The sequence below is a fragment of the Mycobacterium sp. M26 genome, assembly GCF_001494595.1.
Classification (GTDB): Bacteria; Actinomycetota; Actinomycetes; order Mycobacteriales; family Mycobacteriaceae; genus Mycobacterium.
The window spans coordinates 1,264,835-1,380,177 of sequence record NZ_LN929908.1; the positions used below are offsets into that span (position 1 = coordinate 1,264,835).

At 67.7% G+C, this 115,343-nt stretch carries 92 protein-coding genes, 3 tRNA genes and 3 pseudogenes (2 of these 98 running past the window's edge); 55 read left to right on the forward strand and 43 right to left on the reverse strand.

The features are described 5' to 3' along the window. The 13 genes from BN3385_RS15395 to BN3385_RS15455 all read left to right on the forward strand — a co-directional run. Positions 1 to 531: the 3' portion of an enoyl-CoA hydratase/isomerase family protein gene (locus BN3385_RS15395; RefSeq protein WP_059017802.1), read on the forward strand. Its footprint begins 444 nt before the window's first position; the window shows 531 of its 975 coding nt (coding positions 445–975); the start codon falls outside the window, past its left edge; the stop codon is at positions 529 to 531. A gap of 4 nt (positions 532 to 535) precedes the next feature. Beyond that, the gene (locus tag BN3385_RS15400) at positions 536 to 2,971 is read left to right on the forward strand and encodes a CaiB/BaiF CoA transferase family protein (protein ID WP_059017804.1); all 2,436 of its coding nucleotides are present in this window, start codon (positions 536 to 538) and stop codon (positions 2,969 to 2,971) included. A gap of 65 nt (positions 2,972 to 3,036) precedes the next feature. Beyond that, positions 3,037 to 4,227: an amidohydrolase family protein gene (locus tag BN3385_RS15405; RefSeq protein ID WP_059017806.1), complete on the forward strand. Its 1,191-nt coding sequence runs from the start codon at positions 3,037 to 3,039 to the stop codon at positions 4,225 to 4,227. Further along, positions 4,224 to 5,684 (forward strand): FadD3 family acyl-CoA ligase, encoded by a 1,461-nt coding sequence (locus tag BN3385_RS15410; RefSeq protein ID WP_059017808.1) that lies wholly within the window; start codon positions 4,224 to 4,226, stop codon positions 5,682 to 5,684. The genes BN3385_RS15405 and BN3385_RS15410 overlap by 4 nt, the downstream gene beginning before the upstream one ends. 353 nt (positions 5,685 to 6,037) lie before the next feature. Next, complete coding sequence (locus BN3385_RS15415; RefSeq protein ID WP_059017810.1) at positions 6,038 to 6,760, forward strand: Rv1363c family protein; 723 nt, start codon at positions 6,038 to 6,040, stop codon at positions 6,758 to 6,760. After that, positions 6,757 to 7,437: an Rv1363c family protein gene (locus BN3385_RS15420; RefSeq protein ID WP_059017812.1), complete on the forward strand. Its 681-nt coding sequence runs from the start codon at positions 6,757 to 6,759 to the stop codon at positions 7,435 to 7,437. Before BN3385_RS15415 ends, BN3385_RS15420 begins: the two co-directional genes overlap by 4 nt. Before the next feature lie 22 nt (positions 7,438 to 7,459). Beyond that, complete coding sequence (locus BN3385_RS15425; RefSeq protein ID WP_059017814.1) at positions 7,460 to 8,950, forward strand: class I adenylate-forming enzyme family protein; 1,491 nt, start codon at positions 7,460 to 7,462, stop codon at positions 8,948 to 8,950. Between the two features lie 17 nt (positions 8,951 to 8,967). Further along, positions 8,968 to 9,270 (forward strand): hypothetical protein, encoded by a 303-nt coding sequence (locus BN3385_RS15430; RefSeq protein WP_059017816.1) that lies wholly within the window; start codon positions 8,968 to 8,970, stop codon positions 9,268 to 9,270. Positions 9,271 to 9,281: 11 nt separating this feature from the next. Beyond that, complete coding sequence (locus BN3385_RS15435) at positions 9,282 to 9,920, forward strand: hypothetical protein (RefSeq protein WP_059017818.1); 639 nt, start codon at positions 9,282 to 9,284, stop codon at positions 9,918 to 9,920. A 9-nt stretch (positions 9,921 to 9,929) separates the two neighbouring features. Then, complete coding sequence (locus BN3385_RS15440) at positions 9,930 to 10,133, forward strand: (2Fe-2S)-binding protein (RefSeq protein ID WP_059017820.1); 204 nt, start codon at positions 9,930 to 9,932, stop codon at positions 10,131 to 10,133. Between the two features lie 2 nt (positions 10,134 to 10,135). Next, positions 10,136 to 10,582 (forward strand): nuclear transport factor 2 family protein, encoded by a 447-nt coding sequence (locus tag BN3385_RS15445; protein WP_059017821.1) that lies wholly within the window; start codon positions 10,136 to 10,138, stop codon positions 10,580 to 10,582. A gap of 104 nt (positions 10,583 to 10,686) precedes the next feature. After that, on the forward strand, positions 10,687 to 11,709 hold the full coding sequence (locus BN3385_RS15450; RefSeq protein WP_059017824.1) for an Acg family FMN-binding oxidoreductase: 1,023 nt from the start codon (positions 10,687 to 10,689) through the stop codon (positions 11,707 to 11,709). 10 nt (positions 11,710 to 11,719) lie between these two features. Further along, a complete protein-coding gene (locus tag BN3385_RS15455) occupies positions 11,720 to 12,316 on the forward strand; it encodes an Rv1733c family protein (protein WP_059017826.1) in 597 nt (198 codons plus the stop codon). Positions 12,317 to 12,319: 3 nt separating this feature from the next. On the opposite strand, the gene otsB is transcribed toward BN3385_RS15455, so the two are convergent. After that, positions 12,320 to 16,288, reverse strand: a complete 3,969-nt coding sequence (otsB, locus tag BN3385_RS15460; RefSeq protein WP_059022008.1) for a trehalose-phosphatase — start codon at positions 16,286 to 16,288, stop codon at positions 12,320 to 12,322. Between the two features lie 145 nt (positions 16,289 to 16,433). On the opposite strand from otsB, the gene BN3385_RS15465 reads away from it, so the two are divergent. Then, positions 16,434 to 17,321, forward strand: a complete 888-nt coding sequence (locus tag BN3385_RS15465; protein ID WP_059017828.1) for a universal stress protein — start codon at positions 16,434 to 16,436, stop codon at positions 17,319 to 17,321. 1 nt (position 17,322) lies between these two features. Here BN3385_RS15465 and BN3385_RS15470 read toward each other — a convergent pair whose 3' ends face one another. From BN3385_RS15470 to BN3385_RS15490, 5 genes are all read right to left on the reverse strand, one after another. Then, positions 17,323 to 19,056: a sensor histidine kinase gene (locus BN3385_RS15470; RefSeq protein WP_059017830.1), complete on the reverse strand. Its 1,734-nt coding sequence runs from the start codon at positions 19,054 to 19,056 to the stop codon at positions 17,323 to 17,325. A gap of 24 nt (positions 19,057 to 19,080) precedes the next feature. Then, positions 19,081 to 19,728: a hypoxia response regulator transcription factor DosR/DevR gene (dosR, locus tag BN3385_RS15475; protein ID WP_059017832.1), complete on the reverse strand. Its 648-nt coding sequence runs from the start codon at positions 19,726 to 19,728 to the stop codon at positions 19,081 to 19,083. A gap of 85 nt (positions 19,729 to 19,813) precedes the next feature. Next, on the reverse strand, positions 19,814 to 20,674 hold the full coding sequence (locus BN3385_RS15480; protein WP_059017834.1) for a universal stress protein: 861 nt from the start codon (positions 20,672 to 20,674) through the stop codon (positions 19,814 to 19,816). Between the two features lie 111 nt (positions 20,675 to 20,785). Next, on the reverse strand, positions 20,786 to 21,760 hold the full coding sequence (locus BN3385_RS15485) for a 1-phosphofructokinase family hexose kinase (protein ID WP_286141796.1): 975 nt from the start codon (positions 21,758 to 21,760) through the stop codon (positions 20,786 to 20,788). Between the two features lie 16 nt (positions 21,761 to 21,776). Next, positions 21,777 to 23,813 (reverse strand): erythromycin esterase family protein, encoded by a 2,037-nt coding sequence (locus tag BN3385_RS15490; RefSeq protein WP_082690492.1) that lies wholly within the window; start codon positions 23,811 to 23,813, stop codon positions 21,777 to 21,779. A 120-nt stretch (positions 23,814 to 23,933) separates the two neighbouring features. Here BN3385_RS15490 and BN3385_RS15495 point away from each other — a divergent pair, with 120 nt between their 5' ends. Beyond that, the gene (locus BN3385_RS15495; protein WP_059017839.1) at positions 23,934 to 24,569 is read left to right on the forward strand and encodes a hypothetical protein; all 636 of its coding nucleotides are present in this window, start codon (positions 23,934 to 23,936) and stop codon (positions 24,567 to 24,569) included. 6 nt (positions 24,570 to 24,575) lie between these two features. Here BN3385_RS15495 and BN3385_RS15500 read toward each other — a convergent pair whose 3' ends face one another. Continuing rightward, positions 24,576 to 25,559 carry an Acg family FMN-binding oxidoreductase gene (locus BN3385_RS15500; RefSeq protein ID WP_156432769.1) on the reverse strand — a complete coding sequence of 328 codons (984 nt, stop codon included), beginning with the start codon at positions 25,557 to 25,559 and terminating at the stop codon, positions 24,576 to 24,578. 147 nt (positions 25,560 to 25,706) lie between these two features. Between BN3385_RS15500 and BN3385_RS15505 the strand changes: the two genes are divergently transcribed. The 3 genes from BN3385_RS15505 to mgtA are packed head-to-tail and all read left to right on the forward strand — an operon-like array spanning position 25,707 to position 32,240. Further along, positions 25,707 to 27,209: a bifunctional aminoglycoside phosphotransferase/ATP-binding protein gene (locus BN3385_RS15505; protein ID WP_059017840.1), complete on the forward strand. Its 1,503-nt coding sequence runs from the start codon at positions 25,707 to 25,709 to the stop codon at positions 27,207 to 27,209. 20 nt (positions 27,210 to 27,229) lie between these two features. Further along, positions 27,230 to 29,638, forward strand: a complete 2,409-nt coding sequence (locus tag BN3385_RS28985) for a PEP/pyruvate-binding domain-containing protein (RefSeq protein WP_059017842.1) — start codon at positions 27,230 to 27,232, stop codon at positions 29,636 to 29,638. Next, a complete protein-coding gene (gene mgtA / locus BN3385_RS15515; RefSeq protein WP_082690493.1) occupies positions 29,571 to 32,240 on the forward strand; it encodes a magnesium-translocating P-type ATPase in 2,670 nt (889 codons plus the stop codon). Before BN3385_RS28985 ends, mgtA begins: the two co-directional genes overlap by 68 nt. 114 nt (positions 32,241 to 32,354) lie before the next feature. Here mgtA and BN3385_RS15520 read toward each other — a convergent pair whose 3' ends face one another. Both BN3385_RS15520 and BN3385_RS15525 read right to left on the reverse strand, forming a co-directional pair. Further along, positions 32,355 to 33,767 carry a WS/DGAT/MGAT family O-acyltransferase gene (locus BN3385_RS15520; RefSeq protein WP_059017844.1) on the reverse strand — a complete coding sequence of 471 codons (1,413 nt, stop codon included), beginning with the start codon at positions 33,765 to 33,767 and terminating at the stop codon, positions 32,355 to 32,357. A gap of 83 nt (positions 33,768 to 33,850) precedes the next feature. Beyond that, a complete protein-coding gene (locus tag BN3385_RS15525) occupies positions 33,851 to 35,233 on the reverse strand; it encodes an acyl-CoA dehydrogenase family protein (protein ID WP_059017846.1) in 1,383 nt (460 codons plus the stop codon). A gap of 182 nt (positions 35,234 to 35,415) precedes the next feature. Here BN3385_RS15525 and BN3385_RS15530 point away from each other — a divergent pair, with 182 nt between their 5' ends. Then, positions 35,416 to 35,835: a ChaB family protein gene (locus BN3385_RS15530; protein ID WP_059017848.1), complete on the forward strand. Its 420-nt coding sequence runs from the start codon at positions 35,416 to 35,418 to the stop codon at positions 35,833 to 35,835. Here the strand turns inward: BN3385_RS15530 and BN3385_RS15535 are convergent, their stop codons facing one another. Next, the gene (locus tag BN3385_RS15535; protein ID WP_059017850.1) at positions 35,836 to 37,128 is read right to left on the reverse strand and encodes an MFS transporter; all 1,293 of its coding nucleotides are present in this window, start codon (positions 37,126 to 37,128) and stop codon (positions 35,836 to 35,838) included. A 273-nt stretch (positions 37,129 to 37,401) separates the two neighbouring features. Between BN3385_RS15535 and BN3385_RS15540 the strand changes: the two genes are divergently transcribed. Then, entirely contained in the window at positions 37,402 to 37,977 is a 576-nt protein-coding gene (locus BN3385_RS15540) for a MerR family transcriptional regulator (RefSeq protein ID WP_059017851.1), read from the forward strand. A gap of 4 nt (positions 37,978 to 37,981) precedes the next feature. On the opposite strand, the gene BN3385_RS15545 is transcribed toward BN3385_RS15540, so the two are convergent. From BN3385_RS15545 to BN3385_RS15560, 4 genes are read right to left on the reverse strand one after another with little or no spacing between them, the layout of a single operon-like run. Beyond that, on the reverse strand, positions 37,982 to 38,782 hold the full coding sequence (locus BN3385_RS15545) for an ABC transporter permease (RefSeq protein WP_059017853.1): 801 nt from the start codon (positions 38,780 to 38,782) through the stop codon (positions 37,982 to 37,984). Beyond that, positions 38,782 to 39,633: an ABC transporter permease gene (locus BN3385_RS15550; protein ID WP_059017855.1), complete on the reverse strand. Its 852-nt coding sequence runs from the start codon at positions 39,631 to 39,633 to the stop codon at positions 38,782 to 38,784. The genes BN3385_RS15545 and BN3385_RS15550 overlap by 1 nt, the downstream gene beginning before the upstream one ends. Next, positions 39,612 to 40,802 (reverse strand): ABC transporter substrate-binding protein, encoded by a 1,191-nt coding sequence (locus BN3385_RS15555; protein ID WP_059017857.1) that lies wholly within the window; start codon positions 40,800 to 40,802, stop codon positions 39,612 to 39,614. Before BN3385_RS15555 ends, BN3385_RS15550 begins: the two co-directional genes overlap by 22 nt. Positions 40,803 to 40,817: 15 nt before the next feature. After that, positions 40,818 to 41,846 (reverse strand): ABC transporter ATP-binding protein, encoded by a 1,029-nt coding sequence (locus BN3385_RS15560; protein ID WP_059017859.1) that lies wholly within the window; start codon positions 41,844 to 41,846, stop codon positions 40,818 to 40,820. Between the two features lie 257 nt (positions 41,847 to 42,103). Between BN3385_RS15560 and BN3385_RS15565 the strand changes: the two genes are divergently transcribed. The 3 genes from BN3385_RS15565 to acpS all read left to right on the forward strand — a co-directional run bounded on the left by BN3385_RS15565 (position 42,104) and on the right by acpS (position 52,944). Then, positions 42,104 to 42,826, forward strand: a complete 723-nt coding sequence (locus BN3385_RS15565; protein ID WP_059017861.1) for a glycoside hydrolase domain-containing protein — start codon at positions 42,104 to 42,106, stop codon at positions 42,824 to 42,826. Positions 42,827 to 43,321: 495 nt separating this feature from the next. Then, the gene (locus BN3385_RS15570) at positions 43,322 to 52,540 is read left to right on the forward strand and encodes a type I polyketide synthase (protein WP_059017863.1); all 9,219 of its coding nucleotides are present in this window, start codon (positions 43,322 to 43,324) and stop codon (positions 52,538 to 52,540) included. An 11-nt stretch (positions 52,541 to 52,551) separates the two neighbouring features. Next, positions 52,552 to 52,944, forward strand: coding sequence for a holo-ACP synthase AcpS (gene acpS / locus BN3385_RS15575; protein ID WP_059017865.1), 393 nt, complete (start codon positions 52,552 to 52,554; stop codon positions 52,942 to 52,944). 4 nt (positions 52,945 to 52,948) lie between these two features. On the opposite strand, the gene BN3385_RS15580 is transcribed toward acpS, so the two are convergent. After that, positions 52,949 to 53,920: a PE-PPE domain-containing protein gene (locus BN3385_RS15580; protein WP_059017867.1), complete on the reverse strand. Its 972-nt coding sequence runs from the start codon at positions 53,918 to 53,920 to the stop codon at positions 52,949 to 52,951. A 236-nt stretch (positions 53,921 to 54,156) separates the two neighbouring features. Between BN3385_RS15580 and BN3385_RS15585 the strand changes: the two genes are divergently transcribed. Next, on the forward strand, positions 54,157 to 55,494 hold the full coding sequence (locus tag BN3385_RS15585) for a dipeptidase (RefSeq protein WP_059017869.1): 1,338 nt from the start codon (positions 54,157 to 54,159) through the stop codon (positions 55,492 to 55,494). 27 nt (positions 55,495 to 55,521) lie between these two features. After that, positions 55,522 to 56,889 carry an MBL fold metallo-hydrolase RNA specificity domain-containing protein gene (locus BN3385_RS15590; RefSeq protein WP_059017870.1) on the forward strand — a complete coding sequence of 456 codons (1,368 nt, stop codon included), beginning with the start codon at positions 55,522 to 55,524 and terminating at the stop codon, positions 56,887 to 56,889. Between the two features lie 109 nt (positions 56,890 to 56,998). Here BN3385_RS15590 and bcp read toward each other — a convergent pair whose 3' ends face one another. Beyond that, the gene (gene bcp / locus BN3385_RS15595; protein WP_059017872.1) at positions 56,999 to 57,472 is read right to left on the reverse strand and encodes a thioredoxin-dependent thiol peroxidase; all 474 of its coding nucleotides are present in this window, start codon (positions 57,470 to 57,472) and stop codon (positions 56,999 to 57,001) included. Between the two features lie 92 nt (positions 57,473 to 57,564). On the opposite strand from bcp, the gene BN3385_RS15600 reads away from it, so the two are divergent. Beyond that, complete coding sequence (locus BN3385_RS15600) at positions 57,565 to 57,792, forward strand: DUF3618 domain-containing protein (protein ID WP_059017874.1); 228 nt, start codon at positions 57,565 to 57,567, stop codon at positions 57,790 to 57,792. Here the strand turns inward: BN3385_RS15600 and BN3385_RS28235 are convergent. From BN3385_RS28235 to BN3385_RS15615, 3 genes and pseudogenes are all read right to left on the reverse strand, one after another. After that, a complete protein-coding gene (locus tag BN3385_RS28235) occupies positions 57,789 to 57,941 on the reverse strand; it encodes a hypothetical protein (protein WP_156432771.1) in 153 nt (50 codons plus the stop codon). The genes BN3385_RS15600 and BN3385_RS28235 overlap by 4 nt on opposite strands. 214 nt (positions 57,942 to 58,155) lie before the next feature. Then, positions 58,156 to 59,609 (reverse strand): annotated as a pseudogene (gene arsB / locus BN3385_RS15610) (ACR3 family arsenite efflux transporter). Beyond that, positions 59,606 to 60,037 carry an ArsI/CadI family heavy metal resistance metalloenzyme gene (locus BN3385_RS15615; RefSeq protein ID WP_059017879.1) on the reverse strand — a complete coding sequence of 144 codons (432 nt, stop codon included), beginning with the start codon at positions 60,035 to 60,037 and terminating at the stop codon, positions 59,606 to 59,608. The pseudogene arsB and the gene BN3385_RS15615 overlap by 4 nt, the downstream one beginning before the upstream one ends. A gap of 93 nt (positions 60,038 to 60,130) precedes the next feature. Between BN3385_RS15615 and BN3385_RS15620 the strand changes: the two genes are divergently transcribed. Further along, positions 60,131 to 60,490, forward strand: a complete 360-nt coding sequence (locus BN3385_RS15620) for an Rv2640c family ArsR-like transcriptional regulator (RefSeq protein WP_059017881.1) — start codon at positions 60,131 to 60,133, stop codon at positions 60,488 to 60,490. Here BN3385_RS15620 and BN3385_RS15625 read toward each other — a convergent pair. The 6 genes from BN3385_RS15625 to BN3385_RS15650 all read right to left on the reverse strand — a co-directional run bounded on the left by BN3385_RS15625 (position 60,487) and on the right by BN3385_RS15650 (position 67,031). Then, entirely contained in the window at positions 60,487 to 61,863 is a 1,377-nt protein-coding gene (locus BN3385_RS15625) for an FAD-binding oxidoreductase (protein WP_059017883.1), read from the reverse strand. The genes BN3385_RS15620 and BN3385_RS15625 overlap by 4 nt on opposite strands. Further along, positions 61,856 to 63,220 carry an FAD-binding oxidoreductase gene (locus tag BN3385_RS15630; RefSeq protein WP_059017885.1) on the reverse strand — a complete coding sequence of 455 codons (1,365 nt, stop codon included), beginning with the start codon at positions 63,218 to 63,220 and terminating at the stop codon, positions 61,856 to 61,858. The genes BN3385_RS15625 and BN3385_RS15630 overlap by 8 nt, the downstream gene beginning before the upstream one ends. After that, positions 63,204 to 64,670 (reverse strand): APC family permease, encoded by a 1,467-nt coding sequence (locus BN3385_RS15635; RefSeq protein ID WP_059017887.1) that lies wholly within the window; start codon positions 64,668 to 64,670, stop codon positions 63,204 to 63,206. The genes BN3385_RS15630 and BN3385_RS15635 overlap by 17 nt, the downstream gene beginning before the upstream one ends. An 81-nt stretch (positions 64,671 to 64,751) precedes the next feature. Next, positions 64,752 to 65,852, reverse strand: coding sequence for a ferritin-like domain-containing protein (locus BN3385_RS15640; protein WP_059017888.1), 1,101 nt, complete (start codon positions 65,850 to 65,852; stop codon positions 64,752 to 64,754). Positions 65,853 to 65,992: 140 nt separating this feature from the next. Continuing rightward, the gene (locus BN3385_RS15645) at positions 65,993 to 66,679 is read right to left on the reverse strand and encodes a rhamnosyl O-methyltransferase (protein ID WP_353612235.1); all 687 of its coding nucleotides are present in this window, start codon (positions 66,677 to 66,679) and stop codon (positions 65,993 to 65,995) included. A gap of 279 nt (positions 66,680 to 66,958) precedes the next feature. Next, a tRNA-Lys gene (locus BN3385_RS15650) sits at positions 66,959 to 67,031 on the reverse strand. A gap of 162 nt (positions 67,032 to 67,193) precedes the next feature. On the opposite strand from BN3385_RS15650, the gene BN3385_RS15655 reads away from it, so the two are divergent. Continuing rightward, positions 67,194 to 68,411 carry an Ig-like domain-containing protein gene (locus BN3385_RS15655; protein ID WP_059017890.1) on the forward strand — a complete coding sequence of 406 codons (1,218 nt, stop codon included), beginning with the start codon at positions 67,194 to 67,196 and terminating at the stop codon, positions 68,409 to 68,411. Positions 68,412 to 68,416: 5 nt separating this feature from the next. Here BN3385_RS15655 and BN3385_RS15660 read toward each other — a convergent pair whose 3' ends face one another. Then, positions 68,417 to 69,025, reverse strand: coding sequence for a class I SAM-dependent methyltransferase (locus tag BN3385_RS15660; protein WP_059017891.1), 609 nt, complete (start codon positions 69,023 to 69,025; stop codon positions 68,417 to 68,419). A gap of 150 nt (positions 69,026 to 69,175) precedes the next feature. On the opposite strand from BN3385_RS15660, the pseudogene BN3385_RS28990 reads away from it, so the two are divergent. Beyond that, positions 69,176 to 69,342, forward strand: a pseudogene (locus tag BN3385_RS28990) (L,D-transpeptidase family protein); the annotation flags it as partial. Positions 69,343 to 69,384: 42 nt separating this feature from the next. On the opposite strand, the gene frc reads toward BN3385_RS28990, so the two are convergent. Then, complete coding sequence (gene frc / locus BN3385_RS15665; protein WP_059017893.1) at positions 69,385 to 70,641, reverse strand: formyl-CoA transferase; 1,257 nt, start codon at positions 70,639 to 70,641, stop codon at positions 69,385 to 69,387. A gap of 207 nt (positions 70,642 to 70,848) precedes the next feature. Between frc and BN3385_RS15670 the strand changes: the two genes are divergently transcribed. The 4 genes from BN3385_RS15670 (at position 70,849) to BN3385_RS15685 (ending at position 76,303) form a co-directional block, all read left to right on the forward strand. After that, positions 70,849 to 71,526 carry a GntR family transcriptional regulator gene (locus BN3385_RS15670; RefSeq protein WP_059017895.1) on the forward strand — a complete coding sequence of 226 codons (678 nt, stop codon included), beginning with the start codon at positions 70,849 to 70,851 and terminating at the stop codon, positions 71,524 to 71,526. Between the two features lie 143 nt (positions 71,527 to 71,669). Beyond that, positions 71,670 to 73,073, forward strand: a complete 1,404-nt coding sequence (locus BN3385_RS15675; protein WP_059017897.1) for an OFA family MFS transporter — start codon at positions 71,670 to 71,672, stop codon at positions 73,071 to 73,073. A gap of 33 nt (positions 73,074 to 73,106) precedes the next feature. Next, entirely contained in the window at positions 73,107 to 74,816 is a 1,710-nt protein-coding gene (gene oxc / locus BN3385_RS15680; protein WP_059017900.1) for an oxalyl-CoA decarboxylase, read from the forward strand. Then, positions 74,813 to 76,303, forward strand: a complete 1,491-nt coding sequence (locus BN3385_RS15685) for a FadD7 family fatty acid--CoA ligase (RefSeq protein WP_059017902.1) — start codon at positions 74,813 to 74,815, stop codon at positions 76,301 to 76,303. Before oxc ends, BN3385_RS15685 begins: the two co-directional genes overlap by 4 nt. Positions 76,304 to 76,348: 45 nt before the next feature. Here BN3385_RS15685 and BN3385_RS15690 read toward each other — a convergent pair. Continuing rightward, positions 76,349 to 76,424 (reverse strand) — tRNA-His (locus tag BN3385_RS15690). A gap of 28 nt (positions 76,425 to 76,452) precedes the next feature. Beyond that, positions 76,453 to 77,088: an oligoribonuclease gene (gene orn / locus BN3385_RS15695; protein WP_059017904.1), complete on the reverse strand. Its 636-nt coding sequence runs from the start codon at positions 77,086 to 77,088 to the stop codon at positions 76,453 to 76,455. Between the two features lie 116 nt (positions 77,089 to 77,204). Here orn and BN3385_RS15700 point away from each other — a divergent pair, with 116 nt between their 5' ends. After that, positions 77,205 to 78,785 carry a helicase HerA-like domain-containing protein gene (locus BN3385_RS15700; RefSeq protein ID WP_059017905.1) on the forward strand — a complete coding sequence of 527 codons (1,581 nt, stop codon included), beginning with the start codon at positions 77,205 to 77,207 and terminating at the stop codon, positions 78,783 to 78,785. A gap of 79 nt (positions 78,786 to 78,864) precedes the next feature. Here BN3385_RS15700 and cmrA read toward each other — a convergent pair whose 3' ends face one another. Continuing rightward, positions 78,865 to 79,671 carry a mycolate reductase gene (gene cmrA / locus BN3385_RS15705; RefSeq protein WP_059017907.1) on the reverse strand — a complete coding sequence of 269 codons (807 nt, stop codon included), beginning with the start codon at positions 79,669 to 79,671 and terminating at the stop codon, positions 78,865 to 78,867. Positions 79,672 to 79,706: 35 nt separating this feature from the next. On the opposite strand from cmrA, the gene BN3385_RS15710 reads away from it, so the two are divergent. Further along, positions 79,707 to 81,011 carry an MFS transporter gene (locus BN3385_RS15710; RefSeq protein ID WP_059017908.1) on the forward strand — a complete coding sequence of 435 codons (1,305 nt, stop codon included), beginning with the start codon at positions 79,707 to 79,709 and terminating at the stop codon, positions 81,009 to 81,011. Here the strand turns inward: BN3385_RS15710 and BN3385_RS15715 are convergent. Continuing rightward, positions 81,008 to 81,520: an MmpS family transport accessory protein gene (locus BN3385_RS15715; RefSeq protein ID WP_353612228.1), complete on the reverse strand. Its 513-nt coding sequence runs from the start codon at positions 81,518 to 81,520 to the stop codon at positions 81,008 to 81,010. The genes BN3385_RS15710 and BN3385_RS15715 overlap by 4 nt on opposite strands. 104 nt (positions 81,521 to 81,624) lie before the next feature. Then, complete coding sequence (locus tag BN3385_RS29340; protein WP_353612229.1) at positions 81,625 to 81,783, reverse strand: hypothetical protein; 159 nt, start codon at positions 81,781 to 81,783, stop codon at positions 81,625 to 81,627. Positions 81,784 to 81,913: 130 nt separating this feature from the next. On the opposite strand from BN3385_RS29340, the gene BN3385_RS15720 reads away from it, so the two are divergent. From BN3385_RS15720 to BN3385_RS28660, 3 genes are all read left to right on the forward strand, one after another. Continuing rightward, positions 81,914 to 83,746, forward strand: a complete 1,833-nt coding sequence (locus BN3385_RS15720; RefSeq protein ID WP_059017910.1) for an alpha/beta hydrolase family protein — start codon at positions 81,914 to 81,916, stop codon at positions 83,744 to 83,746. 63 nt (positions 83,747 to 83,809) lie between these two features. Then, positions 83,810 to 84,019: a hypothetical protein gene (locus tag BN3385_RS15725; protein WP_059017912.1), complete on the forward strand. Its 210-nt coding sequence runs from the start codon at positions 83,810 to 83,812 to the stop codon at positions 84,017 to 84,019. A 43-nt stretch (positions 84,020 to 84,062) separates the two neighbouring features. Beyond that, a complete protein-coding gene (locus BN3385_RS28660) occupies positions 84,063 to 84,218 on the forward strand; it encodes a DUF6131 family protein (protein ID WP_170313125.1) in 156 nt (51 codons plus the stop codon). On the opposite strand, the gene BN3385_RS15730 is transcribed toward BN3385_RS28660, so the two are convergent. Then, the gene (locus BN3385_RS15730; protein WP_059017914.1) at positions 84,206 to 84,844 is read right to left on the reverse strand and encodes an SACE_7040 family transcriptional regulator; all 639 of its coding nucleotides are present in this window, start codon (positions 84,842 to 84,844) and stop codon (positions 84,206 to 84,208) included. The two genes, BN3385_RS28660 and BN3385_RS15730, sit on opposite strands and share 13 nt — an antisense overlap. A gap of 96 nt (positions 84,845 to 84,940) precedes the next feature. Here BN3385_RS15730 and BN3385_RS15735 point away from each other — a divergent pair, with 96 nt between their 5' ends. From BN3385_RS15735 to BN3385_RS15770, 8 genes are all read left to right on the forward strand, one after another. Further along, positions 84,941 to 86,491, forward strand: a complete 1,551-nt coding sequence (locus BN3385_RS15735; RefSeq protein WP_059017917.1) for a carboxyl transferase domain-containing protein — start codon at positions 84,941 to 84,943, stop codon at positions 86,489 to 86,491. A 2-nt stretch (positions 86,492 to 86,493) separates the two neighbouring features. Beyond that, positions 86,494 to 88,476 (forward strand): acetyl-CoA carboxylase biotin carboxylase subunit, encoded by a 1,983-nt coding sequence (locus tag BN3385_RS15740; protein ID WP_059017919.1) that lies wholly within the window; start codon positions 86,494 to 86,496, stop codon positions 88,474 to 88,476. Then, a complete protein-coding gene (locus tag BN3385_RS15745; RefSeq protein WP_059017921.1) occupies positions 88,469 to 89,632 on the forward strand; it encodes an acyl-CoA dehydrogenase family protein in 1,164 nt (387 codons plus the stop codon). The genes BN3385_RS15740 and BN3385_RS15745 overlap by 8 nt, the downstream gene beginning before the upstream one ends. Beyond that, entirely contained in the window at positions 89,629 to 90,108 is a 480-nt protein-coding gene (locus BN3385_RS15750) for a MaoC family dehydratase (protein ID WP_059017923.1), read from the forward strand. Before BN3385_RS15745 ends, BN3385_RS15750 begins: the two co-directional genes overlap by 4 nt. After that, positions 90,108 to 90,926, forward strand: a complete 819-nt coding sequence (locus BN3385_RS15755; RefSeq protein WP_059017926.1) for an HpcH/HpaI aldolase/citrate lyase family protein — start codon at positions 90,108 to 90,110, stop codon at positions 90,924 to 90,926. The genes BN3385_RS15750 and BN3385_RS15755 overlap by 1 nt, the downstream gene beginning before the upstream one ends. 106 nt (positions 90,927 to 91,032) lie before the next feature. Next, positions 91,033 to 92,085 carry a pyruvate dehydrogenase (acetyl-transferring) E1 component subunit alpha gene (gene pdhA / locus BN3385_RS15760; RefSeq protein ID WP_082690497.1) on the forward strand — a complete coding sequence of 351 codons (1,053 nt, stop codon included), beginning with the start codon at positions 91,033 to 91,035 and terminating at the stop codon, positions 92,083 to 92,085. Position 92,086: 1 nt separating this feature from the next. Then, on the forward strand, positions 92,087 to 93,103 hold the full coding sequence (locus tag BN3385_RS15765; protein WP_059017930.1) for an alpha-ketoacid dehydrogenase subunit beta: 1,017 nt from the start codon (positions 92,087 to 92,089) through the stop codon (positions 93,101 to 93,103). Beyond that, the gene (locus BN3385_RS15770) at positions 93,100 to 94,200 is read left to right on the forward strand and encodes a dihydrolipoamide acetyltransferase family protein (protein ID WP_059017931.1); all 1,101 of its coding nucleotides are present in this window, start codon (positions 93,100 to 93,102) and stop codon (positions 94,198 to 94,200) included. The genes BN3385_RS15765 and BN3385_RS15770 overlap by 4 nt, the downstream gene beginning before the upstream one ends. Here BN3385_RS15770 and BN3385_RS15775 read toward each other — a convergent pair. Further along, complete coding sequence (locus BN3385_RS15775) at positions 94,197 to 96,227, reverse strand: Ig-like domain-containing protein (RefSeq protein WP_059017933.1); 2,031 nt, start codon at positions 96,225 to 96,227, stop codon at positions 94,197 to 94,199. The two genes, BN3385_RS15770 and BN3385_RS15775, sit on opposite strands and share 4 nt — an antisense overlap. A 116-nt stretch (positions 96,228 to 96,343) precedes the next feature. On the opposite strand from BN3385_RS15775, the pseudogene BN3385_RS15780 reads away from it, so the two are divergent. Then, a pseudogene (locus BN3385_RS15780) lies at positions 96,344 to 97,601 on the forward strand (HNH endonuclease). 1 nt (position 97,602) lies between these two features. Here the strand turns inward: BN3385_RS15780 and BN3385_RS15785 are convergent. After that, positions 97,603 to 98,349 (reverse strand): enoyl-CoA hydratase, encoded by a 747-nt coding sequence (locus tag BN3385_RS15785; protein WP_059017935.1) that lies wholly within the window; start codon positions 98,347 to 98,349, stop codon positions 97,603 to 97,605. A 115-nt stretch (positions 98,350 to 98,464) separates the two neighbouring features. Here BN3385_RS15785 and BN3385_RS15790 point away from each other — a divergent pair, with 115 nt between their 5' ends. Next, on the forward strand, positions 98,465 to 101,734 hold the full coding sequence (locus BN3385_RS15790) for an ATP-binding protein (protein WP_231748743.1): 3,270 nt from the start codon (positions 98,465 to 98,467) through the stop codon (positions 101,732 to 101,734). Here BN3385_RS15790 and BN3385_RS15795 read toward each other — a convergent pair. Further along, positions 101,659 to 102,384: a hemerythrin domain-containing protein gene (locus tag BN3385_RS15795; protein WP_059017938.1), complete on the reverse strand. Its 726-nt coding sequence runs from the start codon at positions 102,382 to 102,384 to the stop codon at positions 101,659 to 101,661. The two genes, BN3385_RS15790 and BN3385_RS15795, sit on opposite strands and share 76 nt — an antisense overlap. Before the next feature lie 69 nt (positions 102,385 to 102,453). Beyond that, a complete protein-coding gene (locus tag BN3385_RS15800; protein WP_231748744.1) occupies positions 102,454 to 104,568 on the reverse strand; it encodes an acyltransferase family protein in 2,115 nt (704 codons plus the stop codon). Between the two features lie 167 nt (positions 104,569 to 104,735). Here BN3385_RS15800 and BN3385_RS15805 point away from each other — a divergent pair, with 167 nt between their 5' ends. From BN3385_RS15805 to BN3385_RS15825, 5 genes are all read left to right on the forward strand, one after another. Next, entirely contained in the window at positions 104,736 to 105,395 is a 660-nt protein-coding gene (locus BN3385_RS15805) for a cysteine hydrolase family protein (RefSeq protein ID WP_059017943.1), read from the forward strand. A gap of 64 nt (positions 105,396 to 105,459) precedes the next feature. Then, positions 105,460 to 107,022, forward strand: a complete 1,563-nt coding sequence (fdrA, locus tag BN3385_RS15810; RefSeq protein WP_059017945.1) for an acyl-CoA synthetase FdrA — start codon at positions 105,460 to 105,462, stop codon at positions 107,020 to 107,022. Further along, positions 107,019 to 108,428, forward strand: a complete 1,410-nt coding sequence (locus tag BN3385_RS15815) for a YlbE family protein (RefSeq protein ID WP_059017947.1) — start codon at positions 107,019 to 107,021, stop codon at positions 108,426 to 108,428. Before fdrA ends, BN3385_RS15815 begins: the two co-directional genes overlap by 4 nt. Positions 108,429 to 108,431: 3 nt before the next feature. Beyond that, entirely contained in the window at positions 108,432 to 109,799 is a 1,368-nt protein-coding gene (locus BN3385_RS15820) for a carbamate kinase (RefSeq protein WP_156432772.1), read from the forward strand. A gap of 2 nt (positions 109,800 to 109,801) precedes the next feature. Continuing rightward, positions 109,802 to 110,722: an urea transporter gene (locus BN3385_RS15825; RefSeq protein ID WP_059017949.1), complete on the forward strand. Its 921-nt coding sequence runs from the start codon at positions 109,802 to 109,804 to the stop codon at positions 110,720 to 110,722. 1 nt (position 110,723) lies between these two features. Here the strand turns inward: BN3385_RS15825 and BN3385_RS15830 are convergent, their stop codons facing one another. The 4 genes from BN3385_RS15830 to BN3385_RS15845 all read right to left on the reverse strand — a co-directional run bounded on the left by BN3385_RS15830 (position 110,724) and on the right by BN3385_RS15845 (position 112,998). After that, positions 110,724 to 111,077, reverse strand: a complete 354-nt coding sequence (locus BN3385_RS15830; protein ID WP_059017951.1) for a VOC family protein — start codon at positions 111,075 to 111,077, stop codon at positions 110,724 to 110,726. A gap of 139 nt (positions 111,078 to 111,216) precedes the next feature. After that, positions 111,217 to 112,407, reverse strand: coding sequence for an IS481 family transposase (locus BN3385_RS15835; protein WP_059017953.1), 1,191 nt, complete (start codon positions 112,405 to 112,407; stop codon positions 111,217 to 111,219). Between the two features lie 113 nt (positions 112,408 to 112,520). Next, a tRNA-Arg gene (locus BN3385_RS15840) sits at positions 112,521 to 112,594 on the reverse strand. Positions 112,595 to 112,680: 86 nt separating this feature from the next. Further along, complete coding sequence (locus tag BN3385_RS15845; RefSeq protein WP_059017955.1) at positions 112,681 to 112,998, reverse strand: hypothetical protein; 318 nt, start codon at positions 112,996 to 112,998, stop codon at positions 112,681 to 112,683. 293 nt (positions 112,999 to 113,291) lie between these two features. On the opposite strand from BN3385_RS15845, the gene BN3385_RS15850 reads away from it, so the two are divergent. Continuing rightward, positions 113,292 to 114,500: an alpha/beta hydrolase gene (locus tag BN3385_RS15850; RefSeq protein ID WP_059017957.1), complete on the forward strand. Its 1,209-nt coding sequence runs from the start codon at positions 113,292 to 113,294 to the stop codon at positions 114,498 to 114,500. Here BN3385_RS15850 and BN3385_RS15855 read toward each other — a convergent pair. Further along, positions 114,484 to 114,786 (reverse strand): hypothetical protein, encoded by a 303-nt coding sequence (locus BN3385_RS15855; protein WP_059017958.1) that lies wholly within the window; start codon positions 114,784 to 114,786, stop codon positions 114,484 to 114,486. The genes BN3385_RS15850 and BN3385_RS15855 overlap by 17 nt on opposite strands. Further along, positions 114,783 to 115,007 (reverse strand): hypothetical protein, encoded by a 225-nt coding sequence (locus BN3385_RS15860; RefSeq protein WP_059017961.1) that lies wholly within the window; start codon positions 115,005 to 115,007, stop codon positions 114,783 to 114,785. Before BN3385_RS15860 ends, BN3385_RS15855 begins: the two co-directional genes overlap by 4 nt. A gap of 98 nt (positions 115,008 to 115,105) precedes the next feature. On the opposite strand from BN3385_RS15860, the gene BN3385_RS15865 reads away from it, so the two are divergent. Continuing rightward, on the forward strand, positions 115,106 to 115,343 hold the 5' portion of the coding sequence (locus BN3385_RS15865; RefSeq protein ID WP_156432773.1) for a hypothetical protein. The gene runs 23 nt beyond the window's last position; 238 of the gene's 261 nt are visible here — the first part of the coding sequence; its start codon is at positions 115,106 to 115,108; the stop codon falls past the right edge of the window.

Genomic DNA, 115,343 nt, shown 5'->3' on the forward strand with positions numbered 1-115,343 from the left:
CACTTCTACCAGGCCGCCGACGCCGACCTAGTGATCTCCAGTGACGACGCGCTGTTCGGGCATCCCTCGTTCCGCTATTACGGCTGGGGACCGCGGATGTGGTGGTGGGCCCAGATGATGGGCATCCGAAAGTTCCAGGAGATGGTCTACACCGGCCGGCCGTTCACCGCCGCTGAGATGGCTGAGTGCAACTTCCTCAACAGCGTGGTGCCCCGGGATGAACTCGAGGCCGAGGTGGACAAGTACGCCCAGGCCTGTGCCCGAAACCGGCCGACGGACACGGTGTTCCAGCAGAAGATCTTCTTCGAGGTCATGAAGCAGTTCCAGGGCGAGTACATGGGCAGCCTGCTGGGCGGCTACTTCGAGTCGATGGGTGCCTCGATCGCCCATGACGCCGACGACCTCGACATGCACGAAGCTCTAGACGAGGGTCTGTCCGGGGCGGTCAAGGACAACGACAGCAAGTTTCCGCCGGAGTGGCGACTGTCGAAGTCGGGCCGCAAGAACGCCAAGCCGAAGAAGAAGAAGTAGCGCCGTGACGGCCGCGCAGTCCACCTCGCCGTTGAGCGGGTTCATCGTCGTCGACCTTTCCAGCGGGATCGCGGGCGGTTACTGCACCAAGCTGCTCGCCGATGGCGGTGCCGATGTGGTGAAAGTCGAAGCACCCGAGGGTGATCCGCTGCGCTGCTGGTCGGCGTCGGGCGCGGTGATCGCGCCGGGTGAAGACGGCGCACTCTTCGCGTTCCTGGCCGGCGGCAAGCACAGTGTGGCCGCCGATCCCGGCGAGCTTGACGACCGCCAGTTGGTGGAGGACCTGCTGGCCGGCGCCGACGCTGTGGTGTGGTCGGGGGAGTCGGCGCTGGCACAGCTGCCGCAGCTGGCGCCCGAGGCGATCCTGGCCCGCCACCCACACCTGATCGTGGCGTCGATCTCGGCGTTCGGGCTGCACGGTCCCTGGAGCGGCCGGGCGGCAACCGAATTCACGCTGCAGGCGTGGTCGGGTGGCATCGTCGGCCTCGGCCGTGGCGCTCCCGACCGGGCACCGGTCTACGTCGGGGGACAGGTGGGCGACTACCTGTCCGGGGCGTATGCCAGTGCGGCGATCCTGGCCGCCCGGATGCGGGTGCTGGGTGGCGCGCCCGGCGAACTGATCGATCTGTCCATGCTGGAAAGCCATGTCCTGGGGCTGACCTACTACCCGGTGACCTACTTCGAGATGCTGGGCCGGCCCTGGCGTGATGCCCGCAAGCTCACCGTCCCCGGAATCGCCCGCGCCAGTGACGGTCTGGTGGATATCGGCTGTGGCACCGCGCAACAGTGGTTCGACCTGTGCGCGATGACCGGACACGAGGACTGGATCGACGAGGAATCCCCGCTGTCGATCACCGAGCAGGCCAACGAGAAGGCCGGCGAGTTGTACGCGTGGGTGGCCGAGCACACCGGCGAGGAGGTGCGCGACCTGGCCACGGCCTTCCGCATCCCGAACGCGCCGGTGGCCAACGGCGCGACCATCGAAGGGCTGGACCAGTTCCGCGAACGCGGCTCTTTCGTCGACCACCCGGCGGGATTCCGGCAGCCCGCGGCGCCCTACCGCATCTCGGGCGTGAACCTGCGCCCGCCGTCACCCGCGCCCCGGCTCGGCGAGCACACCGACCGCTACCGGGCCGCCGCTGGGACGCCCCGCCGCGCCGGTGCTGGTGCCCCGGACACGCTGCCGCTGAGCGGAATTCGGGTGCTGGACCTCACCACGTTCTGGGCCGGTCCGTCCTGCACCCACCCGATGGCGCTGCTGGGCGCTGAGGTCATCCACGTCGAGTCGGCCCGCCGGCCCGACGGAACCCGGCTGATCGCCGGGGTGCCGGTGACCGAGGAGCAGTGGTGGGAGAAGCAGCCGATCTTCGCCGCGCTCAACACCAACAAGAAGGACATTACTCTCGACCTGGCCACCGAACGGGGCCGCGAATTGCTGACCCGGCTGATCGCCACCGCCGACGTCGTCGCCGAGAACTACACCCCGCGGGTGCTCGATCAGCTCGGCCTGAATTACCCCGCGCTGCAACGCATCCGCACCGACGTGATCATGCTGCGGATGCCTGGGTTCGGGCTGGACGGGCCGTGGCGGGACAACCCGGCCTTCGCCTACGTCATCGAAGCGGCCGCCGGCATCAGCTGGCTGACCGGCTACCCGGATCGCAATCCCTACGAGCCGTACTCGGTGGGTGACCCGAACGCCGGACTGCATGCACTCAACGCCGTGCTGCTGGCCCTCGAACACCGGCGCCGCACCGGGCAGGGGTCGCTGGTCGAGGCGGCGATGATCGACGCTGCGCTCAACATCGCCGCCGAACAGGTCATCGAGTACTCCGCCTACGGCGCGTTGTTGGAGCGGGACGGCAACCGCGGACCGGTGTCCGCGCCGCAGAACCTATACCGCACCGCCGAGATCGACGAGTTCGGCCGGGACGATTCGTGGGTGGCGATCGCGGTGGCCACCGATGCCCAGTGGGTGGCACTGCGGTCGGCGCTGGGCGATCCGCCCTGGGCGGCTGATGGCGCGCTGGCCACCGCAACGGGGCGGCGTGCGCACCACGACCTCATCGACGAGCACCTGGCCAGCTGGTGCCGCCAGCGCACCGGCGACGAGGTGGTGGCCACGTTGTGGCCGCACGGCGTGCCGGTGGCCAAGGTGATGCAGCCGCATCGGCAGACCCAGCTCGACCAGCTCGGTGCGCGCGGGTTCTTCGAAGAGCTCACTCACCCGGTCACCGGACCGGCGCGCTTCACCACGTTGCCGTTCCGGCTCTCAGCCGGCCCGCAGCGATTCCACAGTGCCGCCGCCCCGCTTCTCGGCCAGCACAACCGGGACCTGCTGACCGAGCTGGGGCTGTCGGCGGCGGAGATCGACGATCTCGAGGCCGACGCAGTGATCGGCACCGAACCCGCGATGGGCGGCTCCAAAGCCGCCCGGTGACCCGTGGGTATTGAAGTTAGTCCATAATGAGAATATCGTTCTCATCAACCGAGTAGGAGGATTTCATGGGGCAGCTGTCGCACCGGGTCGACGTACCGTTTCCGATTTTCGACGCGGACAATCACCTCTACGAACCGCCGGAGGCGCTGACCAAGTTTCTGCCCAAGGAGTACAAGGACTACGTCCAGTACGTGCAGGTGAACGGGCGCACCAAGATCGCGTTGCGCGGCCAGATCAGCAACTACATCCCGAACCCGACCTTCGAGGTCGTTGCCCGCCCGGGCGCCTGGGAGGAGTACTTCAAGTACGGCAACCCCGAGGGCAAGACCAAGCGCGAACTGTTCGGCGAGCCGATGCGTGCGATCCCCGCGTTCTTCGAGCCGGCGCCGCGTCTGGAGGTCATGAACGAGCTGGGTCTGGACAAGACCCTGATGTTCCCGACGCTGGCCAGCCTGATCGAGGAGCGGCTGCGCGACGATCCGCTGGCCATCCACGTCCTGGTGCACTCGCTGAACCAGTGGCTGGACGAGGTCTGGGGCTTCAACTACCAGAACCGCATCTTCACCACCCCGGTGATCACGCTGCCGATCGTCGAAAAGGCGATCGAGGAACTGGAGTGGGTGGTCAAGCGGGGCGCCCGCTGCATCCTGGTGCGTCCGGCGCCGGTGCCCGGCTTCCGCGGACCGCGCTCCTTCGCGCTGCCCGAGTTCGACCCGTTCTGGGAGCGGGTCGTCGAGTACGACCTGCTGGTCGGGATGCACTCCAGTGACAGTGGCTACTCGCGCTACACCTCGGAGTGGGACGGTGCGGCCGCCGAGATGCTGCCGTTCCAGACCAACGCCATGGGCATCCTCAACGAGTGGCGGCCGATCCAGGATTCGGTGGCCTCGTGGGTCATCCACGGTGCGCTCTACCGCCACCCCAAGCTGAAGGTCGCCATCGTCGAGGCCGGCTCGAAGTGGATGACCCCGCTGCTCGACGGCCTGGCCGAGGTCTTCCGCAAGGCCCCGGAAGCCTTCCCGAGCGACCCGGTCGAGATGGTCAAGAGCCGCATCCACGTCAGCCCGTTCTTCGAGGACGGCATCGACGATCTGGTCAACCTCGTCGGTGTCGACCAGGTGCTCTACGGCTCCGACTGGCCGCATCCCGAAGGCCTTGCCGAGCCGACGTACTACGTCGAGGCACTTCAGCACCTCAAGCCGGAGGATCAGGCCAAGATCATGGGCGGCAACCTGAGTCGCCTTGTCACGGTGTGACCTTCCCAGGTCTGACGTGGCAGACCATCCCCGAGATGGTCATGAGCGCAGCGGAGGAGTTCGGCGACGCTGAAGCCGTCGTCGACGGTTCGCTGCGGCTCAGTTTCGCCGAGGTGGCCGACCGGGTGTGCCGCGCGGCGGGAGCGTTCGCGAGGTTGGGCGTCGAGAAGGGCGATCGGATCGCCATCTGGGCGCCCAACTCCGCGCACTGGATGATCGCGGCCTTCGGCGTCCTCACCGCGGGCGGCGTGGTGGTCCCGGTGAGCACCCGCTACAAGTCCGGCGAGGCCGGCGACATCATCACCCGTAGCGGTGCCAAGGCCATCCTGATCGACACCGCCTTCCTCACCGAGGTCCTGGGGTCGCAGGTCACCACCCCGCCGGGCGTGCCGACGGTGGAGATCGCCGGTGGCTTCCTCGACGACGGCACGCCGCTGCACCGTACGGTCAGCGGCAACGACATCGCCGACATCATCTACACCTCCGGGACCACCGGGCGCCCCAAGGGCGTGATGATGAACCACCTGCAGAACCTGCGGATGTACACCGAGTGGTGCGATCTGGCTGATCTGCGCCGCGGCGACCGGTACCTGATCGTCAACCCGTTCTTCCACACGTTCGGCTACAAGGCGGGCTGCCTGGCATCCTTCATCCGCGGTGCGACCATGCTGCCCGTCGCGGTCTTCGACGTCGACCGGGTGGTGGAACTGATTGCCGCCGAACGCATCACGATGCTGCCCGGGCCACCCACGCTGTACCACTCGCTGCTGGCCGTCGCCGACAAGAGTGCACTGGCGACTCTGCGCGCCGGGGTCACCGGTGCCGCCGACATCCCCGTCGAACTCATCCGGCGGGTGCACGAGGAACTCCCGTTCCAGACCCTGGCCACCGGCTACGGTCTCACCGAGGCCGGTACCGCCACCATGTCGCGCCCCGGCGACTCGTTCGACGACATCGCCACCACGGCGGGCCTACCCGTCCACGATGTCGAGGTGCGACTGGCCGAGGACGCCGAGGTGCTGGTACGCGGATACAGCGTGATGCAGGGCTATTTCGATGACCCGGCCGCCACCGCCGAGGCCATCGACTCCGACGGCTGGCTGCACACCGGCGATCTGGGTGCCTTCACCGACAGCGGGCGGTTACGCATCATCGGCCGAAAGAAGGACATGTTCATCGTCGGCGGGTTCAACGCCTACCCGGCCGAGATCGAGGGCTTCCTGATGGAGCATCCCGCGGTGGCACAGGCGGCGGTGATCGGGGTGCCCGACGACCGGATGGGTCAGGTGGGTAAGGCGTTCGTGGTCCGGAAACGGGGTTCCGACGTCACTGGCGAGGAGCTGATCGCCTGGAGCCGGGATCGGATGGCAGGGTTCAAGGTGCCCAGAACCGTCGAGTTCCTCGACGCCCTGCCGCTCAACGCCACCGGCAAGGTCATGAAAGATCACCTCCGCTGACCCCCATGAACGCACCATTTCCGCAGCTAGATCCGCTGGCAACGAACCCCGCCGGCGCCCACCCTGGTATAGGATCATTTCCGCTGAGTGATAACGTCATTCTCGCAGTCGAGGTTCGTCTGGGTTCCCGCCGGTCCCAGCCGCCTCGGCGGGCCCGTGGCGCATCGCCGACAATGAGCGGCGGTCGGCGGCCAGCGCTCAGCAGGCGCCCGTAAGCCGCCGGTCCCAGCCGCCTCGGCGGGCCCGTGGCGCATCGCCGACAATGAGCGGCGGTCGGCGGCCAGCGCTCAGCAGGCGCCCGTACGCTGGCTGGATGCTCGGTCCAGGGAGGAGTTCAGACATGTGTAGGTGGCATGGCATCTGAGGTGAACAGCAAGGGTGCGGCGGCCCCGGTGAGCCCGTCCGACGAGGCCGTCTCCGAGGTGATGGCACAGCTGGCTGAAGCCGAGGCGGCCGAGGCGCAAGCGCGCGCCGAGGCCGCGAAGGCGAAGGCGGCCGCGGCCCGCCTGCGGGGCGAGGCCGACGAACCCGAGGCCGACGAACCCGAAGCCGACGAACCCGAGGCCGAAGCCGAACCGCGGCGGCGGTTCCGGCTGCTGTGGCGCGTCATCGCGGCCGCTGTGCTCGTCGTCGGGATCGGCGCGCTGCTGACCGTGTCCGGTCTGATGATCTGGCAGCACCAGCGGGTGGAGGCGCAGCGGGCGCACAGGGCCCAGATGGTCGATGCGGCGAAAACCGGTGTGACGGCCCTGTTGTCGATCGACTACACCCGCGCCAAGGCTGACGTCCAGAAGGTCATCGACCTGTCGACAGGCACCTTCAAGGACGATTTCACCAAGGGGGCCGAGGATTTCGTCAAGACCGCCGAGCAATCCAAGGCGGTGACGGTGGGATCGATCAGCGCTGCCGCGCTCGAGAGCGACAACGGCGACTCGGGAGTGGTGCTGCTTGCCGCGTCATCTCAGGTGACGAATGCCAATGGGGCCAAGCAGGATCCGCGGGCGTGGCGGATGAGTGTGACGGTGACACGTGACGGGGACAAGTTGAAGATGTCGAATGTGGAGTTCGTGCCGTGAGCAATGACGACGAAGAGACCAAGACCGAGGACACCACGGCTGAGCAGGCCGAGGATACCAAGGACACCGAGGACACCGACGCCAAGGCCGAGGCCGAGGAGACCACGGCTGACGAGGGCGACGAGACCGAGGCCGCAGACACGGAGGTCGCCGAGCGCTCCCCGGGGGCGGTCGGACGGGCTGCCGGCGGGCTGCGCCGACACTGGGTGGCCGCGTTGCTGACCGTGCTGTTGGTGGCCTCCGCCGGCGCCGCGGGCGGTGTCTACTGGTGGCTCTATCGCCCGGATCAGCAGACCGGCGCCAAAGCCCAGGAGCAGGTCAACGAGGCCGCGCGGGAAGGGACCGTGGCCCTGCTGTCCTACGCACCGGACACCCTGGACAAGGATCTGGCCAACGCCAAGTCGCACCTGACCGGTGAATTCCTCAAGTACTACAGCCAATTCACCGACCAGATCGTCGCGCCGGCCGCCAAGCAGAAAGGCGTCAAGACCGAGGCCACCGTCGCGCGGTCCGCCGTCTCGCAGATCGAACCGGACCGGGCGGTGGTGCTGGTCTTCGTCAACCAGGTGACCACCAGCAAGGACCGGCCCGATCCGGCGCTGGCCACCAGCAGCGTGATGGTCACCCTGGTCAAGGAACAGGACCGCTGGAAAATCTCCGAATTCAATCCGGTGTAACGGCGGCACGAGGAGACGATCGATGAGTGTTGCACTGCTGCTGGAGATGGCGGCCTCCGACGCCGACCGCGTCGGCGTGGTCTCTGACGACCAACGGCTGACCGTCGGCGAGTTGAACGCGCTGGCCGACGGCGGTGCCGGGGTGATCGCCGGGTCGGGCGCCGACAGCGTGGTCTACGTCGGCACCGGTGGCGTGATGCTGCCTCTGCTCATCTTCGCCTCGGCGCGTGCGGCACGGCCGTTCACCCCGCTCAACTACCGGCTGTCCGGCGAGGCGCTCGCCGAACTGATCGATCGGCTGCCCAGCCCGCTGGTGGTCTTCGATGCCGAATACGCCGACGTGGTGGCCGGGGTGGGAACGGCCCGCATCGAATCGGCCGAATTCGTCGCCGCCGCCGGCCAGGCGGAGCCGGTGGCCGAGTTCCCCGACCCCGACGACGTCGCGGTGGTGCTGTTCACCTCCGGGACCACCTCGCGGCCCAAAGCCGTTGAGCTGTCCCATAACAACCTCACCAGCTATGTGACGGGCACCGTGGAGTTCGCTTCCGCCGAGCCCGGTGACGCTGCCCTGATCTGTGTGCCGCCCTACCACATCGCCGGGGTCGGTGCCGCGCTGTCCAACCTGTACGCCGGCCGAAAGATGGTGTACCTGCGCAAGTTCGACGCCAAGGAATGGCTGCGACTGGCTGCGGCCGAGGCGGTCACCAGCGCCACCGTGGTGCCCACCATGCTGGACCGCATCATCAGCGAGCTGCAGGCCGATCCGACCCCGCTGCCCGCGCTGCGGACGCTGGCGTACGGCGGCTCCAAGGTGGGACTGCCGCTGGTGCGCACGGCCCTCGAACTGCTACCTGACGTCGGCTTCGTCAACGCCTACGGTCTGACCGAAACCAGCTCCACCATCGCAGTTCTCACCCCCGATGACCATCGCGCCGCACACGCGGCCGACGACGAGGCCGCCCGCAAACGGCTCGGCTCCGTCGGCCAGCCGGTGCCCGGAATCGAGGTCCAGATCCGGGCCGAGGACGGCACCGTCCTGGGGCCGGAGGAAGTCGGCGAGCTGTACGTGCGCGGCGACCAGGTCTCGGGCAAGTACGCCGAGATCGGTTCGGTGCTCGACGAACACGGCTGGTTCCCCACCAAGGACGTCGCCTATCTGGATTCCGAGGGTTACCTGTTCATCGGCGGGCGTTCCGACGACACGATCATCCGCGGCGGTGAAAACATCGCCCCGGCCGAGGTGGAGGACGTCCTCGTCGAACACCCGCACGTCCACGACGTCGCCGTGGTCGGTGTCGAGGATGCCGAGTGGGGCCAGATCATGGTGGCCGTCGTCGTGCCCGTCGCCGACATCAACCCGGATCCCGAGGAACTGCGCGCCCATGTGCGCCAGCACCTTCGCGGGTCACGCACCCCGGACCGGGTGGTGTTCCGCCAGGAGCTGCCCACCACACCCACCGGCAAAGTGCTCCGCCGCCAACTGGCCGACGAACTCAAGACGCCCACCACCTAGATCCAGGGAGAACCACCATGATCAAGACGGGTACCCGGCTACAGAGCCAGGTCTGTGACACCCAGGTCATCGTCGTGCGCTCGTCGGACAGCCTCGACGACCTTCGGGCCGGGGGAGTGCCGATGATCCCGCTCGACGCCGAGAAGTCCGCCGACGCCACGCTCGACCCGAACCTGGCCGGCGGCGCGGTGATGGGCAAGCGCTACGTCGACGACAGCGGAGCCGAGGTGCTGGTCACCAAGGCCGGTGCAGGCACCTTGTCGGTGGGCACCACGCCGCTGGAACAGAAGACCGCCAAGCCCCTGCCGGCCAGCGACTGACCGACCCCGCCATGAGCGCCCCGGCGGACCACCAGGAGCACACCCTGGTGCTGGCCATGGACTACCGGGTGCCGGACCCTGCCAAGGTGTGGCCGGTGCTGCAGCGCAGCACGTCCTCACTGGCCGAACTCGGGGCGCACTACGTCCTGGTCTACGTCTCCACGCGGGACCCGGGTCGGGTCATGGTCACCATCTCGCTGCGCAGCCGCGAACCCATCCTCGAGGTGCTGCGCTCCGGACTGTTCCTGAACTGGTTCGACTCGGTGGGCCTCGACGACATTCCGGCGATCTTCGCCGGTGACACCATCGAGAAGATCGCCGTCGGAGCCTCCGACCCCGACGCCGCGCCCGGCGTCATCATGGCGACGATCGCCCGCGTCGACGATGTGCCGCGGCTGATGTCGCGGATCCGCGGGGCACTGCCCCGGTTCGCGGACGCCGGGATACGCAATCTCAGGATCTTCGGAGCCTTCGACGACGAGCACGAGGTGATGATCCTGCAGGAGGTCGAGACCGAGCAGGACGCGAGCCGCTGGATCGACCACCCGGATTCGGTGGCCGAGTGGATGGCTGGCGCCGGTGTCGGTGCCTACCCGCCGGTGTTCGTCGGCCGGCTGCAGCACATCATGCGGATCGACGAGAACGCCTGAGGCTCAGCGATGTTCGTCTGCCTGTGCAAGGGGGTCACCAGCCAGACGGTGGCTGAGGCGGTCGCGGCGGGCGCGACGACGACCAAACAGGTGGCCAAGGCGTGCGGCGCCGGATCGGAATGCGGGCGCTGCAAACACACCGTTCGCGCGATCATCGAAGCGGCGGCCCCGCCGGAGCCCAAGCGCCGCAGGGGTTTCCTACACCGAGGATGACGATGGACCTACAACGGATCAGCGACGAACTGGAGATCGCGTCGGTGCTGCACCGCTATGCGCGCGCCGTCGACGGTAAGGACTGGGAGCTGTGGCGCTCGCTGTTCACCGAGGACGCCCGTATCGACTACAGCTCGGTCGGAGGCGCGGTGGGCGATCGCGTCGAGGTATCGGCCTGGCTGGAACGCGGCCTCGCGCACATGCCGATGACCCAGCACTACATCACCAACATCGAAACCGAGATCGACGGTGACACCGCCACCGTGCGGGCGATGTTCTACAACCCGATGTTGCTTCCCGGTGCAACGACGATCAGCGCCTGCGGCGGGTACTACCACCACGTGATGGTCCGCACCCCGGATGGCTGGCGCAGCGCAGACCTGCGCGAGGAGAACCTCTGGTTCGACAACCCGCCGAGCCCGCAGTTGCGGGCCGAGCTCACCGAGTAGCGGCAGCACAAGTCCCCGCAGCAAGGGACTTACGTCTCTGGCACCGCCGGTGCGATCTGGGCGACTGTAGTGGTAGTGAGCGACCAGAGAAGGCGGCGAGAACCATGAGCGCGCATTTTCCCGACCCGCAGACAGTGCGGGCCGCGCTGACCCTCGCGACGCGAGCGCCGTCGGTGCACAACTCCCAGCCCTGGCACTGGCGCATCGGGCCCCACAGCATGCAGCTCTATGCCGATCCCAGCCGGCACCTGCCCAGAACGGATCCGGACCGCCGCGACATGCTGATCAGCTGCGGAGCCACCCTGCATCACTGCACCGTGGCGCTGGCCGCCATGGGTTGGCAGGCCAAGATCCACCGCTTCCCCAACCCGTCGGATCGCGATCATGTCGCGGCCCTGGAGATGCACCCGCAACTGCCGGGCGAACTGGACGTCACGCTGGCCGCCGCCATCGCCCGACGCCGCACCGACCGTCGCAACTACAGCTCCTGGCCGGTGCCCGGCGGCGATATCGCCCTGATGGGTGCACGCGCCGCCCGCGCCGGGGTGATGCTGCGCCAGATCGACCTGCTGCCACAACTCAACGCGATCGTGGCCGAGTCGGTGGCCAAGCACACCAGCGACACCGACTACCTCGCCGAGTTGAACGCCTGGAGCGGACGGTACGGCTCCGTCGCCGGGGTTCCGGCCCGCAATGCGCCACCGGCCGATTCCCGCGCGATGATCCCGGCCCGCGTGTTCGCCGGACCGGCGCTCAAGCAGCCGTCACTGACCTCGCCCACCGAGGACAACGCCGTCATGCTGGCCCTGGGTACCGAGACCGACGACGATCTGGCCCGGCTGCGTGCCGGCGAGGCCACCAGCCTGGTGTTGCTGTCGGCCACCGCGATGGGACTGGCGAGCTGCCCGGTCACCGAACCGCTCGAGATTCCCGATACCCGTGATGCGGTGCGGGCCGACGTGTTCGGCACCAGTGGCTACCCGCAGATGCTGCTGCGGGTCGGGTGGGCGGCGATCAACGCCGACCCGCTGCCGGCCACACCGCGGCGTCCGCTTCCCGACGTCGCCGACTGGCTCAATGACGGGGCGTTCATCGTCGGTGCGGACACGGTGAGCCAGGCGGGGTAGCACCGCCGGTATGGACACTTTCCTCCCGCGCCCCGGCGGTGACTGGTTTTCGCGGCTGTTCGCCCGAAACCCGTTGATACGCCGCAGCGACCGTGTCGAATCGTTGATCCTGATGCTGGCCGTCGCCGTGGTGCTCGCCGCCGCACCGGTGGCGGGGGCGATCGGCACCGCGGTGCACTCCAGCCGCAGTGCGGTCTACCAGGAGCAGATGCGTACCCGGCACACCGTGACGGCGACCGTGCTCGAGGACAGCACCTCCACGGTGCGGCCCTACGCGGTGTCGTTCGACGTGCACGCCCGCTGGTTCGACCGAGGTGTCACCCACGAAGACACGTTTGGCTGGGATCGGCCGGCGAAAACCGGTGAACAGCTGACGATCTGGGTGGACCAGAAGGGCGGTTACGTGGGTCCGCCGACCCGGCCGCACCGGGCGGTCAGTGACGCGGTGATCGCCGCTGTCGTGCTCTGGCTGTCGGTGCTCACCCTGGTGGTCGCGGCCACCACACTGGTGCGGTTCCGCATCGAGCGTCGTCGGCACGCCCAGTGGGACCGTGGGCTGCGCGGCCTGGTCGGCGACGGCGGCGGCCGCACCAGCAGCGACCACTGACCCTCAGGGGAACCGGAGCGTCGTCCCCGGGGTGAGCGTCTGCACGTGGCCGCGGCATTCGATCTCGATCGCCGGGTGGTCGGCCGGGTCGACGCTGATCTCGGCACTGCGACCGTGGATGGTCAGATGCAGCCGGTAGCCGCGGTAGTAGATGGGCAGCCTAAGGGCGCCAAGGCTTTCCGGCCACATCGGACTCAGGATGAGCCGGTCGGCGCGGGTTTCCAGGCCGGTGAAGCAGCGCTGTAGCAGATCGATGCTGCCGGCCATGGCGGCGATGTGGATACCTTCGGCGGTAGTGCCGCCCTGGATGTCGGCGACATCGGACATCAGCACCTGTTGGAAGTAGCGCATCGCCCGTTCGCGGTCGCCGCGGGCCAGCACCCAGGCGTGCACCACGCCGCTGAGCGTGGACCCGTGCGAGGTGCGGTGCAGGTAGTAGTCGACGGTCTTGGGTATCTGCTCGGGGGTGAACCGATAACCCATGCGGGCGAACAGTTCCCGCAGTTCGTCCGAGGACAGCAGATAGAACAGCATCAGCACGTCGGCCTGCTTGGAGGCGCGATAGCGGTTGACGCTGTCGTTCTCGGCCTCCAGGATCCGGTCGAGGCGCTGAATGTTGCCGTAGCGCTCGCGGTAGCCGTGCCAATCCAGTTCGGCCAGTTGGTCATAGCCCTGGAACTGGCTGATCACACCCTCATGAAAGGGCACGTACATGCGGCGGCTGACCTCGTCCCAGGTGTCGAGCTCACGGCCGTGGATGCCGAGCCTCTCCAGCAGATCGAGACGGTCGCGCAGCGGCATCGCGTCCAGGGCGTCGAGCGCCCGGACGATCACCCACACCGCCATCACGTTGGTGTAGGCGTTGTTGTCGACACCGTCGTACGGCCGGTCGGGATAGCCGGAATGGAACTCGTCGGGACCGATCACCCCGCGAATCACGTAGCGGCCCCGGCCATTGTCGAGAGACTGGTCGAATTCGGCGCGGCTCACCCAGAACCGGGCGATCTCAGCCAGCATCTCCGCGCCGTTCTCGATCAGATACTCCAGGTCGCCGGTGACCTGGTAGTACTGCCACACGTTGTAGGCCACCGCGATACCGATGTGGTGGGCCCGCGCACTGGCGTCGGGATTCCAGTGTCCGGAGTTCGGGTTGAGATGCAGCTTCTGGCTCTCCTCCCGGCCGTCACTGCCGGACTGCCAGGGGAACATCGCACCGGCGTACCCGGCTTCCCGGGCGGCGCGGCGGGCTTCGGGCAGCCGCCGGTAGCGGTACCGCAGCAGCGAGCGGGTGCTGGCCGGCGAGCGCAGGTTGAGCACCGGGAAGACGAACAGCTCATCCCAGAAGATGTGCCCGCGGTAGGCCTCACCGTGCAGCCCGCGCGCGGGAAGTCCGGCGTCGAGGTCGACAGCGCGGTTGGGCACCGTCTGCAACAACTGCAGCAGGTGCAGCCGAACCACCCGCATGGCCTCGTCGTTGTCCTCGAAGGCGATGTCGAAACGCTCCCACAGGTGAGCCCACTCCCGGGCGTGGCCCTCCCGCAGGTCGCCGTAGCGGCCGAGCTGGCCGAGCAGCCGCTCCGCGGCGTCGCCCGGTTCGGAGATCGCGGTATCCAGGCCGGTGAAGATGGCGGCCATCTTCTCCACGGTCACCGAGTCGCCCGGTGTCACCGAGATGACGTAGTCGTGTCCGGTGCGGCGCTCCTCGTCAACGAATCGGCCCTGTGCATCGAGCGGGGCGTCACCGCGCCAGACTGTGGTGCGCGCGGCCACGGCAATCGGAATCCGGGATTGCACCGTCTCGCACACCAGGAGCGCCGAATTCGGCGACAGCTCCCGGGTGGTGGTGGCCACCAGGTGGTCGTTGGACAGCGCGTTGTAGCGCTCGACGCCGGAGTTGCGGACATCGCCGTCGATGACCGAGAGAAACTCGATGGTGCCCGACCAATCCTCGGCCCAGATGGTGGTTTCCAGGGCGCAGGCGTGCGGCAGGTGCATCGCGGCGATCCGGCGCTGCATCACCTTGCAGGTTCGGCCCGCGGCGTCGCGGAAGCGGAACTCCCGGGTGAGCTCGGCCTGCCGCAGGTCCAGGCTCTGCCGGTAACTCAGCACAGTGGTCGAGTCGATGTCGAACCAGTCGCCGCCGTCGATGCGGAATTTCAGCGACAGCCAGTTCGGCAGGTTCACCAAGCTCTCGTTGTCGATGCGTACCCCACCGATCTCGTCGTAGAGCCGGTTGTAGAGCCCAGCGGCATAGGTGCCGGGGTAGTGGAACGGCCCGGCGTCTGCCTCGGGGGCGCAGCCCCGGGTGGCGCGGTACCCGTTGCCCACGGTGCACAACGCCTCCCGCAACCGCTCCTGCTCGGGGATATACCCGCCGAACGTGAATGACCAAGGGCTGGAGAGAATCTGGCGGTCCACGTCGCACTGCTCGACCAGCCGCTCGACGAACTCGCGGACGTGGGCCGGGTCGTCCAGGCAGTAGCGGGCAGCGGTGCAGCGATTGCCGTCCTCGCTGTGCCGGACCACGATTCCGATGCCGTCGTGCAGCACCGAGTCGAAGGCGTCCTCGTCAGTCAGGTCGTCGCCGAGGTAGATCGGCAACAGGGGCTCCTGGCCGGCCACCCGGTCGACGATCCACTCCAGGGTTTTGCCCTTGTCCCAGTCCATGTTCGGGCGCAACTCGACCACCTTGCGGCCCGCGGTGACCTTCAGGCCGTGGCGCACACCGGCCCGATGCACCGCGGCGGTGACCACGGCCTCGGCATCGGTGCCGCCGTTGCGGTAGTGCACCGCCACCGCGAACCGTTTGTGCTCCACCAGAATTCCGGTGAGCCCAGCCAGTTCGTCGCGCAGTTCACCGGCGGCAGTGGCCAGCAGTGGCACCGCGGCCGCGGCGGTTTCGTTCTGGTGGTGGACCCCGTCGGGTCCGACCATCTCGAAGCCGTGGCTGCCGGCGTACCAGAGTCCGGGGATGCCGATCCGCTCGCGGATATCGTCGAGTCCGCGTCCGGAGAGCACCGCGACCGGGTACAGCGCGGCCAGCGACTGCAAGGCCTTGTCGGCGCCCGGAATCAGTTCGGCCGCGCCGGGGTCGTCGACGATCTCCGAGAGCGTGCCGTCGAAGTCGAAGAACAACGCCGGCCGGCGGGCGCCGACCACACCGGCGATCTGGCCGAAGGACCGCAGGGCGTCAGGCAGTTCGGACATCCGCCGGTCGATGGCCCGCACCGTGACGTCGGCGAGATCGCCGATCACCGTGTCGGCACCGTTGCGCAGCAGGCCCTCGGCGGCCGCGCCGGAGCGGTCGACACCGATCACCAGACCGAATCCGCCGGCCCGGCCCGCCGCCACACCGGCTTCAGCGTCCTCGACCACCACGCAGCGGCCGGGCCGCACGCCCAGCCGGCGGGCGGTCTCCAGCAGCATCGCCGGATCGGGTTTACCCGGAAGCCCCAGGCGCTCGGCGGTGACACCGTCGACCCGGACCGCGAAATAGCTGCCGATGCCCGCGGCATCCAGCACCAGTTCGCAGTTACGGCTGGCCGAGTAGATCGCGGTGCCCACCCCGAGTTCGTCGAGGTGACGTACCAGTGCCACGGTGGACTCGAAGGTCGGAACACCGTCGGCGATACGGTCCAGGTACAGCTTCTGCTTGCGGTTGCCCAGTCCGCAGACGGTGTCCTCGCCCTCGTCGGACGGGGTGCCCCAGGGCAGTGTGATCCCGCGAGATGCCAGAAAGTCCCGCACGCCGTCGTAACGAGGTTTACCGTCGATGAAGTGCCGGTAGTCGGCGGGGGTGAAGTCGTAATCGTGAAAGAGCTCGGCCCAGGCCGCTTCGTGCAGCGAAGCGGTGTCGGTGACCACGCCGTCGAGGTCGAACAACACCGCGTCGTGATAGCGCGGGTCGATGGCCACCGGCAGTCCGATGTCGGGGCCGTCACGGTCGACGAGGCCGTTGCGATCGCCGAACATGCTCTGGCTGCCCATGCTGCGACCCTGCCACAACCGCACCGGCGCGATCAGGGCCTTGTGGCCATGCCGTATGGGACCAAGGCCTCATGATCACAGGGACACCTAGACCTAGTGTCGTAGGTAGCGCAGGTTAAGGAGAATTGAAATGTCAACTCCCGCAACTCATCGCGGAATCCTCGTCGGTGTCGACGGATCGCCGGAGTCCAAGGTCGCCGTGGACTGGGCCGCCCGTGGCGCCGCGACGCGTGACGTGCCCCTGAGGCTCGTCCACATCCTCAATCCGCCGGTGGTGATGACCTTCCCGGAGGTGCCGATGCCGCCGGGATACCTTCAGTGGCAGGAGGAATCGGGGCAGAAGGTCCTCGACGCCGCATGCCGCACGGCCGCCGAGGCCACCAGGGATCACCCGATCGAGGTGACCAGCGAGATGGTGACCGGCCCGACGGTGCCGACCCTGGTCGAGTTGACCAAGGAGGCCGACATGGTGGTCGTCGGCTGCCGCGGTCGCGGTGCGCTGGCCCGCAGTCTGCTCGGCTCGGTGAGCACCGGACTGGCGCACCATTCGCACTGCCCGGTGGCCGTTATCCACGATGAGGACCCGTTGATGTCCCATCCCTCGAAGGCGCCTGTGGTGGTCGGCATCGACGGTTCGCCGGCCTCCGAGCTCGCCACCTCAATTGCGTTCGAGGAAGCCAGCTTTCGCGGTGTCGACGTCGTGGCCGTGCACGCCTGGAGTGATACCGGCGTCTTCGAATTCCCGGGCGTGGACTGGTCGACCATGCAGGCCCTCGGTGAGGAGACGCTGTCCGAGCGGCTGGCGGGGTGGCAGGAACGTTATCCCGACGTTCCGGTACGCCGCGTGGTGGTCGCCGACCGGCCGGCCCGTCAGCTCATCGAGCAGTCGGAGTCCGCGCAGCTGGTGGTGGTGGGCAGCCACGGTCGCGGCGGATTCGCCGGCATGCTGCTGGGTTCGGTGAGCACGGCGGTGCTGCACGGTGTCCGGATGCCGGTGATCATCGCGCGCAGTTCCTGACTCAGGGCAGCGGGGCGCTCCAGCGCAGTACCGTGCCGCCGTCGGGGCCGTCGCTCACGCTGAACGCCCCGCCCACGTCGGCCGCGCGCCGGCGCAGATTCGTCAACCCGCTGGCCGTCACATCGGCGGGCATGCCCCGGCCGTCGTCGACCACCTCGATCTGCAGTTCGTCCTCGACGCGCACCGTCACGGTCAGGGTCCGCGCCTCGGCGTGGCGCACCGCGTTGCTGACCGCTTCGCGCACCACCGCTTCGGCGTGATCGGCCAGGGCGGCATCGACCACCGACAGCGGTCCCACGTACTGCACCGTGGTGCGCAGCCCGGAGCCTGCGAACGCGCTGACCGCCTCGTCGAGGCGCTGACGCAGGCGGGTGGTGCCCGCCGCGCCGCCGTGCAGGTCGAAAATCGCGGTGCGGATCTCCTGGATCACGCCCTGTAACTCGTCGACGGTGTCGCTGAGGCGCTGCTGAACCTCGGCCCCCCGGGCGCGGGGGATGGTGCCCTGCAACGTCAGTCCGAGTGCGAACAGTCGCTGGATGACGTGGTCGTGCAGGTCCCGGGCGATCCGGTCGCGGTCGGACAGCACGTCGAGTTCACGCAGGTGCCGCTGGGTGCTGGCCAGCTGCCAGGCCAGGGTGGCCTGATCGCAGAACGCGGCCATCATGTCGCGCTGCTCGTCGGTGAAGGTCTGCGATCCGCGTTGGCGCAGGATGACCAGGACGCCCGCCACGGTCTCGGTGGTGCGCAGCGGCAGCACCAGGGCGGGCCCGGCCTCGGGCATCACGTCGAGTGAATCGCCGAGGGCGTCGAGCCGGCGGGGGGTGCGCCCGGCGAAGGTGGCGCCGACGACGGTGCCGGCCACCGGGATCGGCTGGGTCGCCCGGGTCGGCCCCGCCACGCCCGCGGTCTCGACGATCATCAGCTCCGTGATGTCCGGGGTGGGCAATTCGCTGTCGGAAGGGACCGCGACCAGGACCGCATCAGCCGCGGTCAGTTCGAGGGCCTCGTCGGCGATCAGCCGGAAGACTTGCGCCGGGTCCGCCCCGCCGAGCAGTTCGGTGCCGATATCCCGGGTGGCCTCGATCCAGGACTGCCGGATCCGGGACTGCTCGTAGAGCCGGGCGTTGTCGATGGCGATCCCCGCGGCCGCGGCCAGCGCCTCCACCAGCACCTCGTCGTCCTCGCTGAACGGCTGGCCGTCGGCCTTCTCGGTCAGGTAGAGGTTTCCGAACACCTCGTCGCGGATCCGCACCGGCACGCCGAGGAACGTCCGCATCGGGGGATGGTTGGGCGGAAACCCGACCGACGCCGGGTGCTGCAGGATGTTGTCGAGGCGGATCGGCTTGGGCTCGTCGATGAGGTGACCCAGCACGCCACGGCCCTCCGGCAGCGGGCCGATGAGCTCGCGGGTCTGCGCGTCGATGCCCTCATAGATGAACTCGATCAGCTCGTTGTCGTGGCCGCGCACGCCCAGCGCGCCGTAGCGGGCGTCGACCAGGTCGATCGCGGTCTGCACGATGGTCTTGAGTGTGACGTCGAGTTCCAGACCCGAGGTGACCACCAGCATGGCCTCGACCAGGCCGTCGAGCCGGTCGCGGCCCTTGACCATCTGCTCCACCCGGTCCTGGACCTCGACGAGCAGCTCACGAAGCCGCAGCTGGGACAGGGTGTCCCGCAGCGGCGGCGCGATCTTGTGGTCCCCCTCCGGGCCGACAGAGTCGGTCACAACCCCCATCGTGCCAGATTGTTACTGGCGGGTTCAGTCTTCGGCGTGATGGCCCTGCTCGAGCTTGGAGACGAACACCGCGGCTTGCGTCCTGCGCTCCATGCCGAGCTTGGCCAGCAGCCGGGACACGTAGTTCTTGACGGTCTTCTCGGCCAGGAACATCCGAGCAGCGATCTGCTTGTTGGTCAGGCCTTCGCCCAGCAGCCCGAGCAGCACCCGTTCCTGCTCGGTCAGCCCGGACAGCGGATCGGATCGTTCGGCCGCACCGCGCAGTTTGGCCATCAGGGCCGCTGCCGCCCGGTTGTCGAGCAGCGAGCGTCCCGCGCCGACGTCTTTGATCGCCTTGGCCAGCTCCATGCCCTTGATGTCTTTGACCACGTATCCGCTGGCCCCGGCGAGGATGGCGTCCAGCATCGCCTCATCGGAGGTGAACGACGTCAGCATCAGGCAGCGCAGGTCGGGCATCTTCGACAGCAGGTCACGGCACAGCTCGATACCGTTGCCGTCGGGCAGCCGCACGTCGAGCACCGCGACATCGGGCTGCAGCGCCGGGATCTGGGCCAGGGCCTGCGCGACGGAACCGGCCTCGCCGATCACGTCCAACTCGGGGTCGGCGCCCAGCAGGTCGATCAGACCGCGGCGGACGACCTCGTGGTCGTCGACGAGAAACACCTTGACCATGGTGTGCCTTCCGGGTCGGCAACAGGGCGCAGCACGAATTCCGCACCCACTATGGCCAACGATATCCGCAGACAGTGCCGGATCGTCACAACAAACGTTGCCGGTCGGCGACCAGAACCGAGCAATCGGTGTTGTGCAGTGCCGCCGACCCGGTCGGGCCCAGCAGTTCCTCGATGCTCTCGGCATTGCGTGCGCCGAGCACCACCAGCTGGATGTCGGGCCCGTGCTTGGCCAGATAGTTCAGCACGCTGCCGTGCACGGCGACCGGCTTGACGTCGAGGTCGGGGTAGCGGTGCTTCCACCGGGAGATGCGCCGGTCGAGCTGGGCACGCACCATCCGGTTGCCGTCGGCGACCGCATGGGTGTCGTGGACATCGGTGTACCGGGACTGCCACGAGCTGAGCACCCGCAGCGGCGCGCCACGCAGCCGGGCCTCCTCGACCCCGCACTGCAGGACCGCCGCGCTATCCGGTGACTCGTCGAGGTCCACCACGATCCAGCCAGCTCCGGCCGGCGCGCTGCGGTCCGAGCCCCGGACGATGGCCACCGGGCAGTGCGCCGAGCTGACCAGGGAGACCGCGGTCGAGCCGATCCGGTTGTGGTCGAAATGTTTGATCCCCAGCGCGCCGACGGCGATCATCGCTGCCGACCGGGACGCCGCCACCAGGGCTGCCGTGGGCTTGCCGTGCACGATCTCGACCTCGACCTTGACCGGTCGCTCGGTGGCCTCGACCGCGCTGGCCACGTGCGCGACGGCCAGTTCGGCGCCGGCCTGCTCGCGGCCGTCCTCGTCCGGGTCGGTGCCGTGCGGGTCGACCGCACAGATCAGCCGCAGCGGGATGTCACGGCTGATCGCTTCGTCGATGGCCCAGATCGCGGCCCGCACCGCGCCTCGGGATCCGTCGACGCCGACGACGATCGAGGGCGGGGTGAACGTTTCGGGCATGATGTGGGACTCCCCCCAGGGGTGACACTCCTATTGTGCCGACGTTATCGCCGCGGTGGGGCCGCTCTGAGAGCAGAAAGTCCTCACTTGCGAGGCGAACGTACTGCAATGTCAGCCGGCCACCAGATCCATATCCACCGGCTCGGTGGTCTGGGCGAACAGCCGCTCGGTGTCCTCCCGGGTGCACGGCGCGGTGCCGGGGGTCAGCAGCATGGCCGCCCCGGCCGCAATCCCGAGCCGGATCGACTTGGTCAACGACCAGCCGCGGGTCAGGCCGACGGCCACGCCCGCGACCATCGCGTCACCTGCACCCACCCCACTGCCTGCCGGCACCTCCACCGGAGCGAACCGATGCCCGCCGTGCCGGGTGGCCAGCAGTGCGCCCTGGGACCCGAGCGACACCAGGACGTATTCCGCGCACCCGCGGTCGATCAGTTCACGGGCCGCCGCCAGCTGTTCGGCTTCGTCGGCGAGTTCCCGCTCGACGCACTCCCGCAGTTCCCGCACGCTCGGTTTGAGTAGGAACACCCCGGAGTTGACGTGTTTGAGCCCGCCGCCGGAGGTGTCGAGCACGAACACCGCGCCGATGTCGGCGCAGACGTTGGCCACCTGCTGGTAGAAGTCCGGCGGCACCCCGGGTGGCAGGCTGCCGCTGGCCACCACGATCGCCGCCGACGCCGCGGCACGGCGCAACTGCAACAGGCATTCGGTCTGCTCGGCCAGCGTCAGCTCCGGTCCCGGCAGCACGAACCGGTACTGCTTATCGGTGGAGCGCTCGTTGACCGTGACGCTCTCGCGGGTGGACCCGCCGATGTGGATCCGGTGCACCGAGAGACCCTCGGCCACCAGCAGCCGGTCCACCATCTCTCCGGCCGGGCCGCCGGCGGGGAACACCGCGGTGGCCGAGGCGCCGAGGACATCGGCGACGTGCGCGACGTTGATGCCGCCGCCGCCGGGGTCGTAGCGCGCCGCCGCGCAGCGCAGCTTGTCGGTGGGGCGTACCACGTCGGTGCTGGTGGTGATGTCGAGCGCCGGGTTCATCGTCAAGGTGACGATGCGATGCCCGGTGACGGCAATCTCGTTCAACGACAACCCTTTCGGTTCACAGTCCGCTCGGATAGGTCTCGGGGTTCTCCCCGGCGATCCACACGCTGGTCGGCTCCAGTGGTTCCAGTGCGCGCGTGTGGTCGATATGGATCATCGCGTCGAACTGGTCGGACGGCCGGACGTGGAAGTAGTGGCTCTGCCGTTCGGTCTGCGGCAGGTAGATCACCCCGATGGCGCGGGCCAGCCGAACGCCCTCGAGTGCCGCCGCAGCCGGTGACCCGTCGTGGGTGGGGACCACGAACGACGGTTTGGCGGTCTCATGCAGGAGTTCCTCGATGCTGCCGGCCAGTGCCGGGCGCACCACCTTGCGCTCGGCGATCCCGCCCCAGTCGCTGGCCGCGGTGACCGTCCCGCTGTAGGTGGAGAACCCGATCAGGCGGCAGTCCCGGCCGTAGTGTTCGCGGGCCAGCTGGCCGATGGTGAGCTGACCGTCGGCGGAGACCTCGGTGGCGCGGGCATCGCCAACGTGAGAGTTGTGCGCCCACACCACAATCCGAGCGGGCTCGCCGGTGCTGTGTTCGTCGAGGTGGGCAACCAGCGCGTTGAGGGTCTGGCCCATGTGCTTGTCGCGCATGTTCCACGAGGTGACCCGGCCTCGGAACATGCCGCGGTAGTAGGCCTCGGCATTGCGGACGGTCACGGCGTTCTGCTGGGCGTAGAACAGTTCGTCTTGGGCCTGCGGGCCGTCGGATCCGAGAAAGCTGACCGCGTCTCGCTGCAGTTCGACCAACTGCTCGACGGCCTGGCGCTCGCAGTTCGGGCCGGCACCGAACGCCGCCGCGTAGCCGTAGGCCTGCCCGTCGTTGCCCGACGAGTGGTCGAAGCACGCATAGCGCGCCCTGGCCCGCTGGGCGGCCTGGGGGTCGACGGTGTCGAGGTAGGCGATGACCTCCTGCATCGAGCGGTGCAGGCTGTAGAGATCCAGGCCGTAGAAACCGGTCTGGCGCCTGCCGTCGGCGGCGCAGCGTCCGTTGTGCCAGCGCAGCCAGCCGACGAAGTCCCGTACCACGGTGTTGCGCCACATCCAGGCCGGGAAGCGTTCGAACCCGCGCAGCGCCTCCTCGGGCGTCTCGTCGGACCCCACGCCCCGCACATAGCGGTTCACCCGGTAGGCGTCGGGCCAATCCGCTTCGGCGGCAACGGCATTGAACCCCTTCTCGGTGATCAGCCATTTGGTGATCTCGGCGCGGGCCTCGTAGAACTCGTGGGTACCGTGCGAGCTCTCACCGATCAGCACCACCCGCGCGTCACCGATCAGCTCCTCGAGCACATCGGCCGGCGGCACCCCGCCGGGAGCGTCGATCGCGGCGTGCGCCACCAGTTCGGCGGCACTCGGTGCTACCGGCGGTGGCGCGGTCGTGGTGGGGCGGCTCAACAGGTCGCGGACCTCGTCGTCGGTGACCTGGGTGAAATCCCAGAACGACTCGCCGACGGCGAGGAACGGTGTCGGCATCGACGCACACACCATGTCCTCGACGATGCCGGCGAACTCCCGGCAGGTGGATTCCGGGGCGGCGGGCACCGCGACGACGATCTCGGCGGGCTCGGACTCGCGCAACGCCTGCACGGCGGCCAGCATGCTCGATCCGGTGGCCAGCCCGTCGTCGACCAGGATCACCGTCTTGCCGGTGACCGCCAGCGGCGGGCGGCCCTCGCGGTAGGCGGCTTCGCGCCGAACCAGTTCGCGGGCTTCCTTTTCGGCGATGTCCCGCAACTGTTCCGGGGTGACCTTCAGTCCGCGCAGTACGTCATCGTTGACCACCACCCGGCCACCGCTGGCCAACGCCCCGACGGCGAACTCCTCGTGCCCGGGCGCGCCCAGCTTGCGGACGATGAACGCATCGAGTGGGGCGCCCAGCGAGCGGGCCACCTCATAGGCGACCGGGATGCCGCCGCGGGCCAAGCCGAGCACCACCACATCCGGTCGGCCCCGGTAGCTCTGCAGCAATCCGGCCAGCACCTGGCCGGCTTCGTGCCGATCTTTGAACACCCGCCGGGGCTGGTGGCGGCGGATCCCCGTGGAACGTGTCATGGCGCCCCCTTGCTACCTCTCGATCCGACCACCTGCGGTCGGGCGCGGGTAGGGACCGAAGTCCTCTGTTGAGGGCAGAAGACCCTACGGATCGGCTCCGATTTCGGACAGACTGGCGGCATGTGGAGGGGTGTGGTTGGCACGGCGCTGGCCGGGGCAGGCCTGTATGCGGCGCGGCGGTTCTACCGCAACTGGGGGACCACCAAGGAAGAGTGCGAAACTCCGCTTCCCGGAGACGAACTCGTCGGCGCCCCGGCGGTGCAGACCACCGAGGGCGTGTGGATCGATGCGTCGGCGGCCGAGGTCTGGCCGTGGCTGGTGCAGATGGGACAGGACCGCGGCGGCCTGTACAGCTATGAGGGGCTGGAGAACGCTGTCGGCCTGAAGTACCGCAATGCCGATCGGGTCCACCCGGAGTGGCAGCAGCTGGCCGTCGGCGACGCGATCCGGCTGGTTCCGCAGGGCTGGCTGGGACTGCGCGACGGTCTGGTGCTGCCGGTCGCCCAGATCGTCGACGGGCAGTCGATCGTGCTGCGTCAGGAACCGGGCCGGTTGCCGTGGGATGGCGTCTGGTCGTTCCACGTCATCCCGCACTGGGAGGACCGCTGCCGCCTGCTGGTGCGCAGCCGCAGCCGGATGCGGCTGCCCGGCGAGGTGCTGGGCGCCGAAGTCGCCGGGCCGGTGGTGTCGCTGATGACCCGCGGGATGCTGCTGGGGATCAAGCGCCGAGCCGAGCAGGCGCACCGGGCCGGTTGAGGGCGATCAGGCCCGGACTTCCAACACGTCGGCCAGCGGTCGGCGCGGCGTGGCCGGTGGCACCGAGGCCAGCGACGGCACCAGGCCCACCCGGATCAGCAGCTGCGGGTCGAACCCGCCGCCGGTGAGCGCCCGAATGATGTTTCGGCTGGCCTCGAGCTCGGTGAGATGGGTCAATGTGCAGGTGGCCAGTCCCGCCATGGTGGCTTCCAGCAGGACATCGGAGAGCACCTCGCCGCAGCCCAGCGCGTCACGCCGGGTGTCGCCGTAGGTGGACAACACCAGGATGGTGGACCGATCGCGGTCGACCTCCGGGCGGCGGTCGGCGTGCTCATCGGCCGGAAAGGCGCGGGCGACGTCGACGCGCTCACGTTCCGACACCGACACCAGCGTGCTGTAGGGGACGCCGTCGGACACCTCGTAAGGTGCGGTCCACCACCGCAATTCGGCGTGATACGAACTGTCGTAGCGACGGAGTGACTCGGTCAGCCGGGACGCCTCGGCCAGTTCGCCGCGCACGCTCTCGGGCAGTACGTGCAGCACCGCCTTGTCGGCGTCGATGGTGCTGCGCAACACCGGTTCGAAGGCTGCCCAGTTCGGTGGCGGCGCAAACGGTAGCCGGTCGGTGCGACGGTCCAGGATCGCGTCGGCCCGGGCCCGGTGCGCGTCGGTGCTGAGTTGCGCCGGGGTGAACGAGACCGTGGCCAGGTGGTCGAGATCGTTGGGGTTGGGGAATCGGTCGACGACCGCGGTGAAACCTGCTGCCGCGGCGGCCACCCGCAGATGGTCCAGCACCGCACCACAACTGATGATCGCTTCCCGGCCGGAAACGTCGGTGGCGTGCGGCACCCGATGCGGTTCGACGAACAACCGGAGTTCGGCGCCCTCGGCCACCCAGTGCCACGGCTGACTGTTGTGCACCGACGGCGCGCGGCAGGCCAACTCCACCATGTTCGCCAGCACCTGGGGATCGAGCGCCGATTTCGCCACGGCCAACCACCGCCTTCTGTTCTCCGTCTCCACGATAGGACGCAGATGTCCCCGTGAAAGGGGCACTAAGTCATCGGTTTAGCGGGCCGAGCGGCGAGGGTCTTTGGACTCTGGAAGGACCGGGCACGGCGGGCCAGGATCGTTGTCATGGGACCGGTACCGACGAACCACACCGCACCTGCCCCCTCGCCGGCCTCGCCGCATCCGCAGGTGGCCGAGACCCACACCGGTCTGGTGTTCCTCGTCGGCGATCGGGCCTACAAGGTGAAAAAGCCCGTCGTCACCGACTTTCTCGACTTCTCCACCCTGGACCGCCGGGAGACCGCCTGCGCCCGCGAGGTGGCGCTCAACAGCAGGCTGGCTCCGAACAGTTATCTGGGCATCGCGCACTTCGCCTCACCCGGTGGCGTACCCGAGCCGGTCATCGTGATGCGCCGCCACCCCGACCAGACGCGGCTGGCCACCCTGGTGCGCAGCGGCACGCCGGTCACCGACCAGCTGACGTCGGTGGCCCTGGTGCTGGCCCGCTTCCACGCCGGCGCTGCCCGCGGCCGCGACGTCGACGCGCAGGCCCGGGTCGACGCGGTCACCGGGCGCTGGCAGGAGAACCTGGCCGAGCTCGAGCGCTACGCCGACGGACTGGTCCCGGGTCTGAACCCGGACGTGGTGGCCGAGATCCGGCGGCTGGCAATCGACTTCATCGCCGGTCGATCGGTGCTCTTCGCCGGCCGGATCGCTGCGCGGCGCATCGTGGACGGTCATGCCGATCTGCTCGCCGACGACATCTTCTGCCTCGATGACGGCCCGGAGTTGTTGGACTGCCTGGAATTCGATGACCAACTGCGGTTCGTCGACGCCATCGACGACGCCGCGTTCCTGGCGATGGATCTGGAGTTCCTGGGACACCCGGAGCTGGCAGAGCACTTCCTGCAGACGTATGCGCGGCTGGCCGACGACGACGCACCGGCCTCGCTGCGGGACTTCTACATCGCCTACCGGGCGGTGGTGCGCGCCAAGGTGGACTGTGTGCGGCACGCCCAGGGCGTCTCCGGTGCAGCCGCCGACGCCCGCCGGCACCTCGAGATCGCCCATGACCACTTGCGTTCCGGTGCGGTCCGGCTGGTGCTGGTCGGCGGCGGGCCGGGCACCGGCAAGACCACGCTGGCCCGGTCGCTGGCCGATCACCTCGGCGCCCAGGTTGTCTCGACCGACGACGTGCGTGCCGAGATGGTGCGCCGTGGCGAACTCACCGGCGAGCCGGGCGCCCTCGACGAGGGCCTGTACACCCAGGAGAACGTCGACGCGGTCTACGACGGCGTGCTGCGCCGCGCCCACCTGGGACTGTGCGAAGGGCGCACCGTGATCGTCGACGGCACCTGGCTCAACCCGGATCACCGCGACCGGGCCCGCCGCATCGCCCAGGATGCAGCCGCCCGGCTCGTCGAGATCGCCTGCATTGCAACGCTGGAGGAGACCACCCGGCGGATCAGTGCGCGCAGGACGGGCACCTCGCAGGTGACCCCGGAGATCGCGACCGCGCTGGCCGAACGCGCTGACGCCGCCTGGCCGGGCGCCCACCGAATCGACACCACCCGTCCGCCGGCCGAGGCCGTGGCCGAGGCGCAGGACATCTGCCGTCAGGCCGTGTAGAGAAACACTGGAGGAGCCCGATGCCCAGCCGTTACGTCGCAGATATTGCGGACCTGAGGATGTCCGACGCCGAGGAAGCCGGCGGCAAGGGCGCGAACATGGGGGAGATGGTGGCCGCGCAGCTGCCGGTGCCACCGGGGTTCGTGGTCCTGCGCGACAGCTACCTGGAGTCCATGGCGGCTGCCGGTGTGGCCGACGACCTGAACGCCGCCCACCGCCAGGCGATGCTCAGCGCGGGTGACCCGTCCCGGTTCGACGAGATGTGCCAGAAGATGCAGGCGCTGGTACTCAAGGCGGGGATGCCCGACGGGGTGCGCGAGAAGATCCTGGCCGCCTACCGGACGATGGGCCCCAATGTCATTGTCGCCGTGCGCTCGTCGGCCACCGGCGAGGACGGTGCCGACGCGTCGTTCGCCGGGATGAACGCCACGTTCACCAACATCGCCGGAGAACACGACCTGATCGACGGGGTCCAGCGCTGCTGGGCTTCGCTGTTCGGTGCCCGGGTGGTGGCCTACCGCGCCAGCCGCGGCTTCACCGCCGATCCGGCGATGGCGGTGGTGGTCCAGCAGATGATCGCCTCGGAGCGCTCGGGCGTGGCGTTCACCGCCGATCCCACCACTGACGCCACCGACCGGGTGGTAGTGGAGGGCGCATTCGGTCAAGGTGAGGTGGTGGTGTCCGGGTCCGTCGAGCCCGACACCTATGTCGTGGCCAAGGACACCGGCGAGATCCTTTCCCGCCGAATCGGTTACAAGTCCTTCAAGATCGTGCGCGGCGCGGACGGCAGCGACCAGACGGTGGACCTCAGCGAGGCGCAAGCCCAGTCGCAGGTTCTCAACGATGACGAGGTCCGGGTGATCGCCGATATCGCGGTGCGCAGCGAGCGGCACGCCGGATGCCCGCAGGACACCGAGTGGGCCATCGCGGGCGGCAAGACCTGGATTGTGCAGACCCGCCCGATCACCACGCTGCACCGGGCCGGCAAGCCGGTCCCCGAAACCCACGAGGTGTTGCTGCAGGGACTGCCCGCCGTGCCCGGCGAGGCCTCCGGTGTGGTCCGGGTGCTGGCCGACGTGGCCGACGGCGCACGGCTGCAGGACGGCGAGGTGCTGGTCGCCCAGATGACCAACCCGGACTGGTTGCCCACCATGCGGCGGGCCGCGGCGCTGGTCACCGACACCGGCGGGATGACCTGCCACGCCGCGATCGTTGCCCGCGAACTGGGAGTGCCGTGCATCGTCGGGGCCCGCACCGCCTGGTTGCCCCCCATGCGGCGGGCCGCGGCGCTGGTCACCGACACCGGCGGGATGACCTGCCACGCCGCGATCGTTGCCCGCGAACTGGGAGTGCCGTGCATCGTCGGGGCCCGCACCGCCACCAAGGACCTCAAGGACGGGACCGTGGTCACCGTCGACGGCACCCACGGCCGGGTGCTGGCGGGTAAGGCGGTCGGCGGTGCGCAGACCACGCCGGTGGCCGCGGCGCCCGCGGTGGCGGCGGTCGCCGAGGTGACCGCCACCAAGATCTACGTCAACGTGGCCATGCCGGACAAGGCCGAACAGGCCGCCGAACTCGACGTCGACGGTGTCGGCCTGCTGCGTGCCGAGCTGATCCTGGAGGACGCCCTGCGCAATCGGCATCCCCGCGATCTCATCGAGCACGGTGAGCAGGACAGCCTGGTCGACTCGCTGGCCACCGCGGTGGGCCGCATCGCGGCGGCGTTCACGCCGCGGCCGGTGGTGTACCGGGCTTCGGACTTCCGCACCAACGAGTTCCGCAACCTGCAGGGCGGCCAGAAGTACGAGCCCGAGGAACACAACCCGATGATCGGCTACCGGGGCTGCTATCGCTACGTCAGCAACCCGGACCTGTTCGATCTGGAACTCACCGCCCTGGCCCGCGTCCGTGAGCAGAATCCCAACCTGCACTTGATGATTCCGTTCGTCCGCACCAAGTGGGAACTGGAGAAGTGCCTCGAACTGGTCGACGCCAGCCCACTGGGGCGCCAGCGCGGCCTGCACCGCTGGGTGATGGCCGAGGTGCCCTCGGTGGTGTACTGGCTGCCCGAGTACGTCGGCATGGGTATCGATGGGGTGTCCATCGGCAGCAACGACCTGACCCAGCTGATGCTCGGGGTGGACCGCGACTCCGACCTGTGCGCGGAGCTCTACGACGAATCCGACGCGGCGGTCCTCGACGCCATCGGCCAGATCATCACCACCGCGCGGCGGCTGGGGATCACCGCCTCGCTGTGCGGGCAGGCGCCGTCGAGCCGACCGGACTTCGCCGAACACCTTGTCCGGATGGGCATCACGTCGATCTCGGTGACGCCGGACGTGGCACAGCGCACCCGCCGCAATGTCGCGGCCGCCGAACGCAGACTGCTGCTGGAGTCGGCGAGGTCGCGTGACGGTGACCGCGGCTGAATCGACACTGACCGCGGTGTCGGTCGCCGCCGCCCCGGTCGCCGAGGTGCTGCATCGGTTGGACAGCTCCATTGACGGGCTGTCCAGCGCGCAGGCCGCCGACCGGTTGACCCGCTATGGGCCGAATTCGCTTCGGACGCATCGGGTCAGCGCCTGGGCGGTATTGCGCAGGCAACTCAACAACGCCGTCCTGGCGCTGCTGGCGGTCACCGCGGTGCTGTCGTTCTTCCTCGGCGACAGCACCCAGGCGGTGATCATCGGGATCATCCTGGTGGTCAGCGTCGGACTGGGCTTCCTCAACGAGTACCGGGCCGAACGTGCCAGTGCGGCACTGCACTCCCGGGTCCGGCACACCGCCGTCGTCCGCCGCGACGGGCACAACGTCAAGCTGGACGTCAATGCGCTGGTACCCGGCGACGTCATCGAACTCACGCTGGGCGAACTGGTGCCCGCCGACGTGCGGCTCATCGCCGTCAATGGGCTGGAGTGCAACGAGTCGATCCTGACCGGCGAGTCCACCGCCGCGGAGAAATCCACCGCACCGGTGCCCGCCGATGCCGCCTTGGCCGATGCCACCGACCTGGCGTTCATGGGCACCGTGGTCAGTGCGGGTGATGCCAGTGCCGTGGTCTACGCGACCGGTGCCGACGCCCAGTTCGGCAAGATCGCCGCCGGCCTGGGGGAGCGCCAGCCCGAAACCGACTTCCAGGCCGGTCTACGCCGCTTCTCGTATCTGCTTCTGCAGGTGGCGATCACGCTGACGGTGCTGATTCTAGTGACCAACCTGCTGCTGCGCCGCCCGGTCATCGACTCGGTGCTGTTCGCGCTGGCGATCGCCGTCGGCATCACTCCGCAACTGCTGCCCGCGGTGGTCAGTACCAGCCTGGCCACCGGGTCGCGCCGGCTGGCGGCCTGCAAGGTTCTGGTCAAGCGGCTGGTGTGTATCGAGGACCTCGGCGACATCGACATCCTCATCACCGACAAGACCGGCACGCTGACCGAAGGCCGGATCACGCTGCTCGAGGCCGTCGATCCCGAGGGTGGGCCCGCGCAGGATGTGCTGCGCTACGGACTGCTGGCCACCGACGTCGATCCCGCTGTGGGCGGCACCAGCGCCAACGCCCTGGACGCCGCACTGTGGGAATCCGAGGCCGGCCGTCAGGTCGTGACCACCGGCGTCAGCCGGGTGGCCGAACTTCCCTTCGACCACACCCGGCGGGCCGCCTCGGCGTTGATCGACGACAACGGTCGGCGGGTGCTGGTGGTCAAAGGCGCCCCCGAGCAGGTGCTTGACCACTGCGTGGCGCTGCCGCCCACGGCTCAGCGCACGCTGGATCGGCTGTTCGCCGACGGCCGGCGGGTGGTCGCGGTGGCCAGCAGACCGGCACCCGACCTACAGACCATCACCGCCGCCGATGAGACCGAGCTGACCCTCGACGGATTCCTGGTGTTCGCCGACCAACCCAAACAGGCCGCCCGTGACTCGCTGCAGCGACTGGCCGAATTGGGCATCGAGGTGAAGGTCGCCACCGGCGATAACCCGCAGGTGGCCGAAAAGGTCTGTGCGGATCTGGGTTTGACCTCCCGCGGCACCGTCACCGGTGCCCGGCTGGATGGCCTCGACGACGCCGGGTTCGAGGCTGCCGCCCAGTCGGCCACCGTGTTCGCCCGGATCTCGCCCGAGCAGAAGGCCCGGCTGATCACGGTGCTGCGCCGCACCGGCCGCTCGGTCGGATTCCTGGGCGACGGCGTCAACGACGCACTGGCGCTGCACTCCGCCGACGTCGGCATCTCGGTGGACACCGCGACCGACGTCGCCAAGGACGCCGCCGACGTGGTCCTGCTGGAAAAGGATCTGGGTGTGCTGGCCACCGGTGTCGCCGAGGGCCGGCGCATCTTCGCCAACACCATCAAGTACGTGCTGATGGGCACGTCGAGCAATTTCGGCAATATGTTCTCGGCCGCCGCGGCCTCAGCGGTGCTGACCTTCCTGCCGATGCTGCCCAGCCAGATCCTGCTGAACAACCTGCTCTACGACACTTCGCAACTGGCGATCCCCACCGACCGGGTCGACCCCGAGCAGTTGCACGCGCCGTCGCACTGGAACATCGCGTTCATCCGGCGGTTCATGCTGACGTTCGGACCGATCAGTTCCCTGTTCGACTTCCTGACCTTCGGCCTGATGCTGGGGGTGCTGCACGCCGGTCCGGTGGAGTTTCGCACCGGCTGGTTCGTCGAGTCGCTGGCTACGCAGACGCTGATCATCTTCGCCATCCGCACCCGGCGAATCCCGTTCCTGCGCAGCCGGCCCGGCGGTTGGCTGGTGCTCACCACCCTGAGCGTGATCGGCGTCGGTATCGCGCTGACCATCTCGCCGTTGGCCCACCAGTTGGGTTTCACGCCGCTGCCGTGGCAGTTCTTCGGTGCGCTGGCATTGTTGACCGTCGGCTATCTGGTCCTCGTCGAGATCACCAAGAAGGTGTTCTACGCCGAACCGATCCGCCACCCCGGTGAACCCGTGCGGACCCGCGGCCGCGAGCACCGGATCCACCGGCGGGCCGCACGATTCAGCCACAGCGGACGGCTGCCCGCGCGCAGCTAGCCGTTCCTCGTTGCTGCGAGGCTGTAGTTATCGCGCTGTTCACTCGCACTTTTGCGCGATAACTCCAGCCTCGGCGAAGTTCTGAAGGTGGGAGTGAGTTGTTGACTCAGGAGATCAGCCGTTGGACAACAGCCGCAGGCCGCCCTTGCTGCGGGCGCGGCCGCGGGTATCGGCCAAGGCTGTCAGCCGGGCCACCCCGCGTTCGATGCCGCGGGCGAGTTCGTCGATGTCCGGGGCGGCGTCGAAGTCGACCAGCAGTCCGAACGCCAACTCGTCGGCATAGCTGAAAATGGCGATGCCCGTGCGGAATCCGGCCGCAATGGGCGGGATCGGCAGCAGCCGTACCACCTTGTGGCCCATCACCGTCAGCGGGGTGCGCGGGCCCGGCACATTGGTCACCACCGTGACGACCGAGCGCTGTGGCAACCGGGACAACAGCCGTACCGTCCAGGCCGTGACCGGGAACGGCACCAGGCCGCTGGCCCACACCAGCAGGCTGCCGGCCTGGCGCTGACCGCCGGACTTCGCCGCACTCAACCGGTTGTGCACAGTGCGCAGCCGGTGCAGTGGGTCGGCGATGTCCACGGGCAGCAGGGGCAGCATCAGCGACACCCGGTTGTCGGAGACGTCCATCGCGTCGGCGCCGCGAACCGACACCGGAACCAGCGTGCGCAGCGAGTCCGGCCGCGGCTGCAGACCGCGGCGCAGCAGTGCGGTGCGGTAGCTGTCGGCCACCGCGGCCAGCGCCACGTCATTGATGGTCACCCCGAAGGTGTGGGCGATCCGCTCCACATCATGGATCGAGACCGCCGCCGAACCGTAGCGGCGCAGGTCGCCCACCGGGCCGTTGAACGACGACCGTGCGGCCGGCCGCAGCAGGCTGGCCGTCAGCCCCGCCGCCCCGCCGGCCGCGCGCAGCGCGAGCTTGCCGACGGTTCGGCCCATGGTGATCGAATCACCCAGCCAGTCAACGGGATTGAGGCTGGGCAGCGGAAGGGAGGGCCGCCGGGCCGGATGCTGGGCCGCGCCGATGGCGGTCGCGAAGCTGGACACTCCGGTGTCATCGCACAGGCCGGTCAGCAAGTTGCTGGCCGCGATACCGTCGGCCAGTGCGTGGTGCACTTTGATGAGCAGCGCCCAGCGGTTCTGCGCCAGGCCCTCGATCACCCAGCACTCCCACAGCGGGCGGTGCCGGTCGAGGCGGCGTTCCATGATCGTGGCGATCTCGGCGTGCAGGGCGGCGTCATCACCCGGCGGGGGCAGTGCGGCCCGGCGGACGTGATGGGCCAGATTGAACGTCGGGTCGTCGACCCACTCGGGTGCGGCGAGGTCGAACGGATGGGTGCGCAACACCTGTGTGCTGCGCGGGTTTGACAGGCATCGGGCACCGATCGTGTCGAGCAGATCCGCGAATTCGGGTGCGGGCCCGGCCAGGATGGCGACCCCACCGATGGCCAGGCTGACGTGTTCGTCGGCGTCCTCGAGTTGCAGAAATCCTGCGTCCAGCGTCGTCAAGTGTTGCGTCATCGCCGACCTTCTCCTCGCCTTACCCCTCAGTGTGGCGGCGCGACCTGGGGGATGGCAGGGCCGGAAGTCCCCGTTCGGAGGGCTTATCGGCGAGGCGGGGCGAGGACTTTCATGAACATCCGCATGGCCGGTTCCGGCACTCGGTCGCGGACCGCCAGTGCGGTGTTGGCCATCTTCGTGCGCGCCGGAGTGCCGCGGCCGAACAGTTTGTTGAGCGGTCCGCCGGTGGGTTCGAGGTCGACATGCAGGGGCGGGCCGCCGTCGGTGGCGCCGAGCGCAGACGAGATGACGATGCGCTGAATTTCGCTGGTGCCTTCGAAGATGGTGTAGAGCTTGGCGTCGCGGTACCACTTCTCCACCGGGTGGTCACTGATGTAACCCCATCCGCCCATGGTTTGGATCGCGCGTTCGGTGGTGCGTACGGCGACCTCGCTGGCGGCCAGTTTGGCCATCGACCCCTCGCCGCGGTCGAAGGGAACCCCGTTGGCGGCCATCCAGGACGCCCGCCAGGTGAGCAGCCGGGCCGCGTCGATCCCGGTCGCCAGATCGGCCAGTGGGAACGCAATGCCCTGGTTGTCGATGATGGGCGCCCCGAACGCCTCGCGACGGTTGGCGTAGGCGGTCATGTATTCCAATGCGGCGCGGGCGATCCCGAGTGCCTGGGCGGCCACCATCGGTCGGGTCTGTTCGAACGTTCCCAGGGTTGCCGACGCCGAGCGACGCCCGCCCGCCACGATCTCGCGAGCCCGGGCGAGTTTGTGCTCCAAGCGATCCTGGCCGCCGAGCAGGTTCCCACCGGGCACCCGGACACCGTCGAATCTCAGCTCCGCGGTATGCGACGCCCGGCAGCCCAGCTTGTCGAGTTTGCGCACCAAGTGCAGACCCGGGGTTCCGCCGGGCACCACGAACAACGCCTGGCCGCGGTGGCCGAGCTCTTCGTCGACCACGGCGTTGACCACGTGCACGTTGGCGATGCCGCCGTTGCCGATCCACATCTTGTGCCCGTCGATGATCCAGTCGTCCCCGTCCCGCCGGGCCCGGGTCCGCAGGTTGCGGACATCGCTGCCGCCCTCGGGTTCGGAGATCGCCAGGGCCGCCAGCTTGATGTCGCCGGGGGACCCGAAGCACTCCGGTGCCCAGGTGAGCATCTGCTCCGGGGTGGCGGCCTGGCCGATCGCGGCCAACGCCAGCGCGGGCATCACAATCGCCAAACCGATTCCTGCGCAACCCCAGAACAGTTCTTCCATGAACATCGGCAGCGACAGCCCGGTCGGGTCACCGATCAGATCCCGGTAGAACAACGGGCTGTAGAACCCCCGCTCGGCGGCTTCCTCGAGCACCGGCCACGGGAACTCCTGCCTACGGTCGTAGTCGGCGGCGACCGGGCGGATGCACTGTTCGGCGAATTCGTGGGTGCGCCGCGCGAGGTCGTGCTGTGCGGCGGTCGGCGTGAGGTCCAGGCCCATGCTGACCTGATACCTCCGGTACCACGAAGTCAAACCCCGACCACGATGAAGCCCCGGCTGCCGAGGAGTCGGTTGCTCGGCAGCACGGGGCTGACTGGGATATCGGCACCGCGCTCGCGGGCGTTACCCGGCTGACGTTTCGGGCCATGGGCAGCGGGTAGCCGACGTTCGGAGGTGACAGCATGCCCAAGACAGCCAAGAGCGGTAACGCCAAGAAGAGCGAACTGCCCAGCACGTTGCAGAAGTCCGATGCCAAGGCGCAGCGGACTTTCGCCAAGGCCCATGACTCGGCCGTCAAGGAGTACGGCGAGGGGGAGCGCGCCCACCGGGTGGCCTACAGCGCGCTCAAGCACAGCTACGAGAAAGTCGGCGACCATTGGGAGCCCAAGGACGAGAAGGGGCCCTCCGATGACCGGGCGCGCAGTGGTGGGCCGAATCCGACGGGTGCGTCCGCCGGTGGCGTGAACGCCAATGCCAGCAAGAAGCATCTGCTCGACGTGGCGCGCCGGCTCGACATCTCGGGGCGCTCGTCGATGAACAAAGACGAGTTGGTGTCGGCGATCGAGAAGGCCAACCGCCGCGAGACCAGCCGTAACCGCTGATCAGCGCTTGCGGGTGTCGGCCGGCTGCAGATCGGTGTCGCTGAAGAACTCCAGCAGGTACTTGCTCTCCTCGATGTCGCCGATCGTGCGGCGGGCCTTCTTGCGGGTGACGAGGATGCCGATCACGGCCACCACCCACACCACGTACTGCACGGACCACGCGAGCCGGAAGGACTCGAACGAGTAGCCGCCTGCCGCGCCGATGATCAGCCCCATCGCCTGCATCACCAGCAGCGAGGCCAGGAACCCGCCGACGTTGACCGCGCCCTGCGCGGTGCCCAGCGTGGGCTGCGGGTTGAAGGTGCGGGCGAAGTCGAAGCCCACCATCGACCCGGGCCCTCCCACCGAGATGATCACGATGAGCACCACCAGCAGCCAGTGCGGCGTGGGGGAGGGCAGGGCCAGCACCACGGTCCAGATCGCGGCATTGCTGCCGATGATGCCCAGCACGATCCGTGACCGCCGGTGCGGATGACGCCCGGTGAGGATCCCGATCACGACACCGGACACGATGGCCGAGACCACCGAGATGGTCAGCAGCGTGCCCGCCGCGCTACGCGAAAGATGCTGCGCCACCGTCAGATACGGAACACCCCACATCAACGCGAAGACGGTGACCGAGAACTGGGTTCCCATGTGGGTGAAGAAGCCCAGCCGGGTTCCCGGCCGCATCCACACCGTTTTGACGCTGCCCAGGGTCTCGCGCAGCGAGATCTCCTGCTTACTCACCTCGACACCGGCCGGGGCGTTGCGCACCAGCAGCAGGGTCAGCACCAGGGAGATAACGCCCAGTGCGGCCACCGAGACATAGGCGGTGGTCCAGCCGGAGCCGATCAGCAGGCTGAGGAACGGCACGGCCGACAGCACCTGCCCGAGTTGCCCGGAGATACCGGTCAACTGGGTCACCAGCGGGATCTGGCGAGGGCCGAACCAGTACGGCACCAGGCGCAGCACCGAGATGAACGTGAACGCGTCACCGAGGCCGACGACGGCGCGGGCGGCGATCGCTGTGGGCAGTGACTCGGTGAAAGCCAGCGTCAGCTGGCCGATCACCATCAGTGAGCCGCCGGCCAGGATCATCACCTTCGAGCCGAACCGGTCCAGCAGCAGGCCCGCCGGGATCTGTGCGGCCGCGTACACGATCACCTGCAGCACGACGAACGTCGAGAGCACCCCGGGGCTGGCGTTGAAGCGGTTGGCGGCATCGAGGCCCGAGACCCCGAGAGTGGTGCGGTCCAGTACGGCCACGATGTAGGCCAGCAAGCCGGTCGACCACACAATCCAGGCCCGCACTGACCCTCGCCTCTCGTTCGCCCGCCGCACTCGTCTTCGTCGACGTCCATCATCTCGCGCCGGTGCAAATCGTTTCCCGTCCTGCCGTAGCCCTGCTGGCTGGACAAAACCCCACGTCTATTGGCTGAAACTGCATCATCACGACACATTCACAGCTCCCGGCATAGCGTTTGCGCAGCTAAGGTGGTAGAAATAGCGTTTGATGTTGCCCAATCAAACGGATGCCTCTTCTTTGCTCTCATGACTGAGTACCGAATTACTGAGCTCGCGCGCGTGTCAGGAGTCACGTCGCGCAACATCCGTGCGTACCGCGAGCGGGGTCTGCTGGATCCGCCGCGACGGCAGGGCCGGGACGCCTTCTACGACGACCGGCACCTGGCCCAGCTCGAACTGATCAACCAGCTACTGGCCAAGGGCTTCACGTCCGTGCACATCGCCGCATTCATCGACGGCATCCGGCAGGGCCAGGACCTGTCCGAGGTTCTGGGCGTGCAGCCCGTCGAGGCCACCGACGAGATGACGCTGGACGCGGTGAGCGCCGCAGCGCAGCGTGCTGTCCGGCACGGCCTGGGCCGGGTCGTCGACGGCAGAGTGGTGATCACCGATCCGGAGATCGCCCGGGCACTGTCCGCAGTGGAGGACCCCGAGCAGTGCCTGCACCTGATGACCGAGGTGCTCGACACCACCGGCGAGGTGATCGACGACCTGGCGGTGCGGACAGTCGCGGTGTTGCGCAGTGGTTCCCCCAACGGGGTCGAGGACATCACCAAACGCGCCCTGCTCAGCCGGCTGCAGACGACCTTCGACGAGCACATGACCGCGCTGCTCTCGGAGTACGAGGCGTCCTAGCCTGCTAGACCCGGGTGGCGGCGGGATCCCCGCCGAAGCGCTGGGCCAGCCACACCGGGATCACCGCGAGCAGCGTCAGCGTCGCCGCGACGACGTTGATCACCGGCGCCTGGTTGGGCCGGAACAGATTGCCGAAGATCCAGATCGGCAGGGTCTGCACCGTCGGTCCCGCCGTGAAGGTGGTCACCACGATCTCGTCGAAGCTCAGCGCGAAGGCCAGGATCGCGCCGGCCACCAGAGCGCCGCGCATCATCGGGAACGTCACGTAGCGGAACGTCTGCCAGCTCGAGGCGCCCAGGTCCGAGGAGGCGTCTTCCAGGCCGGTGCCCAGCCGCCGCAGCCGGGCCTGGGTGTTGTTGAAGACGATCACGATGCAGAACGTGGCGTGCCCGATGATCACCGTCGCCAGTCCGAGGGTGACCCCCAGCGCCGAGGTGAACGTGGCGTTCAGCGCGATACCGGTGACGATGCCGGGCAGCGTAATCGGTAGGACCACAAGGAAACTGATCGTCTGCCTGCCGAAGAAGCTGTACCGCTGCACCGCGAACGCGGCCATCGTCCCCAGCACCAGCGCGATCGCCGTCGCACACAGGCCGACCACCACCGAGTTGCCCAGCGAGTGCCACATGCCTTCGCTGGACCACGCATCGGCCCACCACCTCAACGTGAAGCCGGTCGGCGGGAAGGCGAACGTCTTGGAGGCATTGAAGGCGTTGACCACCACCAGAAGCAGTGGGGCGTAGAGGAATACCAGCACCAGCCAGGTCCAGCCCCGGACCGTACGCCGCATACCCTTCGACAGCATCAGACATTCTCCAGTGCGCCGGTGCGCCGCATGGCCAGCAGGTACAGCACGATCGCGGTCAGCGGGATCAACGACAACGCCGCCGCCAGCGGCTGATTGTTGGCGGTGACGAGCTGCCCGTAGATGATGTTGCCCAGCATCTGGGTCTTGCCGCCCACGATCGTCACCGCGATGTAGTCACCCATCGACAGTGAGAACGTGAAGATCGATCCCGCGGCGATGCCCGGGAAGACCAGTGGCGCCACCACCGTCCGTAACGTCGTGGTGTCCGACGCGCCCAGATCGGAACTGGCGTCGATCAGCGCGTCAGGTACCCGCTCGAATGCGGCGAACACCGGAATCACCATGTAGGGCAACCACAGATAGGCCAGCGTGAGTGTTGTGGCGATCAGTCCATAGCCCGGCGTGTAGCCCGCCATCCAGTGCAGCGGGCCTTCGGGCGACAGCAGCATCCGCCACGCGTAGGCCTTCACCAGATAGCTCGCCCACAGCGGTGTGGTGACCGCGACCACCAGTGCCAGCCGTACCCGTGGCGAGGCCACCTTGGCCATGTAGAGCGCCAACGGGACGGCCAGCACGATGCAGATGACGGTGACCGTCAACGCGATCCCGATCGTGCGCAGCGTCGCCGTGCGGAACACCGCATCGGTGACGACCCGCACGATGTTGTCGCCGGTGTAGTTGCGCACCACCGCGCCGGTAAAGGGGTCCGTGCTCCAGAAGGCCGAAAGAAGCAGGACCGCAAGCGAACCCAGGTACGCGACGATCAGCCACGCCAGCGGGGGAACAAGCAGGAAGGCCAGCCGGAGCCGCTGGCCCACCCCCTGGGTCAGCCCTTGATCTGCTGCCACTTGTCGACCCACTCGCTGTAGGCCGTGCAGTTGTCGCCGCTGCCGTCCACGCACTGCTTCTGCGGAGTCGTCCAGTAACTGATCTTCTCGGCGTAGGCGGCGTCGGTGGCGTGGTAGGTGTCGCAGAACGACTTGTCGCTGGTGAACTCGCACGCCTTGGTCTGCGCCGGGGCCTCACCGAAGTACTCGGCCACCTGCGCGTTGATCTCCGGCGAGGTGATCCAGTCCATCCACTTGTACATGCAGGTCGGGTTCTTGGCCTTCGAGGCCACCATCCAGGTGTCCGACCAGCCGGTGGACCCTTCCTTGGGCAGCACGGTGGCGATCTTGACCTTGTTGTCGGATGTGAGCATGTTGGCGATCACCTGCCAGCTGGTGCCGATCACCGAGGTGCCGGACTCGAAGGCCTGGACCTCCTTGGTGTAATCCGACCAGTACTCACCGATGTTGGCGTGCTGTTCCTTGAGCAGGTCCACCGCCGCGTTGAGCTGGTCCTCGGTCAGCGAGTACGGATTCTTGATCCCCAGTTCGGGTTTCGTCTTCGACAGGTACAGCGCGGCATCGGCGATGTAGATCGGTGAGTCGTAGGCGGTGACCTTGCCCTTGTGGTCGGAGCCCGGGAAGACCGCGCCCCACGAGTCCGGGGCGTCCTTGACCACGTCGGTGTTGTACATCAGCAGGTTGGCTCCCCAGCCGTGCGGGATGCCGTACATCTGGCCGTCCACGGAGTTCCACGGCTTGTCCTTGAGGAACGCCGAGATGGTCTCGTAGTTGGGGACCAGCTTGGTGTTGACCGGCGCGACGTCACCGGCATAGATCAACCGCAGGGTGGCGTCACCGGAGGCGGACACACCGTCGTACTGTCCGGTACGCATAAGCTGCACCATCTCGTCGGAGGTGTTGCCGATCTTGATGTTGACCTTGCAGCCCGTCTTCTCCTCGAACGGGGTGACCCAGTTGACCTTCGGGTCGTTGGAGCCGTCCTCGGCGTAGCCCGGCCAGGCGACGAGGTTGAGCTGACCTTCGCCATTGCCCAGGGCCGCAAGCGGTTCCATCTTGGGCGGCGCGGTCGAGCTGCCGCCACTGGAGTTGGTGGAACTCGAACAGCCGGCGACCAGGGCGGCACAGGCGGCCAGGGTGACGCCGATCCGGCGGGTGGTGGTTCTCATCGCGGACTCCTTGTTTCAGTGCTGATCGGATAGTGCTCGGACGGCGCTGTCGGGCCAGGCCAGAACGACCCGGGCGCCGTGGTTGATGTCGGTGGACGCCTCGGCGGACAGCAGCGTCGCCGTCAGCCGTGCTCCGGCAGCGTCGGCGGCGACGCGGGTGATCGGGCCCGCATACACCACCTCGGCGACTTCGGCTGGGGCGCTGCGCATTCCGGCCGGTACCGATTCATTCGGCTGCAGTAGCAGGATGCGCTCGGGCCGGATCGCGAACGTGCCGGGGCGGCCCAGCAGGGACTCCGCGAGCGGGCCGGTGAACACGTTGGAGGTGCCGACGAAATCGGCGACGAACCGGTTGGCCGGATTCTCGTAGACCTCGCGAGCGGCGCCGATCTGCTCGATGCGGCCGTTGTTGAACACCGCGAGCCGGTCGCACAGCGTCAGCGCCTCGTCCTGATCATGGGTGACGATGACGAACGTGATGCCGACCTCGCGCTGAATGGCCTTGAGCTCCACCTGCATCTGCTCGCGCAGCTTCAGGTCGAGGGCGCCCAGCGGTTCGTCGAGCAGCAGAACCTTCGGGCGCCCGACGAGCGCGCGGGCCAGGGCCACCCGCTGCTGCTGGCCTCCGGAGAGCTGGTTGGGCTTGCGGTCGGCGAAGCCGGACAGCCGCACCATCTCGAGTGCGGCGCCGGTGCGTTCGCGGCGCTGCGCCTTCTCGACGCCTTTGACCTTCAGCCCGTATTCGACGTTCTGGGCCACCGTCATGTGCGGGAACAGGGCGTAGTCCTGGAAGACGGTGTTGGTGTCGCGTTTGGCCGGCGGCAGCGCGGTCACGTCGACGCCGCCGAGGTGGACGGTGCCGGCGGTGGGCTGCTCGAACCCGGCGATCATCCGTAGCACGGTCGTCTTACCTGATCCCGACGGGCCGAGGATCGCGAACAACTCGCCGTCGCCGACCGTCAGGTCTGCGCCCTCGACCGCCACGACCTCACCGAATACCTTCCTGACCCCACGCAACTCGATCTGTGGAGAGGCAGATGGCATGGGGGGATCGTACGGATAGCGTTGTTGCGCCGCAGCCCCATTGTTGTTTTCGCCGGTGGGCGCGCTGCTCGGCAACGGTTCGCGTGGGCGCACTGTCCATCGCGCCGAACGTGCATCCACTGCGAGAAAACGGACCAGATCTCGCCCTCACCGCACACTCGGCGGCAAGAGATGGGCGGGTGTGCACCCGGTGGTGATGCAGATGTGACCAGTGTCGATGATGTGGTTGGTGGGGTTCCTGTCATATTCTGAGGCTCGTGTTCGTGTCGCGACGCGACGTCCTGAAGCTTGCCGCCGCAACCCCGGCCGTCCTGGGTCTGGGGGCCATGACGTCAGCGCTGACCGCGCCGGAGGCGTCGGCCGAACCCCTCGGTGTGCTGCTCGACTACGCCGCCGGCGTCATCAGCGCCCAGGACCTGAAGGCCTCCGGGGCGATGGGCGCGATCCGGTATGTGTCCGACCGCAGGCCGGGCGGCGACTGGATGTTGGGCAAGCCGATCCAGCTGCCCGAGGCGCGCGACCTCTACCAGGCCGGCCTGAAGATCGTCTCGAACTATCAGTACGGCAAGCAGGACACCGCCGACTGGCTCGGCGGACAGCGGGCCGGGATCACCCACGCCAAACGCGGCTGGCAGTTGCACACCGCCGCGGGCGGGCCCATCGGCGCCCCGATCTACGTCTCGATCGACGACGACCCCTCCTACGACCAGTACAAACAGCAGGTGGCGCCCTACCTGCGGGCCTGGGAGTCGGTGATCGGTCACCAGCGTGTCGGCATCTACGGGAACTCCAAGACCATCGACTGGGCCCTCCAGGACGGCATCGGATCCTGGTTCTGGCAGCACAACTGGGGCTCGCCCAAGGGGTACACCCACCCGGCCGCACATCTGCACCAGGTCGAGATCGACAAGCGCAAGGTGGCTGGCATCGGTGTCGACCTGAACCACGTCATGAAGCCCAGCTTCGGCCAGTGGGACTGACGAATTCAGCGAAACTTACCGACCGGTAAGGATTTGCCAGCAAACATCGAAACGCCATTTTGGTGAACGATCGTGGACTGACCAACCGAGCAGATGCTTGGGCGGCGCCCGACGCGCGCCGCGACTGACAGAAAATTCTTACATAACGATTCGATAACAATCGTGCCTTGATCAGGGAAGTTATTCCTACTCCACCGTAACCACCTGCTTGCAGGACGTTTGTCCCGGTTCGTCTCGGTCGCCGTTCGGCCCCGTGTTACCGACCGTGTGGTTACCCGTCCGTAGAACTCGTCAGTAACCAATATCAGCGCGAAAATGGACCCGGTTCTTATGCCACTCTTAGTACAGCCGGTATGTCCGCAGACCCCTCCCGGAGCGGGGTTGGGGGAGCACTCCGGACACCGTGATTCGACGGGGAATCGCCACGAGCATCTACCGACATACGAAACGAAGCGCGACGCAACGCGACGACGAGCACCGAGGAGATAAGACAAGGTGACGATCCACGAGCACGACAGGCTGTCCAAGGGCGACGGATCACGACGCGGTGAGGCCATTCAGACCACCCACGCACTCGTCGACCGGCTCAACGCCGGTGAGCCCTACGCCGTCGCGTTCGGCGGTCAGGGCGCGGCCTGGCTGGAGACCCTCGAAGAGCTGGTGACCTCGGCCGGCATCGAATCCGAGCTGGCCACGCTGGCCGGCGAGGCTGAGCTGCTGCTGGAGCCGGTCGCCAAGGAACTGGTGGTCGTCCGCCCGATCGGCTTCGAGCCGCTGCGCTGGGTGCGCGCGCTGGCCGCTGAGGAGCCCGTCCCGTCGGCCAAGCAGCTGACCTCGGCCGCGGTGTCGGTGCCGGGCGTGCTGCTGACCCAGATCGCCGCGGTGCGCGCGCTGGCCCGCCAGGGACTCGACCTGACCGCCACCCCGCCGGTGGCCGTGGCCGGCCACTCGCAGGGCGTGCTGGCCGTCGAGGCGCTCAAGGCCGCCGGTGCTAAGGACGTCCAGCTCCTGGCCCTGGCCCAGCTGATCGGCGCCGCGGGCACCCTGGTGGCCCGTCGCCGCGGCATTTCCATCCTCGGTGACCGCCCGCCGATGGTGTCGGTGACCAACGCCGACCCCGAACGCATCTACGAACTCCTCGAAGAGTTTGCTCAGGATGTCCGCACCGTGCTGCCCCCGGTGCTGTCGATCCGCAACGGACGGCGTTCCGTCGTCATCACCGGGACCCCCGAACAGCTGTCCCGGTTCGAGCTGTACTGCGAGCAGATCGCCGAGAACGAGGCCGCCGAGCGCAAGAACAAGCTGCGCGGCGGCGCCGTCTTCTCGCCGGTGTTCGACCCGGTGCAGGTCGAGGTCGGCTTCCACACCCCGCGGCTGTCCGACGGCATCGACATCGTGGGCCGCTGGGCCCAGGCTGTCGGCTTGGACGTCGACCTGGCCCGCGCCATGACCGACGCCATCCTGGTTCAGCAGGTGGACTGGGTCGACGAGGTCGGCGCGTTGAACGACGCCGGCGCCCGCTGGATTCTTGACCTGGGCCCCGGCGACATCCTCACCCGGCTTACCGCCCCCGTCATCCGCGGCCTGGGCATCGGCATCGTGCCGGCCGCCACCCGCGGCGGCCAGCGCAACCTGTTCACCGTTGGCGCCGTGCCCGAGGTGGCCAAGCCGTGGTCGAGCTACGCCCCGTCGGTGGTCACCCTGCCCGACGGTTCGGTGAAGCTGTCCACGAAGTTCACCCGCCTGACCGGGCGCTCGCCGATCCTGCTGGCCGGCATGACGCCGACCACCGTCGACGCCAAGATCGTGGCCGCGGCCACCAACGGCGGACACTGGGCCGAACTGGCCGGCGGCGGCCAGGTGACCGAGCCCATCTTCGATCGCCGTATCGCCGAGCTGGAGACCCTGCTCGAGCCGGGCCGCGCCATCCAGTTCAACTCGCTGTTCCTCGACCCCTACCTGTGGAAGCTCCAGCTCGGCGGCAAGCGGCTGGTGCAGAAGGCCCGCCAGTCCGGCGCGCCGATCGACGGTGTGGTGGTCAGCGCCGGCATCCCCGAACTCGAAGAGGCCGTCGACCTGATCGACGAGCTGAACTCGGTGGGCATCGCCCACGTGGTGTTCAAGCCCGGCACCGTCGAGCAGATCCGCTCGGTGATCCGGATCGCCGCTGAGGTTCCCACCAAGCCGGTGATCGTCCACATCGAGGGCGGCCGCGCCGGTGGCCACCACTCCTGGGAGGACCTCGACGACCTGCTGCTGAGCACCTACTCGGAGCTGCGTGGCCGCTCGAACATCACGGTGTGCGTCGGCGGTGGCATCGGTACCCCGGAGCGGGCTGCCGAGTACCTGTCCGGCCGGTGGTCGGAGTCCTACGGCTACCCGCTGATGCCGGTCGACGGCATCCTGGTCGGCACCGCGGCCATGGCCTGCCTGGAGGCCACCACCTCCCCGGCGGTCAAGCAGCTGCTGGTCGACACCGTCGGCACCGACCAGTGGGTGGGTGCCGGAAAAGCCGTGAACGGCATGGCATCCGGGCGCAGCCAGCTCGGTGCGGACATCCACGAGATCGACAACGCCGCCTCACGCTGCGGCCGCCTGCTCGACGAGGTCGCCGGTGACGCCGACGCCGTCGCCGAGCGCCGCGACGAGATCATCGCCGCGATGGCGCCGACGGCCAAGCCGTACTTCGGTGACGTCGCCGACATGACCTACCGGCAGTGGCTGGATCGCTATGTCGAGCTCGCGATCGGTGCGGGCGACTCGACCGCCGACACCAAGACCGACGACTCGCCGTGGCTTGACATCACCTGGCGGGACCGCTTCGCCGAGATGCTGCAGCGCGCCGAAGCGCGTCTGAATGCCGTTGACAATGGCCCGATTCCGACGCTGTTCGCCGACGAGGCGCTGCTGGAGAACCCGGACGCGGCCATCGCCGCGCTGCTGGCGGCCTACCCGGACGCCGAGACGGTGCTGCTGCACCCGGCCGATGTCCCGTTCTTCGTCCAGCTGTGCAAGGTTCCGGGTAAGCCGGTCAACTTCGTCCCGGTCATCGACAAGGACGTGCGCCGCTGGTGGCGCAGTGACTCGCTGTGGCAGGCCCACGACGCCCGCTACACCGCCGACCAGGTCTGCGTCATCCCCGGCACCGAGGCTGTCGCCGGTATCACCCAGGTCGACGAGCCGGTCGCCGAACTGCTCGACCGCTTCGAGAAGGCCGCCGTCGACCAGGCACTGGCCGAAGGTGCCCGCCCCGAGCCGGTCGCCTCGCGCCTGCAGGTCCGCACCGACGTCGCCGGCCCGCTGGCCATCGTGCTGGATTCGCCCGACGTGCTGTGGGCCGGCCGCACCGCCACCAACCCGGTGCACCGGATCGCGCCGCCGTCGGCGTGGCTGGTTCACGACAATCGTTCTGCGACAAACCATTCCACCGGCGCTCGCCTGGAGGTCACCGGTCCTGACCGGGTCGTCTTGAGCGTGCCGCTGTCGGGTACCTGGATCGACATCGCCTTCACGCTGCCGGCCACTGTGGTCGACGGCGGAGCCCCGGTGGTGCGCACGGAGGACGCCGCCGCCGCGATGCGTGCCGTGCTGGCCATCGCCGCCGGTGTTGACGGCCCCGACGCGCTGCCGCCGGTGGTCAACGGCTCGACCACCGTCACCGTCGAGTGGGATCCCGAGCGCGTCGCCGACCACACCGGTGTCACCGCGACGTTCGGATCGCCACTGGCGCCGACGCTCTCGATCGTTCCCGACGCGCTGGTCGGCCGCTGCTGGCCTGCCGTGTTCGCCGCGATCGGTGCCGCGGCCACCGACACCGGCTTCCCGGTCGTCGAGGGTCTGCTGAGCCTGGTGCACCTGGACCACGCCGCTCAGCTGCTCAAGCCGCTGCCCAAGGACAAGACCCAATTGACCGTCACCGCAACGGCTTCGGTGGCCACCGACACCGAGGTCGGCCGCGTCGTCCCGGTCACCGTCAACGTCACCGACGCCAACGGGATCATCCTGGCGGTGCTCGAGGAGCGCTTCGCCATCCGCGGGCGCACCGGTGCGGCCGAACTGACCGACCCGGTGCGGGCCGGGGGAGCGGTGTCGGAGAACGCCACCGACACCCCGCGCCGCCGCCGCCGCGACGTCGCCATCCCGGCGCCGGTCGACATGCGGCCGTTCGCCGTGGTCTCCGGTGACCACAACCCGATCCACACCGACCAGGCCGCCGCGCTGCTGGCCGGGCTGGAATCGCCGATCGTGCACGGCATGTGGCTGTCGGCCGCCGCCCAGCACGTCGTCACCGCCACCGACGGCAAGCCGGTCCCGCCGGCCAAGCTGATCGGCTGGACCGCCCGCTTCCTGGGCATGGTCAAGCCGGGCGACGAGATCGACTTCCGTGTCGACCGCGTCGGAATCGATTTGGGCGCAGAGGTTCTCGAGATCTCGGCCAAGGTCGGCACCGACCTGGTGATGAGTGCCACCGCCCGGTTGGCCGCACCCAAGACGGTGTATGCCTTCCCCGGCCAGGGCATCCAGTACAAGGGCATGGGCATGGAGGTGCGGGGCCGGTCCAAGGCCGCCCGCAAGGTCTGGGACAACGCCGACAAGTTCACCCGCGAGACGCTGGGCTTCTCGGTACTGCACGTGGTGCGCGACAACCCGACCAGCCTGATCGCCTCCGGTGTGCACTACCAGCACCCTGAAGGTGTGCTCTACCTGACGCAGTTCACCCAGGTGGCGATGGCCACCGTCGCGGCCGCGCAGGTGGCCGAGATGCGCGAGCAGGGTGCCTTCGTCGAGGGCGCGATCGCTTGCGGTCACTCCGTGGGTGAGTACACCGCGCTGGCCTGCGTGTCCGGCGTGTACCCGCTGGAAGCGCTGCTGGAGGTGGTGTTCCACCGCGGTAGCAAGATGCACGACATCGTCCCGCGTGACGAGATGGGCCGTTCGGACTACCGGCTGGCCGCCATCCGGCCCTCGCAGATCGAACTCGACGACGCCGACGTGCCCGCCTTCGTCGCCGGAATCGCCGAGAGCACAGGCGAATTCCTGCAGATCGTGAACTTCAACCTGCGCGGTTCGCAGTATGCGATCGCCGGCACGGTGCGCGGTCTGGAGGCACTGGAGGCCGAGGTCGAGCGGCGCCGCGAGCTCACCGGTGGCAAGCGCTCGTTCATCCTGGTGCCCGGTATCGACGTGCCGTTCCACTCCAGCGTGCTGCGGGTGGGTGTCGACGACTTCCGTCGCTCGCTGGAGCGCGTCATGCCGCGCGACGCCGATCCGAACCTGCTGATCGGGCGCTACATCCCGAACCTGGTGCCGCGGCCGTTCACCCTGGACCGCGACTTCATCCAGGAGATCCGCGATCTGGTGCCGGCCGAGCCGCTCGACGAGGTGCTCGCCGACTACGACACCTGGCGTAACGAGAAGCCGCGCGAGCTGTGCCGCAAGATCGTCATCGAGCTGCTGGCCTGGCAGTTCGCCAGCCCGGTGCGCTGGATCGAGACCCAGGACCTGCTCTTCATCGAGGAGGCCGCCGGCGGTCTGGGTGTGGAGCGCTTCGTCGAGGTCGGCGTCAAGTCCGCGCCGACCGTCGCGGGCCTGGCCAGCAACACCCTGAAGCTGCCCGAATATGCCCACAGCACAGTCGAAGTGCTCAACACCGAGCGTGACGCCCAGGTGCTGTTCGCCACCGACACCGACCCCGAACCGGAGGAGGAGCCGGCGGCTGCCGAGCCGGTCGCCGCCGATGCGGCTCCTGCCGAGGCCGCTGCCCCCGCACCGGCGCCGGCTGCTGCGCCGTCCGGCGGGCCGCGTCCTGACGACATCGTCTTCGACGCCGGCGACGCCACCCTGGCGCTGATCGCGCTGAGCGCCAAGATGCGCATCGACCAGATCGAGCAGCTGGACTCCATCGAGTCGATCACCGACGGTGCGTCCTCGCGGCGCAACCAACTATTGGTCGACCTCGGCTCCGAGCTCAATCTGGGCGCGATCGACGGTGCCGCCGAGGCGGACCTGGCCTCGCTGAAGGGGCAGGTCTCGAAGTTGGCCCGCACCTACAAGCCGTTCGGCCCGGTGCTGTCCGATGCGATCAACGATCAGCTGCGCACCGTGCTCGGCCCGTCCGGCAAGCGGCCGGCGGCCATCGCCGAACGGGTCAAGAAGACCTGGGAGCTCGGCGACGGCTGGGCCAAGCACGTCACCGCCGAACTGGCGCTGGGCACCCGTGAGGGCAGCAGCGTGCGCGGCGGTTCGCTCGGCGGCCTGCACGAGGGTGCACTGGCCGACGCTGCCGCCGTCGACAAGGTCATCGACGCCGCGGTCGCCGCGGTGGCAGCCCGTAAGGGCATCGCAGTGTCGCTGCCGTCGGCCGGTGGTGCCGCCGGTGGTGTGGTGGACTCGGCCGCGCTCGGCGAGTTCGCCGAGAAGGTCACCGGCCGCGACGGTGTGCTGGCGTCGGCCGCCCGCCTGGTGCTGGGACAGCTGGGTCTGGACACCCCGGTGTCGGTGCCGGCCGCGGCCACCGACGCCGAACTGATCGACCTGGTCACCACCGAGCTGGGCTCGGACTGGCCGCGCCTGGTCGCGCCGGCGTTCGACGGCAAGAAGGCGGTGCTGCTCGACGACCGGTGGGCCAGTGCCCGTGAGGATCTGGTCAAGCTCTGGCTGGCCGACGAAGGCGATATCGACGCCGACTGGACCCGGCTGTCGGAGCGGTTCGAGGGTGCCGGCCACGTGGTCGCGACCCAGGCCAGCTGGTGGCAGGGGCGTGCACTAGCGGCTGGCCGCACCATCCATGCCTCGCTGTTCGGCCGGATCGCCGCCGGTGCGGAGAACCCCGACAAGGGCCGCTACGGCGATGAGATCGCGGTGGTGACCGGTGCGTCCAAGGGCTCGATCGCCGCCTCGGTGGTCGCGCAACTGCTCGACGGCGGAGCCACCGTGGTGGCCACCACGTCCAAGCTCGACGATGACCGGTTGGACTTCTACAAGAAGATCTACCGCGACAACGCCCGCTTCGGCGCGGCGCTGTGGATCGTCCCGGCCAACATGGCGTCCTACGCCGATATCGACGCCCTGGTGTCGTGGGTCGGCAGCGAGCAGACCGAAAGCCTTGGGCCGCAGTCGATTCACCTCAAGGATGCGCAGACCCCGACGCTGCTGTTCCCGTTCGCCGCACCGCGGGTGGCCGGGGACATGTCGGAGGCCGGCTCGCGCTCCGAGATGGAGATGAAGGTGCTGCTGTGGGCCGTCGAGCGGCTCATCGGTGGGCTGTCGTCCATCGGCGCCGAGCGCGACATCGCCTCGCGTCTGCACGTGGTGCTGCCCGGTTCACCCAACCGCGGCATGTTCGGTGGTGACGGCGCCTACGGCGAGTCCAAGTCCGCACTGGACGCGGTGGTCAACCGCTGGAACGCCGAATCGTCCTGGGCGCAGCGCGTCAGCTTCGCGCACGCCCTGATCGGCTGGACCAAGGGCACCGGCCTGATGGGTCACAACGACGCCATCGTCGATGCGGTCGAGGAAGCCGGGGTCACCACCTACACCACCGCGGAGATGGCAGCCATGCTGCTCGACCTCTGCTCGGTGGACGCCAAGGTGGCCGCGGCCAACGCGCCGCTGAAGGTCGACCTCACCGGTGGCCTGGGTGACGTCCAGCTGGACATGGCCGAGCTGGCTGCCAAGGCCCGCGAGGAGATGACGGCCGAGGCTGCCGCCGATGACGACGAACCGGCACCGGGCACCATCGCCGCGTTGCCGTCGCCGCCGCGCGGACTCACGGCCACCACTCCGCCGGAGTGGGCCGATATCGACGTCGACCCGGCCGATCTGGTGGTCATCGTCGGCGGTGCTGAACTCGGCCCGTACGGCTCGTCGCGCACCCGCTTCGAGATGGAGGTCGACAACGAGCTGTCGGCCGCCGGTGTCCTCGAGCTGGCCTGGACCACCGGGCTGATCACGTGGGAGGACGACCCGAAGCCGGGTTGGTACGACGTCGCCTCCGGTGACCTGGTCGACGAGGCCGAACTGGTGGAGCGCTACCACGACACCGTCGTGGAACGGTGCGGCATCCGCGAATTCGTCGACGACGGTGCCATCGGTGCCGACCACTCCCCGCAGCTGCTGGTCAGTGTCTTCCTGGACAAGGACTTCAGCTTCGTGGTGGCCAACGAGGCGGAGGCTCGGGCGTTCGAGCAGGCCGACCCCGATCACACCGTGGTGCTGCCCGTCCCGGATTCCGGCGACTGGCAGGTGATCCGCAAGGCGGGCACCGAGATTCGGGTGCCGCGCAAGGCCAAGCTGTCGCGCACCGTGGGTGGTCAGATCCCCACCGGGTTCGACCCGACTGTGTGGGGTATCAGCCCCGACATGGTCAGCTCGGCCGACCGGGTGGCGCTGTGGAACATCGTCGCCACGGTGGACGCGTTCCTGTCATCGGGCTTCACCCCGACCGAACTGATGCGCTGGGTGCACCCCAGCCTGGTGGCCAGCACGCAGGGCACCGGTATCGGCGGCCTGACGAGCATGCAGACCATGTTCCACGGCAACCTGCTGGGTACTGCCAAGCCGAACGACATCCTGCAGGAAGTTCTGCCGAATGTTGTTGCAGCCCATGTGATGCAGTCCTACGTGGGCGGTTACGGCGCGATGGTCCACCCGGTGGGCGCCTGCGCCACGGCCGCGGTGTCGGTCGAGGAGGGTGTCGACAAGATCCGGCTCGGCAAGGCCGAACTGGTGGTCGCCGGCGGCTTTGACGACATGACCTCGGACGCCATCACCGGCTTCGGTGACATGTCGGCCACCGCGGACACCGAGATGATGCGCGCCAAGGGCATCAGCGATTCGAAGATCTCCCGTGCCAACGACCGTCGCCGGCTGGGCTTCCTGGAAGCCCAGGGTGGTGGCACCATCCTGCTGGCCCGCGGTGACCTGGCGCTGAAGATGGGTCTGCCGGTGCTGGCCGTGGTCGGCTACGCGCAGAGCTTCGGCGACGGCGTGCACACCTCGATCCCGGCTCCGGGGCTCGGTGCGCTGGGCGCCGGTCGCGGCGGCAAGGATTCGGTGCTGGCCCGCTCGCTGGCCAAGCTGGGCGTGGGAGCCGACGACATCGCGGTGATCTCCAAGCACGACACCTCGACGCTGGCCAATGATCCCAACGAGACCGAGCTGCACGAGCGGCTGGCCGACTCGATGGGCCGTTCGCAGGGTGCCCCGCTGTTCATCGTGTCGCAGAAGACGCTGACGGGTCACGCCAAGGGCGGTGCCGCGGTCTTCCAGATGATGGGCCTGTGCCAGGTGCTGCGCGAGGGCGTCATTCCGCCGAACCGCAGCCTGGACTGCGTCGACGACGAGCTGGCCACCTCGGGCCACTTCGTGTGGGCGCGCGAAACCCTGCGTCTGGGTGACAAGTTCCCGCTGAAGGCGGGCCTGGTCACCAGCCTGGGCTTCGGTCACGTGTCGGGTCTGATCGCCCTGGTCCATCCGCAGGCGTTCCTGGCCTCGCTCACCGCCGAGCAGCGTGCGGACTACCTCGCGCGGGCCCAGCAGCGGGTGCTGGCCGGACAGCGGCGGCTGGCCTCGGCCATCGCCGGTGGGCGACCGCTCTACGAGAAGCCCGCTGATCGCCGGTTCGACCACGATCTGCCGGAGAAGCGTCAGGAGGCGGCAATGCTGCTCGACCCGGCGTCGCGCCTCGGCGATCACGATATTTACGTGCGGTAGGGTCTGTCGGCGTGGCGATTGTGGGTGTGGGTATCGACGTGGTGTCCATCCCGGATTTCGCCGAGCAGGTCGACCAGCCCGGGACGGTGTTCGCCGAGACGTTCACCCCGGGTGAGCGCCGCGACGCGGCCGACAAGAGTTCGGTCGCGGCGCGGCACCTCGCCGCTCGGTGGGCCGCCAAGGAGGCGGTGATCAAGGCCTGGTCGGGGTCCCGGTTCGCGCAGCGCCCCGTGCTGCCGGAGGGCATCCACCGCGATATCGAGGTGATCACCGATATGTGGGGCCGGCCCAAGGTCCGGCTCACCGGCGCGATCGCCGAGCACCTGGCCGAGGTCACCATCCACGTGTCGCTGACCCACGAGGGGGACACCGCCGCGGCGGTGGCCATCCTGGAGACGCTGTAACCCGTCAGGCCGCCGGCTTGTGTCTGCGCTGACTGGTGCCGGTTGTGTGCCGTGCAGTCGAATCGCCACTGGCTGCGGCCGCCCCGTGCGACGTCGTCGCCGATCGCTGACTGACCGTGCCTTTCCGAGTGGGTGCGAGCTGACGCGGCGAATTGTGCAGTGCCGGAGGCCGTGCGATCCGAACCTGAGGATCCTCATAACCCAGGTCGATAATCGGACGGAGTACGGAGTCGATGCCGTCGACAATCGATCGCTCTATTCCTAACTGGCGTAGAGGCATTGTGATTGGCAGCTCATGAGTGGGTACGCGGTAGACCGTGGTAGTGCCGCCCTGGCTGTTCGTACTGGTGGTGATGTTCTCGGCTGGAACGGAGGACAGGCTCGCGTTGTGTGCGACGGGATGGACGTAGAGGAATCCCATCACAGCGTTGATGTCGGTCAACAGATTCCACGGTTGTTTGATCGGATCGCCGATCAGGTCGTACTCGTTGACCACGATGATGGTGTTGAACCGCGTTTCCGGGATGGCGGCTGGCCGGTAATCGAGGATCGGAATATGAAGACCCGTAGCGCCTCGGAAGATGCCGTAATCGGGATCTGCAATGAGTACGAATGTCGTACTCGCCGGGACGCTGGGGTCTTTGTTCAAGCTGGCTTCCACCTGCTGCACCACGAGGGCCCCTTGGGAAGTGCCTGCCAAAACCTGCGGTCCTTCGCTGGATTTGACTGCGGTCGCGAGCCGTTCGGCGCCGATGTTCACCGAAGCGCCGAGCGTGTTGTCCCCTAGTCCGGTGATCGGCCAGAGTGCAGAAGGGTAATCGATCGTCGTGATCTGATCGTCCTCGAATAACCCGTCGAGCAGATCGGCTGTGCTACCGGAGGGGTTTGCTGGCAGGAGTTTGGCGAGTGATCCGCCGGTGCCGCCCACCCACAGGACAGTCGCCGAGTGCGCCGTCGGCACGTGAATGATCGCCACGATCAGAGCTGTGACTAAGAGAAGATACGGTCGTCGACGTAAGCGACTAGCCATCGCGATCCCCCCGCTCAACAGTTGCCCCATGGAATTGCGTTCCGCGCAACGCTGCGTCACTGGAAATCGTGGTGGGGAGCGGATTTGACGGGCTCAGTAGTGCGCTACTGCAATTCGTGGTCGGCCGTCGGAGCTGACTACCGTCCGCGCGAAGGCAGCGGTAAGGGGCTACCGTCGACTCCATGAGCGATCTCGTCGAACGCGTGCAGGCCGTGCTGCCCTCGGTGCGGGCCGACCTGGAAGACCTGGTGCGCATCCCGTCGGTGTGGGCCGACCCCGCCCGTCGTGACGAGGTACACCGCAGCGCGCAGGCGGTGGCCGATCTGCTGACCGCGGCCGGTTTCACCACCGTCGAGATCGTCAGTGAGGGCGGGGCGCCCGCGGTGATCGCCCACCATCCCGCCCCGCCAGGAGCGCCCACGGTGCTGCTCTACGCCCACCACGATGTCCAGCCCGAAGGTGAAGCAGCACAATGGGATTCGGACCCGTTCGAGCCGACTGAACGCGGCGGGCGGCTCTACGGCCGCGGCAGCGCCGACGACAAGGCCGGTATCGCCACCCATCTGGCGGCGTTCCGCGCCCACGACGGCAACCCGCCGGTCGGCGTCACCGTCTTCGTCGAGGGCGAGGAGGAGTCCGGCTCGCCGTCACTGGGCCGGTTGCTGGCCGCGCACAAGGACAAACTCGCCGCCGACGTCATCGTGATCGCCGACTCCGACAACTGGACCACCGAGATCCCGGCGCTCACGGTGTCGCTGCGTGGCCTGGCCGACTGTGTGGTGGAGGTGGCCACACTCGACCACGGCCTGCATTCCGGGCTGTGGGGTGGTGTGGTGCCCGACGCGCTCAGCGTGCTGGTGCGCCTGCTGGCCAGCCTGCATGACGACGACGGCAACGTCGCGGTGGCCGGTCTTTACGAGGGCACCGCCGCGGACGTCGACCGCGGCCCGCAGTGGGTACGCGAGGAGTCCGGTCTGCTCGACGGTGTGAGGGAAATCGGTTCCGGCCCAGTGGCACAGCGGATGTGGGCCAAGCCGGCGATCACGGTGATCGGCATCGACACCACCCCGATCGCCAAGGCGTCCAACACGCTGATCCCGCGGGCCAGCGCGAAGGTCAGCCTGCGGGTCGCGCCCGGCGGCGATGCGGCCGCCCATCTCGACGCGCTGCGCCGCCACCTCGAGTCCCACACGCCCTGGGGTGCCCACGTGACCGTCACCCCCGGCGACATCGGCCAGCCCTACGCCATCGACGTCAGCGGTCCGGTCTACGACGCGGCACGGGCCGCCTTCCAGCAGGCCTGGGGTACCGACGTCATCGACATGGGGATGGGCGGGTCGATCCCGTTCATCGCCGAATTCGCTGCGGCGTTCCCCGACGCCACCATCCTGGTAACCGGCGTCGAGGATCCCGGTACGCAGGCGCACAGCATCAACGAAAGCCTGCACCTGGGCGTTCTGGAACGTGCCGCCACCACCGAGGCGCTGCTCCTGGACAAGCTGGGCGATCTGCCCGCGTAGATCCACCCGCAGGGGCAGACTGGGCTCATGGGGGAGTTGACGCTGTGCAGCCTCGGCGGGGCGAGCACCGTCACGGGTTCCAAACACCTGCTGGGGAGTGGCAGCGCGCGAATCCTGGTGGACTGCGGGATGTTCCAGGGGGTCAAGAACCTCCGGGAACTCAACTGGAACCCGTTGCCCGTCGAGCCCGCCAGCATCGACGCGGTCGTGGTGACCCACGCCCATCTCGACCACACCGGCTATCTGCCGCGGCTGGTACGTGACGGATTCACCGGTCCGGTCCTGTCGACCGATGCGACCGCCGCGGTGGCCGCCATCATCCTGCGCGACAGTGCTTCTCTGCAGGAACGCGACGCCGAGTTCCTCAACCGGCACAAGGCCACCAAACACCATCCTGCGTTACCGCTGTATGACCGTGACGATGCCGAAAAGGCTCTCGAGAGGTTCACCACCCGGCCGTTCGGAGAGGCCTTCGAAGTGTTCGACGGCGGTCCGGTGGTCACGTTCCGCCGGGCCGGTCACATCCTGGGAGCGGCCACCGTCGAGGTGGCCTGGCAGGGACGGCGGGTGGTGTTCACCGGCGACCTGGGGCGCTACGACGACCCGGTGATGTTCGACCCGGAACCGGTGACCGCGGCCGACTATCTCGTGACCGAGTCGACGTACGGGGACCGCACCCACGGGCGGACCGACCCCGCCGAGACGCTGGCGTCGATCATCAACGCGACGGTGGAGCGCGGCGGCACCGTGGTAATCCCGGCGTTCGCGGTGGGCCGGGCCCAGACCCTGCTGTACTACCTGTGGCAGTTGCGGCGATCAGGCCGGCTGGCCGACGTCCCGGTGTATCTGGACAGTCCGATGGCGATCAACGTCAGCGACCTGCTGCGCACCCACCAGCACGACCACCGGCTGGGCCCCGAGGTCTACGAGCAGATGTGCGCGATGGCGAAATACACCCGGGATGCCGAGGAATCCAAACGGATCTCGGCCAGCAATGCGCCCAAGGTCGTCATCTCCGCCAGCGGCATGGCCACCGGCGGTCGAATCCTGCACCACCTCAAGGCCTTCGCGCCGGATCCGCGCAATACGATCATGCTCACCGGATATCAGGCACCCGGTACCCGCGGGCGCTCGATCGCGGCCGGTGAGCGCTCGGTGAAGATCCACGGCGAGTGGATCCCGATCAACGCCGAGGTCGCCAACCTGCAGATGCTCTCGGCGCACGCCGATGCCGATGAACTCATCCGATGGGCGTCCGGGTTCACCACCGCGCCGCGCCGGGTGTTCGTCGTGCACGGCGAACCGCAGGCCGCCGATACCCTGCGCAGGCGGCTGGACCACGAATTCGGCTGGCAGGCAACAGTTCCGCTGCCCAATCAGCTGTTCGATCTGTGACGGGGGATCGAGTGTGCATTCTGGGCGCCGAGTGTGCATCCAGGGCGGGATTCCACGCGAGATTTCGCCCCAGGCTCACACTCGGTGCCGTGAGTTCACACTCGACCGCTCAGACCTCGATATCGCGGCGCAGCTTGGCGACGTGACCGGTGGCCTTGACGTTGTACTGGGCGACCTCGATCTTGCCTTTCTCGTCGACCACGAACGTCGAGCGGATGACGCCCTGCACGGTCTTGCCGTACATCTTCTTCTCACCGTAGGCGCCCCACTCGGTGAGCACCGTCTTGTCCGGATCGCTCAGCAGCGGGAAGGTCAGCTCGTCGCGGTCGCGGAACTTGGCCAGCTTCTCGGGCTTGTCGGGGGAGATGCCGATGACGTCGATGCCCGCGCCGTTGAGTTCGGCCAGGCTGTCCCGGAAATCGCAGGCCTGCTTGGTGCACCCGGGCGTCATGGCGGCCGGGTAGAAGTAGACGATCACTTTGCGGCCCTTGAAGTCGGACAGCTTGACGGTTTTGCCGTCGGCGTCGAGCAGGCTGAACGCCGGGGCTTTGTCGCCAACCTCGAGGCGTGCTGTGTCGGTCACTGAGCGTCCTTTCTCCAAACCCTTGCCGGTGCGCCCGGTTCGCGGGGGCTGATCTAGGGTAGTTCGGCAGAGCGGCAGTTTGGAGGACGGAAGTGGCGGACCGGGATCCCGAGGCCATCAAGGCCGATATCGACGCGGCACGTGATCGGCTGGCGTTGACGGTCGACTCGCTGGCTGAACGTGCCAATCCCCAGCGCCTGGCCGACGACGTCAAGGCAGCGCTGCTGCGTTTCGTGAAGAAGCCCGCGGTGACCGCCGCCCTGGCGGGGGTCGGTGTGGTGACCGTCGTGCTGGTGGTCCGGCGCGTCCGGAACGGCTAGCGGCGGCGCAGCCAGTCGCCGAATGAGCGCCGGAATCCCGGCGGATTGGCCTGCAGGCCGATCCGGCTGCAACTGTGCACGGTCACCGGCGCAGGAGTGGTCGAGGCGGCATCGCGCTCAGGCTGGCGGGCGGGGCCGTCCGTCACCATGGGCAAATTCCTCACTGCGTCACTGGAAGCTGGGCCCGGATCTGACGTCCGGATCGAGCCAGCTAATTAGGACTATAACAGCATAGAACCCATCGACGCAGCACAATAGCCCATTATCGATTTCCAGCGCTTTGGTCGGTTATCGAAATCTAGAGGAAACCTGCTGGTCATCCCACGGCCTCCCGGAGTTGCCGCCGGTGTCTGCAGCGACCTTTCAGCGAGCTAACAGTTCGTCGACAAGCGCGCGCACCCGTCCGGCGATGTCATCACGGATGCGACGGACCACCTCGACCGGCTGGCCGGCGGGATCGTCGAGTTGCCAGTCCCGGTAGGACACGCCGGGAAAGTAGGGGCAGGTGTCACCGCACCCCATGGTGATGACGACGTCGCTGGTTTCGACCGCGTCCGCCGTCAGCACCTTCGGGGCGGCGGCGGTGATGTCGATGCCGATCTCGGCCATCGCCGCGACGGCGGCGGGGTTGATCTGCTCGGCGGGCTGGGTGCCGGCTGATCGCACCTCGATGCGATCACCGGCGAGCTCCGCCAGCAGACCCGCGGCCATCTGGGAGCGGCCGGCGTTGTGGACGCACACGAACAGCACGCTGGGGGTCATCGGAAGCGGCTCCTCAGTGCCAGCGAGACGTAGACCAGACCGACGAGCACGGGCACCTCGATGAGCGGACCGACCACCCCGGCCAGTGCCTGACCGGAGGTGGCCCCGAACGTCGCGATGGCGACCGCGATGGCGAGTTCGAAGTTGTTGCCCGCCGAGGTGAACGCCAGGGTCGTGGTGCGGGGGTACCCGAGTTTCAACGCGGCACCGACCAGGAACCCACTGGTCCACATGATCGCGAAGTACGCGAGCAGCGGCAGCGCGATGCGCACCACGTCCAGCGGCCGCGACGTGATCTGCTCGCCCTGCAGCGCGAACAGGATCACGATGGTGAACAGCAGTCCGTAGAGTGCCCACGGTCCGATCTTCGGTAGAAACGCGGTCTCGTACCACGTTCTGCCCCTGGCCTTTTCGCCGTAGCGGCGGGTCAGATAACCGGCGACCAGGGGGATACCCAGGAAGATCAGCACGGACTTGGCGATCTGCCATGTCGAGGCCGCGATGGCGGTTTGGTTCATCCCGAGCCAGCCGGGCAGCACCGACAGGTAGAACCAGGCCAGCACCGCGAACACGAGGACCTGGATCATCGAGTTGATGGCCACCAGGACGGCGGCCGCCTCACGGTCACCGCGGGCCAGGTCATTCCAGATGATCACCATCGCGATGCAGGGCGCGAGCCCGACGATGATGATGCCGGTGCGGTACTCGGGGAGGTCCGGCAGGAACACCCAGGCCAGGGTGAACATCAACGCAGGGCCGACCACCCACACCAGGAACAGTGCGGCCAGCAGCAGTTTGCGGTCCCGGGCGACGGTATCGAGCCGGTCGTAGCGCACCTTGGCCAGTACCGGGTACATCATCACCAGCAGACCGATCGCGATGGGCAGTGAGACGCCGTCGATCTGGACGGCGCTGATCGCGGTGCCCATCCCGGGGATGAGCCGCCCGAGCAGAAGTCCGAGTGCCATCGCCGCGCCGATCCAGACCGGCAGCAGCCGGTCGAGCGTCGACAGCCTGGCGGTGAGGTGGTCGTCGGTGGTCTCCGGGCTGGTCACGACGCGCAGCACCGACCCGGGGTGTCTGCCTCCTGCTCGTCGGCGGGCGCGCCGAAGAAGGTCTCCGAATCGGCCAGCACCGTGTAGACCTCCCAGCGTTCACCGCCGGGCCCGGTGACCCACACCTTGTCCTGGGTGGCGAAGCAGCAGGTGGAGCCGATCTCCTCTTCGGTGAACAGCCCTTCGCCGGCCAGCCGGGCGATCTCGGTGTGGACCGTGTCGCTGGTCTCCACTTCGACGCCGAGGTGGTTGAGCGTGCCGCCCTGCCCCGGGTTCTCCAGCAGCACGAGCTTCAGCGGCGGCTCGGCGATGGCGAAGTTGGCGTAGCCGGGCTTCACTTTGGCGGGCTCGGCGTTGAACAGCTTGGAGTAGAAGGTGATTGCGGTACCGAGGTCATCGACGTTGAGTGCGAGTTGTAGGCGCGACATGGGGACACCTCCGAGGTTCTGCGATATATGTCGAACTGGACGTCAGTCTGCCACCTTTTCGATATATGTCAATCCATGGGGCATACTGGTCGCATGCCCAAGGCTCTTCCGGTCATCGACACCACCGCGCCGGTGTGCTGCGCTCCCGTCGCCGCCGGCCCGATGAGCGACGATGACGCCCTGCACATCGCCCTGCGACTCAAGGCGCTGGCTGATCCGGCGCGGGTCAAGATCGTGTCGTATCTGTTCAGTTCGGCTGCGGGGGAGGAGACTTCGGGCGAACTGGCGGCGGTCCTCAAGCTCACCGAGTCCACGATGAGTCACCACCTGACCCAACTACGCAAGGCGGGTTTGGTGCTCTCCGAACGGCGCGGCATGAACGTGTTCCACCGGATTCGCCCGGAAGCGTTGCAGGCATTGTGTGCTGCGCTGGATCCCAACTGCTGCACCTAGGACGGCAGCATCACGCCCGGGTTCAGGATTCCCGCCGGGTCAAAGCTGTCCTTGATCCGGCGGAGCAGGGCCAGCTTGGCCGGGTCCTCGAGTTCGGCGAAATAGCCGGACTTCGCGCGGCCGACCCCGTGCTCGCCGGAGATCGCACCGCCCAGATCCATTCCCAGCGCGAAGATCTCGGTGAGCACTTTGCTGCGGACTTCGGGGTCCTTGCAGAACAGCACGCCGTGGACGTTGCCGTCACCGGCATGTCCGCAGCCGCTCATCACGGCCCCGGCGGCCTGCGCCAGATCGCGCGCCCGGCCGAGGAACTCGGGCATCAATCCCCGTGGCACCACGACGTCGATGATGTCGTCGGCGCCCAGTGCCTTGGCCGTCCAGAACACATTCTCCCGGGCTTCGATCAGGCGGCGGGCCGAATGTCCCTGCAGCACATAAGCATCCAGTGCTCCCCACTCGCTCAGTGCTTGGCACAGCTGCTCGGCATCCTGGTCGAGGCGGTCGCTGTGATTGTTCTCCAAAGCCACCACCAGGTAGGCCTCGCACGTCTCCCGAATCCGTTCGGGGATGCCCAGTTCCAGGTCCTCGGCCGCCGCGATCGCCGTCATCACGGCGCGGTCGATGTACTCGACGATGCTGGGACCCAGCCCGCTGGAGATGATCTTGGGCACGGCCGCCATAACCTGGTCGAAATCATCGAAGGGGGCCAGCACGGTGGCGCCGTGAGCGAGCCGCGGAACCAGTTTGACGGTCACTTCGGTGACCAGCGCCAGGGTGCCCTCGGAGCCGATGATCAGCTGGGTCAGGTCATACCCGGTGGAGATCTTCGACATCTTGCCGCCGGTGCGGATGATCTCGCCGGTGGGCAGCACCGCCTGCAGGCCCAGCACGTTGTGCCGGGTGACGCCGTACTTGACCGCGCGCATGCCGCCCGCGTTGGTGCCGACATTGCCGCCGACACTGGAGGACAGCTCACCGGGGTACACGGTGTAGCTCAACCCGACTTCGGCGGTGCGGGCGTCCAGCTCGGTCAACGTGACACCGGGCTGGACCACCGCGACGTGATTGTCGGTGTCGACCTCCAGGACGGCGTTCATCCGCTCGAACGAGATCAGCAGACCGCCGTCGACCGGTCGCGCCGCGGCGGACAACCCGCAGCCCGATCCGCGTGCGGTGACCGCCAGCCGATGCTCGGTGGCCACCGCCAGCAGCGCGGCCACCTCCTCGGCGGTGGCCGGTTTGGCGACGAAGCCCGGGCGCTGTGGGGCGACGTTGAGCGCCTCGTCATGGCAGTAGTCCTCGGAGATCGCCGCACCGGTCAGCAGGTGTGACGGGCCGACGGCGGCGGACAGCTGTGTCGCGAGATCACCCATGTGCCAGTCCTTGTTCGAACCGGAAAACACCGTCCGGGTCATAGGCGGCCTTGACCGCGCGTAGTCGTGCGACGTTCGCTCCCCAGTAGGCGGTCTCCCACTCCGGCATGCCGGCATTGGGAACGTTCACGTAGGCGCCGTCGGCATACGGGCCTAGTGCCGCACCGAACTCGGCGATCCAGGCCAGGCAGTGGGGCGTCAGGGGATCGTCGGTGGCCGGGACGCCGCCGCGTCGGCCCCACGCCGCCCCGGGCTCGGCATAAAAGGTGGCGTCACGGTGGGCGAACGCCGAGCCGCCGGTGGGCTCGCTGGTGGTGACCGCTCCGCCGAACGCGTTGGTGAAGTAATTGCATTCCGGCGTGGGGGCGCGCGACATGAAGTCGCCGATCACGTCGATGGCGGAAGCGGGGAACGGCTCGGACATGAACTGCGACAGGAACTTCCAGTTGGCCGGCTCCTCATCGAGCGGGATCTGGAATCCGGCATAGATCTGAGCCCAGTTGGCGGTCTCGGCGGTGATCTGCGGTGCGCCCACAGACAGAATCGAGTCCAGCATCTGGGTCGCCTCGTGCTGCGAACCCGCTGCGAGCGCGCCCACGAGCGTGATGTCGGACTGACGGATCTCGAGTTGGCTGGTGAGCCGATGGTCGGCGTAGGGTGCGCTGCGTTGCCAGGCGTCGAATACGTCGTGGAGATCGTCCAGGCCCGGCCACCGTGCGGTGAGGTAGGTGGCCTCGGTCAGCGGGTGAACGGCATAGGTCAACGACGTCACGATCCCGAAATTGCCGTTGCCTGCGCCCCGTAACGCCCAGAGCAGGTCAGCGTTCTCCGATTCGCTTGCCGTGATCACCGAGGCGCCGCCGTCAGGGGTGGCGATCACGATCTCGGCGGCCAACAGGTTGTCTGATGCCATCCCGAGCATGCGGGTCAGCAGACCGAAACCGCCGCCGAGCGTGGCACCCACCAGGCCCACGCTGCCTTCGGTGCCCGTCGCCGCGGCCAGGCCGGCCTGGCCGAGTGCGGTGACTGCTTCGAGCTGGTTGAGTCCGGCTCCTACGGTGGCGGTGCCCGCGGCGGCGTCGATCTGGGCGCCTTTGATACCGCTGACGTCGATGATCAGGCCGCCGTCGAGACTCGACCAGCCCTCCAGGCAATGCCGGCCACTGCGGATCCGGATCGGCATGCGGTTGTGTCGCGCCCAGGTGAGGGCGTTGACCACGTCGGTGGTGTCGGTGCAGAACGCGACGGCCTCGGGATGTTTCGAGTACAGCTGATTCCAGCCGGTGCGGGCGGCGTCGTACTCCGGATCATGCTGGCGGACAACGTGTCCCGTCAGCCGATCAGTGCTTGAAGACATCGGCGTCTCCGGGCTCGGTATCGAGCACTTCACGGTTGGTGAACATCAAATAGGTGAAGTAGACGCCGCCGACAAGCACGATTCCGATCGCCAGGAGTACCGCTGTCCGGGCCTCCCGGGGGGAGACCAGGATGAACACGACGATCGCCGACCACACCAGTGCACCGATGGCCACCGGCATCTCGAAACGGCCGATGTCGAAGGCATCCTCCTGACGGCCCAACCGCTTTCGCACCGACAGATAGAGGATGACGATCAACCCGTAGAGCACCGCGCCGATGAGACCGCCGACCGTCAACAGTTCCAGCAGAGCGTTGCCGGGCACCGCTGCCATCAGGGCGACGCCCAGCACGACGATCAGCAGCGTCGCCGGAATCGGGGTGTGGGTTTTCGGGCTCACCCGCTGCATGAGCCGGGGTGCGGGGAAGCGGTCGTCGCGGGCCATCGCGAACACCATGCGGGCACAGGTGGCCAGGGTCACCAGTCCGGCGCCGAAGAAGGCGATCACGATCGCGACCAGAAGTGAGCGTTCCATCACCACACCCAGCTGGTCGCGCAGGATCATGGCGACAGGCGAATTGCTGGCGCTCACGCGGGGAATGTCCTTGATGGCAATCGTCAACGCGATCGCGAAGACCAGTCCCAAAACTCCGGCTGCCACAACGGATCCCACGATCGCACGCGGAACGCTGCGGAACGGGTCCTTGGCCTCCTCGGCCATGTTGGCCGCGGCGTCGAAACCGACCAGCGTGGCGATCCCCATGATCATCGCGGCCATCAAGCCGCCACCGATCGAGAAGTAGTCGGCGGCGCCGTCTGCCACACCGCGCGAGGCGAGGTTGCCGGCCGAGCCGCCACCGGTGATGGCAACGGCGACGAAGAGCGCGATCGTCAGGACGACGACGATCGTCAGCTCCAAACCCACTGCGGCCGAGGTGATCAGGCCGACGATACGGGTGGAAGCGATCACCAGGATGGCCTGGGCGAGCAGCATGCCGACGGTGATCAGCCTGGCTGTCGTCTGGTTCTCTGCCATGCCCAGCAGGGGCATGAGAGCGGTGTTGGCCAGCGCGTTATCGACGGCGGCCACCCCGATGACCAGGTAGCAGAAGCTCAACCACCCGAAGAACCAGCCGATCTTCGGATTGGCCAGCCGCGAAGCCCATTGGTAGGACGAGCCGCTGAGCGGGATGCGGGCGGCGAATTGCGCGATCACCAGCGCGATCAACGTCTGGCCCACCGCCACGATCGGCCACAGCCAGATGCCGACCGGTCCCGAGTTCTTCAACACGTCGTCATAGGTGCCGAAGATGCCGACCGCGACCGAGATGAACGCGAACGAGACGGCGAAGACTTGGAACGAGCCCAGCGTCCGCTGGAGTTCGGGTTCGTAGCCGCAGTCTTCGCACAACGCGTCGGCGTCATGCGAGTCCGGCGAAACCTGCGTCATTGACCACCCCACCTTCGTCGCCCCCGACGGTGTGAATGTAGTGGCTGGGGTGAGGTGCTGTTCAGTTATCGAGGTATTGGGTCAGCTCGCGCCGGCAGCGATGGCCTCGTCGACTTCGTGGACCCGGGCCGTCATCTCGGCGTGCGCCTTGTCCAACTGCTCGGCCTGATCCTCGTCGGCCTTCATCAGACCGTCGATGTCGAAGCCGGCCATATCGTGAACACCCATGTCGCGGAAGGCTTTTTGCACCTTGTCGCCCCACAGGCCGATGTCCTTGACGATCGGCACGATGCGACTGAACAGGTGTGAGCGGAACTGGATCATCAGTGGCGAATTGTCCACCCACTCGGAGCACTGCTTGACGTCCATACCGAGGGTGGCCCATACCTCTTCGCCGCGGAACCGGTCACGCATCAGATAGCAGGCGTCGACCACGAACTCCTCACGGTCGGCCCGCTCGGCGTCGGACAGCGCGGAGTAGTAGTCCTTGAGCGAGATGCGACCGAAGGCGACGTGGCGCGCCTCGTCCTGCATCACGTAGGCCAGCAGTTGTTTGGCCAGGGAGTCCTGCGCGGCCATATCGCGCATCACCCCGAAGGCGGCCAGTGCCAGCCCTTCGATGAGGACCTGCATGCCGAGATAGGGCACATCCCAGCGCGAGTCGTGCAGGGTGTCCTCGAGCAGTGCGGTCAGGTGCGTATTGATCGGGTAGGCCATCTCGACCTTGTCCTGCAGGAACCGGCCGAACGCCTCGACGTGGCGTGCCTCATCCATGGTTTGGGTGGCCGCATAGAACTTGGCATCCAGATCCGGCACCACCTCGACGATCTTGGCGGCGCACACCATCGCACCCTGCTCCCCGTGCAGGAACTGCGAGATCTGCCAGGCCTGGAAGTGCCGGCGCATCTCCGCCTGCCGCGCCGCGTCGGCCGCCTCCCACATCGGGCTGCCGAAGAGTGGATGGAACTCGGTGGGCAGCGCCACCGGGTTGTCCGGGTCGACCTCCTGGGACCAGTCGATGCGGGACTGCGCGTCCCACTGTTTGTCCTTGCCTTTTTGGTACAGGGACAGCAGGCGGGCCCGGCCCTCGTCGTACTCCCAGGTGAAGCGCGCCTCGCCGGTGCTGGGCACCTCCCACGAGTAGGGGTCGGGAACCCCGGTGTAGATGTCTTTCGTGGTCATGTGCTGCCCCCTTTGGCTGCGGAGTCGTCAGGTGACGAACATCACAATCGTTACAGCGGCCGTCGGTGAGGTCAACACTGACGGACCTGTCAATTAACGATCATTTCCGCGGGGCAAGAGTCAGTACACGACTACTGCAATCAGTTGCGAATGAGGAACCCGTTGGGGGCGAAGGTGAAGCCGAATTTGTTCTCACGCTCGACGTCGTGGGTGTAGTCGTCGGGGAACTCCGCCTCATATGCCTCGATGGCCTCGTAGGGTCCCGGGCCCCAGCCCGGCAGGACCGGGTGGCCGTTGACGATCGAATCCTCGACAAGCAGGTAATCGCCCGAGCTGAGCAGGGGGCGTAGCAGCTTCATCTCGCCCAGGACGTGGTCTTTGGTGTGGTCACTATCCAGGATTGCGAAGATCGGACCCGGGTACTCGTTCTTCAGGCTCAGGATTTGCTCGGCGATCTTCGGATCGGTCGATGACGCCTCCACGAACAGGATGTCGGGGTCCTTGCGCGCGGCCGGATCCAGTGGCTTGTGGGTGATGTCAACTGAGAGCACTTTGAACGGCCGGCCGATCTGGCGCATCACGCTGGCAAAGAACAACGCGGAGCCGCCCTGGTTGCTGCCGAACTCGATGACGAGTGACGGCTTCACCTGGACCAGGATCTCCTGGTAGTTCCACATGTCGCTGACGGACTTCCAGGTGGTGACGCCCATCCAGCTGGTTTTCCGCCAGACGAAGGTGTTGTAGTACCACTTGTTGTATTCCTCCGGCTCCGCGCCGGTCGGTTGATACATGAAGATGGCGAACGCAGATCGAGCCACGCTCCGCACTGACTTCAGCGTCGTTTTGAATACATTTGGACGCTTGGCGGTCCCAGCGTTGAGCACGGTCAACTGCGCTTTCCTCCCGTGTGTTCAGCACCCCTCGGACTGACAACGGTTTTCCTACCATAGGTCCGTATTGTTGCCTTCATTGTTTGCCCGTTCTACCCAAAGTGGACAAATGGCAAGCCGGATCCGGTTCGCATTGCGGATCTCGCCTGAGGGAAAAGGGGGAGTTGTGTGCAGAAACACGAAGACCCCGCCCGGGGGCGGGGTCTTCGTGGATTGTGCGCCGTCAGGGTTTCGAACCCCGGACCCGCTGATTAAGAGTCAGCTGCTCTACCAACTGAGCTAACGGCGCGTGAACTGCGTCGATGACTTTAACAGGCCAGTAGCCGTAGTGAGAAATCCCCTCGATGACGGCTTGACGGCAGCCGCTGACCTGCGCGGTCGCCACCAGGCGATCGCAGCCCCTAGACTGAAGATTCCCAGCTTTTACACAGCTAGCGAGGTAGTCCCCGGTATGTGGCAGGTCGGCTCGGCAACCCCCGCACGATCGCGGGTCCGGTTGTTCGTGCTCGCCCTCATTCCCGCTCTGCTGTTAGTCCTGAGCGCCTGTGGCAGTGACCCGGCGCCGCCGCCGGTGAAGGTGATCGCCGACAAGGGCACCCCGTTTGGGGACCTCCTCATTCCCCAGCTGGCTGCGTCGGTCAAAGACGGTGCGGTCGACGTCGCGGTGGACAAGCCGGTCACGATCACGGCCACCGGCGGTGTGCTGGGTTCGGTGACGATGGTCAACGAGTCGGGCACGGAGGTGACCGGACAGCTCAGCCCGGACGGCGTGACGTGGAAGACCACCGAGCCGCTGGGCTACAACAAGAGCTACACGCTGAGCGCGCGGTCGCTGGGTCTTGGCGGTGTCACCACCGAGAAGCTCACCTTCGAGACGCAGTCGCCGGAAAACCTCACGATGCCGTATCTGTTGCCCGGCGACGGCGAGGTCGTCGGTGTCGGCCAGCCGATCGCGGTGCGGTTCGACGAGAACATCCCCAACCGCGCGGCCGCCGAGCGGGCGATCAAGGTGACCACCGATCCACCGGTCGAGGGTGCGTTCTACTGGCTCAACAACCGCGAAGTGCGTTGGCGCCCAGCGAACTACTGGAAGCCCGGCACGAAGATCGACGTCGCGGTCAACACCTACGGGGTGGATCTGGGTGACGGGCTGTTCGGCCAGGAGAACCTGACGACCCACTTCACCATCGGTGATGAGGTGATCGCGACCGCCGACGACAACACCAAGACGCTGACCATCCGGCAGAACGGCGAGGTCATCAAGACCATGCCGATCTCGATGGGCAAGAACAGCACGCCCACCAACAACGGCGTCTACATCATCGGTGACCGTTTCTCACACATGATCATGGACTCGTCGACCTATGGCGTTCCCTCCAACTCGCCCAACGGTTATCGCACCGAGGTCGACTTCGCCACCCAGATGTCCTACAGCGGCATCTACGTGCATTCCGCGCCGTGGTCGGTCGGTAGCCAGGGCTACTCCAACGTCAGCCACGGCTGCCTCAACGTCAGCCCGAGCAATGCACAGTGGTTCTTCAACAACACCAAGCGCGGCGACATCGTCGAGGTGATCAACACCGTCGGCTCCACGCTGCCGGGCACCGACGGCCTGGGCGACTGGAACATCCCATGGCCGCAGTGGAAGGCCGGCAACGCCAACACGTAAGCGGCTCAGCGAACGTAGTTGCCCAGCGCCCAGCTTCGCTTGCCCGGGGGTTCCATCGTGTCCACCCGCCGGCCGTCCTTGAACATCTCCACCTGGCGGAGCACGCCTGCATCGATGGCCTCGGTCCAGGCCCGGTAGGGACCCTCGCCCCAGCTCAACCATGGGGTGAGGTCGTCCATCACCACTGCCGTCGACTCGCTGCAGCACAACCGCATGTTCGCGACGTCGGCCTGGGCGACGTCGTAGGCGTGGCCGCCATCGATGAACGCGAGGTCGAACCTGACGTCCGGATTCGCTCTGTGATACTCCGGCACCGTGATCGTGGAGTCGCCGGTGATCAGCGTATGACGGCCTGGGAATTTCTGGTCGATCAGCTTCTTCGCCGTGCGGCTGTACGCGTGCTCACCGAGGTCGAAGGACACGACCTCGATCTCGGGGTGCGCGCTGAGAAACGCAAAGCTGGAAAAGCCGGCGTTGAACCCGATCTCCCCGACCAGTCGGGCGCCGGTGTCCTGCGCGAGGTTGGCCAGGTACAGCAGTTCTTCGGTGGAGGTCGAACCCTCGAGCGGAGGACGGCCTCGCAACCACAGGTGCCGCACGATCTCTCGGCGCATCTTCCGAATGTCAGCGCTAGTGAGGTGTAGCGACGGCGCGCTTGTCATAACAGTTCCCCCGAACAATAGATGTGAGCCAGCGACTCTTGGTGCGCGAGGCATCGTGACGCGTGCCGCGACTTCGACCCCCCGAGACGCCGATTCTACAAGCCGATCTCGATGGGCAAGAAGAGAACGCTCACCAACAACGGCGTGTACATCATCGGTGACCGCTTCTCACACATGATCATTCGCCGCCCAGATGCCCTAACCTCAGCCCGAGCAATGCGCAGTGGTTCTTCAACAACACCAAGCGCGGCGACATCGTCGAGGCAGTGAAGGGCCGGCAACGGCAACGGCTGACGTTCGTCAGACCTGGATCAGACGACGATCTTGCTCCGGTGCCATTCGGCGATCGTGTCGGCGTCGTAGCCGAGTTCGGCCAGGACATCGTCGGTGTGCTCGCCGAGCAGGGGAGCGCCGGTGATCTCGGGCTGGAACGCCGAGAACTTCACCGGGCTGCCTACAGTCAGATAGTTTCCGCGGCCCTTCTGATCCACCTCGACAACGGTTCCGCTCGCGCGCAGCGCGGGATCCTCGGCGATCTCTTTCATGCTCAGGACCGGCGCGCATGGCACCTCGAAGGTGCGCAGGATGTCGACCGCCTCGAACTTGGTTTTGTCGGCCAGCCATGACTCGATCTCGGCGAAGATATCGAAGATCTTGTCCTGGCGGGCGCGCGCGGTGTTGTATTCGGGGTCATCGGCCCACTCTGGCCTGCCGATTGCGGCCGCGGTGCGGGCCCAGTTCTGTTCCTGGATGGTGAAGTAGATGTAGGCGTTCGGATCGGTTTGCCACCCTTTGCATTTGAGCACCCAGCCGGGCTGGCCGCCGCCGCCGGCGTTGCCGCCGCGGGGGACCACATCACCGAACTCGCCGTGGGGATACTGCGGGTACTCCTCCAGGTAGCCAACCCGGTCCAGGCGCTGCTGGTCGCGCAGCTTGACCCTGCAGAGGTTCAGAACGGCGTCCTGCATCGACACCGAAACCTTCTGTCCCTTGCCGGTCTTGTCCCGGGCGATCAGCGCGGTGAGGATACCGATCAGCAGATGCATGCCGGTGTTGCTGTCGCCGAGCGCCGCAGCGCTGATGGTCGGCGGGCCGTCCCAGAAGCCGGTGGTGGACGCAGCTCCGCCTGCGCACTGGGCGACGTTCTCGTAGACCTTGAGGTCGTTCCACGGTGATTCGTCGTTGAACCCTTTGACCGAGCCGAAGATCAGCCGCGGGTTCCATTCCTGCAGCGTCTCCCACGACAGACCCATCCGGTCCATTGCGCCGGGCGCGAAGTTCTCGACCAGGACGTCGGCCTGGCGAACCAGCTTCTCCATCACCTCCCGGCCCTGGGGCGACTTGGTGTCGATGGCCAGCGACCGCTTATTGCTGTTGAGCATGGTGAAGTACAGGGCGTCGACGTCGGGGATGTCACGAAGTTGATTGCGTGTCACATCACCCCCGCTGGTGCGCTCGACCTTGAGCACATCGGCGCCGAACCAGGCCAGCATCTGAGTGCAGGCGGGACCCGCCTGCACGCCGGTGAAGTCGATCACCTTGATCCCTGACAGCGGCTTCGTATCCATGACGATGTTCCTTCCTCGAGGCCGGGCTAACGGCATACTGTCGACTGTATACAATTGCAAAGATGAACAACAATGCGGTGTGACGTGATTAACTCTGCAACCCCCTCCGCTTTTGCTTGATGCAAAGGTGATTCGCTCCGCGGTGACCTTTTCGCCGGGCTCGCGACACGCTCTGGGGGAGAGCTGGTCGACTGTATACTGTGGCCCATGGTTCGAACTGTGCGCGCGCCACTGGAGCGCCCGGCAACCCTGCGCCAGTCGGTCTACGACGCACTCGCGGAGATGATCGTGACCCGCGAACTGTCACCGGGTGAGCACCTGGTCGAGCAAGAGCTTGCATCGCAGCTCGGTGTCAGCAGGCAGCCCGTTCGGGAGGCGCTGCACCGCCTGCAGAACGAGGGTTTTGTCGAATTACGGCCAGCCCAGGGCGCTTTCGTGCACGTTCCCACCGACGCCGAGGCCGATGATTTGTTGGCTGTGCGCTCCCTGCTCGAGGCAGAGTCGGCCAGGCTGGCCGCCCGGCAGGCGACCGCCGAACATGTCGAGCGTCTGCAGGAGTTGCAGCGTGCCGGAGAGAAAGCCCTCGCAAAGGACGACCAGGAAGCTCTGGTCGCCGCCAACGCCGCCCTGCACGACTATGTGGTGGCCATGGCCGGCAACTCTGTGCTGGCCGATCTCATCGCCTCCGTCGAGCGCCGGGTGCGCTGGTATTACTCACCCATTGCGCGCAGCCGCGGCAAGGACTCCTGGGACGAGCACGCCGAATTGATCGACGCGATCGCGCGCCGCAACAGCCGGCGGGCCGGTGATCTGATGCGCCGCCATACCGAACGCACCCGAGAGATCTACCATCGCCGTCGTCAGGACGCTGAACACGCCGGGTGACGTGAGTCCCGTTCATCCGAACGGATGACAGCGTGTCGTCCGCTGGATCGTCCGTTTACCCGAAAGACACCACGCCTCTCTAGCTGAACACTTTTTGTATACGGAATACCGTATGCATCTGAATCGCTGGAGAGAGAGGCATCATGTCCGCAGCGACCGCAACTTATCGCGAGATCATCGACGCGAAGGGCCGCGTCTACCGGGTCGGGGAAACCGACCGCGACATCCTTGGCAGATCCCGAGCCTCGATGGTCTGGCTGCCGTGGATCGCCACCATGGCTGTCAGTGTGTTCGAATTCGGCTTCGGCGCGGCAGAGGGCACTCTCGAGCAGGCGCATGGCTGGAGCCTGTCGCAGACATTCTGGCTGCTGTCCGTATGGGCGATGTTCCAGGCGGCCGTCGGCTTCCCGACCGGCTGGCTACGCGAAAAGGGGATCGTGTCGGCTCGCACGGCCATGCTGGCCGGCGCTGTGCTCTCAGGCATCGGCTTCTTCAGCATCGCCCACAGCAGCAACCTGGCCATCGCCTACCTTGGCTTCGCTGTCTGCGGCGGCACCGGGGTCGGCTTGGTCTATACGACGGGAATCAGCATCGTCGGCAAGTGGTACCCCGAGCGGCGGGGTGCCAAGACTGGCTTCGTCTGCAGCGGATTCGCCTACGGTGCAGTCCCGTTCATCTTCATCTTCAGCTACGCGCTGAGTCCGGACACCTACGTGTGGCTGCTGGACGCCGTGGGAGTGTTCATGCTTGTGGTCGTCGCCGCCTGCGGTGCGTTCTTCCGCGATCCGCCGAAGAACTGGTGGCCGGCGAACATCGACCCGCTGCAGTGGGCGGCCAGCAAGTCCGGCGCGCAGAGCCTGGCGAAGAACCCTCCCGCCTTCCGGCAGTACACCCCGCTGGAGGCGATCCGGACCGGAATGCTGCCCCTGATGTGGTTGTCGCTGGGTATCACCGCCGGCGTCTCCCTGTTCGGGATCAGCTACATGGTTCCGTTCGCCACAGATCTGGGCTTCGCTCCGATGATCGTGGCGATGGCGGCCGGCGTGCTGTCGGTCGTCAACGGAGTTGGCCGCGCGATCACGGGGTGGGTGTCGGACCGGATCGGACGCAAGCCGACTCTGCTGCTGGTGCTGGTGATCTCGGCCCTGGCCCTGATCGGCCTGCTCTACGCCGGCAAAGCGGGCAACGAGATCGTGTTCCTATTCTTCGCCCTGCTGGTGGGATTCGGCGGTGGCGCCTTCTACCCGCTGTTCGCCGCCATCACCACCGACTACTTCGGCGAGAACAACAATGCCAGCAACTACGGGCTGGTCTACAGCTCCAAGCTGGTGGGCTCCGCCGTCGGGATCGGTGTCGGCTCGGCGATCATCGATGCCTGGGACTACTCCGGCGCGTATTGGATCGCCGCGCTGAGCGCTCTGGTCTCCGCCGGGATTGCTGCGCTGCTGCGTCAGCCGGGTCGTCCGGGCCCGACGGAACGACCGCATTCTCCGACCGCAGGCCGCCTCGCCGGCGCACAATCGGCTCTTGTACTCGCAGAGCGCTGACACGAATACAACGGATAAGAAAGGGTTTACATCATGATCTCCACACCAGAACCCGGCGCTCTGACCGACGGCATTCATCTGGTCGTCGACGCGCTCAAGCTCAACGACGTGCAGACGATCTATGGGGTGGTCGGCATTCCGATCACGGACCTGGCCCGCCTCGCGCAGAAGTCCGGCATCCGGTACATCGGGTTCAGGCACGAGAGCGACGCGGGGCACGCGGCGGCCGCGGCCGGGTTCCTCACCGGACGGCCTGGCATCTGCCTGACGGTGTCGGCTCCCGGCTTTCTCAACGGACTGGTGGCGCTGGCCAACGCCACGACGAACTGCTTTCCGATGGTTCAGATCTCGGGCTCCAGTGAGCGTCACATCGTCGATCTTCAGCGTGGCGACTACGAAGAGATGGACCAACTCGCGGTGGCAAAGCCATTGGTCAAGGCGGCCTACCGGGTGTCGCGGGCCGAGGACATCGGCCGCGGCATCGCGCGGGCGATCCGCACCGCGGTGTCGGGCCGTCCCGGCGGGGTCTACCTCGACATCCCCGCCGCGGTGCTCGGTGAGGTCCTCGATGCGCAGCAGGCCGCCTCGACGGTGTGGCGGGTTACCGACCCGGCGCCGCGGCAGTGGGCCGACCCGCAAGCAGTCGATCGCGCGATCGACCTGCTGGCCGGCGCCGAACGCCCGCTCATCGTGCTGGGCAAGGGGGCCGCCTATGCGCAGGCCGACGAGTCCATCCGCGAGTTCGTCGAGACTACCGGCGTGCCGTATCTGCCCATGTCGATGGCCAAAGGGCTGCTGCCCGACGATCACCCGCAGTCGGTGGCGGCTGCCCGGTCGGTGGCCCTGCGCAGAGCCGACGTGGTGATGCTGGTCGGTGCCCGGCTGAATTGGCTTCTTGGACATGGCGAATCGCCGACGTGGAGTCCGGATGTCAAGTTCATCCAGGTCGACATCGCCGGCACCGAAATGGACAGCAATCAGCCCGTCGCGGCCCCGCTGGTTGGCGACGTCGGGTCGGTGATGGCGGCTCTCATCGAGCGGAACAAGCCGGGTCGGATCGCGGTCCCGGCGCCGTGGCGCGATGAACTTGCAACCAGGGTGGCGCAGAACGTCGCCAAGATGACCGACCGCCTCGCAGCGGCCCAGACCGCCCAGCCGATGAAGTTTCTCGGCGCCCTGCAGGAGATCCACCACGTCATTCGCGAAGACCCCCGCATCTATCTGGTGAACGAGGGCGCCAACGCACTTGACCTGACGCGCAACACGATCGGCATGCAGGTGCCGCGGCACCGGTTGGACAGTGGAACCTGGGGGGTGATGGGTATCGGGATGGGCTACGCCATCGCCGCGGCCGTGGAGACCGGCGAGCCGGTCATCGCGGTCGAAGGCGACAGCGCCTTCGGGTTCAGCGCCATGGAGCTGGAGACGATCTGCCGGTACAACCTGCCGATCGTCACGGTGGTCCTCAACAACAGCGGCGTCTATCGCGGCGACGATGTCTCCGGCTCGGGCGACCCGGCGCCTACCGCCCTGCGGGCTCGTCACGACGTGATGATCGAGGCGTTCGGCGGCAACGGATATCGGGCCAGCACACCTGCCGAGGTGGGCGCCTTCCTACGAGAGGCCCTGTCGGCCGGTGGGCCCGCGCTGATCGACTGTGTGATCGACCCGACGGACGGCACCGAGAGCGGCAACATCACCCATCTGAATCCCAAGGGCATCACAGTTCAGGAGCGGTCATGACCACTCAGAGATGGCTCGGCCACGTCATTGACGAAATTGCCTTGGCTGCACCGGATTCGACTGCCTTGATCATCAGCGCCGAGCGTCGACGGATCAGCTACGGTGAGCTGGCCGACATGGTCGTCACCGAATGCCAACGATTGCAACGGTCCCCACTTCAACCCGGCGATGTCGTGGCACTGCAGGCATCGAACTGCCTCGCATTCGTTGTGGGACTGCTTGCCGCGGCACGGGCCGGCCTCGTCATCGCGCCGTTCGACCCAGCCCTGCCGGATGCCGAAAGGCGTGCGCGGGCCGAGATGGCGCATGTCCGAGTCACCCTCGTCGACGGCCACCAGAAATCTCTTGGCGGGGATCCTGCCTGGCTGCTCGAGTCGGACGGGATCAGTATCGACGGCACGCCACGCACGTACGACGAACCGCTACCCGGGCTCACTGCTGGCGATGCGTTGCTGATGTTCACCTCCGGCACCACCGGAACCCCCAAGATGGTGCCCTGGACGCACGACAACATCAGGTCGTCGGTCACTGGCATCGTGGGCGCGTACCGACTCGGACGCGCCGACGCCACCGTGGCCGTGATGCCGTTGTTCCACGGGCACGGGCTCATTGCCGGCTTGCTCGCCCCGCTGGCCAGCGGTGGCCGGATCCTGCTTCCGGCCCGCGGCAGGTTTTCTGCGAGCACGTTCTGGGACGACATGAACACCGTCGAAGCCACGTGGTACACCGCTGCGCCCACCATCCACCGGATCGTGCTCGACCGGGCCGGCGCCGAGCTGACCCCCGCCTCGCGGGACCGGCTGCGTTTCATCCGCAGCTGCAGCGCGCCCCTCTCGCCGGCGACGGCGCGACAGCTGGAGGAGACGTTCGCAGCACCGCTGCTGGCGGCCTACGGGATGACCGAGGCGACTCATCAGGCCAGCTCCGTGTTGGCGTCCCACGACGAGGCCGCCCGGTTGAACACCGTCGGGATGCCCACCGGCCTGTCGGTGCGGATCGCCGACGCCGACGGCAACAGCGTTCCGGCCGGGTCAACCGGGGAGATTTGGCTGTCGGGACCGACCATCGTGCGCGGCTACCTGAACAACCCCGCCGCCACGGCCGGCACGTTCGTCGACGGCTGGCTACGCACCGGGGATCTGGGTGCGGTGAACGAAGACGGAACGCTGAGCGTGAAGGGGCGCATCAAGGAACAGATCAATCGCGGCGGCGAGAAGATCTCCCCGGAGCACGTCGAGCAGGTTCTCGCCTCCCACCCGGACGTCGCACAGGCAGTGGTCTTCGGGATTCCCGACGCCCTCTACGGCGAGCGGGTTGCCGCCGTGGTCGTGACGCGTGATCACGCCGAACCCGATCTGGGCGCCTACAGTGGCGGCCGGCTCGCCAGTTTCGAGATCCCCGAGCACATCACTTTCGCCGACGAGCTTCCGCTGACCGCCAAGGGCTCCGTCGATCGAGCCGCAGTCGCCCGGCAGTACGCCCAGTGAGGCCCCTGGAACAAAGTCAGGGGCCCTCGAAAGGGCCCCTGACGTTGGGGTGGCTGACGGGACTCGAACCCGCGACAGCCAGGATCACAACCTGGTGCTCTACCAACTGAACTACAGCCACCATTGCCGGGAAACCGGCGTCGTCGATACTAGCCGCTTTCGCCCTCGACAACCGAATCGGTATCGCCGACCGCGTCGATCGACGCCGCCGCGGCAGCGATCTCGCTGGTAGAAGGCCCCGGCTGGGGCACGAACGCCGTCTGCCGGTAGTACTTGAGCTCGCGGATCGATTCGCGGATGTCGGCAAGAGCCCGGTGCGCGAGCCCCTTCTCCGGCTGTCCGTAATAGATCTTCGGATACCAGCGCCGGCACAGTTCCTTGATCGAGCTGACGTCGATCATCCGGTAGTGCAGGTACTGGTCCAGCTTCGGCATGTCCCGCGCTATGAAACCGCGATCGGTGGCGATGGAATTCCCGGCCAGCGGGGCAGTCTTGGCGGCCGTGACGTGGGTACGGATGTAGTCCAGCACCAACTGTTCGGCCGCCGGCACGTCGATGGTCGACGCCCGTACCTCTTCGGTGAGCCCGGACCGGTGGTGCATCTTGGCGACGACCTCCACCATGCCGTCCAGCGCGTCGTCGTCGGCGTGGATCACGACGTCGACGCCCTCACCCAGAACGTTCAGGTCGGCGTCGGTCACCAGGGCCGCGATCTCGATCAGCCGATCGGTTCGCAGGTCCAGGCCCGTCATCTCGCAGTCGATCCACACCAATTCTTCACGCACAGCGATCCACAGTAAGCCCAACCCGCTTGTCGGTGCCCGTTCCACCCGTCTCCGGTCACCGATGGCAAGTAGTGTCGTAGCGGCCATCACGCGAGAAAAGACGGAGGATCGGGCCCATGACGAGCGAATCGACAGCGACTCCTGCCCAGCAGATCGCCGCCGGCTACGCCACCACCGGGCAAGCTCTCGAACTCGGCTCGGTCGTCATCGACGGCGCCGTCGATCCCGCCGCGCAGGTCCGCATCCCCTTGGCGATGATGAACCGCCATGGCCTGGTCGCCGGAGCCACCGGCACCGGCAAGACCAAGACGCTCCAGGTGATCGCCGAACAGCTCTCCGCCGCCGGTGTGCCCGTCGTAATGGCCGACATCAAGGGCGACCTCTCCGGTCTGTCCCGGCCCGGGGAGGCCAGCGAGCGCACCGTTCAGCGCGCCAAGGACACCGGTGACGACAACTGGGCCGGCGCGCCGTTCCCGGTGGAGTTCCTGTCCCTGGGCACCGGCGGGGTCGGTGTTCCGGTTCGGGCGACGATCTCCGCCTTCGGTCCGATTCTGCTGTCAAAGGTGTTGGGCCTCAACGCTACTCAGGAGTCGACGCTCGGGCTCATCTTCCATTGGGCCGACCAGCAGGGTCTGCCGCTGCTCGATCTGAAGGATCTGCGCTCGGTGATCACCTACCTCACCAGCGACGAGGGCAAGGAACAGCTCAAGACCATCGGCGGGGTGTCCCCGCAGACCGCGGGCGTGATCCTGCGCGCGCTGGTCAACCTGCAAGCCGACGGCGGCGACACCTTCTTCGGTGAGCCCGCCATCGACCCTGCCGACCTGTTGCGCGTCGACTCCCAGGGCCGCGGCGTCATCACCCTTTTTGAACTCGGCGAGCAGGCCGCCCGGCCGGTGATGTTCTCCACCTTCCTCATGTGGGTGCTGGCCGACCTGTTCACCTATCTGCCTGAGGTCGGCGACGTTGACAAGCCCAAGCTGGTGTTCTTCTTCGACGAGGCCCACCTGCTGTTCAATGACGCCTCCAAGGCGTTCCTGGCTCAGGTCGAGCAGACCGTCAAGCTGATCCGCTCCAAGGGCGTCGGCGTCTTCTTCTGCACCCAGTTGCCCACCGATGTCCCCAACAACGTGCTGTCCCAATTGGGCGCCCGCATCCAGCACGCGCTGCGGGCCTTCACCCCGGATGACCAGAAGGCACTGACCAAGACGGTCCGCACCTACCCGAAGACCCAGTTCTACGACCTGGAGACCGACCTCACGGCACTCGGTATCGGCGAGGCGATCGTCACCGTCCTCTCCGAGCGCGGCGCCCCCACCCCGGTGGCCTGGACGCGGCTGCGCCCGCCGCACTCGCTGATGGACACCATCGGGCCCGACTACATCAAGGCCGTCGCCCAGGCCAGCCCGCTGTTCCTCAAGTACGGCCAGACCATCGACCGCGAGTCGGCTTACGAGATGCTGGCGGCCAAGATGGCACCGCCGCCCGACGAGGTCGGCGGCGCCGACCTGCCGCCGATCCTGCCGACCGGCATCGATCTGCCGCCGATGCCCAAGCAGGTGGAGAAGGCCGAGCCCGGTGTCCTCGACCAGGTGATGAACAGCCCGGCCTTCAAGAGTGCGATGCGCTCGGCGGGCACCGTCATCGGCCGCGAGATCACCCGCAGCATCTTCGGGACGGGCCGCCGGCGCCGCTAGTCGCCGAGTGGCCAGTTGTGCCACGCTGCAGCGCGAAATCCGTGACGTAAGTGGCCACTCGCGGCGAAGGGGAGTGCCGCTAGTCGCCGCCGAGCTTCTTGTAGACCGCACCCACGATCGGCGTCACGATCGCCCGCGGCGCATACCCCGAGGCCACCGACATCGCCTTGGACGTCACGCCTGGAACCACGCGCATCTTGTTGTGCTCCAAGGCATCCAGCGACAGTCGGGCGGTGTACTCGGTGTTGATCCAGAGGAAATCCGGGATCAGCCGCTCCACCAGAGACTGCTCGGACTCATCGGGCAGCTCGGTGCGCACCGGGCCCGGCGCCAGCAGCGTCACGTGCACGCCGTCCTTCTTGACCTCACCGCGCAGCGACTCGCTGAACGTGTTGGCGAACGCCTTGCTGGCCGCATAGGTCGCGTTGTTCGGGATGGGGGAGTTGCCCGCCGCCGAGCCGGAGATCAGGATGCCGCCGGCCTTGCGCGCCACCATCTGCGGCAGCACCGCGAGCACCAGGTCGTGCACGCCGAGCACGTTGAGCTGAACCTGCGCCTTCTCGCCTTCGGGATCGAGCCTGGCGACCGGCCCGAACGTCGCGGTCCCGGCATTGGCGCACAGGATCGAGATCTCGCGGCTGGCGAGCTCGTCAGCCAGCGCACCGCGCGCGGCCGGGTCGGCCAGATCCACGGCGCGCACCTCGACGGTCACGCCGTAGCGATCGGTCAGCCGGGCGGCCAGCTCAGTGAGCACCTCGCCGCGTCGTGCGGTGATGATCAGGCTGTGGCCGCGGGCTGCGAGTTCGGTGGCCAGCGCCTCACCGATGCCCTGGGAGGCTCCGGTGACGACGGCACGACTGTCAGGTGAGGGCGCGGGGACTGGCATGCGGCCATCGTAGGGCGCTCGCTACTCTGGCCCGCATGAGCAGCCCCGGGCTGGGTTCACCGACCGCGGGGCGGTCCAAGATCGTGGCGTGGGCGCTGTGGGACTTCGGTGCCGTCGGCCTGATCGCCATCGTCGCGACCTTCGTCTTCCCGGTCTATCTGACCAGCACGGTCGGCGCCGACCTCGGGGGCGATACCTCGGCGGCCAGCTGGCTGGGCAGGACGCTGACCATCGCGGGCATCACCGTGGCGGTGCTCGCGCCGCTGACCGGTGTGCTGGTGCAGGCTCCGCAGCGGCGACGGGCCGCGCTGACCCTGCTGACCATCCTGGTCGTCCTCGCGACCTGCGCCATGAGCCTCATTAAGGCCCAGCCCGCCTACTTCGCCGCCGGTCTGGCTCTGCTGGCCTTCACCACGGCCTGCACCGATATCGCCAGCGTCCCCTACAACTCGATGCTCAAGCAGCTGACCACCCCAGAGAACGCCGGCCGCATTTCCGGCCTCGGCGCCGGGGCCGCCTACCTCGGCAGCGTCGCGCTGCTGATCGTCGTCTACCTCGGCTTCATCGGCGGCACCGGACCCACCCGCGGCCTGTTCGGCATCCCCGCCGCCGACGGCCAGAACGTCCGCGCCGCGATGCTCGTCACCGCCGTCTGCTTCGCCGTCCTGGCACTCCCGCTGCTGAAAACGGCGCACACCCTCAACCCGGTCGGTGCCCCCGAGCCGGCACCCGCCAGCATTCTCGGCGGCTATCGCCAGCTGTGGCGCGACCTGAAGTCGGAGTGGAACCGGGACCGCAACCTGGTCTACTACCTGATCGTCAGCGCCGTCTTCCGGGATGGCCTGGCCGGTGTCTTCGCCTTCGGCGCCGTCCTCGGCGTCGGCGTCTACGGCGTCTCCCAGTCCGACGTCCTGATCTTCGGTGTGGTGGCCTCGACGGTCGCGGCGGTGGGCGCAGTGATCGGCGGCCACCTCGACGACCGCATCGGTGGCAAGCCGGTGATCGTCGGGGCGCTGGCCGCCATGATCGTCGTCGGCCTCACCCTGCTCAGCCTGTCCGGGCCGGCGGCCTTCTGGGCGTGCGGGCTGCTGCTATGCCTGTTCCTCGGGCCGGTGCAGTCGGCGTCGCGCACCCTGCTGCTGCGGATGGCCGGCCACGGCAAGGAGGCGGTGGCCTTCGGCCTGTTCACTATGGCCGGGCGAGCCGCGGCCTTCCTGGCGCCGTGGCTGTTCTTCGTCTTCGTCGATCTGTTCGACGCCGACCGCGCCGGACTCGGCGGTATCTGCGTGGTACTGGCCGCCGGCCTGCTCGGCATGCTGGCGGTGCGGGTTCCCCGCTAGGCCGCGCCGGTGCAGATCGTCAGACCGCGCCCGGAACGCTGCCGCACCTGAACGCCGTTGACCGTCACGCTGCACGTCACATCGCGTCCGACGTTGACCACCGCCACACTGGCCGACCCGCGGGCAGGCGAGGTCAGACTGACCTCCTTGCTCCACGGCAGCAGCACGTTGAACTCGGTCTGCATGATGCCGCCGGTGTCGACGTAGGTGACGTTGATGGCCCGGCCCTCACCGTCGACGGTGTAGACGACGGTGTCGGTGCCGGTCGGGCTGGTGGTCTCGCCGGGCAACGGCGCTGTCGGTACCGCGCTCGGCGTCGGCAGGGTGGACTGCGACGTGGTCGGCAGCGGAATCCGGGTGGTGGAGGTGGCGTTGGGGGCGGTGCTGGTGCCGGTGACCGGCGGAACCGGCACGGCGACGGTGGACTCCCGCGACGAGCTGGTGACGATGACCAGGGCGATCACCAGGCCGACGACCAGCAGCACCGCGACACCGGCCAGGATCCACAACCAGCGCGGTGACTTGGGCGGCTGCGGCGGAGGGGGAGGATCGGCGGGCGGATACCCTGCGCCGGGCTGCCAGTAGGTGGGCAGCTGCTCGGTGGGCTGTGTCGCTAGGTGGGCAGCTGCTCGGTGGGCTGTGTCGCCGGTGGCACGTACCCCGAGCCGTAGCCGTAGTACTGACCCGCGTAGGCGGGATCGGGGTTCGGCGGGTACCCGTTCCCGATCTGCTGGGTCGGGTCGGACCACTCTGTTCGGCGCGGATCGTTCATTGCCACCTCATGCCTGCAGGCTACCGACTGCCGGTAGCCCCTCGTTTCCCCCAGAAGCCCAGCACCGTGTTTACCACCGGTGGGCTGCGTGGAACGAAGTACCGGGTAACTGGGAGGTCAAGGAGGTGACGTGGAGCGCGACGTTCGTGCAACGTACGGGGCGTCGTTGTCGCCCGATGCGACGGCCTTCGCGCATCTGGTGGACGACGGCGGCTACCCGCGGGCGGTGCAGCGGTTCCTGCGCGGCAGGCACGCCAGTGCCTCGCGTGACGTCGACCTGCCCGTCGACGGTCCGGTGACCAAGGTGATGCACTCCGCCGACGGTCACTGGCTGGCGTGCGAGGTGGCCCCCGAGGGCGGCACCCGCACCCAGATCTGGGTGGTCACCACCGACCCCGACGACCGGATGGCGCGACGGATCGACCGCATGCAGACCGGTACCGCGGAGCTGATCGCCTGGGACGGGTCACGGGTGTGCGCGATCCTTACCGGGGATGACGGGGTGGGCCAGTCCACTCTGATCGACCCGGCCGATGGGACGGTGACCGTGCTGGATCGCCGCTCCGGCGGCCGGCTCATCGATGCCTGGGCGGGTTCGGCGTTGATCCGGGTAGGCCCGCGCGGCTACCGCGAACTGATCATGCTGCACGGGACCACCGAAATCGCCTTGCTCCCTTACGATCCCGGATCCAGCACCGAGCTCGGGGTGATTCTCGACGACCACGCTCCCCGCCGCCTGCGGTCCGGCCCGGACGGTGATCTCACCACGCTGTACCAGCCCGGCGAGTACGTGCGCGCACTGATCCGCAGCGACAACGGGGCCGGGTACGCCCGCCTGCTGGAGGTCACCGTCAGCCCTGATGGCGTCGCCTACCAGGTCGTCGCCGAACGTGCCGGCCACGATCTGGACGAGTTCGCCGTCAGCGACGATTTGTCCACGGTCGCTCTGCTCTGGAACATCAACGGCTGCAGTGAGTTACAGATCCTCGAGTACGCCGACTACAGCCTGAGCGACCCGATCCCGCTGCCGAACATGGTGGCCGGTGAACTGTCGATCAGCGCCGGTGGCTCGCTGGTGGCGATGACGGTCGAGGGTCCGGACATGCCTCGCACCGTCGAAGTGGTCGACCCCCGGTCGGGGGTGTGGGAGCGCATCGACCGCAGGCCCAGCACCGGTCCGGTCTCGGCCGCCCCAACTCTGCACACGCTGACCGCCCGCGACGGCAGGCAGCTGACGGGCTGGCTGTACCGCCCGCCGCCGCACGTCGAGCAGATCGGCGCGCTGATCTATCTGCACGGTGGCCCCGAAGGTCAGGCACGGCCCGGCTACAGCCAGATCTTCCCGCCACTGCTCGACGAGGGGGTGGCGGTGTTCGCGCCCAATGTGCGCGGGTCTGGTGGTTTCGGTCGGGAGTTCGCCCACGCCGACGACCGGGACAAGCGGTTCGCCGCGATCGACGACGTCGCCGACTGCGCGGGATACCTTGCCGCCGAGGGCATCGCCGACCCGGACCGGATCGCGTGCGCCGGGTGGTCCTACGGCGGGTACCTCACCATGGCGGCACTGGCATTCCATCCGGGTCTGTTCGTCGCCGGCGTCAGCATTTGCGGCATGAGCGATCTGGGCACGTTCTACCGCAACACCGAGGCCTGGATCGCGGCCGCCTCCTACGCCAAGTACGGCCATCCGGTGGCCGACCGCGAACTGCTGGAAGAACTTTCCCCGCTGCGCCGCGTTCAGTCATTGACCGCACCGTTGCTGGTGGTGCACGGCGCCAACGACACCAACGTGCCGGTCAGCGAGTCCGAGCAGATCGTCGAGGCCTTGCGGGCCCTGGGGCGCACGGCGCGCCTTCTGCTCTTCGCCGACGACGGCCACGAGATCACCCGCCGGGAGAACCACACCGTGCTGGCAGGTGCGGTGGCCGACTGGCTGAAGAGCGCTTTTGGTTCCGATGTTTAAAGAACTTTCGGACGGGTAAAACCCTGTCCGCCAAGTGGTGCGGATGATCGAGGGAGGCTCACCATGCGAGGCCGCGGAATCATAGGAGTGATCGTGGTCGTGTGGCTGCTGATCGGAGTATTCGCTACCTGGCAGCGCGGTTACTTCTCGAACAGCGAAGCCAACTGTGCAACGGCAGGGTCCATCGCATTGACCGTTGTCGCCGGACCGCTCAACTACGCCGGCGTCAATCCCACTGTGACGGACTGCAATTTGCCGCAACCCAGCCAGTAGTGGTGCGAAAGAAGTTCAGCAAGTTACGTTTTGGAGGAAACAAATGATTGTGCTCGGAGCAATCCTGCTCATCCTGGGATTCGTGCTGAAGATCCAGATTCTCTGGACCATCGGCGTCATCCTGCTCGTCATCGGCGCCGTGCTGTGGCTGCTCGGTGCCGTCGGCCGTCCGGTCGCGGGACGTCGCTACTGGTATTGACCAACCGCGCGATGATGGCGGTCGCCGGCCGTGGACAACGCGGCGACCGTCATCGCGCGCAGCACATCGCGTGAACGCCCCGGGTCGGCCGATTTGGCCGCCAGGGGCTTCATGCTGTGTGGGGTGGAGTTGAGCAGACCGAAAACCGCATGGGCCATCAGGCGTGCGTCGGACTCCTCCAGTGTGGGGTCGACTTCACGCTGCACCGCCACCCACACCTCGACATAGCTGCGCTGGGCCCGGCGCACCTGCCGTTGTGCCGAAGCCGGCAGATTGGCCATGTCGCGGTCCTGGATCCGGATCAGATCGGACTCGCCGAGGGCGAAGTCGAGGTGGAACTCGATCAATCCCGCCAACGCGTCGGCCGGAGTGCCGGCCTGAGCCACCACATCCTGCGCACCGGCCAGCAGTCGGGTGCTGATGCCGACCAGCAGTTCCACCAGCAGCGCCTCCTTGTTGGGGAAGTGCCGGTAGATCGCCGGGCCGCTGACGCCGGCCGCCGCCCCGATGTCCTCGAGTCGCACCGCGAGGAAGCCCTTCTCGGCCATCAGCCGTTCCGCGGCGGCCAGCAGTGCGGATCGGCGATCCGACTTCTGCCTGCTGCGGCGGGTTGGCGCCTCGGGCATGACCCCTCCGGGAAGCACGTCTAGACGTTTCGGTTAATCTTCACTAACCTAACACGAGTTAGTCGTCATTAACTCAATTGCGACGGGACTTCGACGATGACTTCACCGGCCGCCAACCGCGAGGCGCACACCCAGCTCGTCGGGGAGCTGCGCGCCAAGCTGGCCGCTGCCGCCCTCGGCGGCCCGGAGCGAGCCCGTGAGCGCCACGTCGCCCGCGGCAAGCTGTTGCCGCGCGAGCGGGTGGACGGTCTGCTCGACCCCGGCAGCCCTCTGCTCGAGATCGCGCCGCTGGCCGCCGACGGCATGTACGACGACGAGTGCCCGGCCGCCGGAATCATCACCGGGATCGGCCGGGTCTCGGGACGCGAATGCATGATCGTGGCCAACGACGCCACGGTGAAGGGTGGCACGTACTACCCGGTGACGGTGAAGAAACACCTGCGCGCCCAGGAGGTCGCGCTACAGAACCGGCTGCCCTGCATCTACCTGGTGGACTCCGGTGGTGCATTCCTCCCGCGCCAGGACGAGGTCTTTCCCGACCGGGACCACTTCGGCCGGATCTTCTTCAACCAAGCCACCATGAGCGCGGCCGGCATCGCCCAGATCGCCGCGGTGCTCGGATCGTGCACCGCCGGTGGCGCCTACGTGCCCGCCATGAGCGACGAGGCCGTGATCGTCCGCAATCAGGGGACGATCTTCCTCGGCGGGCCTCCACTGGTGAAGGCCGCCACCGGCGAAGTGGTCACCGCCGAGGAACTCGGTGGCGGTGACCTGCATTCCAAGACCTCCGGTGTCACCGACCATCTCGCGCACGACGATCGCGATGCGCTACGCATCGTCCGTCGCATCGTCGACACCCTCGGCCCGCGCGAGCAGCGACCGTGGGACGTGCGCGCCACTGTCGCTCCGATTGCCGATCAGCATGAGCTCTACGACGTCGTCCCGGTGGATGCCCGCGTGCCCTACGACGTGCACGAGGTCATCACCCGCATCGTCGACGGCGGCGAGTTCAGCGAGTTCAAGGCCGAGTACGGCACCACCCTGGTCACCGGCTTCGCCCACATTCACGGCCACCCGGTCGGCATCGTCGCCAACAACGGTGTGTTGTTCGGCGAATCCGCGCTCAAGGGAGCACATTTCATCGAACTGTGCGACAAGAGGATGGTGCCGCTGATCTTCCTGCAGAACATCACCGGCTTCATGGTCGGCCGCGACTACGAGGCCGGCGGCATCGCCAAGCACGGCGCCAAGATGGTGACCGCGGTGGCCTGCGCGCGGGTGCCGAAGCTGACCGTCGTCATCGGCGGCTCCTACGGTGCCGGCAACTACTCGATGTGCGGACGCGCGTATTCGCCACGCTTCCTGTGGATGTGGCCCAACGCCCGCATCTCGGTGATGGGCGGCGAACAGGCGGCCTCGGTGCTCGCCACCGTGCGCGGGGAGATGACGCCGGACGAGGAAGAGTCTTTCAAGGCCCCGATCCGGGCCCAGTACGAACACCAGGGCAACCCGTACTACTCGACCGCCCGGCTGTGGGACGACGGCGTGATCGACCCCGCTGACACCAGGACGGTTCTGGGATTGGCGCTTTCGGTCACGGCCAACGCGCCCGTCGAGCCGGTCTCCTACGGCGTCTTCAGGATGTGACGATGTTCAACCGAGTCCTTGTCGCCAACCGGGGCGAGATCGCCGTCCGGGTCATCCGCACCCTGCGGGCCATCGGCATCGAATCCGTCGCGGTCTACAGCGACGCCGATGCCGGGGCCCGGCATGTCACCGAAGCCGACGTCGCGGTCCGGATCGGGCCGCCGCCGGCCCGGCAGAGCTATCTCGATATCGACGCCGTCGTCGGGGCCGCTTTGCGCACCGGGGCGCAGGCCGTCCATCCCGGGTACGGGTTCCTTTCGGAGAACTCCGATTTCGCTGCTGCGCTGGAACGGGCGGGCCTGACGTTCATCGGGCCGCCGTCCGGGGCGATCCGGACGATGGGCGACAAGATCGCCGCGAAGGCGGCGGTCTCGGCGTTCGGGGTTCCGGTGGTCCCCGGTATCGCCCGTCCCGGCCTGACCGACGCCGACCTGATCGAGGCTGCCGGCGACATCGGCTTCCCCATTCTGGTCAAACCGTCGGCAGGAGGTGGCGGTAAGGGGATGCGCCGCGTCGATGACGCCGCCGACCTGCCTGCTGCACTGGCCGCCGCGCGCCGCGAGTCGGGTGCCGCCTTCGGTGACGACACCCTGTTCCTCGAGCGGTTCGTGTTGCGGCCCCGGCATATCGAGGTCCAGGTGCTCGCCGACACCTATGGCACCGTTCTGCATTTCGGCGAGCGGGAATGCAGCCTGCAGCGTCGCCACCAGAAGGTCATCGAGGAAGCGCCCTCGCCGCTGCTGGATCCTGCCACCCGCGCCCGCATCGGCGCCGCCGCCTGCGACACCGCCCGCAGCGTCGACTACGTCGGCGCGGGCACCGTCGAGTTCATCGTCTCCGCCGACCGCCCGGATGAGTTCTTCTTCATGGAGATGAACACCCGTCTGCAGGTCGAGCATCCGGTCACCGAACTGGTGACCGGCTGGGATCTGGTCGAGTGGCAGGTGCGGATCGCGGCGGGGGAGAAGCTCACCGCCCGCCAGGACGACATCACCATGACCGGCCATGCCATCGAAGCCCGGGTGTACGCCGAAGACCCTGCCGCCGGCTTCCTGCCCACCGGCGGCCCGGTGCTGAGCCTGCGGGAACCCACTGATGTGCGGGTGGATTCGGGCCTGTCGGTGGGGATGACCGTCGGCAGCGACTACGACCCGATGCTGTCGAAGGTGATCGCCCACGGCGCCGACCGTGCGGCCGCGCTGCGCACCCTCGACCGGGCGCTGTCCGGCACCGCCGTGCTGGGCGTCGGTACCAACATCGAGTTCCTGCGGTTCCTGCTCGCCGACGACGACGTCGCGGCGGGCCGGTTGGACACCGGGCTGATCGACCGCACCGTCTTCACCGGCGAACCTGTCGACGACCCGCTGTTCATCGCCGCCGCAGCCTATCGCTGGCTGCAGCGCTGGCCGGCCACTACGGCCGACCTGTGGGACGTCCCGTCCGGCTGGCGGGTCGGAGCCCCCGCGGCCACCAGCGTGCGGCTGCGCTCGGGTGCACGCACCGACCACGTCCACATCACCGGCACCCCCGAGGCCGCCGTCGCCCGGGTCGAAGACGGTGAAACACATTCCCTCACTGCCGAACTAGACGGTGAGACCCTGTCGGTCACCGTTGACGGTCTGCTGACCACCTACACCGTCGCGTCCGACGGGCACCAGATCTGGCTGGCCGGTCAGGGTCGCACCTTGGCACTCGACGAGGTGCGCGAGGCGCCGGTGCGGGCCGACGACGAGCACAGCGGTGACGCCGAATTGGTCAGCCCCATGCCGGGATCCGTCGTCGCCGTCAACGTCGCCCACGGCGACACCGTCAACGCCGGCACCGTCGTGGTCGTCGTCGAAGCGATGAAGATGGAACATTCGCTCACCGCTCCGGTCGACGGCGTCGTCGAACTTCTGGTCGCCGTCGGCGACCAGGTGAAGGTGGGTCAACTGCTCGCCAGGATCACAGCCACCACACAAGAGAAAGCCACATCCGATGAGTGACTTCCTGTCCACGGGAACGCTTCCCGACGAGTATCAGCAACTCGCCAAGACCGTCCGCGACTTCGCCCGCAACGTGGTCGCACCGGTGGCGGCCACCCACGACGCCGAACACACGTTCCCGTACGAGATCGTCGCCGGGATGGCCGATATGGGTCTGTTCGGTCTGCCGTTCCCCGAGGAGTACGGCGGCATGGGCGGCGACTACTTCGCGCTGTGCCTGGCGCTGGAAGAACTGGGCAAGGTCGACCAGAGCGTGGCGATCACCCTGGAGGCCGGGGTGTCGCTGGGCGCGATGCCGGTCTACCGGTTCGGCACCGGCGCGCAGAAGCAGGAATGGCTGCCGCTGCTGACGAGCGGTCAGGCGCTGGGTGCCTTCGGTCTCACCGAAGCCGGTGGTGGCACCGACGCCGGCGCCACCAAGACCACCGCGCGCCTCGACGACGGGCACTGGGTGATCAACGGCACCAAGCAGTTCATCACCAACTCGGGCACCGACATCACCAAGCTGGTCACCGTCACGGCGGTCACCGGCACCGTGGGCGACAGGCGTGAGATCTCCTCCATCCTGGTGCCCGTCCCCACCCCGGGCTTCACCGCCGAACCGGCCTACGACAAGGTCGGCTGGAACGCTTCGGACACTCACCCGCTGACCTTCGACGATGTCCGGGTCCCCGCGGAGAACCTGCTCGGTGAGCGTGGCCGCGGCTATGCGAACTTCCTGCGCATCCTCGACGAGGGCCGCATCGCGATCGCCGCGCTGTCCACCGGCGCGGCGCAGGGCTGCGTCGACGAGAGCGTCAAGTACGCCAAGGAGCGGGCCGCCTTCGGCCAGCCGATCGGCCGCTATCAGGCCATCGAATTCAAGCTCGCCCGGATGGAGGCGCGCGCACATGCCGCCCGCACCGCCTACTACGACGCGGCCGCCCTGATGCTGGCGGGCAAGCCCTTCAAGAAGGAGGCGGCGATCGCCAAGCTCGTCGCCAGCGAGGCCGCGATGGACAACGCCCGCGACGCCACCCAGATCCACGGCGGCTACGGCTTCATGAACGAGTACACGGTCGCCCGGCACTACCGGGACAGCAAGATCCTCGAAATCGGCGAAGGCACAACCGAAGTGCAGCTCATGCTGATCGCGCGGGAACTGGGTGTGGCATGAGCGAGGAGAAGATCGTCGAACAGCGCGGTCTGTGGTTCGAGGAGTTCGAACTCGGGGTGCGCTACCTGCACCGTCCGGGGCGCACCATCACCGAGGCCGACAACGTCCTGTTCACCACGCTGACCATGAACACCCAGGCGCTGCATCTGGATGCGGCGTTCTCCGATGCGCTGCCGCCGTTCCATCAGCGGCTGGTGAACTCGATGTTCACGCTGTCGACCTTGGTCGGGTTGTCGGTGGCGCAGCTGACCCAGGGCACCATTGTCGGTAACCTCGGCTTCAGCGAGATCGCCTTCCCCAAGCCGCTGTTCCACGGTGACACCCTGTACGCGGAGACCGTCATCACCGACAAGCGGGAGTCCAAGAGCCGCCCCGGTGAGGGGATCGTGACGTTCGCGCACACCGGACGCAACCAGCACGGCGACATCGTGGCGACAGCGAGCCGCAAGACGATGGTCCGCAAGAGGCCGGTCTGATGGCGCTGAACCAACCGGGGCCGGCCTGGCTGTTCTGCCCCGCCGACCGCCCTGAGCGCTTCGAAAAGGCCGCCGCTGCAGCCGATGTCGTCATCCTCGACCTCGAGGATGGTGTAGCCGCCAAGGACCGTGAGGCCGCTCGCGAGGCGTTGCTGTCCGCCCCGCTGGATCCCGGTCGCACGGTGGTGCGAGTCAACCCGTCGACCACCGCCGATCATGCCCGCGATCTGGACGCCCTGGCTCGCACGCCGTACACCACGGTGATGCTGGCCAAGACCGAGACCGCCGAGCAGGTCAGTGCGCTGGCCCCGCTGGACGTGGTGGTGCTCGTCGAGACCCCGGTCGGCGCGCTCGCCGTCACCGACACCGCCCGGGTGCCCAACGCCTATGCGGTGATGTGGGGTGCCGAGGATCTGTTCGCGGTCCTCGGTGGCACCAGCAACCGCTATCCCGACGGCACCTACCGTGAGGTGGCCCGCCATGTGCGCTCGCAGAGCCTGCTGGCGGCGAAGGCCTACGGCAAGCTCGCGCTGGACTCGGTGTTCCTCGACATCAAGAACCTCGACGGGCTGCGCGCCGAGGCCGACGACGCCGTCGCGGTGGGATTCGACGCCAAAGTGGCGATCCACCCTAGTCAGATCGCCGAGATTAGGAAGGCCTACCAACCCAGCCCCGAGCAAGTACGTTGGGCGCGACACGTATTGGAGGCGGCGCGCGATGAGCGCGGCGTGTTCCAGTACGAGGGCATAATGGTAGATGCCCCGGTGCTGCGGCGAGCAGAGCGCATCGTCCAGCTCTCGCCCGACTCTGGCCGTTAGCTGGCACCCCGCCACAATGGGATTTTGCTCTGACCCGCCTCCGCACTGAGCAGACCTGAGGTCGTGACGGCCGAACATGCCGTCCACGTGGCCACAAGGAGGCGGCATGGGTCGGTTGGTGCAACTCATCGCACCGGACGGAACCGCTACGGCGGACTCCGACTACCGGCTGCCGCCAGAAACCTTGTCGTGGCTCTACGAACACCTCGTCATCACCCGCGACCTCGACGGGGAATTCGTCAACCTGCAGCGCCAGGGTGAACTGGCGCTCTACGCCTCCTGCCGTGGTCAGGAGGCGGCGCAGGTCGGGGCGGCGGCATGCCTGCGCAAGACCGATTGGCTGTTCCCGCAATTCCGGGAACTCGGCGTCTTCCTGGTGCGCGGTATCGCGGCCGGCCAGGTCGCCGCGGTCTGGCGCGGCTCCTGGCACGGCGGGCTCGACTTCACGGCGAAATGCTGTGCCCCCATCTCGATCCCCATCGCCACCCACGCCCCGCACGCGGTCGGCGCGGCGATGGCCGCTCAGCGTCTTGGCGAGAACAGCGTGACGGTTGCCTTCATCGGCGACGGGGCGACCAGCGAGGGCGACACCCACGAGGCACTCAACCTCGCCGCGGTCGAGAACGCGCCCTGCATCTTCTTCGTCCAGAACAACCAGTGGGCCATTTCGGTTCCGGCGAGCCGGCAGTACGCCGGGCCGTCGATCGCCGAGCGGGCGCACGGGTACGGGATGCCGGGAATCATCGTGGACGGCAACGACGTCCTGGCCTGCTACCGGGTGATGAGCGAGGCCGCCGACCGGGCGCGCAATGGCGGCGGCCCGACGCTGATCGAGGCCATCACCTACCGGATGGGCCCGCACACCACCTCCGACGACGCGGCGCGCTACCGGCCCGCCGAGGAAGTGGCGCTGTGGGCCCAGCGCGACCCGATTGCGCGCTTCCGCACCTATCTGGACAACCTCGGCCTGCTCGACGACCGGCTGGAGCATCGGGTGGCTGCCCGCTCGGAGCGGCTGCGCGCAGAGCTACGGGCGGCGGTGATCGATACCCCCGACCCCGATGTGGGTGAGTTGTTCGATGTCGTTTACGCCGAGACCACACCACTACTGGCCGCCCAGCGTGAGCAACTGCTGGCCGAGATCGCGAAGGAGGTGTGAGATGACCCAGATCATCGAGCCACCGGCCCTGATGAGCAGTCTGCCGGAGGTCACCACTCTGACCATGGCACAGGCGATCAACCGCGCACTACACGACGCGATGGCCGCCGACGACCGGGTGCTGGTGTTCGGCGAGGACGTGGCCCAGCTCGGCGGCGTCTTCCGCATCACTGAGGGGTTGACCGAAACATTCGGCACGCAGCGCTGTTTCGACACCCCGCTCGCCGAGTCCGCCATCATCGGGATGTCCATCGGGCTGGCGATCCGCGGGTTCGTACCCGTTCCGGAGATCCAGTTCGACGGGTTCTCCTACCCGGCCTTCGACCAGGTCGTCAGCCATCTGGCCAAGTACCGGACCCGCACCCGCGGCCAGGTGGATATGCCGGTGACGGTGCGCATCCCGTCCTTCGGCGGTATCGGCGCGGTCGAACACCACTCGGAGTCCACCGAGACATACTGGGCCCACACCGCCGGCCTGAAAGTCGTTGTCCCGGCCACCCCGTCGGACGCGTACTGGCTTCTGCGCCATGCCATCTCCTCCCGCGATCCGGTCATCTACCTGGAACCCAAACGTCGTTACTGGGCGCGCGAGGCCGTCGACCTCATCGAACCGGCACCGCCGATCGGTCGCGCGGTGGTGCGCCGCACGGGCAACGACGTCACGGTGCTCACCTACGGCGGGCTGGTCGCCACCGCGCTGGGGGCGGCCGATATCGCCGAGTACGACCTCGAAGTGATCGACCTTCGCTCGTTGAACCCGTTGGACTTCGACACGGTGGCCGCCTCGGTGACCAAGACGGGCCGGGCGGTGGTTATGCACGAAGGCCCACGCACGCTCGGGTTCGGCGCCGAACTCGCCGCGCGCATCTCCGAGGAACTCTTCTACGACCTGGAATCCCCGGTGTTGCGGGCCACCGGATTCGACACCCCGTACCCACCGGCCCGGCTGGAGAAGGTCTGGCTGCCCGGGGTCGACCGGCTGCTGGACTGCGTTGAGAAAGCGATGCGACGGCCATGAGCGATTTCCTGGTGCCCGACCTCGGTGAAGGTCTGCTGGACGCCACGATCACGTCCTGGGCCGTGTCGGTGGGCGATGTCGTCGAACTCAACCAGATCCTGTGCACGGTGGAGACCAACAAGGCTGAGGTCGAAATCCCGAGTCCCTACTCGGGCCGCATTGTCGCGCTGGGCGGGGCTGAAGGCGAAACCCTCGCAGTGGGAACGCTGTTGGTGCGTATCGATACCGGTGCGCCGGAACCGCGCACACCGGTTCTCGTCGGCTACGGCACCGACAACGGTCTGGACCGCAGCCGGCGGGCGCGGGCCGCGCCGAAGGTGCGCAAGCTCGCGGCCGAGCTGTCCGTCGATCTCGACAGTCTGGCGCCGGGATCCGGCACCGGCGGCATCGTCACCCGCGACGATGTCGAAGCCGCCGCGAGCACCGACACGATCGCGGTGCAGGGCGTCCGGGCCCGGATGGCGACTCAGATGTCGCTGTCGCGCAGCCGAATCCCCGATGCGCACGCCAGCGTGCAGGTGGACTGCACGGCACTGCTGCGGCTACGCGACCAGCTGGGCGTCACCCCGTTCGTGCTGACGCTGCGGATGCTCCTGATCGCACTGGGCCGACATTCCCTGCTGAACTCCACCTGGGTGGAAGGCCAAGGTGCCCCGCAGATCCGGATGAATCCCGACGTGCGACTCGGTGTCGCGGTCGCCACCGATCGCGGGCTCGTCGTTCCGGTGATCGGGGCAGCGAACACCCTCACCACCCGCCAACTCGCCACTGCAGTGGACGTGCTTGTCGACAAGGCCCGAGCGGGGGCGCTGAGTCCCGGCGAACTGGGCAACTCGACCTTCACCGTGTCGAACTTCGGCGCCCTCGGCCTTGATGACGGGGTGCCCGTCATCAACTATCCCGAGGCGGCCATCCTCGGCATGGGCTCGTTGCGGCCACGCGCCGTCGTGGTCGACGATGCGGTGGTGGCCCGGCCGACGATGTCACTGACGTGCGCGTTCGATCACCGGGTGGCCGACGGCGCACAGGTCGCGGCGTTCCTCACCGACCTGCGGGGCCTGATCGAGGCGCCGGAGACCGCTCTGTTGGACTGTTAGGCCTGCGGATAGGGCCAGTAGCGCTTGCTGTAGCCGATTTGGCGCGCGGCGATCTGGGCGGCCCGGTCATACGGGTATGCAGGCAGATTCAGTTGGCTGATGGGGACGACGACAGAGCTGACGGTCGGGTCGGTGGTGCTGTTCGGGTCGAAGTCCTGGAAGCGAATCGCCATGGTGCCCTGGTTGAGTCCACGGGTGGACACCCAGTTGGCAAATCCCGGATCGGTCGGTGAGACCACGATCGTGTAGGTCCCGTCGGGGTTGGCGACGGCCTGGCTGACGTTCATGCTCGTCTGCTCGTCCCAGTAGTTGTTGGTGATGGTCCAGTCGTTGGTGACGGGCACGCTGAAGTACCGCGCCTTGCCCGGATCGATCGTGAGAACCAGTGCCTCGTCGTCGGCGAGTTGGAAGTACCCGGTGCTCTGCACTTGCGTTGCCAGGAAAGAGGCTTGGCTGGACGGGTCAGTGAACACGTTGGCCTGTTTGGGCTGGCCTGTGACCGGGTCAGTGGTGGCCAGCGACATGTAGGTGTTCTCGCCGCTGATGCCCAGCAGCAGCATGATTGTGGCGGCCTCCACCGACTGCAGGAGGCGCGGTGCGGGCAGCGGCGGGATGAGCGAAACCAGCTGCGTCAACAGGGGGTTCGACGACACCAGGGGTCCGATGCCCGGAATGGCGAACCCGCCGATCTGGCTGAAGAAGCTGTCCGGCGGTCCGCTGACCCGCAGGATGGACAGGCTCATCGGCTCCTCGTTGTTCCAGTCCGCCAACGTGTTTCGAGTCGTGATCAGAGTCGTGCCGGGCGGCAGGTACAGGTGGTTGGTCTGGCCGGGAGCGGTCGGGGTGGAGTCCACGGTGATAGTGAACGAACCATCGGCGTTGAGTACCAGATCCTTGCCGTTGATGTTGTCGGCGGTGGTCCCGCTCAGACCGGTCAGGACACTGAAGTTGGTGTCGGCGGGCAGTGACCCGTCGAACCGTCCGGTGATGACGTACTTGGAGGCGGTGTTCACCCCGACGAAGCGGTAGATCGTGTCCGGGTTGTCGTACCAGATCCGCGCCCCGGAGAAGCTCTGCAGATACCAGCTATGTGGTGGATTGACTTGCTGCAGGATCTGCGGGCTGTTCGAATTCAGCAGCAGCACCTCGATGGCCGCCTGATTCGCGTACTCCGTCACCGCCTGGTCGAGCTGGGCCAGGTTGGCCGCGTCCGGCCCACCCACTGCGGCGAAGTTCTTCTGACCCAACAGCCACCAGCCCGCCTTGAGCACCACCTTGGCCAGCTGCATGATCGGTGAGTTCGCGATCTGCGTCACGAGCCGCTCAGCGGCGAGCTGGTCTGCGGTGGCGAGCACGCTTGACGGTAGCGCGCTGCCCGGGTTCTGCAACACGGTGACCTGCTGGGTGGCGGTCGCTCCGCCGTCGGGCGCGAAAAGCGTTGACAAACCGTGCCAGTGCGGTGCATTGCCGGGCCGGTCGTCGGCCACCACGGTGAAGGTGTCGGTGCCGCCGAGTGTGACGAAGTCAGGGTCGGGGGAGTAGGTGAAGGTGCCGTCGGCATGGACCTCGACGGTGCCACGCTGGGCGCCGCTGACCGTGTAGGTCAGTGCGTAGCCATTGGCCTGAGAGGCATTGAGGGTTCCGGTGATGACGCCATCTGCCGCTTGTACGTTCTGCGCGGCGTTATAGGCCAGAACCGGCGTCTGGGCGAAGAAGGTGTTGCTGATGCTCGGCGTGGGTTGGGTGGTGACCTGAGCCTGCTCGACCTCCCGGCGGGCGTAGCCGATCATCTCGGTGAGGCTCGCCGTGGTCCGCGGGACGACCGGCCGGCGGGGGCTGGCCACCGTGGCGCGGGGCCGGGCCGTCACCTTCATCACCTGGGTGCGCTTCGACGTGGTTTGGGTGGCCGACGCCTTGGTGGAGTGGCGCGCCGAGTGCGCCGTGGAGCCTCCGGTGTCGGCGGCGGCGACGGCCGTGCCGTTCGCGACGGCGACCCCGATTCCGAGGGCGACGGCAAGCGCCCCCACACGTCCGACGTAGCAGGAACATCGGCTAGGTGTGGTCTGCGTCACAAGATGCAATGTAAAGGACGGCCTGGCTCCGTCGGCCCAAATTGTCACAGGGACGACCTAGTATCGCACATATGTTCGAATCACTGATGGAGTTCGACCCCAGTACCGAGGAATCGGTGCTGGTGGAGCGCATTGCTGCGCTGGAGCGGCTGAAGGCCGCTGCGGCAGCGGGGCAGGCACGGTTGGCGGTGGCATTGGACACCAGTCGCCGTTGTGCGGAGGCGGCGGCCGGGGTGCCGGCCGCCCGACGCGGCAAGGGTGTGGGCGCCGAGGTGGCGTTGGCGCGCCGGGATTCCCCGGCCCGCGGTGGTCGTCATCTCGGGCTGGCCAAAGCGTTGGTTCACGAGATGCCCCACACTCTGGCGGCGTTGGAGGCCGGGGTGCTTTCCGAGTGGCGGGCCACCCTGCTGGTGCGCGAATCGGCCTGTCTGGACGTGGCGGATCGCCGGCGCCTGGACGAGGAACTCTGCGCCGACCAATCCCGGCTCGACGGCATCGGTGACGCCGCGCTGGTGGCGGCCGCCAAGGCCGTTGCCTACCGGCTCGACCCCCGGGCGGTGGTCGAGCGGGCCGCGAAAGCACCCGCCGATCGGCGGGTCACCCACGATCCGGCCCGCCCCGGACACCATGACGTATCTGACTGCGCTGCTGCCGGTCGCCCAAGGGGTCGCGGTTTACGCGTCGCTCAAGCACCAGGCTGACACCTGCTTCGATGGCCGCTCCCGCGGGCAGGTCATGGCCGACGCGTTGGTAGAGCGCGTGACCGGGCGTCCCGCCGACGTCCCGGTGCCGGTGGCGGTCAACGTGGTGATCTCCGATCAAGCACTGCTCGGGGTACACCAGGACGCGGCGGTGATCGCTGGCTACGGCCCCGTGCCTTCGGCGGTGGCGCAGCACATGATCCGCGACGCGGTCAGTGACGCGCGGTCGCGGGCCGCGTTGCGGCGGCTGTATGCCCGACCCGATAGCGGAGCGCTGGTGGCCATGGACGCCCGCACCCGGCGCTTCCCGAAAGGTCTGGCGACGTTCATCGCGCTGCGCGATCAACGGTGCCGCACCCCCTATTGCGACGCCCCGATCCGCCACTTCGACCACGCCACCCCGCACCACGCCGGCGGCGCCACCAGCGCCGCCAACGGGCAGGGGCTCTGCGAGGCCTGCAACTACATCAAGGAAAGCCCGGGCTGGACCGTCACTGCCGGGATCGATGAAAAGGGAAGGCATTCAACGCGACTCACCACACCTACGGGTAGCAGCCACCGGTCGATGGCACCTTCGGCGCCGGGGACACCGTCGGGTGAGGCTGCTGACGTCGAGGCTGCCGCGTAGGTCACCTCTGCTGAGCAGCCGCCAGTCGGGCCTTGAACTCCGGGGATTCGATCGAGGTGGCCTGCGGCCCGAGCTCGATGTCCTTGGCCGCCTCGTGGTGCGCGGTGTCCAGGAAGCCGGGGATCGCGGTGGCGCGCATCGAGGCCTTGGTCGCCAGGACCACCTCGCGCGGTGCGGCTGCCGGTCCCGTGGCGAGCTCAAGCGCGGCCGCCACCGGATCGTCGGCGACCTCGAGGGCCAGTCCGTGGCGGACGGCGGTCTCGGCGTCGAACCGCATCCCGAACAGCAGCGCGGCGCGGGCCACCTGCGGCCCGACCGCCCGCTGCAGCATCCAGGTCGCTCCGCCGCCGGGATGGATGCCGAGCTTCTGGAACCGCGGATCGAACAGTGCGTGTGGTCCGGCGATCCGGACATCGGCGGCCAGCGCCAGATTGAGGCCCGCGCCCACCGCCGCACCGTTCACCGCGGCGATGGTCGGCAGCGTGCATCGTCCGACGGCCATGAACCCGGCATAGATGCGTTCGAGGCCCTCGCGCGCCGCCGCGCCGAGTGCCGACAGGTCGGCGCCGGCGCAGAACGCCTTACCGGCACCCGTGACCACCACGGCATGTGCCTCGGCTTCGGCGGCTTCGACGGCCTCCTTCAGCTGCTGAGACATCGCGTCGGTGACCGCGTTTCGCCGGTCCGGATCATTGACGGTGATCAGCGCGACACGGTCGCGCACCTCATAAAGCACCAGGTCAGGCATTGCGCACCTCCACGAAGCCGAGGCTAGCAGTTAGGGTCGTCTCACTATGGGGGCACCGGGCGCACATCGCGTACGCGTATCGGTGATAGGGCCTGTTCGGGCTTGGCTCGACACGGTGCCCGTCGAAGTCGGCGGACCCCGGCAGCGTTCCCTGCTGGCGCGGCTGGTCCTGGCGCAGGGCCGGGTGGTCTCCGTCGACCGTCTTATCGACGATCTCTGGCAGGGTGAGCCGCCGCCGAAAGCGCTCTCGGCCCTGCAGGCGTACGTCTCCCATCTGCGCCGGGTGCTCGAACCCGGCCGAGAGCGACGCACTCCGGCCACCGTCATCGTCAGTGAAGCACCGGGGTACCGGCTGCAACTGCCTGCGGACGCTGTCGACGCGTGGCGATTCGACGAGCAGGTCCGCCACGCGCAGACCGACGACGACCCCGCCGGCCGCTCTGCGCGCCTGACGACAGCGCTCGACAGCTGGGACGGCGATCCCTACCTCGAGGTCGCCGATGCCCAGTGGGCGGCCCCCGAGATCGCCCGGCTGACCGAATTGCGGAGTGCCGCCCTCGAGTTGCAGGCCCAGGACCACCTCGCACTCGGCCACAACGCAGTGGTCGTGGAAGTCCTGGAACCCCACGTTCGCGAGCACCCCACCCGAGAGGGTGCCGTGGTCACCCTCGCCACCGCGTTGTACCGAATCGGTCGGCAGGCGGCCGCCCTGGACGTCCTGCGGCATGCCCGCAACCATCTCGCCGAGGAGCTGGGGCTCGAACCGGGCCGGGCCATCCGGGACCTCGAGCGAGACATTCTTGACCAGGCGCCGCATCTGGATGTCCGTCACCAGCCGAGCCCACCGGCCGTCCAGGCGCCGGCAACGGCCGCACCTGTCGCCGAACCTCAAGTGCCTCATGGCCGTTCACGTGAGATAGCGGCCATCGACGACGCCGGCGATGAGGCACGCAGGGTGGGGAGCCGGTTGGTCTGGATCGGCGGTGAAGCGGGGTGGGGCAAGACCACGATCGCCGAAGCCGCTGCCGCGCGGTTGCGGTCAGCGGGCTGGACCGTCGTCACCGGACGATGCCCGGAGGTGGACGGCGCTCCACCCGGGTGGGCCTGGACGGAGGCGCTGCGCCAGGTCGACAAGGCCTACCTGCCCGACGACCCCCACCGGCACGAGGCGCTCGCGTCCCTATTGCACGACGGCCATGCCGGCGACTCGGCCGGCAGCAGCCCGTTCTGGACCGCCCGTGCGGTCGCCGATCTGCTGGGGCGGGCGGCAGCGGACGGCCCGGTCGCCGTTGTGCTGGACGACCTGCACCGCACCGACGGGTTGACCCTCGAGCTGCTCCGCCTGGTCACCTACGAACTGCGGGATCGTCCGTTGCTGGTACTTGCCACCTACCGGCCGTCGGAATCGGGTAGCGAACTGGCTTCTGCGCGTGCGGCATTGGCGGCGCAGACCGCCGCACATCTCGTGATCGGCGGCCTGGACCATGACGCCACCGCGGCGCTGGCCGCGGACTGCGGATTGCGCCATCTCAGCAGTGAGGGACTGCGGACGTTGCACGACCGGACGGGCGGCAACCCGCTGTTCATCCGAGAGCTCGCGCGTCTGACGGCGGCCGAGGGACGCGACGCATCCCGGGTAGCGGTGCCCGCGGGCGTCGGTGATGTGCTGCGGCGCCGGCTGGCTCGGCTGCCGGGTTCCACGGTGACCGCACTCCGCCAGGCGGCCGTCCTGGGCCGTGAGGTCGACGTCGATCTGCTGGCCGAGGTGGCAGACCGCCCCCCGGACGATCTTCTCGATGCGCTGGAACCCGCTGTCCTGGTCGGCTTGCTCGACGAACCCGCGGCGGGCCGAATCCGGTTTGCCCACGCCCTGGTTCGCGACACCCTCTACGAGGACACCTCGCTGCTGCGGCGGTCGCGCCTGCACGCGAATGCCCGCGACCAACTGCTGCGTCACCGGGACACCGCCGATCCGGCAGCACTGGCTTATCACGCCGTCGCCGCCGCAACCCCGGCCACCGCTGTCGAGGCAGCTGATTTCGCCATGGCCGCCGCCCGTGATGCCGATCGGGTGGGCGCACCGGTCGAGGCCGCTCGGCAGTGGCGCGCCGCGGTGCAGATGCTGCAGCTGGCCAACTGGGCCGAATCCGGCCGCGACGAAGCTGACCGCAGTGTCGAGGCCTATTGCGGATTGGTCTCCGCCTCGGCGCGCATCGGCGATGTGGTGGCTGCACGCGAGGCGCTCAACCGCGCGCTGCCCATGGCGGCGGCTTCGACCGAGCACGCCCTGCGCCTGCTGACTTCCTGGGATGCGCCATTGGTGTGGCGCACCCGGGTGAGCGACCATTCCGATACCGAGATCGTCGCCGCCATCGGCCGGGTTCTGGCCGCGAATCCGACTGCTGAGCAACGGGTTCGGCTGCTCGCCCTGTTGTTCACCGAGTTGGAGGGTGCCGACCAGCCAGGCGCTCTGGCGGCCAGCGACGAGGCCTTGGCGCTGGCCCGCGAGTTGAATCGGCAGGATCCCGCCGCCCACGGCCGCACGCTCTGTATGGCGCTCAACATCGCGACCTACGGCGCGCTGGGTCCCGATCACGCCCACGACCGAGAGGCGCTGACCGACGAATTCCTAGCGGCTGCCGATGCTGCGGCCGCGGTCGACTACCAGGCTGTCGCCCACTGGCTGGCCTTCCTCACCGCAGGGGCCCGCTCGGATCTGTTTGCGGCACAACAGCATGTCTGGCTGGCGGTCGCACGCGCCGGAACCGGGCAGATCGCGCAGTTGCTGACCGTACTGGAGGTCTTCGCTGCGGAGCTCACCGTGCTCGCGGGCGATATCGACGGCGGCGAGCGGGGTTACGCGGCCGCGGCGGCCACGTTCGCCGAACAGGGTGCCGCCAACGGCGGCGTGATCTACATCATCGGCCTACTGACCGCGGCCCTGGCGCGCGGTGATCTCGCCCCCCTGGCCGATCAGCTGCTCGCTGTGCATGTCGACGTATCGAACTCCATCGCCGAGGCCGTGGTGCTGGCACTGCTCGACGCCGGGCGGACCGAAGAGGCCCACCGGATCTGGGCCACCCGCGGCCCGGTCGAGCGGTCCTACTACTGGTTGTCCGTCACGACGTTGCGAGCCCACGTCGCCGCCCGGCTCGGCGACGCTGACACCGCGGCTCAGTGCGCGCAGGAACTACAGCCGTACTCCGGCCGGATGGCCGGGCTCGACAACGGCAGCTTCCTGGTCGGGCCGGTCGATGATGCCCTGGCTGCCGTTGCCGAACTCCTCGGCCATGACGAGCAGGCGCGCCGCTACCGGGCTGAGGCCGCGGTCCTGCGCTCCCGGCTGTCGGCCGAGGCGAAGGCCGTGCTCTCGAACGTGCGGTAGCGGCGGGCAACCACACGCATCACCGTCCGCATCAGCGGGCTCAGCCGGCCGAGCATCTCAGCGCGCTCGTCATCGCTCATCACCGCCATCATGCGCGGGACGTCGAACGACAGCCGCCCGGTGCGCTGTGCGGTCTCCTCGACGGCCTGCCAGCTGGCCACCGACAGGTACTTCCGGATCACCGGGAAGATGTCGCGTTCCTCCTCGGTGATGTGCTCGGTCAACAGCGCGCGAAGGTTCGACAGCTCCGCCGCCAGCAACGTGGCAGTGCGGTGGTCACCTTCGGTGACGCGAAATGCGTTGGCGCGCCGCCGGATCACATCCAGCCGCGGATCCAGCGCGGCGTGGTCGTCGGTCAGCTCGGAGAGGTCCACGATGTCACCGGCGCTGGCATCGATCACCGGCCACAGCACCACGTCTTCGACGGTGTGGTGGTGATGGATGGAGTCGCACATCAGCTCGGTGTACCGGGCGAGGGCTCGGGCCCGGCGGGGGCTGCACGGCTGTCCGTCGCGGATGGCCGCCACAGCGTCGGCGAGGCGGCCGATGTCGGTGAGCATCGCGCGGTGAGCCAACTGGAGGCCGCGGACATCGGGATCGGGTTCGCCGGGCTGGCGGGCAATGACGCTGACAGGTTCGATGGTTTTCATGCGGCAACTGTGTGTGGCCGCGCTTGCGATGCACTTGCAGCCGACTTGAAGCCCAGCTCACAGACGGTGTCAGCTTCGCGGCGAGATGGCCCCGTCAGCCAGTAACCCCAGCACCGGTCCGAGCGTGCGCGCGTACGGCACGGTGACGTGATTGTCGTCGCGGAACACGAGGTCGTTGCCGATCACCACCGGACACACGGCGTCGGTGCAGAACAGCTCCGACAGATCGGCGTAGTGCCCGCCCGCCGACCGGACGGCTTCGGCCTCAGCGGCGCTACCCGCGGCGTTCAACGCTGTTGGTCGCGCGGGTGTGCAGTCCCGGGTGTCGGTCAGGTGGCCGGACAAACACACCGGCACCACCGAGTGCGGGTCGGGCACCGGGCCCAGCACCAGCACGCGGGCACCCGTCGTCGACCGCAGTTGGGCAACAAGGGTTTTCAGACTGGCCAGCCAGGCGCGGTCGTAGGCGGTGAAGCCGAAGTCCGCGCCGTACCGCCGCGACATGTCCAGCACCACCAGTTTGGGCCGCTCGGCCCGCAACCGCCGCAGAACCTCGCCCCGCCAGGTCTGGCACTCGGTGTACTCCCGACCCAGGTAAGGGCTGATGATGCCCACGTCCTGCAGCGGGCAGGTGATCTTGGCCATCGTCACCAGCCGCCAATGCCGTTGCTCGGCAACGGGTTCCATACCGGGCTGCCACATCGCGGCGTGCGAGTCGCCGACCAGGGCCACGGTCGTCGCGCTACCGGTGTCGCCAGCAGCGCATTCGGGCACGCCCGTCTCGCGCCAGGACCGCACACAACCGTTGACGAATACCGCCGGCTTGTCGGTGGACGCCTCGGACAGCGGGGGAGTGAGGTTGGACGGCACATCGTGGCGGGCGGCCGATGCCGTCACCGCTGCGGCGATCCGCGTCATCGCGTCGGTCAGCGGATCGGTGATCACTGCGCCGCTCGGTTCGACCATCGCCGCGGGGGCGGGCCGGCCCTGGCCCACCGAAGTCGGGACGAACATCGGCAGCACCAACGCCGCACTGACCGCCACGGCGGTCACCGCGCTGCCCAGCACCAGACTGCGGCCCGGCGAGTGTCGCAGCGGGATCGAATAGCGCACCGGCCGCTCGACATAGCGCAACGTCAGCACCGCCAGCGCGAATGACGCCGACACGGCCACCAGCCGCCCAAACACGCCGAGCTGATGGCCCACCAGGAGTGGCGCGAAAACCAGCACCGGCCAGTGCCACAGGTACCAGGAATACGACAACCGGCCCAGTGCCCGCATCCAGGGCAGCGACAGCAGATGGCCCGCCCCGCGCCCCGGCGTCGCGCACCCGGCCGCGATGATCAGCGCGGTGCCGAGCACCGGAAGCAGGGCTGCGGTTCCCGGATAGGGCGTGTGCTCGTCGAACTGGACACACGCCGTGATCACCATGGCCAGCCCGCCGAACCCGGCCAGCCCGGCCGACCCGGGTGCCAGCCGCCGCCAGAACCGTGCCGACAGAGCGACCAGTCCGCCGATGGCCAACTCCCACGCCCGCGACGGCAGCGCGAAGAACGCCCACGGCGGCGCAGAGTGGGTCCACAGCACCGCCAGTGCCAGGGACGCCGCGGCGACCGCCGCCAGCGCCGCCCCGAACTGCCACACCGACAGCCGCGCCCGTCGGCGGTGAACCAGCCAGGCGGTGCCCAGGATCAGCACCGGCCACAACAGATAGAACTGCTCCTCGACGCCCAGTGACCAGTAGTGCTGGAACGGCGAGGGCAGCGAATCGGCCAGATAGTCGGTGCCGTGCAGGGCGAACCGGTAGTTGCCCACGTACAACGCGCTGGCCACCGCATCACCCAGCGCCGCGCGTGCTTGCAGCGGTGGCAGCAGGACGGCGGCGCCGACGGCGGTGATCACCAGCACCGTGCCCGCGGCCGGCAGCAGGCGCCGGGCCCGTGCCGCATAGAACCGCGACAGGCGCACCCCGCCGGTCGCCGACACCTCCGCCATCAGTAGCCGGGTGATCAGGAAGCCGGAGATGACGAAGAACACGTCGACGCCGACAAACCCGCCGGACAGGCCCAGCTGGGCGTGGAAGGCGACCACCGCGATCACGGCCAGCGCCCGCAACCCTTCGATGTCGGGGCGAAAGTCTCTGCGCGACCGACGTCGTCGCGGTCGGGTCGGGGCCGGGGACACGATGGGCCCATTGTTGCCGCCGACCGCCCGGTCGCCGTGCCGCCACGCCCAGGCGAATTTGTTGTGACGGATTTGTCAAAGCGGCTCCATATTGACGGAGGCGCAGATTTGATAGTTGCGATTGAATTGAGCGGCCCAGCTCCGGTGCCCGTCAGAAGGGACGTTTGATGCCCACGATCGATGCAGAACCTTTCCCCCTGGACTTCGATGTGGACAGCACCGCGCTGGTCATCATCGACATGCAACGGGACTTCGTCCTCCCCGGTGGCTTCGGTGAAGCCCTCGGTAATGACACCTCACTGTTGCTCGCCGCCGTCGAGCCGATCCAGCGAGTGCTCAACCGGGCTCGCGAGATCGGGATGTTCGTGGTCCACACCCGCGAGGGGCATCGCCCGGACCTGTCGGACTGTCCCACCGCCAAGCTGCACCGCGGCGGCAAGACCTTCATCGGCGAGCCCGGCCCGATGGGCCGGATCCTGGTGCGCGGCGAGCAGGGTCACGACATCATCCACCAGCTGTACCCGATCGACGGCGAGCCGGTGATCGACAAGCCCGGCAAGGGCAGCTTCCACGCCACCGACTTCGGCCAGATCCTGTCCGACCGCGGGATCAAGACGCTGGTGGTCTGCGGGGTCACCACCGAGGTGTGCGTGCACACCACGGTGCGGGAGGCCAACGACCGCGGCTACGAGTGTGTGGTCCTCTCGGACGGCGTGGCCTCCTACTTCCCGGAGTTCCAGCGGGTGGCGCTGGAGATGATCAAAGCCCAGGGCGGCATCTTCGGCTGGGTCTCGGATTCCGAGCGGTTCCTGACCGCGGTGTCCTAGTCTCAGTGCGCCGAACGGGGTTGTCGGCGAACGGGTTTCTCCTCTCCGAGCAGAAGGCAGCAGCATGAGCACGAGTTCGCGGTTCTACCCCAACCTCTACAAGGATTCGGTGTCCTTGATGACGGTCTCGGCACAGGTGACGTCGGTCCCGGGTATCGAGGCCGCCTCGGTGGTGATGGCCTCGGCGACCAACGTCGACAACCTCGCCCAGGCCGGTCTCGGGACGTTCGAGGTGCGGCCCAACGATCTCGTCGTCGCCGTCTCGGGCACTGAGGAAGCCTGCGAAGAGGCACTGGCCCTGGCCGACTCGCTGTTATCGGCCGCGCCCGGCGGTGGGGGTGACGAGACGGCGGCCGCCGCACCGGTGACCAGCATTCAGATGGCGGTCGCCAAGGACCCGGCGCTCAACCTGGCCCTGATCTCGGTACCCGGTGACTACGCCGCCGCCGAGGCCATGAAGGCCCTGCGGCTCGGCCTGGACGTCATGGTGTTCAGTGACAACGTCAGCCCGGACGCCGAACTCGCGCTCAAGCAGTACGCCCGCGAGGCGGACCTGATGGTGATGGGCCCGGACTGCGGCACCTCGATCGTCAATGGCATCCCGTTGGGCTTCGCCAACGTGGTGCGGCGCGGGCCGATCGGGGTGGTCGGCGCGTCGGGCACCGGCACCCAGGAGGTCACCGTCCGCGTGCACCAAAATGGGTCGGGCATTTCCCAGGCGCTGGGCACCGGCGGGCACGATCTGGCCGACGCCATCGGCGGTATCTCGATGCTGCACGGCCTGGCCGCTCTGGACACCGACCCCGGCACGTCGGTGATCGTGCTGGTGTCCAAACCGCCCTCACCGGATGTGGCGGCGAAGGTTCTGGCCGCCGCCGAAGCCAGCGACAAACCCGTCGTCGTCATCTTCCTCGGCGCCGACCCGGCCTCGATCACCCGCAACGGGGTGTACGGCGCCGCCTACCTGGCTCAGGCCGCCGATATGGCCGTCGAACTGGCGCGCGGCGAGCAACCGCACGCCGGTGAGATCACCACCTCCAACGACATGCGCCGCGTCCTGAACGATCTGACCCGCTCGATGGCGCCGAGTCAGCGTTACGTCCGCGGCATCTTCTCCGGCGGAACCTTCTGCTATGAAGCGCAATTGGTGCATCGCGCCCGCGGTATCTCCGCCTGGTCCAACACCCCGGTCAAAGGCAACAGCGCGCTGACCGACATCCGGACCAGTGTGGAGAACACCATCGTCGACATGGGTGATGACGAATTCACCCAGGGCAGACCGCATCCGATGATCGACCCGTCCCAGAAGGACGCCCGGATCCGCGACGAGGTGGCCGACCCGACGACGGCCGTCGTGCTGTTCGACGTGGTGCTCGGCTACGGATCCGCCGATGACCCGACTGCCGAACTGATCTCCATCATCGGCACTTCGAAGGCCAAGGCCCGTGCCGAAGGACGCACCGTCGCCTTCATCGGCTACGTGTGCGGCACCGATCTGGACCCCCAGGACCGCGCCAAAGCCGTTGCCGGACTGAAAGCGGCCGGTGTCCTGGTCGCCTCGAGTAATGCCGAGGCGGCCGTCTGGTCGGCGGCGCTGATCGCCGATCGTGAAGGGGTGACGCAGTGAAGAAGCTCTTCGAAGAAGACCTCAAGGTCGTCAACGTCGGCCTGCAGGGCTTCGCCAACAACGTCACCGCGGCAGGCGGTCAGGTCACCAACATCACCTGGGCGCCGCCGGCGGGAGCCGATGCGGCACTGGGCTGGACGCTGGCCACCCTGGTGGGGGACCCGCGTATCGAGGAGGCCAACCGCACCGCCTACGACCGCTATCTGGCGGCCCAGCCCCGCCTGGTGGACCTGGTGCGTGCGACCGAGGCCATCCCGGGTCTGGGTCCCGAGGAGCGGCGCATCCTGCACTCCGGTCCGCCGATCGCCTGGCCGGACATGTGCGGCCCGCAGCAGGGCGCCATTGCCGGGGCCATCCTCTACGAGGGCTGGGCCGATGATCTGGAGGCCGCCGAAAAGCTCGCCGCCAGCGGGGCGGTGGCGCTGGAACCCTGCCACGAACACAGTGCGGTCGGGCCGATGGCCGGCATCATCAGTCCGTCGATGCCGGTCTGGGTGGTGGAGAACACCGCCGCCGGAAACCGGGCCTACTGCAACCTCAACGAAGGTCTGGGCAAGGTGCTGCGGTTCGGCGCCAACTCCACCGAGGTCCTGGACCGGCTGCGCTGGCTGGGCAGCGACTTCTTCGCCACCATGCAGGTTGCGGTGCGCGGCCTGGCCGATCCCGACCTCAAACCCCTGATGGCCCAAGCCCTGCACATGGGCGACGAGCTGCACAACCGCAATGCGGCGGCCTCGGCGCTGCTGTTCAAGCGGTTGACGCTGTCGCTGCTGGGCTCCGACCTCCCGTCGGATGCGGTGCGCCGGGCACTGGAGTTCGTCGCCGGCAACGACCACTTCTTCCTCAACGTGTCGATGGCGGCGTGCAAGTCGATGACCGACGCGGCCGCGGGCGTGCCGGGCAGCAGCATGGTGACCGTGATGGCCCGCAACGGGGTGAACTTCGGCATCAAGCTGTCCGGCACCGGTAACCAGTGGTTCCAGGCGCCCGCCAATCCCGTTGACGGACTGTACTTCCCGGGTTACACCGTCGACGACGCCGCCGCCGACCTCGGCGACTCGGCAATCACCGAGACCAACGGCCTCGGTGGGTTCGCGATGGCCGCCTCCCCGGCGATCGTCCAGTTCGTCGGCGGCACACCGGCCGACGCGACGGCCAACAGCCGCCGGATGCTGACGATCACCCTGGGAGCCAACCCGGCATTCACCCTGCCGCCGTTGAACTTCGGTGGCACGCCCGCCGGTATCGACGCCCGGTTGGTGGTGGACTCCGGTGTGTTGCCGATCATCAACACCGGCATCGCGCACCGGCAGGCCGGTGTCGGCCAGATCGGTGCGGGCATCACCACCGCGCCGATGGAATGTTTCAACGACGCACTGGCCGCGCTCGCGGCAGGACTGGAGTAAACCGTGGGGACCGCAATCGTCGCGTTCGGTGGCAATGCTCTGGTCACCGACGCCGAGCACGACTCCATCCCGCAGCAGTACGACACCGTCAGCCGCACCGTTCCGCCCCTGATCGACATGGTGGAGCAGGGCTGGAAACTCGTTGTCTCCCATGGCAACGGGCCGCAGGTCGGGTTCATCCTGCGTCGCTCGGAGCTGGCCTCCGACGAGGTCGATCCGGTCCCCGTCGACTACGCCGTCGCCGACACCCAGGGTGCGATCGGCTACATGTTCGTCAAGGCACTGCGCAACGAATTGGCGCGCCGCGGGCTGTCCCGGCCGGTGGTCGCCGTCGTCACCCACTCGGTGGTCAGCCTGGACGATCCGGCATTCGAGAACCCGACCAAGCCGGTCGGCTCGTTCCTCGAAGAGGACAAGGCCAAGCAGATGGCCGCCGCACTCGGCTGGACGATCGCCGAGGACGCCGGGCGCGGGTGGCGCCGCACCGTCGCATCGCCGCGGCCGACCGCCATCCTGGAGACCGAGCTGATCCGCAAGCTTCTCGACGACGGCGCGATCGTGGTCGCCGTCGGTGGCGGCGGTATCCCGGTGACACTGTCACCGGACGGCACCGTCGCCGGTGTGGAAGCCGTGGTGGACAAGGACATTGCCTCCGGTCTGCTCGCCCACGATCTGGCGGCCGACCTGTTGATGATCCCGACCGGGGTGCCCCGGGTGGCGATCGGCTTCGGCACCCCGGATGAGAAGTGGCTCGACGCGATCACCGTCGAGGAAGCCCGGCAGTACATCGCCTCCGGTCAGTTCGGGAAAGGCTCGATGGAACCCAAGGTCGAGGCGGTCGCCGACTTCGTCGCCAGCACGCCGGGTGCAACCGGGGTGATCGGTGCGGCCGAGGAGATCTCGGCGATCCTGGACGGCACCTCCGGCACCCGGATCGTCGGGGACGCGGCGCCGACACCGAAGGCTGACGCGACCGACAGCGGTTCAGTGTTGTTGGCGGTCAACGGAACCCTGATGCGCGGACTCAAGCTGTCGCCGAACATGGCGGCCGCCGGTGCCACGTTCATCCGGGAGACCGCCACCGAACCGGTGTACCGGATCTGGACCATCAACGATGACCACCCCGCGATGATCCGGGTGACCGATGGATCGGGTGTGGCGGTTGCGGTGGAGGTGTGGTCGGTACCCGCCGCCGGGCTGGCGGGAATCCTGCTGAACGAACCGCCCGGCCTGTCGATCGGGAAGGTCAATCTTGCCGACGGCTCAACGGTTCTCGGAGTGATCGGGGAACCGGCGCTGGTCGAGGGTCAGCGCGAGATCAGCCAGCACGGCGGCTGGCGCGCCTATACCGCCGCGGAGGGAGTCACGTAGTCATGACCGTCCTGGGCAAGAACGTATTGCCCGACGTCAACCTCGGATCACTGCCGTTCTGGCGACAGGTCCTCAGAGGGTTCTCGCAGTGCGCTTTCCAGGCCAATGAGATCACCGGCCTGCTCTTCGTCGTCGCCGTGCTGACCTACAGCTGGCGGATGGCGGTGTTCTACGTGGCGTCGGTTTTCATTGCGACGGTGGTGGCCCGGCTGGTCAAGGCCGACCGCACCCTTCTCGATCTCGGGCTGTTCGGGTTCAACTCGGGTCTGATGGGTCTGGCCATGGGCAACTTCTACGAACCCGATGTGGCGCTGTGGATCTGGGTGATGGTGCTCGCCGTCGTCGTCGCCCTGGTGGCGGTGGCGATGTCGAAGTGGCTGCCGATCCCGTTCCTGGCCGCACCGTTCATCGTGACGTTCTGGGTGATGTGGTTCATCGCCGATGCCCGGCCCGAACTGATCAAGCTCGATCTCGGGCCGTGGCCGGTGGAGGACGTGCACTGGGGTGCCGCGGTGATCACCGCGTTGGGCTCGACCCTGTTCGCGCCGTCGATCCTGACCGGGGTGTTCTTCCTGCTCGGTCTGCTGGTGAGCAACTGGCGGCACGCGGTGATCGCCGCCGTGGCCGCGCTGATCGCCGTGGCGATCGCCGAACACGTGGGCACGGCCGGTGGCGCGATCAACACCGGCTTCGTCGGCTTCAACGCGGTGCTGGCCGCGCTGGGTGCGGCTGCCGTTCTCAACGGCGATCTGCGGCTGGCGATCCTGGCGGCCCTGCTCGGGACGTGGTTCTTCAGCTACATCAACCGCAGCGCACCGGTACCGGCCCTGGCGTCGGGCTTCGTCATCGCCGTGTGGACCGTGATGCTGCTGGACTGGCTGCACCGGCATTACGGCCCGAAGCCGACGCCGCCGGCCACCTAGTTCAGCGCTTGAGCGGGCTGTAGAACACCAGGCCGTTGCCCTTGTTGTCGTAGACGACGGCGCGACGTTCGTGGGCGTCGTCGTAGGGGCCCTTCACGATGCCGCCGCCGCTGTCCTCGACCGCCTTGGCGGCGGCGTCGACATCAGCTGTCTTGATACCGACCACGACCTGGCCGGGGATCGGGTGGTCGATCTCGGTGGCCAGCGCCAGCGTGATGGGCCCGCCGTCGAGTGCGGCGAAGTGGGTGCCGTCGCGGAACTTCACCGCCATGCCGAGGGTGTCGCCATAAAAGCGGATCGACTCGTCGAGGTCGTCGGTGGACAGGATGATCATCTTCACTTCGTGATCGCTCACGGTTCTCCTTGGTCGTTCTGTCAGCACCCTGGCGGAAAGGTAACCCAGGCTGGCGACGACCGTGAAAGCGCCCCTGTTCAGAGTCGGTTGATGGTTGACGTTTGTGTGTCGGTTGATCCTTGACACTCGGTGTTGTGTGTTAGGCCGGTCCGCTGGTGCGGAAGGCCCTTTTGTTTCTTACCTCTCCGGTGCTGGTGCGTGCGGCGGTCTTGACCAGAACATCGCCGATGAAGAACCTCAACAGATCGCCGTCGACGTGGACGTCGCAGCGTGATCCGGCGTAGTGCCGGCCGATACTGACCTGCTGCCAGGACACACAGACCACCCCGTTGGTGGTGACCGTGCGCGAGACCCAGTCATTCCCGGCACGCCCAGTGCCGACCGTCGGCGCTGCGCTCTGCACCGGCCTGACCGGGGCGCCGGCGGCGAAACGCTGTGCCGGGGTGGCCATCTTCAACGATTGATGGGGTCGTGCGGTGTTGTAATCGGCCACCCACTCATCGAGGGCTTGTTGGGCGGCCTTCAGAGTGGGGAAAGGTGCTGCGGTGCTGAGGAATTCAGCGCGCAGGCTACGGTGGAATCGCTCGATCTTGCCGGTCGTGGTCGGTGAGCGCGGCTGAGTCAGCAGATGCTCGATGCCCTGTTCGCGGCAGATCGCATCGAAGAGCACTTCCACCGGCGGGTGGTTGAACCGCCCCGTGAACACTTTGCCGTTATCGGTCAGGATCTGCTCGGGTGCCCCATAGTGGGCCAGCGCCTGGCGTAGCCCGTCGCAGACTGCCCGCGTGCGTTCTCTGCTCATCAGATGGGCGCACACGCACAGTCGGGAGTGGTCGTCGATGCCGGTCAACGCCTTGGCCGATGTGCCATCAGCCAGCGGGAACCCTCCCACGACGTCCATCTGCCACAACTCCATGGGCGCACCGCGTTCCCAGCGTTTCCACGTACGCGCGCGTCGATCCCTGCTGGTTGGGTCGATCATCCCCGCGCGCAGCAACGCCCGATACACCGCCGACTCCGAGGGCACCGGCCGCACACCGCGCTTGTCGAGTTCGAACACCAACCGGCGCGGCCCCCAATACGGCCGCGACCGGCGCAGCTCCAACATGACCGCCTCCACCGACGCCGGCATCTGATGCGGACACCTGCGCGGTCGATGCGACCGATCCACCAAGCCCTCCAGGCCCTCAGCCTCGTAGCGGGCCAACCACGCATGCAGCGTCTGTCGCGACACCCCCACCTTCGAGGCGACCTGCGAAATCGATAACCCATCACTGATCACGGCCAACACGGCCTGATACCGCTGCTCAGCCACGCTCAACTCCCTCATCTAGGGAGTGTCAAGGATCAACCGAAATAGCTGTAAAGCATCAGCCGAAACACTGTCGCCCATCACCCGAAGCCGAAACGTCAAGCATCAGCCGAGGCCATACACCGTGAAAGCGCCCCCGGCAGGAATCGAACCTGCGACCTAGGGATTAGAAGGCCCTTGCTCTATCCGACTGAGCTACGGAGGCAGCGCGTGGGGAGAGTCTAGTCGGCCGGGTTTGCCAGGTAGGACCACCCACAGCCTTTGGCGGCTTCGAATCTGGCTGAGGCGAACTTACTCGGCGGCGAACCGCGACTGCAGTCGGTCGAGAAACCGCTGGACTTCGGCGCGCTTGGCGCGCAGCCGCAGCACCGGCTCCGGCGTCCGGGCGTTGCCCCAGCCGGCGTCGATCCGGTCGGCCCAGCGGGTCGAGGCGATGTCGATGAGCTGATCCAACTCGGCGATCTCGGCGCGCATGAGCTTGGCAAACACCCTGGCCTGGGCGGCATCGTTGGGATGCGGCGGCGGCGCGGCCGCGCGGAACCGGCGCGGGCCGGGGGCGGCATGACCCGCTCCCACCGCCGCTGGCGGGTTCCAGTCGTCGAGAAGCATCCACAAATCCTGGTTGCGTCTACTTCGCGTTTCCTGGGAACAGAGCCAACTGACAGCATCTGTCCACCCAGAATTCACTTTGCTCGCAGGATGAGCTACCGCGGTCGTGTCGGTTTCGCAGGCTTCTGGCCTGCGTGAACGCCGCAAGCTGTCGTGACCGCGGAAGAAATGTCGTTGAGTCCGCGGGCAATTCGCTATGGTGTGACGGGCAGCACACGCTAACCCTGCGTCGTGCTGCCGCAAACTGGGCAAACGCCTTAGGTTGGCTAAGTGTCGAGGGAGTCCGACCGCTCATGAGCAGTCCGATCGAGCAGGTGGCCGCGCAGTGCACGCGCGCCTACCACACCGGTTCGTTGCTGCTCCGCGGTTCACCAGCGGCTGCGGGCTGGATACTCGGGTGGATCGCCGCCGAGTTCGCCCCACACGTGGTCACCGGACACGCCCTGTCGGCGGTCCCGTCGCCGCTGGAGAAAGTGGCCGCGGCGCTCGCGGTGCAGCGCGCCGACACCGTTCTGGACACCGCCCTGCGCGAGACGTTCGGGGACGCCTACGCCGACGGCGTGCATCACCCGCTGGAGCCCTACTCGGCCCGCCGGCCCAACCTGACTGCGGTCCTCGAAGCCATGCGTCACCGGCGCCGCTATGCCGAGAAGACCACGAACATCTCCTACGGCCCCGGCGGACGTAACCATCTGCTGGACGTGTGGCGCCGTCCTGACCTGCCCGAGGGCTATCGGGCCCCGGTCCTCATCCACGTCCCCGGTGGGGGATGGTCCATCAACGACAAGCGCGGCCAGGGCTACCCCCTGATGACCCGGATGACCGAGCTCGGCTGGATCTGCGTGTCGGTCAACTACAGCCGAAGCCCCCGCAACGCCTGGCCCTCCCACATCGTCGACGTCAAGCGGGCGATCGCCTGGGTGCGCGCCAACATCGCCGACTACGGCGGCGACCCCGACTTCATCGCCATCACCGGCGGGTCAGCCGGCGGTCACCTGAGCTCACTGGCCGCACTGACCGCGGGCGACACCACGCTGCAGCCCGGCTTCGAGGACGCCGACACCAGCGTGCAGGCCGCGGCCCCGTACTACGGCGTCTACGACCTGACGAACGTCGACAACATGCACGGCCTGATGATGCCGCTGCTCGAACACGTCGTCATGCAGCAGCGGCTCGCTGATGATCCGCAGCTGTTCCGCGATGCCTCGCCGATGTTCCGGACCCATCGCCACGCACCGCCGTTCTTCGTCCTGCACGGCGAGAACGACGCCGTCGTCCCAAATTCGCAAGCCCGAGCCTTCTGCACGTCGCTGCGCGAGAGCGGCGCGCGCTCGGTGTCCTACGCCGAGCTGCCCAACGCCCATCACGCCTTCGACACCATCGCCACCCTGCGCTGCCAGCTGGCCTCCGAGGCGGTGGCCGCCTTCCTCGGCATCGTCTATGGCCGACATATCAACGCCCGCAAGCGTTCTCGGCGGCTGGTGGTCAGCTCGGCGAGCTGACCTCGTCCGGTCGCAGCAGCGGCACGGCTAGCCATACCACGATCAGCCAACCCAGTACCGCGACCGGGATGGCCCACATCCGGCGTACCGCCAGCGCATGTTGGCAGCGATCGACCGATCCGGCGAACTGCGCCTGAACTAGCTCGGCGCTGAAACCGCTGCCGCAGTTGATCTTTATGCCCCACGGGTCGTACTCCGGGAGGTACACCGGCCAGCGCAGCGCCAGCAGTCCGACCGTCAGCAGCACCGCCGCGGCGGCGGCCGCGAGCAGCCGGCCCGCGGTCATGTCATGCAGACATTCGCGAACAGCAGCACCGGCCAGGACACGATCGATCCGAGGAATGACACCACGAAATCCAGACCGTGCATCTGGTGGAGATGTTCGGTGTGGGTGGACGACCACACCAGACCGACGGCGAGGTAGGGGATTCCGAGCAGCAACCCGATCCCGATCAGTTCGGCGATCGTCAGCTTGTAACTCAGCACCTGGCGCAGTTTCGTCAACATCAGCCCTCCCGAGTGCGGTCAGGACGATCGTAGTCAGGACAGGTTCGGTTGCGGCCGGTTTGTGAGAAGCTATGTTCTCAGAAATTGAGGGAGGCCGGGTGGAAGCGTTGTTGGGCAAGCTGCGCCGGGTACTGAACCACGAAGTCAGCATCGAGCAGCTCATCGAGGTCGCGCTGTGGCTGGCCATCCCGCACCTGCTGATCGGGCTCACGTGGGCCTTCTTCCACGTCGAGCAGGTGCAGCAACTCAATGACCAGCTCGAGAAGATTCTGCCGGCCGGGGCCGAGGTGGCCTCCTACGTTTTGGCCGCGGTGCTGTGGCCGGCATTGCTCCTGT

Coding starts and splice junctions, on each gene's coding strand:
- BN3385_RS15545 (WP_059017853.1), bottom strand. CDS start 38,782: ATGCTGTCGAAGGGTATGCGGCGTACGGTCCGGGGCTGGACCTGGCTG.
- frc (WP_059017893.1), bottom strand. CDS start 70,641: ATGGATACGAAGCCGCTGTCAGGGATCAAGGTGATCGACTTCACCGGC.
- BN3385_RS15685 (WP_059017902.1), top strand. CDS start 74,813: ATGACCACTCAGAGATGGCTCGGCCACGTCATTGACGAAATTGCCTTG.
- BN3385_RS15505 (WP_059017840.1), top strand. CDS start 25,707: ATGGGACCGGTACCGACGAACCACACCGCACCTGCCCCCTCGCCGGCC.
- BN3385_RS15755 (WP_059017926.1), top strand. CDS start 90,108: ATGGCGCTGAACCAACCGGGGCCGGCCTGGCTGTTCTGCCCCGCCGAC.
- BN3385_RS15440 (WP_059017820.1), top strand. CDS start 9,930: ATGTTCGTCTGCCTGTGCAAGGGGGTCACCAGCCAGACGGTGGCTGAG.
- BN3385_RS15730 (WP_059017914.1), bottom strand. CDS start 84,844: ATGCCCGAGGCGCCAACCCGCCGCAGCAGGCAGAAGTCGGATCGCCGA.
- BN3385_RS15615 (WP_059017879.1), bottom strand. CDS start 60,037: ATGTCGCGCCTACAACTCGCACTCAACGTCGATGACCTCGGTACCGCA.
- BN3385_RS15525 (WP_059017846.1), bottom strand. CDS start 35,233: ATGGGCCTGGACCTCACGCCGACCGCCGCACAGCACGACCTCGCGCGG.
- BN3385_RS15415 (WP_059017810.1), top strand. CDS start 6,038: ATGGCATCTGAGGTGAACAGCAAGGGTGCGGCGGCCCCGGTGAGCCCG.
- dosR (WP_059017832.1), bottom strand. CDS start 19,728: ATGGTCAAGGTGTTTCTCGTCGACGACCACGAGGTCGTCCGCCGCGGT.
- BN3385_RS15725 (WP_059017912.1), top strand. CDS start 83,810: ATGCGAGGCCGCGGAATCATAGGAGTGATCGTGGTCGTGTGGCTGCTG.
- BN3385_RS15465 (WP_059017828.1), top strand. CDS start 16,434: ATGTCAACTCCCGCAACTCATCGCGGAATCCTCGTCGGTGTCGACGGA.
- pdhA (WP_082690497.1), top strand. CDS start 91,033: ATGGGTCGGTTGGTGCAACTCATCGCACCGGACGGAACCGCTACGGCG.
- BN3385_RS15735 (WP_059017917.1), top strand. CDS start 84,941: ATGACTTCACCGGCCGCCAACCGCGAGGCGCACACCCAGCTCGTCGGG.
- BN3385_RS28985 (WP_059017842.1), top strand. CDS start 27,230: ATGCCCAGCCGTTACGTCGCAGATATTGCGGACCTGAGGATGTCCGAC.
- BN3385_RS15520 (WP_059017844.1), bottom strand. CDS start 33,767: ATGACGCAACACTTGACGACGCTGGACGCAGGATTTCTGCAACTCGAG.
- otsB (WP_059022008.1), bottom strand. CDS start 16,288: ATGTTCGGCGATCGCAACGGCCTCGTCGACCGTGACGGCCCCGACATC.
- BN3385_RS15785 (WP_059017935.1), bottom strand. CDS start 98,349: ATGCCTGACCTGGTGCTTTATGAGGTGCGCGACCGTGTCGCGCTGATC.
- BN3385_RS15480 (WP_059017834.1), bottom strand. CDS start 20,674: ATGCCCGAAACGTTCACCCCGCCCTCGATCGTCGTCGGCGTCGACGGA.
- BN3385_RS15770 (WP_059017931.1), top strand. CDS start 93,100: ATGAGCGATTTCCTGGTGCCCGACCTCGGTGAAGGTCTGCTGGACGCC.
- BN3385_RS15585 (WP_059017869.1), top strand. CDS start 54,157: ATGAGCGATCTCGTCGAACGCGTGCAGGCCGTGCTGCCCTCGGTGCGG.
- BN3385_RS29340 (WP_353612229.1), bottom strand. CDS start 81,783: ATGAACGATCCGCGCCGAACAGAGTGGTCCGACCCGACCCAGCAGATC.
- BN3385_RS15855 (WP_059017958.1), bottom strand. CDS start 114,786: ATGACCGCGGGCCGGCTGCTCGCGGCCGCCGCCGCGGCGGTGCTGCTG.
- fdrA (WP_059017945.1), top strand. CDS start 105,460: ATGAGCACGAGTTCGCGGTTCTACCCCAACCTCTACAAGGATTCGGTG.
- BN3385_RS15805 (WP_059017943.1), top strand. CDS start 104,736: ATGCCCACGATCGATGCAGAACCTTTCCCCCTGGACTTCGATGTGGAC.
- BN3385_RS15425 (WP_059017814.1), top strand. CDS start 7,460: ATGAGTGTTGCACTGCTGCTGGAGATGGCGGCCTCCGACGCCGACCGC.
- mgtA (WP_082690493.1), top strand. CDS start 29,571: ATGTCGCGGCCGCCGAACGCAGACTGCTGCTGGAGTCGGCGAGGTCGC.
- BN3385_RS15625 (WP_059017883.1), bottom strand. CDS start 61,863: ATGGGTGATCTCGCGACACAGCTGTCCGCCGCCGTCGGCCCGTCACAC.
- BN3385_RS15640 (WP_059017888.1), bottom strand. CDS start 65,852: ATGACCACGAAAGACATCTACACCGGGGTTCCCGACCCCTACTCGTGG.
- BN3385_RS15700 (WP_059017905.1), top strand. CDS start 77,205: ATGACGAGCGAATCGACAGCGACTCCTGCCCAGCAGATCGCCGCCGGC.
- BN3385_RS15745 (WP_059017921.1), top strand. CDS start 88,469: ATGAGTGACTTCCTGTCCACGGGAACGCTTCCCGACGAGTATCAGCAA.
- BN3385_RS15590 (WP_059017870.1), top strand. CDS start 55,522: ATGGGGGAGTTGACGCTGTGCAGCCTCGGCGGGGCGAGCACCGTCACG.
- BN3385_RS15765 (WP_059017930.1), top strand. CDS start 92,087: ATGACCCAGATCATCGAGCCACCGGCCCTGATGAGCAGTCTGCCGGAG.
- BN3385_RS15555 (WP_059017857.1), bottom strand. CDS start 40,802: ATGAGAACCACCACCCGCCGGATCGGCGTCACCCTGGCCGCCTGTGCC.
- BN3385_RS15435 (WP_059017818.1), top strand. CDS start 9,282: ATGAGCGCCCCGGCGGACCACCAGGAGCACACCCTGGTGCTGGCCATG.
- BN3385_RS15560 (WP_059017859.1), bottom strand. CDS start 41,846: ATGCCATCTGCCTCTCCACAGATCGAGTTGCGTGGGGTCAGGAAGGTA.
- BN3385_RS15450 (WP_059017824.1), top strand. CDS start 10,687: ATGAGCGCGCATTTTCCCGACCCGCAGACAGTGCGGGCCGCGCTGACC.
- cmrA (WP_059017907.1), bottom strand. CDS start 79,671: ATGCCAGTCCCCGCGCCCTCACCTGACAGTCGTGCCGTCGTCACCGGA.
- BN3385_RS15470 (WP_059017830.1), bottom strand. CDS start 19,056: ATGGGGGTTGTGACCGACTCTGTCGGCCCGGAGGGGGACCACAAGATC.
- BN3385_RS15860 (WP_059017961.1), bottom strand. CDS start 115,007: ATGTTGACGAAACTGCGCCAGGTGCTGAGTTACAAGCTGACGATCGCC.
- BN3385_RS28235 (WP_156432771.1), bottom strand. CDS start 57,941: ATGGTGACGGACGGCCCCGCCCGCCAGCCTGAGCGCGATGCCGCCTCG.
- BN3385_RS15845 (WP_059017955.1), bottom strand. CDS start 112,998: ATGCTTCTCGACGACTGGAACCCGCCAGCGGCGGTGGGAGCGGGTCAT.
- BN3385_RS15675 (WP_059017897.1), top strand. CDS start 71,670: ATGTCCGCAGCGACCGCAACTTATCGCGAGATCATCGACGCGAAGGGC.
- BN3385_RS15660 (WP_059017891.1), bottom strand. CDS start 69,025: ATGCGCCGAGAGATCGTGCGGCACCTGTGGTTGCGAGGCCGTCCTCCG.
- BN3385_RS15530 (WP_059017848.1), top strand. CDS start 35,416: ATGCCCAAGACAGCCAAGAGCGGTAACGCCAAGAAGAGCGAACTGCCC.
- BN3385_RS15490 (WP_082690492.1), bottom strand. CDS start 23,813: ATGACACGTTCCACGGGGATCCGCCGCCACCAGCCCCGGCGGGTGTTC.
- BN3385_RS15710 (WP_059017908.1), top strand. CDS start 79,707: ATGAGCAGCCCCGGGCTGGGTTCACCGACCGCGGGGCGGTCCAAGATC.
- BN3385_RS15620 (WP_059017881.1), top strand. CDS start 60,131: ATGCCCAAGGCTCTTCCGGTCATCGACACCACCGCGCCGGTGTGCTGC.
- BN3385_RS15430 (WP_059017816.1), top strand. CDS start 8,968: ATGATCAAGACGGGTACCCGGCTACAGAGCCAGGTCTGTGACACCCAG.
- BN3385_RS15825 (WP_059017949.1), top strand. CDS start 109,802: ATGACCGTCCTGGGCAAGAACGTATTGCCCGACGTCAACCTCGGATCA.
- BN3385_RS15670 (WP_059017895.1), top strand. CDS start 70,849: ATGGTTCGAACTGTGCGCGCGCCACTGGAGCGCCCGGCAACCCTGCGC.
- BN3385_RS15835 (WP_059017953.1), bottom strand. CDS start 112,407: ATGAGGGAGTTGAGCGTGGCTGAGCAGCGGTATCAGGCCGTGTTGGCC.
- BN3385_RS15850 (WP_059017957.1), top strand. CDS start 113,292: ATGAGCAGTCCGATCGAGCAGGTGGCCGCGCAGTGCACGCGCGCCTAC.
- BN3385_RS15795 (WP_059017938.1), bottom strand. CDS start 102,384: ATGAAAACCATCGAACCTGTCAGCGTCATTGCCCGCCAGCCCGGCGAA.
- BN3385_RS15655 (WP_059017890.1), top strand. CDS start 67,194: ATGTGGCAGGTCGGCTCGGCAACCCCCGCACGATCGCGGGTCCGGTTG.
- BN3385_RS15455 (WP_059017826.1), top strand. CDS start 11,720: ATGGACACTTTCCTCCCGCGCCCCGGCGGTGACTGGTTTTCGCGGCTG.
- BN3385_RS28660 (WP_170313125.1), top strand. CDS start 84,063: ATGATTGTGCTCGGAGCAATCCTGCTCATCCTGGGATTCGTGCTGAAG.
- BN3385_RS15740 (WP_059017919.1), top strand. CDS start 86,494: ATGTTCAACCGAGTCCTTGTCGCCAACCGGGGCGAGATCGCCGTCCGG.
- BN3385_RS15445 (WP_059017821.1), top strand. CDS start 10,136: ATGGACCTACAACGGATCAGCGACGAACTGGAGATCGCGTCGGTGCTG.
- BN3385_RS15405 (WP_059017806.1), top strand. CDS start 3,037: ATGGGGCAGCTGTCGCACCGGGTCGACGTACCGTTTCCGATTTTCGAC.
- BN3385_RS15495 (WP_059017839.1), top strand. CDS start 23,934: ATGTGGAGGGGTGTGGTTGGCACGGCGCTGGCCGGGGCAGGCCTGTAT.
- oxc (WP_059017900.1), top strand. CDS start 73,107: ATGATCTCCACACCAGAACCCGGCGCTCTGACCGACGGCATTCATCTG.
- BN3385_RS15630 (WP_059017885.1), bottom strand. CDS start 63,220: ATGTCTTCAAGCACTGATCGGCTGACGGGACACGTTGTCCGCCAGCAT.
- BN3385_RS15635 (WP_059017887.1), bottom strand. CDS start 64,670: ATGACGCAGGTTTCGCCGGACTCGCATGACGCCGACGCGTTGTGCGAA.
- BN3385_RS15750 (WP_059017923.1), top strand. CDS start 89,629: ATGAGCGAGGAGAAGATCGTCGAACAGCGCGGTCTGTGGTTCGAGGAG.